This window comes from Nonomuraea diastatica, from assembly GCF_004349015.1.
GTDB classification, from domain to species: Bacteria; Actinomycetota; Actinomycetes; order Streptosporangiales; family Streptosporangiaceae; genus Nonomuraea; species Nonomuraea diastatica.
The window spans coordinates 1-88,656 of the sequence record NZ_SMKP01000016.1; the positions used below are offsets into that span (position 1 = coordinate 1).

85 protein-coding genes and 2 pseudogenes are annotated in these 88,656 nt (G+C 70.9%); 36 read left to right on the forward strand and 51 right to left on the reverse strand.

What is annotated here, in order from left to right; all coding sequences use genetic code 11:
• Window positions 1-114: 114 nt before the first annotated feature.
• Window positions 115-198 (forward strand): annotated as a pseudogene (locus E1294_RS54380) (ferredoxin); the annotation flags it as partial.
• 21 nt (window positions 199-219) lie between these two features.
• On the opposite strand, the gene E1294_RS07905 reads toward E1294_RS54380, so the two are convergent.
• A complete protein-coding gene (locus E1294_RS07905) occupies window positions 220-744 on the reverse strand; it encodes an LppU/SCO3897 family protein (protein WP_132506290.1) in 525 nt (174 codons plus the stop codon).
• A gap of 70 nt (window positions 745-814) precedes the next feature.
• Between E1294_RS07905 and E1294_RS07910 the strand changes: the two genes are divergently transcribed.
• Entirely contained in the window at window positions 815-1,846 is a 1,032-nt protein-coding gene (locus tag E1294_RS07910; protein ID WP_220447618.1) for an endonuclease/exonuclease/phosphatase family protein, read from the forward strand.
• Here the strand turns inward: E1294_RS07910 and E1294_RS07915 are convergent.
• Genes E1294_RS07915 through E1294_RS07930 form a run of 4 tightly spaced genes read right to left on the reverse strand, consistent with a single transcriptional unit; the run spans window position 1,806 to window position 7,196 of the window.
• Complete coding sequence (locus E1294_RS07915; protein ID WP_132506294.1) at window positions 1,806-3,254, reverse strand: hypothetical protein; 1,449 nt, start codon at window positions 3,252-3,254, stop codon at window positions 1,806-1,808. The genes E1294_RS07910 and E1294_RS07915 overlap by 41 nt on opposite strands.
• Window positions 3,251-4,162 (reverse strand): OmpA family protein, encoded by a 912-nt coding sequence (locus tag E1294_RS07920; RefSeq protein ID WP_132506296.1) that lies wholly within the window; start codon window positions 4,160-4,162, stop codon window positions 3,251-3,253. The genes E1294_RS07915 and E1294_RS07920 overlap by 4 nt, the downstream gene beginning before the upstream one ends.
• A complete protein-coding gene (locus E1294_RS07925; protein WP_132506298.1) occupies window positions 4,159-6,645 on the reverse strand; it encodes an Hsp70 family protein in 2,487 nt (828 codons plus the stop codon). Before E1294_RS07925 ends, E1294_RS07920 begins: the two co-directional genes overlap by 4 nt.
• Entirely contained in the window at window positions 6,642-7,196 is a 555-nt protein-coding gene (locus E1294_RS07930; RefSeq protein WP_132506300.1) for a nucleotide exchange factor GrpE, read from the reverse strand. Before E1294_RS07930 ends, E1294_RS07925 begins: the two co-directional genes overlap by 4 nt.
• Window positions 7,197-7,536: 340 nt before the next feature.
• On the opposite strand from E1294_RS07930, the gene E1294_RS07935 reads away from it, so the two are divergent.
• Both E1294_RS07935 and E1294_RS07940 read left to right on the forward strand, forming a co-directional pair.
• A complete protein-coding gene (locus E1294_RS07935) occupies window positions 7,537-8,571 on the forward strand; it encodes a hypothetical protein (RefSeq protein WP_132506302.1) in 1,035 nt (344 codons plus the stop codon).
• 36 nt (window positions 8,572-8,607) lie between these two features.
• A complete protein-coding gene (locus tag E1294_RS07940) occupies window positions 8,608-8,955 on the forward strand; it encodes a hypothetical protein (protein WP_132506304.1) in 348 nt (115 codons plus the stop codon).
• A 6-nt stretch (window positions 8,956-8,961) separates the two neighbouring features.
• Here the strand turns inward: E1294_RS07940 and E1294_RS07945 are convergent, their stop codons facing one another.
• Entirely contained in the window at window positions 8,962-9,693 is a 732-nt protein-coding gene (locus E1294_RS07945; protein ID WP_132506306.1) for a class I SAM-dependent methyltransferase, read from the reverse strand.
• 201 nt (window positions 9,694-9,894) lie between these two features.
• Here E1294_RS07945 and E1294_RS07950 point away from each other — a divergent pair, with 201 nt between their 5' ends.
• Window positions 9,895-10,653 carry an alpha/beta fold hydrolase gene (locus E1294_RS07950; RefSeq protein WP_132506308.1) on the forward strand — a complete coding sequence of 253 codons (759 nt, stop codon included), beginning with the start codon at window positions 9,895-9,897 and terminating at the stop codon, window positions 10,651-10,653.
• A gap of 53 nt (window positions 10,654-10,706) precedes the next feature.
• Here the strand turns inward: E1294_RS07950 and E1294_RS07955 are convergent, their stop codons facing one another.
• A complete protein-coding gene (locus tag E1294_RS07955) occupies window positions 10,707-12,698 on the reverse strand; it encodes a SpoIIE family protein phosphatase (RefSeq protein WP_165977154.1) in 1,992 nt (663 codons plus the stop codon).
• A gap of 62 nt (window positions 12,699-12,760) precedes the next feature.
• The gene (locus E1294_RS07960) at window positions 12,761-14,266 is read right to left on the reverse strand and encodes an alkaline phosphatase D family protein (RefSeq protein WP_246082875.1); all 1,506 of its coding nucleotides are present in this window, start codon (window positions 14,264-14,266) and stop codon (window positions 12,761-12,763) included.
• Window positions 14,267-14,376: 110 nt separating this feature from the next.
• Here E1294_RS07960 and E1294_RS07965 point away from each other — a divergent pair, with 110 nt between their 5' ends.
• Both E1294_RS07965 and E1294_RS07970 read left to right on the forward strand, forming a co-directional pair.
• The gene (locus E1294_RS07965; RefSeq protein WP_132506312.1) at window positions 14,377-15,969 is read left to right on the forward strand and encodes a peptide chain release factor 3; all 1,593 of its coding nucleotides are present in this window, start codon (window positions 14,377-14,379) and stop codon (window positions 15,967-15,969) included.
• Between the two features lie 79 nt (window positions 15,970-16,048).
• On the forward strand, window positions 16,049-17,065 hold the full coding sequence (locus tag E1294_RS07970) for a cation:proton antiporter (protein WP_132506314.1): 1,017 nt from the start codon (window positions 16,049-16,051) through the stop codon (window positions 17,063-17,065).
• 10 nt (window positions 17,066-17,075) lie between these two features.
• On the opposite strand, the gene E1294_RS07975 is transcribed toward E1294_RS07970, so the two are convergent.
• Window positions 17,076-18,428 (reverse strand): TrkH family potassium uptake protein, encoded by a 1,353-nt coding sequence (locus E1294_RS07975; protein ID WP_132506316.1) that lies wholly within the window; start codon window positions 18,426-18,428, stop codon window positions 17,076-17,078.
• Window positions 18,429-18,757: 329 nt separating this feature from the next.
• Between E1294_RS07975 and E1294_RS07980 the strand changes: the two genes are divergently transcribed.
• Window positions 18,758-19,153 carry an STAS domain-containing protein gene (locus tag E1294_RS07980; protein ID WP_165977155.1) on the forward strand — a complete coding sequence of 132 codons (396 nt, stop codon included), beginning with the start codon at window positions 18,758-18,760 and terminating at the stop codon, window positions 19,151-19,153.
• Between the two features lie 56 nt (window positions 19,154-19,209).
• Here E1294_RS07980 and E1294_RS07985 read toward each other — a convergent pair whose 3' ends face one another.
• The 3 genes from E1294_RS07985 to E1294_RS07995 are packed head-to-tail and all read right to left on the reverse strand — an operon-like array spanning window position 19,210 to window position 20,764.
• The gene (locus E1294_RS07985) at window positions 19,210-19,428 is read right to left on the reverse strand and encodes a hypothetical protein (RefSeq protein ID WP_132506320.1); all 219 of its coding nucleotides are present in this window, start codon (window positions 19,426-19,428) and stop codon (window positions 19,210-19,212) included.
• Window positions 19,416-19,949 carry a S26 family signal peptidase gene (locus E1294_RS07990; RefSeq protein WP_132506322.1) on the reverse strand — a complete coding sequence of 178 codons (534 nt, stop codon included), beginning with the start codon at window positions 19,947-19,949 and terminating at the stop codon, window positions 19,416-19,418. The genes E1294_RS07985 and E1294_RS07990 overlap by 13 nt, the downstream gene beginning before the upstream one ends.
• Window positions 19,946-20,764, reverse strand: coding sequence for an ABC transporter ATP-binding protein (locus E1294_RS07995; RefSeq protein WP_165977156.1), 819 nt, complete (start codon window positions 20,762-20,764; stop codon window positions 19,946-19,948). The genes E1294_RS07990 and E1294_RS07995 overlap by 4 nt, the downstream gene beginning before the upstream one ends.
• 55 nt (window positions 20,765-20,819) lie before the next feature.
• On the opposite strand from E1294_RS07995, the gene E1294_RS08000 reads away from it, so the two are divergent.
• Window positions 20,820-21,722 carry a 3-keto-alpha-glucoside-1,2-lyase-like domain-containing protein gene (locus tag E1294_RS08000; RefSeq protein ID WP_165977157.1) on the forward strand — a complete coding sequence of 301 codons (903 nt, stop codon included), beginning with the start codon at window positions 20,820-20,822 and terminating at the stop codon, window positions 21,720-21,722.
• Between the two features lie 123 nt (window positions 21,723-21,845).
• Here E1294_RS08000 and E1294_RS08005 read toward each other — a convergent pair whose 3' ends face one another.
• Window positions 21,846-22,433 (reverse strand): hypothetical protein, encoded by a 588-nt coding sequence (locus tag E1294_RS08005; RefSeq protein ID WP_132506328.1) that lies wholly within the window; start codon window positions 22,431-22,433, stop codon window positions 21,846-21,848.
• Between the two features lie 436 nt (window positions 22,434-22,869).
• Window positions 22,870-24,093: a formaldehyde dehydrogenase, glutathione-independent gene (gene fdhA, locus E1294_RS08010; protein ID WP_132506330.1), complete on the reverse strand. Its 1,224-nt coding sequence runs from the start codon at window positions 24,091-24,093 to the stop codon at window positions 22,870-22,872.
• A gap of 236 nt (window positions 24,094-24,329) precedes the next feature.
• Here fdhA and E1294_RS08015 point away from each other — a divergent pair, with 236 nt between their 5' ends.
• The 3 genes from E1294_RS08015 (at window position 24,330) to E1294_RS08025 (ending at window position 25,474) form a co-directional block, all read left to right on the forward strand.
• Window positions 24,330-24,704: a hypothetical protein gene (locus E1294_RS08015; RefSeq protein WP_132506332.1), complete on the forward strand. Its 375-nt coding sequence runs from the start codon at window positions 24,330-24,332 to the stop codon at window positions 24,702-24,704.
• Window positions 24,705-24,798: 94 nt separating this feature from the next.
• Window positions 24,799-25,140, forward strand: coding sequence for a hypothetical protein (locus E1294_RS08020; RefSeq protein ID WP_165977158.1), 342 nt, complete (start codon window positions 24,799-24,801; stop codon window positions 25,138-25,140).
• Window positions 25,133-25,474 carry a TraR/DksA family transcriptional regulator gene (locus E1294_RS08025; protein WP_132506336.1) on the forward strand — a complete coding sequence of 114 codons (342 nt, stop codon included), beginning with the start codon at window positions 25,133-25,135 and terminating at the stop codon, window positions 25,472-25,474. The genes E1294_RS08020 and E1294_RS08025 overlap by 8 nt, the downstream gene beginning before the upstream one ends.
• Window positions 25,475-25,654: 180 nt before the next feature.
• On the opposite strand, the gene E1294_RS08030 is transcribed toward E1294_RS08025, so the two are convergent.
• The 6 genes from E1294_RS08030 to E1294_RS08055 all read right to left on the reverse strand — a co-directional run bounded on the left by E1294_RS08030 (window position 25,655) and on the right by E1294_RS08055 (window position 30,272).
• Window positions 25,655-26,230 carry a dihydrofolate reductase family protein gene (locus E1294_RS08030; protein WP_132506338.1) on the reverse strand — a complete coding sequence of 192 codons (576 nt, stop codon included), beginning with the start codon at window positions 26,228-26,230 and terminating at the stop codon, window positions 25,655-25,657.
• A gap of 72 nt (window positions 26,231-26,302) precedes the next feature.
• Window positions 26,303-26,779 (reverse strand): SRPBCC family protein, encoded by a 477-nt coding sequence (locus tag E1294_RS08035; protein ID WP_220447619.1) that lies wholly within the window; start codon window positions 26,777-26,779, stop codon window positions 26,303-26,305.
• A gap of 323 nt (window positions 26,780-27,102) precedes the next feature.
• Complete coding sequence (locus E1294_RS08040) at window positions 27,103-28,548, reverse strand: hypothetical protein (protein ID WP_132506340.1); 1,446 nt, start codon at window positions 28,546-28,548, stop codon at window positions 27,103-27,105.
• An 81-nt stretch (window positions 28,549-28,629) separates the two neighbouring features.
• Window positions 28,630-29,133 carry a hypothetical protein gene (locus E1294_RS08045; protein ID WP_220447620.1) on the reverse strand — a complete coding sequence of 168 codons (504 nt, stop codon included), beginning with the start codon at window positions 29,131-29,133 and terminating at the stop codon, window positions 28,630-28,632.
• 51 nt (window positions 29,134-29,184) lie between these two features.
• Window positions 29,185-29,790 carry a Dps family protein gene (locus E1294_RS08050; RefSeq protein WP_246082876.1) on the reverse strand — a complete coding sequence of 202 codons (606 nt, stop codon included), beginning with the start codon at window positions 29,788-29,790 and terminating at the stop codon, window positions 29,185-29,187.
• A 104-nt stretch (window positions 29,791-29,894) separates the two neighbouring features.
• Window positions 29,895-30,272, reverse strand: a complete 378-nt coding sequence (locus E1294_RS08055; protein WP_132595462.1) for an STAS domain-containing protein — start codon at window positions 30,270-30,272, stop codon at window positions 29,895-29,897.
• Window positions 30,273-30,490: 218 nt separating this feature from the next.
• On the opposite strand from E1294_RS08055, the gene E1294_RS08060 reads away from it, so the two are divergent.
• Window positions 30,491-31,192 (forward strand): DUF4142 domain-containing protein, encoded by a 702-nt coding sequence (locus tag E1294_RS08060; protein ID WP_132506344.1) that lies wholly within the window; start codon window positions 30,491-30,493, stop codon window positions 31,190-31,192.
• Window positions 31,193-31,208: 16 nt separating this feature from the next.
• On the opposite strand, the gene E1294_RS08065 is transcribed toward E1294_RS08060, so the two are convergent.
• The gene (locus E1294_RS08065; RefSeq protein WP_165977159.1) at window positions 31,209-32,027 is read right to left on the reverse strand and encodes an IclR family transcriptional regulator; all 819 of its coding nucleotides are present in this window, start codon (window positions 32,025-32,027) and stop codon (window positions 31,209-31,211) included.
• A 124-nt stretch (window positions 32,028-32,151) separates the two neighbouring features.
• Between E1294_RS08065 and E1294_RS08070 the strand changes: the two genes are divergently transcribed.
• From E1294_RS08070 to E1294_RS08085, 4 genes are read left to right on the forward strand one after another with little or no spacing between them, the layout of a single operon-like run.
• Window positions 32,152-32,805, forward strand: a complete 654-nt coding sequence (locus tag E1294_RS08070) for an ABC transporter permease (protein ID WP_132506348.1) — start codon at window positions 32,152-32,154, stop codon at window positions 32,803-32,805.
• The gene (locus E1294_RS08075; RefSeq protein ID WP_132506350.1) at window positions 32,792-33,787 is read left to right on the forward strand and encodes an ABC transporter ATP-binding protein; all 996 of its coding nucleotides are present in this window, start codon (window positions 32,792-32,794) and stop codon (window positions 33,785-33,787) included. The genes E1294_RS08070 and E1294_RS08075 overlap by 14 nt, the downstream gene beginning before the upstream one ends.
• Entirely contained in the window at window positions 33,777-34,544 is a 768-nt protein-coding gene (locus E1294_RS08080) for an ABC transporter permease (RefSeq protein WP_220447621.1), read from the forward strand. The genes E1294_RS08075 and E1294_RS08080 overlap by 11 nt, the downstream gene beginning before the upstream one ends.
• A gap of 47 nt (window positions 34,545-34,591) precedes the next feature.
• Entirely contained in the window at window positions 34,592-35,566 is a 975-nt protein-coding gene (locus tag E1294_RS08085; RefSeq protein WP_132506354.1) for a glycine betaine ABC transporter substrate-binding protein, read from the forward strand.
• A gap of 94 nt (window positions 35,567-35,660) precedes the next feature.
• Here E1294_RS08085 and E1294_RS08090 read toward each other — a convergent pair whose 3' ends face one another.
• Complete coding sequence (locus tag E1294_RS08090) at window positions 35,661-36,149, reverse strand: MarR family winged helix-turn-helix transcriptional regulator (protein ID WP_246082877.1); 489 nt, start codon at window positions 36,147-36,149, stop codon at window positions 35,661-35,663.
• Window positions 36,150-36,457: 308 nt separating this feature from the next.
• Between E1294_RS08090 and E1294_RS08095 the strand changes: the two genes are divergently transcribed.
• Window positions 36,458-36,799 carry a DUF3040 domain-containing protein gene (locus tag E1294_RS08095; RefSeq protein ID WP_165977160.1) on the forward strand — a complete coding sequence of 114 codons (342 nt, stop codon included), beginning with the start codon at window positions 36,458-36,460 and terminating at the stop codon, window positions 36,797-36,799.
• A 20-nt stretch (window positions 36,800-36,819) separates the two neighbouring features.
• Here E1294_RS08095 and E1294_RS08100 read toward each other — a convergent pair whose 3' ends face one another.
• On the reverse strand, window positions 36,820-37,845 hold the full coding sequence (locus E1294_RS08100) for a LacI family DNA-binding transcriptional regulator (protein ID WP_132506360.1): 1,026 nt from the start codon (window positions 37,843-37,845) through the stop codon (window positions 36,820-36,822).
• 139 nt (window positions 37,846-37,984) lie between these two features.
• On the opposite strand from E1294_RS08100, the gene E1294_RS08105 reads away from it, so the two are divergent.
• A complete protein-coding gene (locus E1294_RS08105) occupies window positions 37,985-39,190 on the forward strand; it encodes a site-2 protease family protein (RefSeq protein ID WP_132506362.1) in 1,206 nt (401 codons plus the stop codon).
• Between the two features lie 223 nt (window positions 39,191-39,413).
• Here the strand turns inward: E1294_RS08105 and E1294_RS08110 are convergent, their stop codons facing one another.
• The 6 genes from E1294_RS08110 to E1294_RS08135 form a co-directional block, all read right to left on the reverse strand.
• Window positions 39,414-39,902 (reverse strand): hypothetical protein, encoded by a 489-nt coding sequence (locus tag E1294_RS08110; RefSeq protein ID WP_165977161.1) that lies wholly within the window; start codon window positions 39,900-39,902, stop codon window positions 39,414-39,416.
• Window positions 39,903-39,970: 68 nt separating this feature from the next.
• Window positions 39,971-41,113: a hypothetical protein gene (locus E1294_RS08115; protein ID WP_132506366.1), complete on the reverse strand. Its 1,143-nt coding sequence runs from the start codon at window positions 41,111-41,113 to the stop codon at window positions 39,971-39,973.
• Window positions 41,110-41,628, reverse strand: a complete 519-nt coding sequence (locus tag E1294_RS08120; RefSeq protein WP_132506368.1) for a SigE family RNA polymerase sigma factor — start codon at window positions 41,626-41,628, stop codon at window positions 41,110-41,112. Before E1294_RS08120 ends, E1294_RS08115 begins: the two co-directional genes overlap by 4 nt.
• A 64-nt stretch (window positions 41,629-41,692) precedes the next feature.
• The gene (locus tag E1294_RS08125; protein ID WP_132506370.1) at window positions 41,693-42,100 is read right to left on the reverse strand and encodes a cupin domain-containing protein; all 408 of its coding nucleotides are present in this window, start codon (window positions 42,098-42,100) and stop codon (window positions 41,693-41,695) included.
• Between the two features lie 15 nt (window positions 42,101-42,115).
• A complete protein-coding gene (locus E1294_RS08130; RefSeq protein WP_132506372.1) occupies window positions 42,116-42,937 on the reverse strand; it encodes a phosphoenolpyruvate hydrolase family protein in 822 nt (273 codons plus the stop codon).
• Window positions 42,934-44,175 carry a Tm-1-like ATP-binding domain-containing protein gene (locus E1294_RS08135; RefSeq protein ID WP_132506374.1) on the reverse strand — a complete coding sequence of 414 codons (1,242 nt, stop codon included), beginning with the start codon at window positions 44,173-44,175 and terminating at the stop codon, window positions 42,934-42,936. Before E1294_RS08135 ends, E1294_RS08130 begins: the two co-directional genes overlap by 4 nt.
• Before the next feature lie 311 nt (window positions 44,176-44,486).
• Between E1294_RS08135 and E1294_RS08140 the strand changes: the two genes are divergently transcribed.
• The 4 genes from E1294_RS08140 (at window position 44,487) to ctaD (ending at window position 50,244) form a co-directional block, all read left to right on the forward strand.
• The gene (locus E1294_RS08140; RefSeq protein WP_165977162.1) at window positions 44,487-44,855 is read left to right on the forward strand and encodes a hypothetical protein; all 369 of its coding nucleotides are present in this window, start codon (window positions 44,487-44,489) and stop codon (window positions 44,853-44,855) included.
• A 418-nt stretch (window positions 44,856-45,273) separates the two neighbouring features.
• On the forward strand, window positions 45,274-45,849 hold the full coding sequence (locus tag E1294_RS08145; protein WP_132506378.1) for an aminoglycoside phosphotransferase/kinase family protein: 576 nt from the start codon (window positions 45,274-45,276) through the stop codon (window positions 45,847-45,849).
• A 286-nt stretch (window positions 45,850-46,135) separates the two neighbouring features.
• Entirely contained in the window at window positions 46,136-48,361 is a 2,226-nt protein-coding gene (locus E1294_RS08150) for a SpoIIE family protein phosphatase (protein ID WP_132506380.1), read from the forward strand.
• A 185-nt stretch (window positions 48,362-48,546) separates the two neighbouring features.
• The gene (gene ctaD / locus E1294_RS08155) at window positions 48,547-50,244 is read left to right on the forward strand and encodes an aa3-type cytochrome oxidase subunit I (RefSeq protein ID WP_132506382.1); all 1,698 of its coding nucleotides are present in this window, start codon (window positions 48,547-48,549) and stop codon (window positions 50,242-50,244) included.
• Window positions 50,245-50,254: 10 nt separating this feature from the next.
• Here the strand turns inward: ctaD and E1294_RS08160 are convergent, their stop codons facing one another.
• On the reverse strand, window positions 50,255-50,929 hold the full coding sequence (locus E1294_RS08160; protein ID WP_165977163.1) for a TetR/AcrR family transcriptional regulator: 675 nt from the start codon (window positions 50,927-50,929) through the stop codon (window positions 50,255-50,257).
• A 115-nt stretch (window positions 50,930-51,044) separates the two neighbouring features.
• Between E1294_RS08160 and E1294_RS08165 the strand changes: the two genes are divergently transcribed.
• Entirely contained in the window at window positions 51,045-52,049 is a 1,005-nt protein-coding gene (locus E1294_RS08165) for an MBL fold metallo-hydrolase (RefSeq protein WP_132506386.1), read from the forward strand.
• Window positions 52,050-52,139: 90 nt separating this feature from the next.
• Here the strand turns inward: E1294_RS08165 and E1294_RS08170 are convergent, their stop codons facing one another.
• Together E1294_RS08170 and E1294_RS08175 are read right to left on the reverse strand one after the other, a co-directional pair.
• Entirely contained in the window at window positions 52,140-52,565 is a 426-nt protein-coding gene (locus E1294_RS08170; protein ID WP_132506388.1) for a hypothetical protein, read from the reverse strand.
• Window positions 52,566-52,741: 176 nt separating this feature from the next.
• Window positions 52,742-53,188 (reverse strand): DUF4383 domain-containing protein, encoded by a 447-nt coding sequence (locus E1294_RS08175; protein ID WP_181958467.1) that lies wholly within the window; start codon window positions 53,186-53,188, stop codon window positions 52,742-52,744.
• Between the two features lie 117 nt (window positions 53,189-53,305).
• Here E1294_RS08175 and E1294_RS08180 point away from each other — a divergent pair.
• Window positions 53,306-53,717 (forward strand): annotated as a pseudogene (locus tag E1294_RS08180) (RidA family protein).
• 28 nt (window positions 53,718-53,745) lie between these two features.
• The gene (locus E1294_RS57070; RefSeq protein ID WP_281284387.1) at window positions 53,746-53,868 is read left to right on the forward strand and encodes a hypothetical protein; all 123 of its coding nucleotides are present in this window, start codon (window positions 53,746-53,748) and stop codon (window positions 53,866-53,868) included.
• 363 nt (window positions 53,869-54,231) lie between these two features.
• On the opposite strand, the gene E1294_RS08185 is transcribed toward E1294_RS57070, so the two are convergent.
• Together E1294_RS08185 and E1294_RS08190 are read right to left on the reverse strand one after the other, a co-directional pair.
• Window positions 54,232-55,158: a hypothetical protein gene (locus tag E1294_RS08185; protein WP_132506390.1), complete on the reverse strand. Its 927-nt coding sequence runs from the start codon at window positions 55,156-55,158 to the stop codon at window positions 54,232-54,234.
• A 474-nt stretch (window positions 55,159-55,632) separates the two neighbouring features.
• Window positions 55,633-56,955 carry an MFS transporter gene (locus tag E1294_RS08190; RefSeq protein WP_132506392.1) on the reverse strand — a complete coding sequence of 441 codons (1,323 nt, stop codon included), beginning with the start codon at window positions 56,953-56,955 and terminating at the stop codon, window positions 55,633-55,635.
• A 181-nt stretch (window positions 56,956-57,136) separates the two neighbouring features.
• Between E1294_RS08190 and E1294_RS08195 the strand changes: the two genes are divergently transcribed.
• On the forward strand, window positions 57,137-57,745 hold the full coding sequence (locus tag E1294_RS08195) for a copper chaperone PCu(A)C (RefSeq protein WP_132506394.1): 609 nt from the start codon (window positions 57,137-57,139) through the stop codon (window positions 57,743-57,745).
• On the opposite strand, the gene E1294_RS08200 is transcribed toward E1294_RS08195, so the two are convergent.
• Complete coding sequence (locus E1294_RS08200) at window positions 57,742-58,383, reverse strand: TetR/AcrR family transcriptional regulator (protein WP_132506396.1); 642 nt, start codon at window positions 58,381-58,383, stop codon at window positions 57,742-57,744. The two genes, E1294_RS08195 and E1294_RS08200, sit on opposite strands and share 4 nt — an antisense overlap.
• Before the next feature lie 57 nt (window positions 58,384-58,440).
• On the opposite strand from E1294_RS08200, the gene E1294_RS08205 reads away from it, so the two are divergent.
• Window positions 58,441-58,788 carry an alpha/beta hydrolase family protein gene (locus tag E1294_RS08205; RefSeq protein WP_132506398.1) on the forward strand — a complete coding sequence of 116 codons (348 nt, stop codon included), beginning with the start codon at window positions 58,441-58,443 and terminating at the stop codon, window positions 58,786-58,788.
• A 238-nt stretch (window positions 58,789-59,026) separates the two neighbouring features.
• Here E1294_RS08205 and E1294_RS08210 read toward each other — a convergent pair whose 3' ends face one another.
• The 4 genes from E1294_RS08210 to E1294_RS08225 are packed head-to-tail and all read right to left on the reverse strand — an operon-like array spanning window position 59,027 to window position 64,250.
• Entirely contained in the window at window positions 59,027-61,195 is a 2,169-nt protein-coding gene (locus E1294_RS08210; RefSeq protein ID WP_132506400.1) for a family 43 glycosylhydrolase, read from the reverse strand.
• Window positions 61,196-61,198: 3 nt separating this feature from the next.
• Window positions 61,199-62,008 carry a carbohydrate ABC transporter permease gene (locus tag E1294_RS08215; RefSeq protein ID WP_132506402.1) on the reverse strand — a complete coding sequence of 270 codons (810 nt, stop codon included), beginning with the start codon at window positions 62,006-62,008 and terminating at the stop codon, window positions 61,199-61,201.
• Window positions 62,005-62,919 carry a carbohydrate ABC transporter permease gene (locus tag E1294_RS08220; RefSeq protein WP_132506404.1) on the reverse strand — a complete coding sequence of 305 codons (915 nt, stop codon included), beginning with the start codon at window positions 62,917-62,919 and terminating at the stop codon, window positions 62,005-62,007. Before E1294_RS08220 ends, E1294_RS08215 begins: the two co-directional genes overlap by 4 nt.
• A complete protein-coding gene (locus E1294_RS08225) occupies window positions 62,919-64,250 on the reverse strand; it encodes an ABC transporter substrate-binding protein (RefSeq protein WP_132506406.1) in 1,332 nt (443 codons plus the stop codon). Before E1294_RS08225 ends, E1294_RS08220 begins: the two co-directional genes overlap by 1 nt.
• Before the next feature lie 135 nt (window positions 64,251-64,385).
• Between E1294_RS08225 and E1294_RS08230 the strand changes: the two genes are divergently transcribed.
• Both E1294_RS08230 and E1294_RS08235 read left to right on the forward strand, forming a co-directional pair.
• Window positions 64,386-65,402: a LacI family DNA-binding transcriptional regulator gene (locus tag E1294_RS08230; RefSeq protein WP_132506408.1), complete on the forward strand. Its 1,017-nt coding sequence runs from the start codon at window positions 64,386-64,388 to the stop codon at window positions 65,400-65,402.
• Window positions 65,403-65,911: 509 nt separating this feature from the next.
• On the forward strand, window positions 65,912-66,991 hold the full coding sequence (locus E1294_RS08235; protein ID WP_132506410.1) for an NBR1-Ig-like domain-containing protein: 1,080 nt from the start codon (window positions 65,912-65,914) through the stop codon (window positions 66,989-66,991).
• A 159-nt stretch (window positions 66,992-67,150) separates the two neighbouring features.
• On the opposite strand, the gene E1294_RS08240 is transcribed toward E1294_RS08235, so the two are convergent.
• On the reverse strand, window positions 67,151-69,292 hold the full coding sequence (locus E1294_RS08240) for a serine hydrolase (protein WP_246082878.1): 2,142 nt from the start codon (window positions 69,290-69,292) through the stop codon (window positions 67,151-67,153).
• On the opposite strand from E1294_RS08240, the gene E1294_RS08245 reads away from it, so the two are divergent.
• Window positions 69,191-70,900: a sensor histidine kinase gene (locus tag E1294_RS08245; protein ID WP_132506412.1), complete on the forward strand. Its 1,710-nt coding sequence runs from the start codon at window positions 69,191-69,193 to the stop codon at window positions 70,898-70,900. The two genes, E1294_RS08240 and E1294_RS08245, sit on opposite strands and share 102 nt — an antisense overlap.
• Here the strand turns inward: E1294_RS08245 and E1294_RS08250 are convergent.
• Together E1294_RS08250 and E1294_RS08255 are read right to left on the reverse strand one after the other, a co-directional pair.
• A complete protein-coding gene (locus tag E1294_RS08250) occupies window positions 70,841-71,449 on the reverse strand; it encodes a response regulator transcription factor (RefSeq protein ID WP_132506414.1) in 609 nt (202 codons plus the stop codon). The genes E1294_RS08245 and E1294_RS08250 overlap by 60 nt on opposite strands.
• 405 nt (window positions 71,450-71,854) lie before the next feature.
• The gene (locus E1294_RS08255; RefSeq protein WP_132506416.1) at window positions 71,855-73,717 is read right to left on the reverse strand and encodes an ABC transporter ATP-binding protein; all 1,863 of its coding nucleotides are present in this window, start codon (window positions 73,715-73,717) and stop codon (window positions 71,855-71,857) included.
• A gap of 180 nt (window positions 73,718-73,897) precedes the next feature.
• On the opposite strand from E1294_RS08255, the gene E1294_RS08260 reads away from it, so the two are divergent.
• Complete coding sequence (locus E1294_RS08260) at window positions 73,898-74,419, forward strand: snapalysin family zinc-dependent metalloprotease (protein WP_132506418.1); 522 nt, start codon at window positions 73,898-73,900, stop codon at window positions 74,417-74,419.
• Window positions 74,420-74,570: 151 nt separating this feature from the next.
• Here the strand turns inward: E1294_RS08260 and E1294_RS08265 are convergent, their stop codons facing one another.
• Window positions 74,571-77,006, reverse strand: a complete 2,436-nt coding sequence (locus E1294_RS08265) for a glycoside hydrolase family 3 N-terminal domain-containing protein (RefSeq protein ID WP_132506420.1) — start codon at window positions 77,004-77,006, stop codon at window positions 74,571-74,573.
• A 153-nt stretch (window positions 77,007-77,159) separates the two neighbouring features.
• Here E1294_RS08265 and E1294_RS08270 point away from each other — a divergent pair, with 153 nt between their 5' ends.
• Both E1294_RS08270 and E1294_RS08275 read left to right on the forward strand, forming a co-directional pair.
• Entirely contained in the window at window positions 77,160-77,471 is a 312-nt protein-coding gene (locus tag E1294_RS08270; protein WP_132506422.1) for a sensor histidine kinase, read from the forward strand.
• A gap of 182 nt (window positions 77,472-77,653) precedes the next feature.
• The gene (locus E1294_RS08275) at window positions 77,654-78,049 is read left to right on the forward strand and encodes a peptidase inhibitor family I36 protein (protein WP_246082879.1); all 396 of its coding nucleotides are present in this window, start codon (window positions 77,654-77,656) and stop codon (window positions 78,047-78,049) included.
• On the opposite strand, the gene E1294_RS08280 is transcribed toward E1294_RS08275, so the two are convergent.
• A complete protein-coding gene (locus tag E1294_RS08280) occupies window positions 78,050-78,640 on the reverse strand; it encodes a TetR/AcrR family transcriptional regulator (RefSeq protein ID WP_165977164.1) in 591 nt (196 codons plus the stop codon).
• An 83-nt stretch (window positions 78,641-78,723) separates the two neighbouring features.
• Between E1294_RS08280 and E1294_RS08285 the strand changes: the two genes are divergently transcribed.
• Together E1294_RS08285 and E1294_RS08290 are read left to right on the forward strand one after the other, a co-directional pair.
• Entirely contained in the window at window positions 78,724-79,755 is a 1,032-nt protein-coding gene (locus E1294_RS08285) for a saccharopine dehydrogenase NADP-binding domain-containing protein (protein ID WP_220447623.1), read from the forward strand.
• The gene (locus tag E1294_RS08290) at window positions 79,752-80,588 is read left to right on the forward strand and encodes an NAD(P)H-binding protein (RefSeq protein ID WP_132506428.1); all 837 of its coding nucleotides are present in this window, start codon (window positions 79,752-79,754) and stop codon (window positions 80,586-80,588) included. The genes E1294_RS08285 and E1294_RS08290 overlap by 4 nt, the downstream gene beginning before the upstream one ends.
• Before the next feature lie 43 nt (window positions 80,589-80,631).
• On the opposite strand, the gene E1294_RS08295 is transcribed toward E1294_RS08290, so the two are convergent.
• The 7 genes from E1294_RS08295 to E1294_RS08325 form a co-directional block, all read right to left on the reverse strand.
• On the reverse strand, window positions 80,632-81,072 hold the full coding sequence (locus E1294_RS08295) for a GNAT family N-acetyltransferase (RefSeq protein ID WP_342775025.1): 441 nt from the start codon (window positions 81,070-81,072) through the stop codon (window positions 80,632-80,634).
• Window positions 81,073-81,213: 141 nt separating this feature from the next.
• Window positions 81,214-82,926: an ABC transporter family substrate-binding protein gene (locus E1294_RS08300; RefSeq protein ID WP_132506430.1), complete on the reverse strand. Its 1,713-nt coding sequence runs from the start codon at window positions 82,924-82,926 to the stop codon at window positions 81,214-81,216.
• The gene (locus E1294_RS08305) at window positions 82,923-84,992 is read right to left on the reverse strand and encodes an ABC transporter ATP-binding protein (protein ID WP_132506432.1); all 2,070 of its coding nucleotides are present in this window, start codon (window positions 84,990-84,992) and stop codon (window positions 82,923-82,925) included. Before E1294_RS08305 ends, E1294_RS08300 begins: the two co-directional genes overlap by 4 nt.
• Window positions 84,989-85,831, reverse strand: coding sequence for an ABC transporter permease (locus E1294_RS08310; protein WP_132506434.1), 843 nt, complete (start codon window positions 85,829-85,831; stop codon window positions 84,989-84,991). The genes E1294_RS08305 and E1294_RS08310 overlap by 4 nt, the downstream gene beginning before the upstream one ends.
• A gap of 1 nt (window position 85,832) precedes the next feature.
• A complete protein-coding gene (locus tag E1294_RS08315; protein ID WP_132506436.1) occupies window positions 85,833-86,810 on the reverse strand; it encodes an ABC transporter permease in 978 nt (325 codons plus the stop codon).
• Between the two features lie 361 nt (window positions 86,811-87,171).
• Window positions 87,172-87,921: an SDR family NAD(P)-dependent oxidoreductase gene (locus tag E1294_RS08320; protein ID WP_132506438.1), complete on the reverse strand. Its 750-nt coding sequence runs from the start codon at window positions 87,919-87,921 to the stop codon at window positions 87,172-87,174.
• A gap of 220 nt (window positions 87,922-88,141) precedes the next feature.
• The coding region (locus E1294_RS08325; RefSeq protein WP_281284388.1) for a nucleotide-binding domain containing protein at window positions 88,142-88,656 on the reverse strand (515 nt) is incomplete at its 5' end.

Genomic DNA, 88,656 nt, shown 5'->3' on the forward strand with positions numbered 1-88,656 from the left:
CCAGCCGGAGTACCGGGTCCACAACACCATCAGGGCGATCACCACACTGCCGGCGACGCTCAAGGCGTCCACGTGAGGCGACCGGCCGCGAGCCGGTCGGAGGCTGGAGGAACGGTGAAGGTATTCGTTGACCGGGCCCGCTGCGAGGGCCACGGGCTGTGCGAGGACGCGGCGCCCGCCCTGTTCGGGCTCGACGACGACGGGGCCCGCCGTACCCGGTCACACGCGGTCCGTGCAGATCGTGAGCGGCGGATCCGGATAGACCAGGTAGATCGGGCGGGCCAGGTCGTTGCGCACGGGGTAGGCGGCGTCCTCGCCGCACAGCTCCTTGTCGGCGCTCCCGTCGACCCGCTTGACGATCCGGTACGTCGCCGACGGCCCGCACGCCACCTTGGCCGCCTTGCCGGTGGGGAAGCCGACCTCCTGGTGGAAGCAGTCGCCCACCTCGGCGTTCAGCGTCAGGCACAGATGCCAGCCGCCGCGGCCCTTGACGTATCCGCTGCGCGCGTAGCCGTAGGTGGTGCTGCCACACGACCGCTGGCCGCGCTTGAGCCGCATGGCCACCCGGTACGCCGCCTCCGGCGCGCCACAGCCGACGATCCGGAAATCGGTGGTCTTCTTCCCCTCCCCGACCGCCTCCAGGCAGTCGCCCGGCTGCGCCCGCGACGGGTCGTTCTCCGCGGCGCATCCGGCGAGGACCGACGCGCCGATCAAGGCCACTGCCACGATCTTGCCCTTCACCATCGCCCCATCTTGGCAGCAGAACGGACCGGATCCTCATCTTCGGTTAAGAATGACTGTTTACCGTGCGACTGTGCTGGTTCAACAGGACGTGGAGGCGCGGCCCCGTCGCCGCCGGGTGCGGGGGGCGCGGCTCGCCATCGGGGTGGCCGTGCTGTTCGCGCTGGGAACGGCCGTGCGGGCCGCAGGACTGGAGACGGGCGTCTTCCTGGTGCCGATGGTCTCTTTCACGCCCTATTTCACGGTCGCGGCGCTGGCGATGCTGGCGTTCGCGGTCGCCGTGCGCAGCAGGGCCGCCATCGCGCTCATGCTGGCGGTGTGCACGTGCCTCATCTGGTGCGTGGCGCCGCGGACGCTGGGCGGCCTCGGCTCCGCCGAGGGTCGGCCGCTGCGGGTGCTGACCGCCAACCTCAACGGCGGCCGCGGGGACGCCGCCGTGCTCGTCGACCTGGTGCGCCGGTTGAACGTCGACGTGCTGAGCCTTCAAGAGGTGACCTGGTCGGCCCGCGCGCGGCTGGCCGCCGCCGGGCTGCCGGAGCTGCTGCCGTACCAGGTGAGCCGGCCGATGTTCCGCGGTCCCGAGGGCAGCGGCGTGTACGCGCGCCATCCGCTGCGGGAGCGGACCGGCCTGTTCCAGCCGGTCGGGCACCACATGCCGGTGGTGGAGGTGGCGCTGCCCGGCGGCTCGGCCGTGGAGGTCGTGGTCGTGCACCCGGTCGCGCCCGTGCCCTCGACGGTTCCGGAGTGGCACGCGGGCGTCGCCGCGCTGCCGCCCGCACCCACCACCGGGCCGCCGCGCATCCTGGCCGGCGACTTCAACGCGACCCTCGACCACGCCGTCTTCCGCCGGTTGCTGGCCACCGGCTACACCGACGCGGCGGCGGCCACCGGGCAGGGTCTGGTGCCCACGTGGCCGCAGGGCCGGGGGCTGCCGCCGCTGGTGGCCATCGACCACGTGCTGACCGACGGCCGGGCCGGCGCGGTCACTGTCCAGGTGCACGACCTGCCGGGCTCCGACCACCGGGCGCTCTTCGCCGACCTGCGGCTGCGACCGTGGCCGGCCGTCAGGTCCCCCGCGGGCGCTCGCCGAACTTCCAGCGCTTGAGCAGCAGATCCCTGACCGGAGGGAACTCCTCGAGGGCGCGCCCAGGAGCGAAGGCCACCACCTGGGTCAGAAGGAGGACGTCGAGCCCGATCAAGATGAGCCCGAACTCGACGGCGATACCTGCGACGAACGCGATGACCGTGGCGAAGACCAGGAGGACGAGCGCGGTGATCACGATCTGCCGCCGCGCGGCCCGGCCCTTGCAGCGGGCGCAGCGCGGCACCTGGATCGTGGCCGTCCGCCAGGTGGTTCTCCACTGCAGGTGGTTGACATCCCCGTACATGTTCCGCACCAGGACGGCCGCCGGGTCCTGGTCCCGGCCGCAGAAGAAGCAGGCGCTCAAGGAGAGGTTGTCGCCGATGATGTCAATGTTCTCCTGGACCCGGTCGCGGACGGGGTCCGTGCACGCCAGGGCGAGTGCGTGATCGAGCAGTTCCAGGGCACGCCGGTTCTCCTTCGTCGCGTTGACGAAGGCCACCACGCAGGCGAGGGCCGCGTGTGCGAGATCGTCGCCGGCGTCCCGCACCGCCCCGTGGTCGCCGGGCAGCACCTCGGTCAGCACCCTGAGCAGGGGCTTGGCATCGTCGAGGAGCCGCTCGGCGAGCTCGTCGCCGCGGCCAGGGTCCGGCTTGAGCTGCTGGTACGCGCTCTCGCACAGCGCCTTCATCCTGGACGTCTCCGGCTCCAGCGCGGCCCGCAGGGCGTCGTCGACCAGCAGGGACGCCTGCCCCGACCCGCTCATGACGCCGACGTGCCTGCGCGCGTCCCGCAGCCGCCCTTCTCTGACGGCCCTGGCCGCGAGCTGGGCGCTGATCGACAGCAGCGCCGCGGGCAGGTCGTCGCGCATCCGCCGGACCGTGCGCGCCGTCAGCCGCGGATCGTCGATCTCCTCGGCCCGGGCACGCATAAGGTCCCAGAAGGTGTCGTCGGCGATCACCTCGGCCCAGCACCCGTACGCCCGCTGCCACAACCGCAGGCAAGTGTCGTCGAGCCCGTCCGATTCGAGCGCCTTGACCAGGGAGAACACCGCGATGTTGTGCGTGGCGACGGCCCCGGCCGGCCCCGGCTCCGTGCGCTCCCACACGTGGAGCGCGTCGTCCGGCTCGCCCCGCAGCAGCGCGGCCGTGGCGGCGTCGTCACCGTCCATGGGCCACAACCAGAAAAGCTCGTCCGCGAGCCGGGCCACCGGATCTCTGAGGCGCTGCACCGCCCGCTGTGTGGCGTCCTCGTCGAACGGCCGCTCCGGCGGCAACATCCCCCGGGTCGTGCCCGTCTTGCCCAGGCGTTCCATGAGGAGCAGCCGGTCGGTGTGCCGCCGGACGTCACGCGCCGTCGCGCGCACGGGCAGCCCGGTGATCCGGAAGGCGTTCTCCCGGTAGAGGTCCGGCTTCACGTCCGCGAGCGTCATCGTGCGACTCCGGAGATGCGCAGAGTGACCGTACGGTTGCGCGCGTCGTCGCGGAACGGCGGCATGAGCCCGCCCATGGACGACACGGCGAACCTGGGTGTGGGGATGCGCGACGCGGCGCGCAGGACCTCGCGCACGTAGACGGCTCTGGCCAGCCCGAGGTCGGTGTTGCTGGCGTACTCGCCGCCCGGCAGGACCGCGTTCCTGTCGGTGTGGCCGATGACGGCGACCTCGATCTCGTCCGCGTACGGGCGCAGGCGCGCTCCCAGGTCGCCGAGCACGCCCCTCCCCCGGCGGGTCAGCCTGGCGCCCTGGCTGAACAGGGCGTCCTCGAAGACGACGGAGATCTCCCGCCGCGACCGGCTCACCTGTGCTCCCGGAACCTGGAGCCGCACGCCGGCCAGGACGTCACGCTCAGGCGACGGAGAAGGGGACGGCGACGCCGGGACCGTCCGCGTGACGACGATCGGCACAGCGGGCGGCACAGCGGGCGGCACAGCGGGCGGCACAGCGGGGGGCTGAGCCGCCCCGAGCCTGGCCGTCTCCATCCGGATGTCGACGAGCAGGACCAGCGTGCCGGCTGCGACCAGCACCGCAGCGCCGGCCAGCAGCGCCCGGCCGGTCCTGCGCCGCCGGCCGGCCGGGCGCATGGCCGCGATCCGCCGCCGCCCGGCCGCGATCTCGGTGGCGCCCGGCGCGATCTGTTCCGCCTCCGCCCAGTACCGGTCGGCCCGGTCCAGGTCGCCCTGCTGGGCGTGCACGCGGGCCAGCAGGTCCAGCACCGCCACGCTGGTGTCCCCCGAGAGGTCCTCCAGCAGTTCCACGGCCTCGGCGTAGCGTCCGTCCCGGGCCAGGGCCCTGGCCCGGGCGAGGGCCGGCTCGAGGGTGATCGACGGCGGCATGCTCACGAGCCGTTCACGACGGTGCTGCTGAGGTCGAGCGGCGGCGGCTCCGGCAGCATGCGCTCCAGCTGGCGGTTGACCTCGCGTACCGTCCTGAAGTCGCCCTGCTCGACCGCCTTTCCGCCGGTGGCGATGAGCTGCGCGGCCTCGTCCCTGTCACGCATCTCCGGCTGCAGGCTCCTGAGATGGTCAAAGCGGATCACCGGCAGCTCGTTCGTGCGGTCCAGTACGTCCCCCGCGAGCTCCCAGAGATCCCGCATACGCCTGCTCAGCAGGTCGGTGTCGTGCGCCGTGATGGCCTCCCGTGTCGCGGACTCGAGGGAGGACAACGTCCGCTCGTCGTTGGAGTCGCCCCTGGCCTGAACGATCTCCCTGACCGCCGTCATCACCTCCTTCGCCTCTGCGACCTTCTTCGGCCACGCCATCACCTCCTCCACCCCGTCGATGGCGGCCTGGAGGTCGCGCAGGCGCTTGCCGCAGGCCGCCGCGGCGTCCGGATCGGCGCGTGCCGCGTCGGCCAGCGCCTCGACGTCCGCGACCGTCGCCTCCGCGTCGATCGTGGCGAGCAGCGCCTGGGCTCGCGCGTCGCCGAGGTCGGCGGCCTGGGTGCGGGCCTCGCTCAGGCGGTGCTTCTCCGCGCGGATCCTGCCCACCAGTTCATCGTGCGCGGGGGCCGTCTCCGTACGCAGGTTGGCGACGTGCTCGAACTCCTCGTCGAGCAGGGGAATGTAGGCCCGGGCGACGACCAGCCTCGACTGGTCGATCACCACGGAGAACTCCACCTCGCTGCCCGCCGGCACGTCGCGGGTGACCTGGCCGGGATCGATCTCCAACCGGCCGATCCGCCGGTTGCGGTCGGCTCGGGGGTGCTCACCCTCCAGGATGGGGATCCTGATGAAGCCCTGGTTCTCGCTCCTGCTGAGCGTGACCGTGGTCCACAGCCGGTGGCTGCGCCGCGCCGGCAGCGGCGTGCCCCGTTTGACCAGCTCGCTGAACTCGTTGTTCTCCAGCCCGACGCCGATGGAGTTGGTCAGGAGCGGCTGGGAGTCGACGGTGCCGACGCGGTAGGTGAGCCGGTCGGGAGTGACCTTCCTGCGCGTCCCGGCGGCATCGGTGAGCTCGATGTGGAACGTGTTGGCCCGCCCGCGCTCGGCCCAGAGCGTGGTGGTGAACGTCCCGTCGGAGTCCAGCACGATCTTCCCGCTCGACCACGGCGGCTGTGCTCCGAGATTGACCAGCTGGATCGCGAACCCCTCGGTGTCCGCCCCCGACACCCGGCCGCCGATGAGCGGCTCGCTCTCCGGTCCCATCGGCTCATAGGCCAGGTCGACGGCGTACTCGCCGACGGCCGGAACGGGCAGCGGCTCCATGCTGTCCAGGCGCTGCGTCCCGGCGAAGACGGCGGCACCCGTGGCGACGGCCGTGATCGGGTCCCTGCTGTGGTCGAGCGGGATCCCGAGCCCGTCCCCGGGGTCGGCGAGCCGTTCCCTCAGGTAAGGCGACAAGGTAGGGCCGCCCACCAGCAGGACCTTCTCGATGCCGGCCGCGCCGAGCCCGCGCTCCTCCAGCGCCTTCCTGCACAGGTTCACCGACCGTACGATGAACGGCTCGGTGAGCCGCTCCACGTCCGCCCGCCTCAGGTCGTACTCGAACTCGACCAGTTCGCCGCGGTCGTCCTTGAGCTCGATGGTGATGTCCGCGAACTCCGCCCGCGAAAGCCTGATCTTGGCCTGCTCCGCGGCCTGCTTGAGCTGGGCGATGACGGCGAGCGACTGCGGGTTGCCCCTGCGGAGATCGGCGAACCGGTGCTGTCGCGCCAGCGCGGGGACGAGCAGATCCTCGACGATCTTCCAGTCGATCAGCTTGCCGCCGAGGGTGTTGTCGCCCCGATGGTTGACGACGGTGAACTCGCCGTCCCTGATGTTGACCACGGCCGCGTCGAAGGTGCCGCCGCCCAGGTCGTACACCAGCCAGAAGGCGTTGTCCGCGGTCGATTGGAACCCGTAGGCGAGCGCGGCGGCGGTCGGTTCCTGCAGCAGCGGGGCGTGCGCCAGGCCGGCGAGCCTCGCGGCCTGCCCGGTCGCCTCGCAGGCGCTGAGCTCGAACGCCGCGGGAACCGTGATGACCGCCGCCCGCAGGTCCTCGCCATACCGCTGCGCGACGTCGCCCTTCAGCGACTTCAGCACCTCGGCCGACAGCTGCTCGGGCGTCATCGACCGGTTGCCGTTGGCGAAGACCTTGAGCTGGTCGGTCATGCCCATCTTGCCCTTGAACTCGATGCAGGTGTTCGCGGGGTCGATCTCGTTCTTCTTCTTGGCCCTGTCACCCACGTAGAGCCGGTCCCTGCGGTCGATCCAGACCGCGGAGGGGGTGCTCTCCGACTGGTCGTCATTGTTCTTGATCACCTCGACGTCGACGCCGTTCAGCACGGCGATCGAGCTGTTCGTGGTGCCGAGGTCGATGCCGTAGTCGATCGTGGTCCTGGTCACGGAGCGGCTTCCTTCGCGACGGGGTCGGGGGTGCCCACAATCACCTCTCCTCGCTGGATCATCTGGTCGTTCAGGTAGATGCTGGGCCGGATCGTTTCGACCACGCGGTCACGGTCGAGCTCCGGCGTGGGCTGGTAGGACAGCACCTTGATCGAAAGCCCCGGGTCGAAGGGGTCGTTCATGTGGTCCTGGATCTTGACGCCGGCCTGGACGAGCGTGTCCCACGCCATCTCCAGATGGCGGGTCGCGGATCGGGTCACCCCGGGCACGCGCCGTACCCGCCGGTCCAGCCGCCAGATGCTCGTCACCACATCGGCTACGGAGGACCCGGGAAGGGCGTCGTGCGGGACCTGCTCGGACCCGCTCCGCGAGGAGTCGTCCTGCGCGGGCTCGGCTCGTGCGGTCTCGTCGGCCGTTCGTACGGCCTCGTCGGCTGCGAGCCGCTCGAACGCCGCAAGGGCGTCCGCCGGCCACGCGGCGGCGTGGATCCTGAACTCCCGAGGGTGCCGCAGTTGCCGCACATGCGCTCTGATGGAGCTCAGCAACGCCACGTCAGCCCTCCTTCTCCGGTCGCGAAGTCTGGCGATGCAGGTTAGTGGTGTGGCCCCGGGACCGGTCCCGGGGCCACAGTGCTATACGGGGAGCTCCGTGTACGTCGGGCAGCGGGCGCCCTCGCGGGGGGCGAGGCCGGGCTCTGGCGGGCCGCCGGCCGTGCGATCAGCCGGCGACCGTACTGCCGCACTGGCCGTTCGAGGAATCGGTGGGTCATCAGGCTGACCGACAGGAGCACACCGGGCATGCTTTGCACGGTTTTAGACATGCATATGTCCCCTTTGCAGAGCACCGGGCAAGTGAGCCAGAGGGCTGCGACAAGCCACCCAAGGGGAGGACATGTCCGATAACCTGCCGGAATCGGCTGCACGCCTTCCGGCACCGCCCGAGGCGAACTCGTCAGGCGGCGCCGCGGACCCGGACGTGTACCTCGACGTACCGATCGTCAAGGTCGACGAGATCAAGCTCGAGGTCGAGAATCTGCGGGCACGCGTGTCGCTGGACGCGGACGTGCCCGACCTGCTGCACCTGCACGTCGGGGCGGATGTCGCCCTGGATGGGGTGAACCTCGAGATTCTGGGGGTCGAGGCGCAGGCGCTGCTCAAGGTCCGGCTCGACAACGTCGCCCTGATCATCCGGGACGTCCTGGAAACGATCGACGACAATCCCCAGCTCATCGAGAACATCACCCGGGGGGTGGGGGCGGCCGTCCGCGACGTCGGCACGGGCGCGGGCCGGGCGGTGCGCGACGTCGGCACGGGCGCGGGCCGGGCGGTGCGCGACGTCGGTACGGGCGCGGGAGAGGCCGTAGGAGACGTCGGAGCAGGCGCGGGCCGCGCGGTCGGCGACGTGGGCGCCGGTGCCGGACAGGCGGTCGGCGACGTCGGAGCAGGCGCCGGACAAACCGTCGGCGACGTCGGCGAAAGCACGGGCGCCACGCTGCGAGGCACGGCGGAGCAGGCGGCGGGCACCGCCGGTGGCGCGGCGCGAGAAGTCCCGGCCCCCGCTCAACAGGCCGCGGAAAGCGCGGGAGGCACCATCCCCGCGAACGCAGAACCCGCGGAGCCCCTGAGGGCGGACGAGCAGCCCAGCGAGGACGAACCGCCACGCACACCGCAGGACGAAGAGCTGGAGGGCGAGGAGCGGGAGGGCGGCACCGCACGAGACGAGCAAGGCCGCGCCGCACGAGGCGAGGAGGAGGCGGAGCCGCAGGAGAGCAAGGCGGGTCGAGCCGGAAAGCCATCCGGCGACGAGCCGCGGAAACCGGCGCCGGCCACGCTCGGCCCCGCCCTGCGCGCGCTGGGGAGAGCCGCACGGCGCGCAGGCGTACGCCGGCTACGGAACCTGGCTCAGGGCCACGGCCACAAGAGTTGACGGGACGGCAGCAGGACCGAAGGAGGCGCGACGGACGTGAGTGACAAACGCCCCGGCAAGCGGCCCGGGGAATCGCGCGACGGGCGACCCGGCGAGCCACCGCACGAGCAACCCGACAGGCGCCCCGACGCGAGGCTTGTCGCTGCTGCGGACATCGTCTTCTCCGCGACGGTCCGCGCCGACAGCGTGGCATTCGAGGAGGCGCCTTCGGTGGCGGTCACGTTCTCCGGTGAGCCGGCCCACGAGTCAGGGTCCGGCAGCCGGCGTACCGGCCTGCCCGAACACGTCTCCGAGGGCGAGACCTACCGCGCGGTCCGCGTCGGCTACGTGATAGCGGCCAAGGTCGTGGCCGACGAGACGCCGGGGGCGGACGAGGACCCGTGACCCGGCTCACTCTCCGGGCCGCTGCGCGAGGAACACGAACTGCCGCCCGGGCCGGTCCGGAGCCCCGCGAACCTCCTTCAGCGTGTACCCGTGCTCGGCCAGATCCGCTTCGACCTCGTCCCGCTCGCGGAAACGCAGCGTCGAGTCCGACGTCAGCACCGCGCCGTCCGCCGCGAACACCCACGTCCCCCGGAACGTCACCAGCGGCCCGCTGACGTCGATCAGGTCGCCCCAGGTCTCGACGACGCCGACGCCCTCGATGTCGACCGCCTGGTACGTCTCCGCACGATCCCACTCCAGCCACGCGCGCCTGGCCGGATCGCGGGTCTCGAACACGAGGTGCCCGCCAGGCCGCAGTGCGTCACGGACGCCCCGCAGCGTTCCCGACCAATCCCGCGGCGCGACGATCGCCTGGGCGACGTTCCCCGTCATGGTCGCCAGGTCGACCCGCAGCGGAGGCAGGCCCGTCGCGTCACCGTGGATCCAGCGCACCCGGCCGGCGCCCGGTTTGGCCCGGGCGACGTCGAGCGAGCCCCCGGCGGGATCGACGCCGGTCACTTCGATGCCGCGTTCGGCCAGCATCAACGCGAACGTCCCCGTGCCGCATCCGACGTCCAGCACGCTCCGCGCGCCGAGCTCGCCGGCAATGGCGGCGTACACGTCGAGGTCGCCGCGGTCGGGGTCGAGATCGTCGTAGACGGCGGCCAGGCGCGGATGTTCGAAGATGTCGTCAGGCATGCGGCACACGATAGGCCGCGGGTAACGCCGGGAAACCGGAGGGCGCGTCGGATCGGCGTCCAGTGGGGAGGGCTCGCAGCGCCGGTGAAGCCGAGGAATGGGAACACCCGCGCACCACCCGAATACGGGCTCCCGTGGCGATGAGTTCCCGGCCGTGGCGCGGTCTTCATGGACGAGGTCCACGCCACGGGGAGGAAGATCATGCAGGGAACCGTCCGATCCGCCGACGGAACGAGCATCGCCTTCGAACAGTCGGGAAACGGCCCGGCGCTGGTCATGGTGGATCCGGCGGGCGGCTATTCCGGATTCGGCGCCATCCGCGGGCTCGGAGCCGTGCTGGCCGCGCGCTTCACCGTCTGCACCTACGACCGCCGGGGCCGGGGCGGGAGCGGCGACACCCCGCCGTACACGGTCGAGCGTGAGGTCGAGGACCTGTCTGCGGTGATCGCCGCAGCAGGCGGAGCGGCCTTCGTGTACGGCCTGTCGTCGGGAGGGCTGCTCGCCCTGCGGGCGGCGGCACGGGGGCTCGCCATCACCCGGCTCGCGCTCTTCGAACCCCCGGTGCGGGCCGAGGGCGAGCCACCGGACACCGCGTTCACCGCGGAGCTGGCCGATCTGGTGTCCTCCGGCCACCGCGCGGCCGCGGTCGACCGGCTCCTGACGTCCATCGGCGTGCCGCCCGAGCTGCGCGCCGAGCCGTCGCCGGCGCTCGAAGCCGTCGCCCACACCCTCGTCTACGACTGTGAGATCTCCGACGCGACCACGTTCCAGCTGATCAGGTCGGTACGGACGCCCACCCTGGTGCTCGCCTCCAAGAACAGCACCGGCGATCTCACCGACGGGGCGGCGGCCGTGGCGGCGGCGCTGCCCGGCGGAGTGCTGCGCGAGCTGCCCGGCTCCTGGCACACCGCGCGCGACGAGGACATCGCCGCGGCGGTGACCGCGTTCTTCCTGTCCTGAGCTCCGAGAGGACCGGCTCGGCGGCGGGTCCGCAGACGCCGGACGCGCGACGGTCAGGGAGGCGCGGTGCGCGTACGGGCTATGAGGAGCGCGATGTCGTCCTCGGAGGGCATGTCGTCCACCATCGTGCCGATCACCCGGGCGCACAGGTCATCCAGCGGGAGGGCGGGTGCGGCCAGGGTGGCGCCGAGGCGCCGCAGGCCCGCGTCGATGTCGGCCCCGCGCCGCTCGACCAGGCCGTCGGTGTAGAGCGCGATCAGGCTGCCCTCGGTGAGCTCGACCTCGACGCGTTCGTAGGAGCCCAGCCCCAGGCCGACCGGTGGGCCGCTGGGCAGGCGGGCGAAGCGCACCTCCCCGGACGGGTGCACGATCGCGGGCGGCGGGTGCCCGGCCCCGGCCATGGCGCAACGCCGGGTGACCGGGTCGTAGACCGCGTACACGCAGGTGGCTCCCGTGGTGTCGAGGGGCGCGTCGCCCGTGCCCGCGTCCTCCTCCGCCAGGCGCACGACCATGTTGTCGAGGAACGCGAGCACCTCGTCGGGCGGCAGCCCCTGGTAGGAGAGCGTGCGCACGGCCGTACGCAGCCGTCCCATCGTCGCCGCGGCGTTGATGCCGTGCCCGGTCACGTCGCCGACCACCAGGGCGACCCGGCCGTCGCCCAGCGGGATCACGTCGTACCAGTCTCCTCCGACGGTGCCGATGACGTCGGAGGGCAGGTAGCGCCAGGCCAGGTCGACGGCGCCCCCGCCCGAGAGGTTGCGCGGCAGGAGGTCGCGTTGCAGGGCCAGGGCGGCGGTGCGCTCGCGGGTGTACTGGCGGGCGTTGTCCAGGCTGAGCGCGGCGCGGGCGACCAGCATCTCCGCGAGGTTCAGGTCGTCCTTGGTGAACGGCGCGGAGTTCTCGGTGCGCACGAACACGGCGACGCCCATGATGTCCCCCCTGGCCTGGAGCGGGACAATAATCAGGCTGTGCATCCCCGTCTCGTGGATGACCTCCGCCCGGTCGGGGTCGAGGTCGAGCCAGGTGGAGGGCGAGGTGTCCATCACGGGCTCGAAATGGGACCGGCCCGAGTACAGGACCGCGGTGAAGGGGGACGACGGAGGGACGAAGACCACCTCGCCCCGCCGCCAGAGGGACTCGGGGAACTCCCGGTGGATCGAGGCCGCGCCCGCGCGGTGGAACACGGGGACGCTCACCTCGGTGGCGTCCATCCGGCGCAGGGGCTCGTCGTCGGGCAGGACGTGTTCGGACACGTCGACGGTGACGTAGTCGGCGAGGCGCGGCACGGCCAGCTCCGCGAGCTCCTGCGCGGTCTTCATGACGTCGAGCGTGCTGCCGATCCTGATGCTGGCCTCTCCGAGCATGACCAGCTGGTCGCGTGCCCGGCTGCGGCTCGTGTCCAGGGTCATCGCGCACACGCCCAGCGGCCGCCCGTCCGCGCCGTCGAGGCGGTAGAGCGAGGTCGACAGGGTCTGCTCGGTGGACTCGTCCTCGGACGCCCAGCGGCACTCGCGGTCGAGCACCGGCGTGCCGTCGTCGAGCACCCGCCGCATCGCTTCCGCTATGGACTCCGCGTCGAAGCCCGGTGTGCCCGCCTCGAGCCGGCTGCCGAGCCGGTAGTGGGGCAGCACGTCGCCCAGGCGCCGGGCCGTCTCGTTGAGCCAGACGCACCGCAAATCGGTGTCCCAGACGCCGATGGCCACGGGCGCGCGGCTGAGGATCGGCTCCATCACCGGCGGGCCGTCCGCCGCCAGCGTCAGGAGCCGGCTCTCGTGCTGCTCCGCGGTGTGCAGGCGGACACCACGGACGTGGAGGAGGAGCGGGCCGTCGTCGCGATGGCGGGCCGTGACGAGACCGGACCAGTCGTCGCCCCGCGCGCTCCGGTCTCCCGGCTCCAGGAAGACCGCGCTCGAACGGTGCAGGACCTCGTCGGCGTGGTATCCGAGCAGCTTCTCCGCGGCTTCCGTCCAGCCAGTCACGATGCCCTCGGCGTCGGTCATCACGACCGCCGTGGCTCCCGACTCGTCCCAGGATACGGGATTCATCATCCTGATTATAGCGATGAGCTGCGGTGATACCGGTCGTGAGCACCCGCGGGGAGAGCCCGTCACGCCTGGCGGCGCAGCCCGTCGACGAGGTCGGACAGCCTGAACGTGGCCGCGGTCAGCGCGGCGGCTCCTGGCGTGCTGACGTAGGGGACGGTCATGAACTCCGCGGTGAGCGCGCCGGGCGTGACCACGACCATGAGATAGCCCCTGCGCCGCAGGTGGAACTTCAGGTGCGGGTTGGCGGCCAGCAGCGGGTCCGTGGCCGGATCGTCGTCGTGGCCGTCTCCGCCGCTGGCGATGGAGGTGACCGCGAGCTCGGCCCCGACGGGACGCGCGCCGGGATCGTCGTAGTCGAGGACGAGGTCGCCCGCCCAGTGCGCGTGCACGTCGCCGGTGAGCACGACGACGTTGCGCACGCCGGCCTTGACCCAGCCCTCGGTGATCCGCTGCCGGCTGCCGGTGTAGCCGTCCCAGGCGTCCTGCCTGACCAGCCGGCCTTCGCCGGGGTCGCGGTCGCGCCGGCCGAAGAAGACCTGCTGCCCGACGAGCTCCCACCGGGCCTGGGAGCGCCGGAACCCCCTGAGCAGCCAGTTCTCCTGGTCCAGGCCGATCATCGTCCGGGCGGGGTCGGCCGGGGCCGGGCACGAGCTGTAGCCGGCGCCGCACAGGTGCGGGTCGCGATACTGGCGGGTGTCCAGCATGTGCAGCGTGGCGAGCCTGCCCCAGCGCAGCCGCCGGTAGAGCTGGACGGCGGTGCTGCCGGGGCGGGCGGGCGACCGCAGGGGCATGTGCTCGTAGTAGGCGCGGAAGGCCGCCTCGCGGCGCTGGGCCGGGATCAGGTTGGTCCAGTTGTTGACCACCTCGTGGTCGTCCAGGATGGCCGCCCACGGGGCGGCGGCGTGGGCCTCCCGCAGGTCGTGGTCGGTCTTGTAGAGCGCGTGCCGGCGGCGGTACTGGGCCAGGGTGACGGCCTCCGGCCCCTCGTGCGCGCGGACGTTGCCGCCGGGCAGGGCCACGTGGTCGCTGCCCTGCTCGTAGATGTAGTCGCCGAGGTGCAGGATCAGGTCTGGGCGCTCGCGCGCCATCCTGGCGTACGCGGTGAAGTGCCCGTGCTGGTAGTTGGCGCACGAGCAGACGGCCACGCGCAGCGACCTGGGCATCGAGCCGGGCACGGGAGCGGTCAGCGCCCGCCCGGCCGGCGAGACGTAGGGGCCGGCCTTGAACCGGTACCAGTATTCCCGTCCCGGCCGCAGGCCGGTGACCTCGACGTGCACGCTGTGCGCCCATGCCCGGGACGCCACCTGCACGCCGTGGCGCACCACGTTCCTGCCCGCCGGGTCGCTCGTGACCTGCCAGTGCACGGGCACGGGCGCCGCGGGCATGCCGCCGAACCCGTCCTCGGCCAGCGGCTGCGGGGCCAGGCGGGTCCATGCCACGAACCCGCCAGGCTCGGGGTCGCCGCAGGCCACCCCCAAGGTGAACGGCTCGCCGAAAGCGGCGGACGGTACCAGGGACGGCAGGCCCGACGCCAGCCCCATCGCGAGAAACGACCTCCGGTTCAGCACAGGAAGAATGATCGCCACAAGCGGGCGTCACCGGTGCGGGGACACGCCAGCCGCCGCCGCCCGCATGACACCCGTCACGGCCATGCTCGGTCACCCGGCAAGATAGGACGATGACCGACATCAGGGAGGAAGGCCGCCGCCGCCGGACGTTCGCTGTCATCAGCCATCCGGACGCGGGCAAGTCCACGATGACCGAGGCGCTGGCGCTGCACGCCTCCGCCATCAGCGCAGCGGGGGCGGTGCACGGCAAGGCCGGCCGGCGCGGCGTCACCTCCGACTGGATGGAGCTGGAACGTTCTCGCGGCATCTCGATCACCTCCGCGGCGCTCCGCTTCGACTACCGCGATCACGTCTTCAACCTGGTGGACACCCCGGGCCACGCCGACTTCTCCGAGGACACCTACCGGGTGCTGGCCGCCGTCGACTGCGCGGTGATGCTGATCGACGCGGCCAAGGGCATGGAGCCGCAGACCATGAAGTTGTTCCAGGTGTGCCGCCATCGCCGCATCCCGGTCATCACCTTCGTCAACAAGTGGGACCGTCCCGGCCGCGAAGCCCTGGAGCTGCTCGACGAGATCGAGGAGCGCACCGGCCTGCGGCCCACCCCCGTCACCTGGCCCCTAGGCGCCGCCGGCCACTTCCACGGCGTGATCGACCGGGCCACCGGGCGCGCCGTCCGCTACACTCGCACCCCCGGCGGGGCCACCAGGGCCCAGGAGGACGAGCTGACCGCCGAGTCCGCCCGCGTCGAGCTGGGACACGACTGGGAGCGGGCGGGCGAGGAGGTCTCGCTGCTGTCCGCCATCGGCGCCGACCACGACCAGAAGTCCTTCGAGGCCCACGAGTCGACCCCGGTGCTGTTCGGCGCGGCCCTGCCCAACTTCGGGGTGGCCCGGCTGCTGGACACCATGGTCGAGCTGGCTCCCCCGCCCGCCGACCGGCCCGACGTCGCCGGTGCCGTGCGCCCGCTGGACGCGCCGTTCTCCGGGCTGGTGTTCAAGGTGCAGGCCAACATGGATCCGGCGCACCGTGACCGGATCGCATTCGTACGGGTGTGCTCGGGCCGGTTCGAGCGGGGCATGGTGCTCACCCACGCCGCCACCGGGCGGCCGTTCGCCACCAAATATGCGCAGAGCGTGTTCGGCCAGGAGCGCACCACGCTGGACGAGGCGTACCCAGGCGACGTGGTCGGCCTGGTCAACGCCACCGCGCTGCGTCCCGGCGACACCCTCTACGACGGGTCCGCGGTGACCTTCCCGCCGATCCCCAGCTTCGCGCCCGAGCACTTCGCGGTCGCCCGCGCCCGCGACTCCAGCAAGGCCAAACAATTTCGGCGCGGCATCGACCAGCTCGACGCCGAGGGCGTCATCCAGGTGCTCCGCTCCGACCTGCGCGGCGACCAGGCGCCGGTGCTGGCGGCGGTCGGGCCGATGCAGTTCGAGGTGGTGCAGCACCGCCTGTCCGCGGAGTTCGGCGCGCGGATCAGCCTCGACCGGCTCGACTACACCCTGGCCCGCCGCACCGACGCCGCCTCCGTGCCGCTGCTGGCCGGGCGGCGCGGCGCCGAGGTGCTGGAGCGCGGCCGCGACCAGGCGCTGCTGGCGCTGTTCACCGACCAGTGGCGGATGCGCTCCATCATGCGCGAGAACCCGGGAATCGTCCTGGAGCCGCTGATCGCCGACACCAGCCAGGAGCCGCGGTGATTCCTCGCCGTCTGGTGCCACGCCCGGCGGAATGATATGAACCCTTTCGGAGAGGCCGGTCCGCAGGGGGAGTGAAACGTTGGTAAAGATCGCGTTCCTGCTTCTCCTCGTCGGGCTCGGCTGGGCGGCGGCCGATCTCGGCGACGTCACGGGCCTGGAGCATTCGGGCGCCTACCTGCTGCTGAGCAGCCTGCTGCTGGCGGTGGGGCTGTACGGCAGCACTCACGGCATCGACCGCACCGAGGCCCGCCAGCACGGGAAGCTGATCCTGCTCGCGGTGACCGTCGGCGTGCTGCTGAAGGCGGCCTTCATCGCCGGCGTGATGTATCTCGTCACCGGCGACCCGCGGGCGATGATCCTCGCGATCGCCGTGGCCCAGATCGACCCGCTGTCGGTCGCCGCGGTGATGGCCGACAACCGGTTATCGTCACGGGCCAAGACCATTCTCGGGGCATGGTCCTCCTTCGACGACCCCGTCACGGTGATCCTCGCGTTCTACGCCGTGTCCCTCACCAGGCCCGCCGAGGGTGGGCTCACCCTCTCCTACCTGGCCGACCTGGGGCTCAACGCGCTGTTCGCCGCCGCGGCCTACGGGGTCTGGCGGCTGATCAGGAGCGCGCCGCCGCTGCTGAGCTACCTGGCGGCGGCCGCCGCGATCGTCTCCGCGGCCTGGAGCTCCCTCATGCTCGGCTTGGCCACCGCCGGCCTCTACCTGCGGATGCCCGACTCGCGGTGGCTGGCGCGAGCGGTGACAGCGGCGTTCGCGCTCTCCGCGTTCCTGATGGGGCTGCTGCTGGTCGGCGGGGCGAGCCTGATGAAGGGCATCCTGCTCGGCCTCGCCGCGTTCGCCGCGCAGATGCTCGCGGCGCTGGTGCTCACCCACGGGCTGCCCGTCGCCGACCGTGTGCACCTCGGGCTGGCGCAGCAGAACGGGATCACGGCGGTGATCCTGGCCGTGGCGTTCGAGCGGGAGTTCGCCGGCTTCGTGGGGGTGATCGCCCCGGCGATCGTGACGGTCAACCTCATCTACGTCGTGGCCAACCGCATCGCCGACCGCTGGGGCCCGTTGCGTCCTCTGCCTTCGTCCCCGCAGTGATCCGGCGGGCTCAGCCGATGATCACGCGTTCCTCCGGAAGTTCGTAGCGGCGGGTGCGCTGTTTCAGCGCGAGCGCCGAGCCCAGCGTCAAAGGCCCGATGCGGCCGACGAACATCAGCAGGCTGAGCAGCACGTGCCCGGCCAGCGTGGTGCTCGCGGTGATGCCGGTGGACAGCCCGTTGGTGGTGAACGCCGAGATCACCTCGAACAACACCCGGTCGAAGCCGTGGGAGGTGATCGTGAGCATCAGCAAGCTCGAGACCGTGACCAGGAAGAACCCCAGCAGGCTGATGGACAGCGCCTGCCGCTGGGTGGCTGCGGGCAGCCGGCGGTGGCCGATGTTGACCTGGGTCTCGCCGCGCAGCTCGGCCCAGACCATGAACAGCAGGAAGCCGAACGTGGTGACCTTGATGCCGCCCGCCGTGCCCGCGCTGCCGCCGCCGATGAACATCAGCACGTCGGTGACCAGCCACGACGACGGGTTCATCTGGCCGATGTCGAGGGTGTTGAACCCGCCGGAACGCGGCATGACCGCGGCGAAGAAGGCCGACAGCAGCTTGGCGGAGTCGTCCAGCGGGCCCATGGTGCCGGGGTTGCGCCACTCGGCGGCCAGGAACGCCATCGTGCCCGCCCCGAGCAGCAGGGTGCTGAGCCCGACGGTGACCCGGGTCAGCAGGGACCAGCGGCTGGGGCGGCGCCAGTGGCGCAGCAGGTCGAAGACGACCGGGTAGCCCAGCCCGCCGACGATGACGGCCACGGCGACGGTCAGGCTGATCCACGGATCGGCCACGAAGCGCATCAGGTTGTCGGGCCACAGCGCGAAACCGGCGTTGTTGAACGCCGACACCGCGTGGAAGGCGCCCAGGTAGGCCGCCCGGCCCAGCGGCTCGTCGTACCCGACGATGAAGCGGCCGGTGAGCACGACGGCCACGGCCGCCTCGCAGACCAGGCTGAAGACCACCACCTTGCGCAGCACCTGACGCAGGTCGGCGGCCACCACGGACTTCGTCTCCAACTGAGCGGACAGGCGGGCGCGCAACCCCACCCTGCCGGAGACGATGACCATGATCAGCGTGGCGAGCGTCATGATGCCCAGCCCGCCGATCTGGATGAGCACCGCGATGACCACCTCGCCGAACACCGACCAGTGCGTGGGCGTGTCGACCACGATCAGGCCGGTCACGCAGACCGCGGAGGTGGCGGTGAACAACGCGGTCAGCCAGTGCGAGAAGTCGCCTTCGGTGGTGGCCAGCGGGGTGGCCAGCAGCAACGTGCCGATCAGCACCGCCGCCCCGAACCCGGCCACGATCACCACGGCCGGGTGCCGGCCGCGCCCCGGCACCGCCGGCCGCCGCAGCGTCATCCGGTCTCCCGGCTGCCTGGCCCGGCCATCCGACCGCCACTGTCACTCATGGGGAGCCTCCGTCGAGTCGCCCGGCCTGACGCGCCGACCTGACCCGCGGCACTCCGGGCCATACGCTAGCGCAGCCCGCGGCGGCGCCGCCAACAACGGTCGAGGCGTCCGTCACCTGGGGGTCCGCCCACTTCTGCGGCATAGAGAGGGTTGTACGCGGATCATGGTGCCATGTCCATGACTTCCCGGCTCCGTTGCACTGTGCAATCATGGAGGCGACCCCGATCGCCGCACGTCCCGGGCGGGGACGGCGCGGATGCTGGGAGCGGAGGAACGGCATGGGGAGCGAAGACCGGACCGGGTTCACCTGCGTCGTCACCCAGCGCGATGGAGCCGCCGTCCTGACGGTGACGGGCGACCTCGACATGACCTCGGCGGCCGAGTTCCGCCGCGGCCTGCTGCAGGCGATGTCACGCCGCACGCCGCCCTTCATCATCGCCGACCTGCGCGAGGTCGGCTTCTGCGACTCCTCGGGGCTGGGCGCGCTGATCTCGGCCGCCAACACCGCCGAGGCCGCGGGCGGCCGCCTCGTGCTGAGCGGGGTCCAGTCCCGGCTGGCCCGGCTGCTCAAGGTGACCGGGCTGGACAAACGTTTCCAGTTCTGCGACCCGCCCGGCGGCCTCCTGGGCACGCTGACCCGGGTCCACGGCGCCGGCACGGCGGCATGGAACTGACAGGGTTGTCCCTCACCGGCCGCCAGTGAGGCCGCCGGTGAGGGACACCGCCGGAGTCAGCGCACCGGGCAGTTCGATGCCTGGGTGACGCACTGCCCGAAATACTCGTGGCAGTTCGAGTACAGCTGGTACCAGTAGTGCTTGGGGTACGACCCGTCGTAGCCGCAGTGGCGGCACTGCGAGACGGGCGGGCAGTACGGGCTCGCCTCGGCCGTCACCCTCGGCACCAGCCTTGACAGGAGGCGGTCGCCCAGCGACTCCATCAGCTTGACCATCGTCGGTCTCCTTCCTTCCTCGGTGTCCCGGAGCCGTCTCCGGAAGCTCTGTGTCCGCCCAGCCGCCCGATCACGACGGCGACGACCCGGTCGGCGGGGAAACACCCGGCCTGCCGCGAGTCGAAGCTGGCCGCGGCGTTGTCGCCGAGCAGCACCACCCGCCCGGCGGGCACCCGGGCGTGCCCGCCGGCGACCTCGGGCGGGACCGGCTCGCCCGCCGTGGCGGCCACCCGCTTGATCAGCAGGGCCGGCGAGCCCGCTGCGTCACGTTCCTGCCAGGTGAGCGTCTCCCTGTCGGGGCTCTCGGCCACCACGACGCGGCCGGCGCGCACGCGGGCACCGGGTCGCCGGAGCGCGAGCAGCCGCTCGCCGTCCTGGTAGGCGGGCCGCATGCTGCCGCCGCTGACGGTGACGACCAGCAGGTGCCGCCGCAGCCCCCAGAGCACGATCGCGGCAGCGCCACCGGCGGCGACGAGCGGCCCCACGCGGGCGGCGCCGGCGAGCGTACGGGCCCCGCTCATGCGGGCGCCTCAGCCGTGTCCGAGCGGTAGCCGCCCGCCTGGATGTGGAAGAGCCTGGCGTAGTGGCCGCCGGCGGCCATGAGGGCGTCGTGGGAGCCCTGCTCCACGACACGGCCCTGGGGCAGGACGACGATGGCGTCGGCCTCGCGCACGGCGGAGAGCCGGTGGGAGATCAGCACCGACGTGCGGCCCTGGCGCAGTTCGCGCAGCCGCTGGTGGATCTCGTGCTCGGCCTCCGCGTCCAGCCCCGACCCCGGCTCGTCAAGAATCATGAGGTCGCACCGGTTGCGCAGCAACGTCCTGGCGATGGCGACGCGCTGCCATTGCCCGCCGGAGAGCAGGACACCCGTCTCGGGGTCGTCGTCATCCTGCTGGTCGAGGAACGTCCTGGTGAGCAGGGTGTCGTACCCCTTCGGCAGGGACGTGATCGTGTGGTGCAGCCGGACGGCCCCGGCCGCCGCGGTCAGCCGGGACGAGTCCTCCATGGCCGGCAGGTCGCCGAGGGCGATGTTCTCCCGCGCGGTGAGCTCGTACCGCATGAAGTCCTGGAACACCGTGGCGATGCGCCCGCGCAGGGCGTCGGCACGCAGGTCGCGGTAGTCGGCGCCGTCCCAGGAGAGCGACCCGGAGGTGGGGTCGCAGAACCGGCACAGCAACGTGACCAGGGTGCTCTTGCCCGCGCCGTTGAGCCCGACGAGCGCCACCGTGTGCCCGGCGGGGATGGTGGGGTCGACGCCGCGCAGCACCCAGGGCTTGCCTGGCCCGTACCTGAACCAGACGTCCCGCAGCTCGATCCCGGCCCGTAACGGCGACACATCCAGGGGGACACGCGGGCACGGCGAGGTCGGGCGGGGTGGTGACGACCGCGCGGTGGTGGTCGTAGAGCAGCAGCGACTGGTGGGCGAGCGCCAGGGTCCTGACCAGGTTCGCCAGCGCCGCCTGGCAGCCGGTGACGGCCGCGACGAACACCGCGATGTCGCCGACGCCCGGCCGCCCCTGGCCGGCCGCATGGATCGCCCAGACCAGCCCGGCCGCCACCACGATCGCGCCCAGCAGGGCGGGCACTCCCTGGACCCGCAGCTCCCGCCGGTCAAGCCGCCGGTTCGCGTCGTGCACGCCGGTCAGCTCGCCGAGCATCCGCCCGCGCAGGAAATCACCGAGGCCGAGCAGGCGCACCTCCTGAGCGGCGCGGAGCCCGCTCAGCAACTCGGCGTAGAAGGACTCCCTGCGGATCGCCTGGATCGTATGGCGGGCCAGCCGGGCGCGGGTCCTGCTGATCGTCAGTTCCGCCCAGACGGCGGGAGCCGCGGCGAGGGCCTGCCCGGCCAGTGGCGGGTGGTCAGCGGCTCGTGGACCGACGTGGCGGCCGGCAAGCAGGGCTCGGCCGGCGGCGACGCGTTCTACCTCAGCGACCACACGGGGTCGGACTTCACGTACGAAGGTGACGTGCGGCTGGTCGACGGCACCGCGGCGGCTCTCACGTTCCGGGCCGACCCGCGGGCCGGGCGGCACTACACGGCCAACGTCGACAGCAAGGCGGGCGTGGTGAAGGTGTGGCGGCCCGGACGCGACATCGCGACGTACAAGGCCCCCATCAAGGCGGGTCAGACCTACCATCTGAAGGTCGTGACCCAAGGGCAGAACATCAAGGTCTACCTGGACGATCGCGCCGAGCCCGTCATCGACACGAAGGACGGCGAGTACGCGAGCGGCCATTTCGGGCTCAACGTCTTCGACGGCACGGCCCAGTTCCAGAACATCCGGGTGAGCTGACCACGGCAGCTCACGGCTCCAGGGCGGCGAGGCAGCCCGCCACCTCCGCGAACCTGACATCGAGTCCTCGGCCCACCGTGCCGAGGTCCCGGTGCCACGTTCGGGGTCACGGGCTCGGCCTCGTCACTTCCAGGACAGCAGGCGGTTCTTGAACTTCGGATGCTTGGTCTCCCAGTAACGCCAGCCCTCCACCCTGGAGGGGACGTTCGCGATCCCGGTGCCGATCTCGACGTGGCGGCACGTGCCGAGCACCCGCCAGGCCGACCAGCCGACGCGGTAGCCGAAGACGCGGTACCACATGTTGCCGTACTTGCCCTTGGTGATCTCCCGGGTGTATTCGTGCCCGGTGAAGACCATGTGCCGCTCCTCGAGGTGGGGAAGTCCCATCCTGCGCAGGCTGCGGACGACGTCGCCGGCGGTGAAGTCGATCGTCCTCTCGCGCTCGGTCTCGAGGAAGGCGAGCACCTCGTGCTCGCGCGTGACGGACACCGTCATCGAGCCGCCGGGGCCGTCGATGAAGCGCGTGCGGGGCACGAAGAAGTTGCGCGGCGAGATGCGCTTGGCCCTGAAGAACGTGTGCGGGCTGCAACGACCGTGGTGGTCGCGGTGACGATGCTTGCGATCGTCGTCGTCGTCCGCCGCGAGGGCCGCCGGGGCCATGGTGACGACCAGGGCCATGGTCAAGGTGCCGTGCACGGTGGACTTCGTCATACTCCGCAGCGAATGTCCCACTTTGGATCGGGCGGACATGGCTGTTTTCTCTGGCCGGGGAATAAGCGTGAACATGTACCGTTCCTTTCGGAATGCGACCCGTGGCCGCGACTGTCGGCCGGGCGAGCCAACGAGATCGGTACGATGCTTACAGTTGCCGCGAGCTGCGCCACAACGCCACGCCGGGCGCGAAGTCCCAGCACCGGGAAAGAACCAGTGAAAAAAAGCCAATATCGACTCAACAGCTCGATACGGGAACTCCATACACCTCCGCTCAAGACAAGTCGACATGACACGAAATAGCGGACATTCGCCCCTGAAAGTTAGGCGGACAATAACGCCAAAACTCCCTATAACGCTTGACAACGCCAATGACCCAGGAAACACGAAAGGGCCGCGAGCGGATCGCACGCTCCGCTCGCGGCCCGCGGTGGCGCTAGGCCGCCGCCGACACCATGTTGTGCGGGTCAAGCACGTACTTGCGGGCGGCCCCCTCGTCGAACTCGTGGTAACCCTGCGGCGCCTGGTCCAGCGGGATGGGCGTGGCGTTGACCGCCTTCGCGATCTGCACCCGGTCGTACAGGATCGCCATCATCAGCTCTCGGTTGTACTTCATGACCGGGCACTGGCCGGTGACGAAGCTGTGGGACTTGGCCCAGCCGAGACCGATCTTGATCGACAACGATCCGTGCTTGGCGGCCTCGTCGGCCGCCCCCGGGTCGCCGGTCACGTACAGGCCGGGGATGCCCAGCGCACCGCCCGCCCGCGTGATGTCCATGAGCGAGTTGAGCACCGTGGCCGGGTGCTCCTCCTCCGACGCGCGCCCGTGGCCACGGGCCTCGAAGCCCACGGCGTCGACGGCGCTGTCGACCTCCGGCATGCCGAGGATCTGCTCGATCTGGTCCTTGGGCTCGCCGGCGGACACGTCGATGGTCTCGCAGCCGAAGCTGCGCGCCTGGTCCAGGCGTTCCTTGTTCAGGTCGCCGACGATCACCACGGCGGCTCCGAGCAGATACGCCGACGCGGCGGCGGCCAGCCCCACCGGCCCCGCGCCGGCGATGTAGACGGTCGATCCCGGGCCCACGCCCGCGCTCACGCAACCGTGGAAGCCGGTCGGGAAGATGTCCGCGAGCATGGCCAGGTCGAGGATCTTGGCCATGGCCCGGTCCTTGTCCGGGAACTTGAGCAGGTTCCAGTCCGCGTAGGGAACCAGCGCGTACTCCGCCTGTCCTCCGACCCAGCCGCCCATGTCGACGTAGCCGTACGCCGACCCGGGACGGTCGGGGTTGACGTTCTCGCAGACGCCTGTCTTGCGCTCCTTGCAGTTACGGCAGCGCCCGCAGGAGATGTTGAACGGCACGGACACGAGGTCGCCGGTCTTGATGAACTCGACGTCCGGCCCGGTCTCCACGACCTCGCCGGTGATCTCGTGGCCCAGCACGAGGCCCGGCGGCGCCGTGGTGCGGCCGCGGACCATGTGCTGGTCACTGCCGCAGATGTTGGTCGCGACGGTTTTGAGAATCGCGGCGTGCGGCAGTTTGCGCCCCACGTTGGCCGCGTTCACCCCCGGACCGTCCTTGAGCTCGAACTCGGGGTAGTCGGTCTCGTGTACCTCGACCTTGCCTGGACCTTCGTAGACGACGGCTTTGTTGCCAGGCATGACGTTCCTTCCCTCGCGCAGTGGAGTGACGGTCTTCTCAGAGAGAGGGCATCACCTCCAGCCGCCGCGGCCGTGCCGCGATCTGCGAAATTCATACCTCAATGCCCGATTCTACCCGTCCCGGTGGGCCTCACCCAGGAGCCGGAAGCGCCCGGCCTCGGCGGCGCGGGGCGGCCGCCGGTTTCGCCGAGCCGGCACGCATGCCTTTTCCCACCGTCTGGGCTATGGTCGGCCTTATGACGGGACCGTGGAGAACACCACGAGGGCCCATCGCGTTCGCCGGCGTGATGGGCCTGGTCCTGCTGTCCCTGTTGCTGGTCGGATCCACCTACAACTGGCACGGCGGCGGCCGTGCGCACCAACCCGGCTTCGGCTCCACGCAGACGTGGACGCTGGAGGCGTGGGACGCGCAGCTGTCGAGCATGCCGCCGCAGACGGCGACCGGCGAGCGGCAGGTGCTGCCGTTGTGGCCGCCCCAGCGCGGTGAACGGCGCCACGAGGCCGGCCGGCTCGCGAAGTTGCCCGCTCCGGGGCTCGACCCGGGCGGGATCCGCGATCCCCAGCAACTCGCGCACCGCACCGCCGGATCGCGCAGCCCGCCGCTGATCTAGCGCTCCTCTTCTCCTGCCGCTCGCGCGGCGAGAGGCCCGGTCACGCACGTCCCCGGGCCCGTCCGCGAGCGCTGCCTTCGGCCACCCCCGAGGTGTGCCGTTTCCCGCAAGCAAGGAGCCGAACATCGTCATGGCCGACGTCAGATCAGTCCACACGCACCTGCAGCACTACGAGCGGTACCTGGCGCGGCTGGAGGAACTCCGTGAGCTGCTGCAGGACCAGCTCACGGCCGCCCTGTCCCGCCCCCGGCCGACGGGTGCCGCGGCCGATCCGCGCACGTCCGAGATCGAGGCCGCGCTCGACCGTATGGACCGGGGCGTCTACGGCACGTGCCGGGGCTGCGGGACCTTCATCGCCTACGAACAGCTCCTGCGGACGCCGTACCGGAGCATCTGTGACCGGTGCGCGCTCCAGAGAGGACATCAGCATGACTGACACCAACGGAACGACCCACCTCAGCAGCGTGCAGGCCGAGACGCTGCGCCAGGAGCTCCAGGAGCAGCTGGCCCGGCGCAGCAACCAGCTGACCGGTCTGCAGGCGGCGGCGAGCGAGGGCAGTGGTGCCGACGACACGTGGCAGGAACTGCTCGTCAACATCGCCGCCGCCGACCGCGCCATCGCCGAGCTCGGCCAGGCCCTGGAACGACTGTCCGAGGGCACCTACGGGCGCTGCTCGCGCTGCGAGACGGGCATCCCGTTCGAGCGGCTCAAGATCCGGCCGCTGGCCCGCTACTGCATCGGCTGCCAGCGGCGGCACGAAGCCGCCTGAGGGCGCCTCGGAGGGCGGGGTTTCGGCCCCGCCCTCCCCGGCGCGACGCGTCACAGGGCGAGACAGTGCACCAGGTGCGTACGCGTGGAGGCGCGGTCGTACGTGGCGTGCCGGTGGAAGAAGGCCGGCTCCCCCACGCCGGCGCCGACCGGGGCCCGCGTGGAAAGCGCACGGACGGACTCAGGCGTGCAGGGTGGGCCGGTAGATGAGCTCCTGGGTGTGGCCGTCGAGCGTCCGGCTCTCGATCAGCTCGAGGTCGAAGTCGGCTCCACCCTGGAAGATCGGATCCACTCCGGTCTGACCGGTGACCACCGGGAAGAGCGTCACCTGAACGCGGTCGACCAGGCCGGCGGCCATCAGCGCCCGGTTCAGCGACAGGCTGCCATGCGAGCGCAACGGCACGTCGGACTCCTCCTTGAGCCGGGCGACGACGTCGACGGCATCACCGCTCACGACGGTCGCGTCCGGCCAGTCGAGTGGTCCCTGCAGCGTGCTCGACACCACCGTGGCCGGCAGGTCCCTCATCCGGGTGACCCATGGATCGAGGACCTCAACCTCGGTGCCCGAGGCCAGCATCTGCGCGTGCGCCCGATACGTGGTGGCCCCGAAGACCATCCGCAGCTCCTGGGCGTACTGGGCGAGGCGGTGCTCAAGCAGCTCGGGGCCTTGCTTGCCCCAGTAGCCGCCCCAGTTCCCGTTGTGGGCGCCGAAGCCGTCGAGGCTGGAGAAGACGTCGAACGTGTAGGTAGCGGTCATGGTGCTCTCCTCTAACGTGGTGGATCGGGTGTGTTCGGCGTGGGCGGCACGATGGTGTCCTGGCCGGCGACATCACCGACCGGAGACGAGCTCGGCCAGGTGGCGCAGCGAGTTGGTGAGATGCTCGGGGCCGAACGGCGGGAACTGGAGGTAGTCCCGGATCGACTGCGGCACCGCCGACCAGTCGTAGGTGAGCGTGACCTCGGTCTCGGACGGACCGAGCGGCGCCAGGTCGTAACGCCAGAACCAGCCGCCGAACTCCAGGTGGCCGTCGCCCTTGTCGTATCCCGTGAACCAGCCAATGGCACGCGGCGCGTCGAGCACGTGGACCTTGTTGGCCGTCTGGTAGTCACCGTTCGGATGGCCGTCGTGATGCATGCCCATCCGGAAAATCTGCCCCGCCTCGGTCAGCGGCACCTGGTCAACGGCTTCCTCGACCCAGCCGGTGCCATCGATCCCGGCATGGGCTGTCGGGTCGGCCAGCACCGCGAACACCTTCTCCGCCGGCGCGGCGACGGTCAGGGTGGCAGTCACGTTCTCCTGGTCCACGATGTGCACGCTCCTTGTCATCTCCGGCCTCCCCGCCCTGGACGCGGGAAGGTTCGGTGTCGTCGGTGGCCGGGGTGCCGGGGGTGATGGCCCCCGTTGCCGGCCTCTCACCTTGGCTACGAACGCGCCCGACGCCGTTCGACACCACCGCAGAAAAATTCAGCGTGCTCCTGCCGATGCCGGAGAGCGGGCCGCCGTCCAGGGCGAGGGAGGCGGCCACGGCGCCGTAGGCCGACCGGCGGGGGTCCGGGGTCTCCAGCCAGGGGGCGGTCAAGCGCGGAGAGGCGCCGGCCAGGGCTCGCGTGGAGGTGCACGGGGAACGGTCAGTGCGGGAAGTAGGCGTGCCACGCGCCCGGCCGCGCCCCGGGCAGCCGCCCCCTCCCCCATTCCAGCAGGAACGGCGCGGGAACCGGCCGGCCCTTGTCGACGGCCACCACCTGCCTGCCCGCGTCCAGGGCGTCGCGCACGGCGGACGGCGTCTCGTCACCGCGCGGCCAGTCCAGCACGGTGTGCCCGTCGCAGCCCAGCCGGTAGGCGATGATCACCGCGTGCTCGCCGTACACCAGGCACGGGCCGCGTACGCCGGAGGCCCTCAGGGCGCGGGCCACCTCGACGTCGGCCTGCCGCTTGGTCACCCGGAGGGCCACGACCTTGTCCAGGGTGAGCCCCTGCAGGGTGAAGTGGGCGAGCAGGGCGGCGACGACGAGGCCGAGCCCGGCTCGCCGCCTCCTCGCCATGACCCACACCGCGCCGTACGCGATCGGGAAGGCCAGCAGCGCGTACGCGGGCAGCAGGAACCGGGGCGCCGCGTAGCCGACGAGGAAGACGTACGGCACGACCAGTGCGGGCCCGGTGGCGGCGGGCAGCGCGCACTCGGACAGGCGGCCCGTGCGCCGCGCCGCGTACAGTCCGAGCAGGACGAGGACCGGGATCGTGCTCCACCACACTAGCCAGGGCAGCACGACGGGCCCGCAGTGAGCGGGCGGCCGGCACAGCAGCGGCCCGTTGAGCGCCCTGGCGTGCTCGTACAGGGAGACGTGCAGGCCCGTCTCGTTCGCCGCGCCGGCGGCCTGCCAGCGCGCGGCGAGCCCGCCGAACCGCACGTACGCCTCCACGATCCAGTCGGCCCACCCCGCGGCCAGGCCCGCGCCGAGCGCGATCACGGCCCTGACCCGCCGCCGGCCCGGCACGACCAGCAGCGCCACGGCCAGCGGGAGGGCGAGCCAGACGCTGTCCGGCGGGCGCAACAGTGCCACCGCGGCCACGCTCGCCGCCAACCCCAGCGGCGGGCCGTACCCGCTGTCCTGCCGCAGGCAGCGCACGCACCACCCGGTCGCGGCGACCGCGCAGAACGCCACCCACAGGTTCGGCATGGCCTCGTTGCCGTAGAACAGCGACAACCACAGGGACGCGAACAGCAGGGCCGCCACCGGCACGACAGGCCCAGGGAGCACCCGCAGCCAGGTGCCGAACGACACGGCCAGCGCCAGCGCTGACACCACGCACAGGTAGACGCGCAGCGCCTCCGTCGATGACGTGATCAGCACGACGGGGGCGACGATCAGGGTGATGCCGCGGGCGCGCGGCGCGATGAACTCGGCCGCGGGGACGCGCGGGTCGACCTGGCTGACGTAGACGACCTCGTCCCAGCCCAGCCCCATCCCCGGGCCGACCAGGAGCAGCTGGAGGGCCGCGTAGCAGACGGCCACCAGGACGAGCAGCACGCGCCACGGGTCGGCGCGCAGCCGTGCACGCAACGATGAACTCACCGGCATGTTCTTAGCGCGCGGCGCGGGCGCGGGACGGTCATGGCGGCAAGTTTTGCCCGAACGTATGCCCGCCGGTGACGCTCACCCTCGATGGGCGCGCATGTCGAGGTACAGATGCGAGCGGTGCAGCCGCCGGGTCCGCAGCAGCCTCGTGACGTCCGCGGAGGTCTGGTGGCTGAGCTGCCAGTGGAAATAGTTCACGTACTCGGCCACGGCCAGCAGGTAGAACAGGATCCCCGGCAGCGACCCGAGCCCCACTGCCCCGCGCGCCACGGACACCGCGAGGATGACGAACCCGGCGACCAGGCCGGCCTCGCACAACCGGCGCAACCACCCGAAGGCGCCGATCAGCGGCGGCTTCGGCAACCGCGCGCGCACCTGCCGCACCTTGATCGCCCAGTAGGCGCCGCCGATCAGCAGATGCACCGCCACCAGCACGAACCCCGTCACGTTGACCGTGTTCAGCGGCGCGGGCAGGATCACGAACGCCGTCACGCCGAAGATCACGATGTTCACCGGCTCGAGCACCGCCAGATTGCGGATGCGCCGGACGAGTGTGGTGCGTGGGCTGTTCCTGGACCTCACCCTTAAGAGACTGCCGCACGCCTCTCCGCGGCGCGTCGCCGGCCGGTCGCCCTAGCGGTCGCGGGCGGGCTCGACCAGCGGCGTGTCCACCAGGTGCTCGATGAGGAACCAGGTCTGCAGCTCTCCCCTGCGGATGACGTCGGAGACGAGCAGGTCGTTGGTGCCGTCGTCGCCCATCTCGGCGGCGCGGGCGGCCGCGTCGTGCGCCGCCACCAGGATCGCCTCGTGCGCCTCGATCAGCCGCGACAACATCGCGGGCACCTCCTCCGCGCCGTCCGGCGGGCGCGGGATGACGGTGATCTCAGCGACGTGCCGGGGATCGCCGACCGCCACGCCGCCGAGGGTCTGCACCCGCTCGGCGAGCAGGTCGACCACCTCGAGCTGCTCCGTGGCGTGCTTGTCGAGCAGCAGGTGGAGCTGGTAGAAGGTGGGGCCGCGCATCAGCCAGTGGTGCTTCTTGTACAGGTTGTAGAGGATCTGGGTGTCCGCGAGCACCTGGTTGAGGCGCTGGCAGGAGTACATCCGCGCGTCGTACGTGAGCCCGAGCGGGAACATGCGGACGGTGCCGAACTCCTGGAGCTCCACGCCGTCCTGGTGGATCCACGGCTGGCTGGACCCTTTCCGGCGAGACTTGGCGGTGCGTCTGATGGTGGCCACGGGCCGATCCTTCCTGTACGGGTCACGTCGGCTCGAACCTTCCCCTTGACCAGGGCATACGAGCACCACGTTCGCCCATCAATCGGAAAAGACCCGTGCGTTCGCTACAGCAGGTCGCCGGCGCCGGAGCGGGTGAGCTCCGCGAACGCGTCGTCGACGGACTCCACCAGATCCAGGGCGCCCAGCTCCAGGCGCAGCGCCCCGCCGCCACCCGCGACGATCATGCGCCCGCCCGACGCCCGTGCGTGCCGGTCGGCCGAGCGCAGTGTCTCGCGCCCCGAGTCGTCGGTCTCGGTGAGGCCCTCGACGTTCACGATGAACAGCGGCGGGATCCGGGCGACCAGCACCTTGACGAGATATTGCTGGAGGACGAGCGATGCCACCCCGGCGAGGCGGCCCTTCAGGTGCAGGAGCGCGATGCGCCCGTGGCGGTCGAACCCGATGTCGAAGTCCGGATGAGCCCCGTAGGCGCCCGGTTCCATCGGGTTCATGGCATCCGTCCAGGTGGGGGGAACCGTGTTGTGCGAGCCCACCTTAGCAGTCCGTTGCCCGGCGCAACGGACTGTCGCCGCATTCCGGCCCGCGCCTCGCACCTTTTCGGCCTGCCTCCTGAACGTTCCTCGCGGACGCCGCGTATCCCGTAGTGACCGGCACGGCCCATGCAGGGCCGAGCCCTGAAACCCAGAGGGGATGACGGCACATGCGACTCCGACGCAGCCGTCCGGTTATCGTCGTCTGCGGCCTGGCCGCTATGGTCCCGCTCGGCGCGTGCGCCCCGTCGTTTCCCGCCCAGAGCGCCGGCCTGCCGGATGTCGCCGCCGTGCAGACCACCGCCCCGCTGCCGACGGACACGGCGTTCCCCGAGGAGACGCAGGACGCCGCGGAGAGCCCCACGGCGGATCAGGAGGGCGACTCGGGCACGTGGCTCACCAAATGGGGGCCGCTGTCGGAGACGGACCGCTCACTGATCAAGAAGGTCCGGCTCGCCACCCTGTGGGAGATGGTCATCGCCCAGGAGGCCGTCCAGAAGGCGAGCACGGCCAAGGTCCGCAAGATCAGCTCCGAGATCGCGTCGCAGCACCACGAGCTCGACGAGGCGGCGCGCGACCTCGCGACCAAGCTGAACGTGGAGTTGCCCGTCAGGCCCACCGACGACCAGCAGAACTGGATGTCCGACATTTCCGGGCGCACGGGGATCGACTACGACACCACGTACGTGAAGTGGCTGCGCCTGGCCCACGGCCAGATCTTCGGCCTCATCGGCACGGTCCGCGGCAGCACGCAGAACACCCTGGTCAGGAAGTTCTCCGAGCAGTGCAACGCGGCCGTGCTCAACCACCAGCGCCTGCTCGAGAGCACCGGACTGACCACGCCGGAGAGCTTCCCGACCCCGAGCGCCTGACGCCGGGAAGCGCCTGTCAGAGCGACCCCTCCGTGGGCGACATGACCGGGCGGCCGTCCGGCACCAGGCCCAGCGATATGGAGAGCTGGCGCGCCGCCTCGCCGACGGCGGCGCCGATCTCGTCCAGCCGGGCCGCCGCGTGCGTCCGGGTCACCGACACGCTGATCGCCGCCGTGATCAGCCCCCGGTGATCACGTACGGGCGCCGACACCCCGGCCTTGCTGTCCTCCAGCTCGACGTCCGTCACGGCGTAACCGCACGAGCGCACGTGGGCCAGGTCGGCCAGCCACTCCTCCGTGCCGCTGACCGCCGAGTCGAGCCCGGAGGGCAGGGTGGTGGCGCGCAGCAGCTCGCGTATCCGCTGATCGTCCCAGTCGGCGACCAGGGAGCGGCCCGCGGCGGCCATGAGCAGCGGCACGGAGATGCCCTCCCAGACCCGGTGATAGACCCGCGACGACGGCACCGACATCAGCGTCAGCACCAGGTTGCCGCGCAGCACGCACAGGTAGGCGTCCTCGTCGAAGGCGGTGGCCAGCCCCCGCAGGTAGGGGGCCGCGACCTGGACCAGCCTGGCGTGCTGGGTGCGGGCGGCCAGCGCGAAAAGCCGCCACCCGAGGCGGTAGCGCCGGGTGATCGGATCGCGTTCGACCATGCCTTCGAGCTCGAGTGCGCGAAGCGCTCTGGACACCTGGCTCTTCTCCCGGCCCAGCCGTTGCGCGATCCAGCTGACACCGAACCCGTCGGCATCGCGGTCATCCCCATGACCTGCGAGAACTTCGAGGATCTCTATGTCCCGGCGTAGACCTGCCGAGGGCACCGTCGGCTTGTCCGTCATCCCTATCCGTTCATAACAGAACCATTGCACTACTGTTGCGCTAGTTGCACCTAGTTTTGCGCTCACCGCAACTAATCGCATACGTTTGCGAACCCATGCAAGCGTAAAGGAAGCCGGTACCCCCATGAATTTCAGCGAGTACGTGGTCTCACGCTGGGACACCCTCTCGCTGGCCGCAGCCGAGCACGCCCTGGTCGTGGGGATCGCCATAGCGATCGCCACCGTGGCCGGCGTCGGCATCGGGCTCCTCGCCTACGACGCCCCGAAAGTGCGGAGCACCGCCGTGGCGATCTCCGCCGGGATCCTGACGGTCCCGTCGCTCGCGCTGCTCACCCTCCTCATCCCCATCGTCGGACTGGGCTGGGGTTCCACGCTGGTCTCGCTGACCGCCTACGCGTTCCTGCCGATCATCCGCAACACCGTCACCGGGATGCGCGGCCTCGACGCGGCCACCGTCGAGGCGGGCCGCGGGATGGGCTTGAGCCGCACCCGGCTGCTGTTGCGGGTCCAGCTTCCGCTGGCCTGGCCGCTCATCCTGACCGGCGTGCGCATCTCGGCGCAGATGCTGATCGGGATCGCCGCCATCGCCGCCGTCGTCGACGGTCCTGGCCTGGGCACGCAGATCTTCGAGGGCCTGTCCCGGCTCGGCTCGGTGAACTCCCTCAACGCCACCCTCGCGGGAACGCTGGGGATCGTGGTCATCGCCATCCTGTTCGACCTGTTCTTCTTCGCCGTTCGCTACATCACCACCCCAAGGGGGCTTCGTGTTCGACCGTGACACCGAAGGCGTGCGCATCGAGCTGCGCTCGCTGACCAAGCGCTATCCGGGCCAGCCTGCCCCAGCGGTCGACAACGTCACCCTCGACATCCCGGCCGGCGAGCTGGTCGTCTTCGTCGGCCCGTCGGGCTGCGGCAAGACGACCACCATGAAGATGATCAACCGCCTGGTCGAGCCGACGTCCGGCGAGATCCGCATCGGCGGGCAGGACGTGCTGAGCCTCGACCCCGACCAGCTGCGCCGCCACATCGGGTACGCCATCCAGCAGGTGGGCCTGTTCCCCCACCAGACCATCGCGCAGAACATCGGGCTGGTCCCCAACCTGCTCGGCTGGACGGCCGACCGGATCTCCGCCCGCGTCGACGAGCTGCTGTCGCTGGTGAACCTGGAGCCGTCGGCCTTCCGCGATCGTTACCCCCGTCAGCTCTCCGGAGGCCAGCAGCAGCGCGTGGGCGTGGCCAGGGCGCTGGCCGCCGACCCGCCCGTGATGCTCATGGACGAGCCGTTCGGCGCCACCGACCCCATCACGCGCGAGCACCTGCAGAACGAGTTCGTCAAACTGCAGAAGCAGCTCCGCAAGACGATCATCTTCGTCACGCACGACTTCGAGGAGGCCATCAAGCTGGGCGACCGCATCGCCGTGCTGCGCGAGGGCTCGCACATCGCGCAGTACGACACGCCGGCCGCCATCCTCGCCGACCCCGCCGACGACTACGTCGCGAGCTTCATCGGGCAGGACGCCACGCTCAAGCGGCTCGCGCTGATGCGCGTGTCGGAGGTGCCCGCCACGGGCGCGCCGGCCGATCCCGGCCTGCCGCGGGTGTCCGCCGACGCCAGCCTCCGCGAGGCGCTGGACACCATGATCGCCCACGGGGCAGACCGCTGCGCCACGCCGGACGGGGTGCTCACCTACGCCGCCCTGTGCGAGGCCGTGGGCGCCCGGTCCGGCGAGCAGGAAGATGTGGTGTCCAGTGACCGCTGAGACCCTGGCCGTCGGGCGGTCCCGGAAGCCCGGCCGTACGTTCGGCGTGCGGCACCTGTTCACGCCCGTCGCCATCATCGCCGTCCTGGTCGCCCTGTACGCCTGGGTCGGGACGCTGGAACTCGACTCGATCGAGCAGCGCAGCCTCAACCAGACGGTGATCCTGACCAAGGCCGTCGAGCACATCCAGATGACCGTGGCCGCCACCGCACTCGTGGTGATCATCGCGATCCCGCTGGGCATCGCCGCCTCGCGGTCCAGGAACCGGCTGATCACCCCGATCATCCTCACCGTGGGCAACCTGGGCCAGGCCGTCCCCTCCATCGGCCTGCTCGTGCTGGCCACGTTCCTCATGGGCGTCGGCTTCCAGACCGCGCTGGTCGGCCTGGTCGCCTACGCCGTGCTGCCCGTCCTGCGCAACACCATGGTCGGGGTCCAGCAGGTCGACCCGGCGCTCATCGAGGCCGCCCGCGGCATGGGCATGACCAAGGGCCAGATCCTGCGCCGGGTCGAGCTCAAGCTGGCCGTGCCCGCCATCCTGGCCGGCCTGCGCACCGCGCTCGTCCTGACGGTGGGCGTCGCCACGCTCGGCGCCTTCGTCGCGGCCGGCGGCTTCGGCGAGCTGATCGTCAACGGCCTCAAGCTCAACCGCATGCCCGTGACCATCGTCGGAGGCGTGCTCACCGCGTGTATCGCCTTCTTCATCGACTGGCTCGGCGGGCTCGCCGAGGACCTGCTCAAGCCACGCGGCATGTGACCACGCTTTCGGTAACCACCCGATCACATAGCAAGAAGGTGCTTCAAATGTTCTCCCGCCCGCTACGACAGACGTTCACCCTCCTCGCAGCCGCCGCGCTCTCGGTCACGACCCTGAGCGCCTGCGGTTCCTCCGACGCCGTCGAAGCCGGCAGCGCGGGCGACGAGCTCAAGGGGACCAAGTACATCGTCGGTTCCAAGGACTTCACCGAGAACATCGTCCTCGGCAAGATCGCCGTTCACCTGCTCAAGGCGCATGGAGCGGAGATCGTCGACAAGACCAACCTCGGCGGCACGGTGGCCAACCGCAAGGCCCTGGAGTCCAAAGAGATCGACATGTACTGGGACTACTCCGGCACGGGCTGGATCGAGTTCCTGAAGAACACCAAGCCGATCCAGGACTCCGCCGAGCAGTTCAAGGCCACCGCGGAGGCCGACCTCCAGAAGAACAAGATCCACTGGATCGGTCCGACCCCGCTGAACAACACCTACGCCCTGGCCATCCGCTCCGAGAAGGCCACGGAGCTGGGCGTCAAGACGGTCTCCGACGTGGCCGAGCTGGCCAAGACCAACCCCAAGGACGTCACGATCTGCATCGAGACGGAGTTCTCGACCCGTGACGACGGGCTGCCCGGCCTGAGCAAGGCGTACGACATGACCATCCCCAAGGACAACATCTCCCTGCTCGACACCGGCGTCGTCTACACCGAGACGGACAAGGGCGAGACCTGCAACTTCGGCGAGGTGTTCACCACCGACGGCCGCATCGCCGCCCTCGACCTCACCGTGCTGGAGGACGACAAGAAGTTCTTCCCGATCTACAACGCGGCCATGACCCTGAGGGAGGAGACCTACCAGAAGACCCCGGCGATCGAGAAGGTGCTCCAGCCCGTGATCGCCAAGCTGGACGACGCGACCATGCAGGAGCTCAACGCGCAGGTCGACGTCGAGGGCATGGAGCCGGGCAAGGTCGCCGCCGACTGGCTGGACAAGCAGGGTTTCCTCGGCAACGCGGCCTCCTGACCCGCTGACCACCGCGGTCCGCCGCCCGGGGGTCCGCCACGGCCCCGCTCAGGTGGCGGGCCCACTCAGGTGCCGGGCCCGCCGGGCGGACCGCTCAGGCGTCGGGCCAGCCGAGCGGGTGGCTGCCGGCCTCCGGGGTCGGCGCCGCCGGCTCGCCGCCCGCCTCGTTGAAGGCCGCCATCGCCGAGATCAGCGCCTGGCGCTCCGCCGGCGACATGCGCGAGACGATCGCCGCGATCTCGTCCCGGCGACGGGCGGTCACCTGGTCCACGATGCGCCTGCCCTCATCGGTCAGGCGCATCAGGCTTTCCCGCCTGTTCATCGGATTGACCTCGCGGACCACCAGTCCCGCGGCGGCGAGCCGGTCGGCCATCCGCATGGCGGTGGAGGAATTGACGTCGAGCAGCTCCGCCATGGTGACGAGCTTGGTCTCGCCGTGTCCTGAGAGCACCACGAGCATCCGGAACTGCGGCAACGTCACCCGGTCACCGACGGCGCCGAGCGAACGCGCCGCGATCGCGACCAGCAGCCGCGAGCCCGCCAGCACCGCCGAGATGACAGCGGCCTGATCCTCACCGTTCATTTGGGCGGATTGACGCTCTGGCATAGAACTGTTCTACACGGTCGGGGCCGTGGATCCGCATGGCGACCCGGCTGCCGATCCCGTGCATCCGCAGGTCGCGTGATCGCGGGGCGGCCTCGACGACCCTTTCGGGCTCCCGCACCCCACACGCGGAGACGATCCTGGAACTCCGCCCGCCGTGACAGCGGAGTCACTAATGTTGCATACTGCAAGAATGTGGAGAGCCACGTTGGGAGTCCCTCAGGTGCATGTGCCCCCTCTCCAGACCGGCCGCTGTTCTCGTCACGCCCTGGAGACAGCCTGAGATCATGGCAATGTCCAGAGACGAGCGGCGAGCGCTCGCGGAGATCGAAGAGCGGCTGGCGCACGAGGATCCCGTGCTCGACAAGCTCCTGGCGGGGCCGCGCGGCAGGAGCCGCGAGCCCGATCCGCCCCGCGGGCTCGACGCCCTGAGCACTCCGGCGGTCGTGTTGTGGGCGCTGGCCGCGGCCACGAGCGTCGTCCTGGTGCTCGCGGTGGCCATCCTGCTGTCCTACCAGGACTGGTCGGGCACGCTGCGGCCGTCTCCGACCGCGATCCCCTTCAATGGCCCCTTCAACGGCCCCTTCCCCGGCCCCGACGCCACCCAGCTCGACGAGCAGATGAGCTGACGACGCCGCGCTCTCACCGTCTAGGGAGCGGCGGTGGAAGCGCGTTCGACCAGGTCGGGCTGGAAGACGACCTGGCGATGTTCGTGGCCCGGTTCATGGCCGGGCTGACCGGCGGGCTGGTTGGCCTCCTCCAGCAGCATCAGCGCGGCGGTGTGGCCGAGCTGCTCACGCGGCTGCCGGATCGACGACAGCGGCACGGCCGCCGCGGCGGCGAAGTCGATGTCGTCATAGCCGAGAATCGCCACGTCGGCCGGCACCCGCAGGCCCCGCTGGGTCATCTCCTGCAACGCCCCGATCGCGACCAGGTCGTTGGCGCAGAAGAGGGCGGTGGGGCGTTCGGCGGGAGGCAGCCCGGCGATCTCCGCGCCGGCCGTGCGCCCGGTGGCCACCGTGAGGTCGGGCAGCGGGATCACGGTCAGCACGTCGGCCGCGCCCAGCACGCCCGCCAGACCGAGATGCCGCTCGCGCACCTGGCGGACGGTGAACGGCCCGCCGGCGAAGGCGATGCGGTGATGCCCCCGCTCGCGCAGATGCCGGCCGGCCAGGCGCCCGCCGAGCACGTCGTCCACGGCGACGGCACAGCCGTGGCTGTGCGGGGCCGAGCTGTCGAAGCACACCACCGGGATGCCGCGGGAGACGAGCCGGCTCAGCCGCTCCTCCTCGCCGCTGTCGTTGACCGGCGTGATCAGCACGCCCAGCGGTCGCTGCTCCTCGAACGTCTCCAGCAGCCCGGCCTCGCGGCCGGCGTCTTTGTTGCTGTTGAAGACCATGACGTTGACGTCGAGGGGTTGCGCCGCGGTCTCCACGCCGCGCAGCACGTCGATGAAGAACGGGTTGGCCAGATCGAGGGCGACGACGCCGATGGTCCGGCTGCGGCCGGCCCGCAACTGCCGGGCGGAGCCGTTGCGGACGTAGCCGAGGCTGGCGATCGCCGCCTGCACCCGCAGCCGCGTCTCCGGGGCCACCATCTCGGGCCGGTTGAGCACGTTGCTCACGGTGCCGACGGAGACCCCAGCGAGCCGGGCGACCTCTTTGATGCTCGACATCGTTCCTCGTGTCCGGTGGTACCGCTGATCCTACCGCTTCTTCGCACGGTTGTTCCCGAACGCTGCCCCGGCCGGGTCACTGCGTGGGCGTGCCATTTGTGGGTACGTGGAGCGGACACTCGCACTGTGGGGAGGGCGGATGCGCTCATCCATCAGTCTCGGCCGGATCGGGGGGATTCCGGTCGGGCTCAACGTCAGCGTGCTGGTCATCGTGCTGATCCTGGTCGTCGGGCTGGCGTTCGGCCGGTTTCCCGTGGTCTTCCCCGGCTCGTCTCCCGTGGTGTACCTGCTGGCCGGGCTGGCCACGGCGGTGCTGTTCCTGGCGTCGCTGCTGGCCCACGAACTCTCCCACGCGATGGTGGCCAAGCGCCACGGCATCGACGTGGCGCACATCACGCTGTGGCTGCTCGGAGGGGTGGCGGAGCTGCGCGGCGAGCCGCGCTCACCGGGCGCCGACCTGAAGATCGCGGTGGTGGGCCCGCTCACCAGCCTCTTGTGCGGCGTGATCTTCGGCGCCGTCGCGCTCCTCGTCACCGCCGCCGACGCGGCGCCGCTGCTGGCCGGGATGTTCGGCTACCTCGCCGGGGTCAACGCGATCCTGGCCGTGTTCAACCTGATCCCGGCGGCGCCACTGGACGGAGGGCGCGTGCTGCGTGCCGCCCTGTGGTCGCGCTGGGGCGACCGCACCAGGGCGGCGGTGGCCGCCGCCCGCGCGGGCCGGGTCTTCGGCTACGTCCTCATCGCGCTGGGCTTCCTGCAGGTCGTCACCGGCAGCGGGTTCCAAGGGCTCTGGCTGGCCCTGATCGGCCTGTTCCTCGTCAGCGCCGCCAGCGCCGAGGAGCAGCAGGCGCAGCTCGGCTCGTCGCTGCACGGCATCAGGATCGGGAACGTCATGTCGGACCGGCTGGTCGTCGCCCATCCGGACGAGACCGTGGCCGAGCTCGTCGACCGGGTCGTCATGCGCGAGCGCCTGTCGACCTATCCGCTGGTGAACCACCACATGCGCTTCCTCGGGCTGGTCACGCTCAACCGCATCCGCCAGGTACCGCCCGACGCACGCGCCGTGACGCGGCTGCGCGACATCGCCTGCCCTGCCGACCAGGTGCCCGCCGCCCGGCCCGACGAGGCGCTGACCGACCTGCTGACCCGGATGGACGGCTGCGCGGACGGCCGCGCCGTGGTGCTCGACCCGGCCGGGCGGCTCATCGGCCTGCTCACGCCCAGCGACATCAGCCGCTTGATCCAGACCGCCGGGCTGCACGCCGGCGACCCGTACCACGGCCCTCGGGGGGCCGACCTGACGATGCGCTACCCGGGCCGTCCCGTGGACCACTCCTCGCGGTGACCGCGAAGGGTACGGCGCTTTCACTGACGAGGAAGCCTGGTCGCGGCGGCGAGCCCCGCGGCAGGGTCGGCGTCGTCCACCTCCTCCTTCAGGCCCGCGGTCACCACCCATGAGGCGGACACCCCAACTGCCCGGGCACCGCCCAGTGGTTCGGGGATTCCGCCGAAAGCAAGAAGATCGCCTGGACGTGGGCCAACGGCAGCTACGTCTGCCTCCAAGTCGCCTACATGGTGAGGCACATCCAGAGGACATGCGACTTCTTCTTCTGTGTCCCGCCGAAGCTCGCCACGGCGGTCGTGCGGTTCCACATCCGTGGGGACGGCCGCTTGATCCGGGTGGCCCATGTCAGGAACCGCTCGATCTGCCGCAAGGAGCGCAGCTCCTGCTCGCGGTCGGGCGGCAGCCCGTCGGCGTTGACCGTGGCGATCCTGGCCACCCGGCCGGACTCCGCGCGAACCCGCTCCCATGCTCTCCCTCGCGGGTTGGCCCGCTCCGCCAGCCGCCTGGGCAGGTCCTCGGCCAGCGCGTACGCCACGGCCGCGTTCACGCGGGTCAGGCGGGAGATCCCGAGCCGCTCCTCGTCCCTGGTGCGCCCCTCCCGCCGTGGCGGGCCGGACCCGGGGCCCCGTCCAGGACGCAGCACGGCCACGCCGGGGAACTGGTCGCCCGCGCGCCGCTCGTCGGCGGCGTCGACGAGGGCCACCCGTTTCATACCGCCTCCCCGCGTGATCGTAGGCGTGGCCGCACATCCTGGCCACGCCTCCCGCGTGGGCGCCGCGATCAGCCGGCCGCGGCTCCGGGAAGGACCACGCTGTTGCGCCCGCCGGGATGCCGGGTCAGGAGCCGGGCCTGACCCGTGGTCGTGTCGACCGCGTAGGTGCTGATCTGTCCCTTCGTGCTCTGGAAGGCCAGGGTGACCTCCTTCTCGTTCAGCCACAGCGAGGTTTCGAAGATCCCGCCGTCCTTCGGCAGGCCGCGGATGTCGACCTTGCGCAGGGCCCGCCCGGTCTTCGTGTCGAGCAGGCTGAGCCCGCGCTTCACGAGGTCCGACTTGGGAAACCTGCCCTTCTCGGCGGGGGGGAAATAGTAGGCGGCCACCGTGCGGCCGTCGGGGGCGAGCTCGCTGAAGCCGATGAACGCGCCGTCGAAGCGCACCGGCTTGCCTCCGCCGGTGACGGGCATCAGCCACAGGTCGGTCTTGCGGTAGCGGACCAGCTCGGCGACGCCGTCCTTGATGGTCACCACCTCGTACGTGCCGGGCACCGAGACCGTCTTGCCGGTCCGCACGTCGATCAGCAGCCCTGGCTTCTTGCTGCCCTCGCGCGGGTCGAAGACCAGGTGGCGGCCGTCGTCGGAGACCGCCAGCATGGAGCCGACGTCGATCCGCTCCTCCTCCACCGTGACGGGCGAGGTCGTCTCGGAGCCGGTCACCAGGTCCCTGACCACGTGCGCCTGCGCCTCGCGGCTGTAGTAGGCGAGCATGCGGCCGTCCCTGCTGACCGCCACGGGCGCGCGCCGTTCGTTCTCGGTCATGGCGAGCGCCTCAGGCACGCGATAGGTCGTGCCGGCGCTGGTGACCACCCGCCACTCGACCATGCCGCAGTCGAACTTCTTCCGTACGGCGTCGAACGCGCAGGGCGTCATGTAGGCGCTGCTGAGCTTGCCCACTCGGCTGTCGGGCAGGTCGAGCACCGGTTCGGCACGCCGCTGCGTGGCCGCCTCGCCGCCCCGCTGTCCCGGCACCACCACGGCCGCGGTCACCGCGCCCATCACCGTGACGGTCGCGACCGCGGTCAGCGCCCAGCCGGTGCGCCGCCTGCGCCTGCGCCTGCGGCCTGTGACGGCCGCGTCCACGAGGTGCGTGAGGTCCACCGCCGGGGCCTCGGCCGCGATGTCGTCCAGCGCCTCCCGCAACGTGGTCATCGGGTCACCCCCACGGTCTCCGGATCCGACAGCATGGGCCCGAGCTCGGGTGCCAGCGAGCGCAGGCGGGCCAGCGCGTGATGGCACTGGCTCTTGACGTTGCCGATCGAGCAGCGGAGCACCTCGGCCGTCTGCGCCTCGGTGAGGTCCTCCCAGAAGCGCAGCACGATCACCGCCCGCTGCTTGGGCGTCAGTCTCGCCAGCGCCCGGCGCAACACGATCCGGTCGAGCGCGGCCTCGTCGTACGAGGCGCCGTGCTCCGGCACACTGGCGCTCAGCATCTCGGGCCGCGGCCTGCGCTTCCACGAGATGTACTGGTTGACCAGCGCCCTGCGGGTGTACGCCTCGGGATTGCCGTCCCTGGACACCCTGGGCCAGTGGCCCACGACCTTGGCCAGCACGCTCTGCAACAGGTCCTCCGCGAGATGGGCGTCTCCCGTGAGCAGGTACGCCGTCCGCATCAGCGACTGCTGCCGGGCGAGCACGAACTCGCGGAAACCGTCGTCACCATTCAATGTGGTCTCCTCTCGCCCGTCACAACGCGACCCGCCGGGCGAAAGGTTGCAGTCTGGCGTGCGGTCAGGCCTGGCGCCACTCCGCGACGCCGCCCGGCTCGTGCAGCGTGAGGTCCGGCGCGGCCTCCAGCGCCTTCTCCTCTCCCCCGGGCGTGTACGTGACGATCAGCCGCAACGGCCGCCAGGTGGTGTTGTACGTCGAGTGGTAGACGCCCGCAGGGATGTGCACGGTGTCACCCTCCTTGATGGTGAACTCCTCGCCGTCGTCCACCATCTGGCGGCCTTCGCCCGAGATGACGTAGATGATCTCTTCGGCGCCGGGGTGGTGGTGGCGGGCGTGCCCGCGGCCCGGGTTGACGATGACCTCGCCCAGGGTGCTGCTCGCCCCCTGGACGGCTGACGGGGTGACGAACCACTTGATCGACCCCCAGTCGAAGGCCATCGTCGGCACGCTGTCGGGGCTGACGTGCATGGCGGCTCCTCTCTTTCAGAACGTGAGTGACTTGAAGGCTCGGACCTGCTCGGTGATGGCGCGCTCCGTCGGCAGCCGCTCGACGGACGAGGCGCCGAAAAAGCCGGCCACGCCCTTGGTCCGCGACAGGACGTACGCTGCGTCGTCGGGCTCGGCGATCGGGCCGCCGTGGCAGAGCACGAGCACGTCGGGCCGGACGGCCATGGCCGCGTCGCGCATGGCCTGCACGCGCTCGGCGGCCTCGTCGAGGGTCAGCGCGGTGCCGGCGCCGATGCTGCCCTTGGTGGTCAGCCCCACGTGCGGCACCAGCACGTCGGCGCCCGCCTCGGCCATGGCCCGCGCCTGGCTCTCGTCGAAGACGTAGGGGGCGGTGACGAGGTCGCGTTCGCGGGCCTGCCGCACCATCTGCACCTCCAGGTCGTAGCCCATGCCGGTCTCCTCCAGGTTCTGGCGGAAGGTCCCGTCGTACAGGCCCACGGTCGGGAAGTTCTGCACGCCGGCGAACCCCATCGCCTTGAGCTGGTCGAGGAAGAGCGGCATGACGCGGAACGGGTCGGTGCCGCACACGCCGGCGAGCACCGGTGTGTCACGCACGACCGGCAACACTTCTGAGGCCATCTCGACGACGATCTGGTTGGCGTCGCCGTACGGCAGCAACCCGGCCAGCGAGCCGCGCCCGGCCATGCGGTAGCGGCCCGAGTTGTAGATGATGATCAGATTGGCGCCGCCGGCCTCGGCGCACTTGGCCGACAGGCCGGTGCCGGCTCCCGCGCCGACGATCGGCTGCCCGGCCGCGACCGTGCCGCGGAGCCTGTCGAGCACGTCCTGCCTGTTCACGTGGTACCTCCGGAGATCATGTGATGCAGCCGCTCCGCCATGGCGCGGCCGAAGGCGGGGTCGTTGACGTGCAGGTCGAGCTCCTCGACGGGCACGCCGGAGCCGCGCAGCCCTTCGGCCATGGCCTCGAAGCAGGCCTCGTCGGCCTTCGGGTCGGCGAAGGCGCCGCCGGGCGCGTCCAGGGCGGACACGCCCCGGCGGGGCACGAACAGCACGGTGGGCCCGCTCGCGTCGCGGAGCTTGGCGGCCACGCGGCGGCCGAGCTCGGCCATCTCGCCCACCGTGGTGCGCATCAGCGTCACGGTGGGGTTGTGCACGTACAGCAGGCGCTCGCCGAACTCGGCGGGCACGCTGTCGGGGGGGCCGAAGTTGACCATGTCGAGCGCGCCGGGCGCGACCACCTGCGGCACGCCGTGCGCGCCGGCCGCGGTGAGCCGGCCGGGCCCTGCGGACAGGACGCCGCCCACGAGGTCGTCGGCCAGCTCGGTGGTGGTCAGGTCGAGCACGCCGGCCAGCATCCGGCTCGCCGCGAGCCCTTCGAGCGCGCGCCCGCCCGCACCGGTCGCGTGGAAGACGAGCACCTCGTAGCCGAGCTCGGCGAGCCGCTCGCGTGCGGCGTCGACGGCCGGAGTGGTCACCCCGAACATCGACGCGCCGACCAGCGGCCGGTCGGAGCCGCCCGCGGTCAGCTCGGCCTTGGCGAGCTGGTGCGAGCGGGCCATCCCCGCGGCCGCGGCGGCGGCGTTGCCGAGGATGGCGCGGGAGAGCCGGTTGATGCCCGCGATGTCGACCACGCTGTACATCATCGTGACGTCCTTCGCCCCGACGTACGGGGCGACGTCTCCCGCCGCCATCGTGGACACGATCAGCTTGGGCAGGCCGATGGGCAGGTCGCGCACGGCCCGCGCGGCGATCGACGAGCCGCCGCTGCCGCCCAGCGCCAGCACGGCGTCGGCGCGGCCGTCGGCGTGCAGCCGGGCCAGGATCACCGCCGCGCCCTCGCCCATGACGGTCACGGCGGCGCCCCTGTCGCCGGCCGCGCGCAGCGCCCGCAGGTCGCGCCCTCCCGCCCCGGCGACCTGCTCGTTGGAGACGTCGGCGAGCAGCGTCTGGCCGGGGACGCCGACGCCGGCGTCCACCACGACCACGTCGCTGCCCAGCTCCACGAGCCGGTTGCGCAGCCACGCGTACTCCTCGCTCTTGGTGTCGAGTGTGCCGATCAGCACGACGGACGGCATGTCCTGCCACACCCCTCTGTTCGGAGACCTCCTGGATGTTGCCCGTCCCGGCGGCCTCCCACGCCTGGCCGGGCGCATCCCCGGGAGGGGGTGGTCACCGGGCCGATCCTGGCGGAGTCTGTTTCCATGGCTGACGCACTGCTCTCGTACGCCTCGGGCGTGTCCGGTGTCCCCTTGCTGGGCGAGACGATCGGGGAGAACTTCGAGCGCGCCGTGGCCCGCTTCGGCGGGCACGAGGCGCTGGTGGACGTGGCGGCCGGGCGCCGCTGGACCTACTCCGACTCCGCGGCCCCGGCCTGCCCGCCGGCGGCGTGTCGAAGGAGCTCGCGGTCAACGCCGACCTGGCCGCCACCATCGCCGACGCCGCGGGCGTGCGTCCCGGGCTCGCCGTGGACGGCCGGTCGCTGCTGCCCTTCGCCCGGCAGCCGGAGCGCACGTCCCGGCGTCCCGTGCTGCACGAGGCGGGCAACGGCGCGCTGCCGACCGTTGCGGGCCGCACGTCGGCGGAGAACGACCCCAGCGGCGAAGCGGGCACCGACGGTGACCTGGACCAGGACTTCGCGACGCCGTACGGGCGCAAGCCGCCGGGCTCCGGGCAGGTGCTCAGCATCGCCTACGAGGCGATCAGGACCGATCGTTACCTGTACGTGCGCTATCTGAAGGGCGAGCGCGAGCTCTAAGAGCTCGACCGGCTGCAGGGGTGCAAGGGCGCGGCCTGCGGGCGGGCCGTGCCCGAGCCGCCGTCCCCCTCCCGATAACGGTGTCGGCGCCACGCGGCTTTCGACTAACATTCGACACCCCGTCAGCCCAGGCCCGCAGGAGCGCACATGGCCCATGACCGGGCGGCCGACTTCGCCGACGTCTTCCAGCACTTCGCCGTCGGTGAGGCGGGCAGGTCGGAGCGCTCCTGCTATCCGTACGCCCCTGTCTTCCCCGTCCGGTTGAACGGCGGCAAGGCCGTGATCAAGCGGACCACCGGCCCCGTGGCGGCCGCGGCCGCCATCTCCCGATGGCTGGAGGCGCTCGCAGGGGAGGACGTCGGCGTGGTCACCCGCCTCCCTGCCCGTCGACAACCCGGCCCAGGTCGGCGACCAGATCATGCCGGAGTTCGGCTGGCCCGACCACGACGCCGCCTCGGTGGAGGAGGACATCACCGGGCTCAGACGGGTGCTGGGCGAGCACGCGCCCGACCTGCGCGACGAGGTGCCGGCCCGCCTGGGGCCGTGGCTGGAGTCGTTCATGGCGGAGACGCTGCCGCCGGTGCGCGACGGCCGGCTCCCGCGGGCTGCGGTGTCCATGGACTACAAGGCCGGCAACCTGGTCTACGTCGACGGGGCGCCCGTGCTGGTCGACCCCGACAACGCCGAGTACGCGCCGCGCATCCTCGACCTGGCGCTGGCCGCGCTGCTGTTCCACAACGAGATGGCCACCGCGCCGCCCCGGCTCTTCACGGGCGACGAGTGGTCCGCCTTCTCCTCGGCGTACCGGCGGCACGTCGGGTTCACCGAGGCCGAGCTGGCGCTGTGGCCGGTGACCGTGCGCTACATGCTCCTGGAATGGGGCGTGTGGACGCTGATCGACGCCGCCGAGTGGAAGGACTGGGACGACCCTCACAAACGCGGCTTCCTGCGTGACCTCGCCACGGTGGACCCCGGCCGGTTCCCGCTGCGCTGACGGACAGGCGCCCGGCGTCACCGGAGCGCGACGTCGCGCAGGGACCGGCGCAGCACGGCCACGGCGATCGCCACCTGGTTGCGCACCGACACCGGCGGGTCGTCGCCCCACACCGTGGCGAGCCGGTCGGTGCTCACGCCCAGTCATGCTATCGCCGGTGCTGGGAGGCCAGAGGCGTCGGACGGGCCGGAATCGTGACCCGCCGGGTTCCCGTCGCGTCAGGAAAGGGTAGGACTCTGACCGGGCTCGCGAATCACCGTGAACGGCGTCATCGGGGGAAGTCGCAATGGACGGTGTCTACGGGCAGCGGGTGAGTGGTCTGACCTTCGAGGTGCTGGAGCCGGCGCCTGTGGGGGTCGCGGTGACCCGTGGGCCCGACCACCGGCTGCTGTACACCAACGAGACACACCGGTCCTTGTTCGGGGAGCGGCCGATCGGGTCCCCGCTCAGGGACGCCTTCCCCCGCGTGGCCCTGGAAGACTACATTCCCATCTTCGACCAGGTGCTCAGGACGGGCAGGGCGGTGGTCCGCACCGACGCCCCCGGCGGCGCGACCCGGGAGGACCGGGCGGACCGGGAGGACCGGGCGGACCGGGCGGACCGGGCGGACCGGGCGGACCGGGCGGACCGGGCGGACCGGGCGGACCGGGCGGACCGGGCGGACCGGGCGGACCGGGCGGACCGGGCGGACCGGGCGGACCGGGCGGACCGGGAACGGTTCTTCACCTTCAGCCTCTCGCGGATCGCCTTCGATGACGGCACGTACGGCGTCCTCGCGCTCTTCCTGGACGTCACTGATCAGGTCACCGTGGCGCAGCGGCTCCAGGCGGTGGCCGACGAGCGCCGCCGCATCCTGCGGCGTTACCAGAGCCTGGTCCGGGTCAGCGCGCAGATCGTCTGGGTGACCGACCCCGGCGGCTTGGTGATCGAGCCGAGCCTGGGATGGGAGCGGGTGACCGGCCAGTCATGGGACGACTTCCGCGACGACGGCTGGATGAACGCCGTTCACCCGGACGACCGCGCCTCCACGCAGGCGTCGTGGACCGGTGCGATCAAGGAGGTCTCCGAGGTGTGGGAGCACGTCTACCGGCTCTGCACGGTCGACGGCACGTACCGGCATTTCCAGGCGCGCGCCGTGCCGATCCAGGAGAACGGCCGTCTCGTGGAGTGGGTGGGCACCTGCACCGACATCGAGCAGCAGTGGCAGGAGCGGCGGCGCCAGCGGCTGCTCGACTCGGCCGCCGCGGCGACGGCCGACCGGACGAGCCTGGAGGGCATGCTCGGCGCGCTGGCGAACGTCATCGTGCCCGACCTGGCCGACGGATGCGGCGTGCACCTGGTGATCGACCTCGCCGACGGGCTGGCGAGAGGCGGCGACTTCGTGGCCGAGCGCATCGCCACCGCCGCCCGCACCGGGTTGCCCAGGCTCCCGCCGTTCAGCGAGGAACGTCTGGCCTCCGACAGCGGGTTCGCCGCCGTGGTACGCCGGCGAAGGCCGTTCCGTACGACGTTCACCCCCGGATCGCCGCTGGGCGATCTCGTGCCGGCGGGCACGCGCACCTGGCTGGAGGCCACCGGGGCCAACAGCATCGCGATCCTGCCCGTCGTGGTCGACGGCACGCTCGCAGCCGTGGTCACGGCGGCCGCCTGCGGTGACCGCGCGCCGATCGGCCAGGGCACCGTCACCCTGCTGCGCGAGATGATCGAGCAGGCCCATGACAGCCTGAGCAGCGCGATGAGGTTCCAGCGCACGCGCAAGGTCGCGGTGGCCCTGCAGCACAGCCTGCTGGCGCAACCGCCGCGGGTGCCCGGCATGCAGATCGCCGCGCGCTACCGCGCCAGCCCCGCCGCCGCCGACGTGGGCGGCGACTGGTACGACTCGTTCGTGTTGCCGGACGGCGCCACGGTGCTGGCCATCGGCGACGTCGCGGGGCACGACCTGCGCGCCGCGGTCGCCATGGGCCAGCTGCGCAACATGCTCAGAGGGCTGGTCGTGGACCGGCAGGAGCCTCCTGGGGAGATCCTCGCCCGGCTGAACATCGCGATGAAGACCCTCTACTGCGAGGAGACCGCGACCTGCGTGCTGGCCAGGGTCGAGAAGGGCGAAGGCGGTCACCGGCTGAACTACGCGGTGGCCGGCCATCCGCCGCCCCTGCTGATCACCGGCGAGGGCGAGGGCCGTTTCCTGGAGGACGGCGCCAACCCGCTGCTCGGCATCCCGTACGACGCCCGGTGCGTGTCCGCGCGGGAGCCGCTGCCCCCGCTGAGCACGCTGCTGCTCTACACCGACGGGCTCGTGGAACGGCACGACGAGCACCTCGACGAGGGCCTGGAGCGGCTGCGCAGGCACGCGTGCGCGCTCGCCCGCCAGCCTCTCGACCGGTTCTGCGACGAGTTGCTCAGCGCCCTGCCGCTGTCGGCCGACGACGACGTGGCCATGATCGCGCTGCGGCTCCCGGAGCCGGCGGCCCGGCACGAGGCGAAGGGCAGGGTGCTGGTCGAGGACCGGTGAAGCGGTTCTCCGGGCGGACGGCCGATTCCCACGGGGGTGTAACGGATCGATCGTCCCGCGGTATGGCGGCGATTCGGGTGGGGGCGCCAGGGTAGCCAACGCTGGTCGGGCAGGTGGTCGGCGGCACGCTCGTACAGGGGCGTGGTCAGCCGATGCCCGTTGTGCTGGAAAGACGGAGATCGTACATGACCATCTTCAAGCCCCGGGACGAGCCGCTCGCCTCGCCGCCGGAGCGGCCACGGGTCCGCCGCAAGGGCAGGCTCATCGCGGCCTGGCTGGCCTCGACCGATCACAAGGTGATCGGCTACATGTACCTGATCGCGTCGTTCTCCTTCTTCCTCCTCGCCGGTCTGATGGCGCTGGTCATCCGGGGCGAGCTGGCCCACCCGGGCCTGCAGCTCGTCAGCCCGCAGCAGTACAACCAGCTGTTCACCATGCACGGCACGATCATGATGCTGCTGTTCGCCACCCCGCTGTTCGCCGGGTTCGCGAACGTCATCATGCCGCTGCAGATCGGCGCGCCAGACGTCGCCTTCCCGCGGCTCAATGCGGTCAGCTTCTGGTTGTTCCTGTTCGGCGGTCTGATCGTGGTGAGCGGGTTCCTCACCGCTGACGGGGCGGCCGACTTCGGCTGGTTCGCCTACACGCCGTTGTCGGACGTGGTCTACAGCCCCATCACGGGCGGCGACCTGTGGATCATGGGGCTGGCGTTGTCGGGCCTGGGGACCATCCTCGGCTCGGTGAACTTCTTCACCACCATCGTGTGCATGCGCGCTCCCGGCATGACCATGTTCCGCATGCCGATCTTCACCTGGAACGTGCTGCTGACCAGCATGCTCGTGCTGATGGCGTTCCCGGTGCTGGCCGCCGCGCTGCTGGCGCTGGAAGCCGACCGCAAGCTCGGCACGCAGGTCTACGTGGCGGAGAACGGCGGGCCGCTGCTCTGGCAGCACCTGTTCTGGTTCTTCGGCCACCCCGAGGTCTACATCATCGCGCTGCCGTTCTTCGGCATCATCACCGAGGTCATCCCGGTCTTCAGCCGCAAGCCCGTCTTCGGCTACATCGGGCTCGTGGGCGCCACCATCGCGATCTCCGGGTTGTCGATGACCGTGTGGGCGCACCACATGTTCGGCACGGGGCAGGTGCTGCTGCCGTTCTTCTCGTTCATGACCTTCCTCATCGCGGTGCCGACGGGCGTGAAGTTCTTCAACTGGATCGGCACCATGTGGCGCGGGCACCTGAGCTTCGAGGCGCCGATGTTGTTCTCGGTCGGGTTCCTGGTGACGTTCCTGCTGGGCGGGCTGACCGGCGTCATCCTCGGCTCGCCGCCGCTCGACTTCCACATCACCGACACCTACTTCGTCGTGGCGCACTTCCACTACGTGGTGTTCGGCACGGTGGTGTTCGCCATGTTCGCCGGGTTCTACTTCTGGTGGCCGAAGATGACCGGCCGCATGCTCGACAACCGGCTCGGCGCCTGGCACTTCTGGCTGCTGTTCATCGGCTTCCACACGACGTTTCTCGTGCAGCACTGGCTGGGCGTGGCCGGGATGCCGCGGCGCTACGCCGACTACAGCGCCGTCGACGGCTTCACCGACCTGCACCTGGTCTCCTCGGTCGGCGCCTTCATCCTCGGCCTGTCGACGCTGCCGTTCCTGTACAACGTCTGGCGTACGGCCCGCCGCGCCCCGCGCGTCACCGTCGATGACCCGTGGGGGTTCGGCAACTCACTGGAATGGGCCACGTCCTGCCCGCCGCCGCGCCACAACTTCACGTCCATGCCGCGCATCCGTTCGGAACGGCCGGCGTTCGACCTGCACTATCCGCACATGTGGCACCCCCAGCACGACGCGGAGATCGAGCAGGCGAAGCGCGAGACCTGAGCGACGGCTCCTAGCGGCGGACGGCCGCGTCGAGGAAGAGCTCCAGGTGGGAGGCGGCCCGCCGCCTGCCCTCGTCGTGCAGGTCATCGGGGCCGTGCAGGTAGGTGAGCCGGATGAACACCAGAGGGGACAGCAGCTCCCATGCCAGCTCGCCGCCGTCCACCTCACCGGCGAGCAGCCGCACGCGCACGCGTGGCGTCAGCAGGCCGTGCTCGGCCCACCGGGAGAAGATCGGGCCGAGCATTCGTGTGCCCTGGGAGATCATCTCGTTGACGACGCCGGGGTTGTCGGCGATCTCCTCGCGCAGCAGGAGCCGGCTGAACTTGCGCGCGGCCGGCTCCTCGAAGAATTCGATCACGCGGGCGACGCACCCGCGCAGGAACGCCTCGGGGTCGTCCGGCGTCGCCCCGGGGTCGGGGAACAGCTCCGCGATCACCTGCCCCACCGCGCCGGGACCGGCCGAGGCCAGCAGCTCGTCGTAGATCGCGCGCTTGCCGGCGAAGTGGCCGTAGAGGCCGGCGTCGCTGAGCCCGGCGGCGCGGGCGATCATGCGGACGGACGTGGCGGCGTAGCCCTTCTCGACGAACAGGTCGAGTGCTGCCTGCAGCAGCACGGCCCGCGTGTCCTTGGCGTCTTCCTTGCGCGGCCGTCCCGCGCGGCGCGGCCTGCCCGTCGTGGTGCTCACACCGACCGATGGTAGGCGGTCGCTCAGCTCCATGGTTGCATATTAATCGATCGATTGTTTAATATCTGGGAGTACGCCGCCGGCACGCGGCGGCCACGAGGACAGGAGTCCGTTCATGTCCGAGCTCTCCCACCACCTGCTCGACCGCGAGATCAGGGAACGCCCGCCGGAGTACTACGGCCCCAACCTCAGCCCGGTCGGCCTGGAACTGCGGGCACAGGAACTGGGCACGGGCGTCCACGCGCTCATGGCCACCGTCCCGCCCAAGGACAACAACGGCGTGGTCTTCGGCACGAAGGCGTCGCTGGTCATCGACTCCGGTGTCACGCCGGGGATCGGCGCGCAGGTCCAGCGCGTGGCGAAGGAGGTGACCGACCGGCCGCTGCGCTACCTGGCCAACACGACCTACCACGGCGACCACACGTTCGGGAACATCGCCTTCCCCGACGACGTGACCGTGATCACCTCGCGGGAGAACCGCGACAACATGCACGACCTGGCCTACGAGAAGGAGATGCGCTCCAGGAACATGTACGGCGCCGAGGCCGAGTTCGACGCCTTCACCGCCTGGCGGCTGCCGGACGTCGTCTTCGACACCTACGCCGAGATCGACCTGGGCGACACCACCGTCGAGCTGCACCGGTTCGGGCCGGGCAACGGCCCCGGCGACACGATCGTCTACGTCCCGTCGGCGAGGACCGCCTGGACGGGCAACTTCCTGTGCGCGGCGGGCTCGTCGCACATGATGTTGCAGGGCGGTCCCGTGCCGTACATCCAGGGGCTGCGCGCGATGAAGGCGGGCCTGCCCGAGCTGGAGACCATCGTCCCCGGCCACGGCCCGATCGGCGACGGGCCGCAGGCGATCGACGCGCTGCTCGCCTACCTCGAACGGCTCCAGGAGGAGGTGAGCACGGCCTACCAGGCGGGCGTCCCGATCGACGACGTCTACGCCCGCTGCACCGATCCGTGGGCCGACGGGCTGGACCCGGAGTTCGCGGCCAGGCTCGACGCCTACCCCAGCCCTCCGGCGCCCATGCACGCGGACTTCCTCGGCCTGTGCCGTCAGCTCCACCGCATCTGCGTGATGATGACCTATCGCATCTGCGAGAAGGTCTCCTGACGGCGGCGGCGGTCGTCTCCCGGCGACACCGCGCGACAGACACGAGGGCCGGGACCGGTCAGGCCGGCCCCGGCCCAGGTGCGGAGGGGGTCAGGAACGCCCGGCTGCGGGAAGCTCGAACCAGACGGCCTCACCGCCCGCCGTACTGGCGACACCCCAGCAGCAGGCCAGGCGGTCGAGCAGGTCCCGCCCCCGGCCAACCGGAACGGGGCACTGTCCGACCTCGCACCTGCACAACCCGTCCTCGGCGGACAAGCTGATCATGATCTTGCCGGGAGCGTGCCACAGCGCCTCGTCGACGAGCACGCCGACCAGCGACCCCGCGGCCTCGACCCGGTCCCGCAGCCCCCACGCCCGCAGCCGGGTCGCGACCATCCGCCGGGCGCTCGGCACCGCGGACGCCGTCGCCGACAACTGCCAGGTCACCTTCTGCTCGTCACCGCCCCATCCGACCCGCAGGGCCAAACCGTCCCGCAACGCCAGGACCCGGTTCCCGGACAGGACGTCCGGACTCATGCGGGCATTATGCGGCTGCTCAGTGGCTCGCAGCATGGCCCCTCCCCTCTGGTGAGCACAGGAAAAGCATGCCTCCCGCCCACCGAGGAAGGGGACGTGAATAATCCCCATATAGTTACTCATATACGGGCGCGCAGGGGCGCCGGGGCGTCCCTCACCCCCATCGACGCCGTCGGTCAGCGCGAGACCGCGGCGCGACCGCGGGTCAGCAGCACCCCCAGCGCGATCATGCCGACGCCGAGGACCAGGTGGAGCCAGTTGTCGGCGGTGTTGACCGGAACGAAGTTGACGGCGCTGTCCTGGTTGATGAGCAACCCGTACAACCAGAGCACCAGGTAGATGATCCCGCCGACGATCAGGTAGCCGCGCGCGCCCGACCACGAGCGAGCCAGCGTGACACCGGCGATGCCGAAGAGCAGGTGCACGATATTGTGCAGGATCGACACCTGGAAGATGCCGAGCAACATCGCGTCGGAGTGGTGGCCGGCGAACTGGAGATCGCCGTAGTTTGTCGTGATGCCCGGGATGAAGCCGAGCACACCGACGAGCAGGAACACCAGGCCGACGACCAGCGCGGCGAGTTGCACGGGCGAGCGCGTCACCGACTTGTGCGCAGTACTCATCGTGAGCCTCCTTGACGTTGACGCCTTTCCGCTACCCTCGCGCGGGCGGATAAGTCGCACTCATTTGGGCTCGCGTATCGTGTGGCGGTGCACGAGATCCCAAGCGCTGGAGAGGCCATGAGCACGGGTGTCAGACTGATCCGCAACGACCGGCTGGCGCAGGACGTCGAATACGCCTACGCCTCGACTCGTGGACGCCCCGCTGCGCACCCTCTGGGTGGCGGGCGCGTGCCCTCTCGACGCCAAGGGCACGACGGTGGCGCCGGGCGACTGCGCGGAACAGGCCCACCAGGTGATGCGCAACCTCGTCACGGCGCTCGACGGCGCGGGGGCGGCGCTGACGGACATCGTCAAGACCACGGTCTACGTCGCGTCCGCCCGCCAGGCCGACCTGGTGACGGCCTGGCGGGTCTACCGGGAGTACATGGGGGCGCACGACGTGCCCAGCACCCTGCTGGGCGTCACCGTGCTGGGCTATGACGACCAGCTCGTCGAGGTCGAAGCGGTCGCCGTGATCGGTGACGTCTAGCCTGGCCGGGCACGGGTAGGCGCCGGTGATGCGCCTAGGGAACTGGGACGTCCGGCCCCTCGGGGGATGGGCCGGGTGCCTGACCATAATCGCGATATCGATCGTGTTGTCGATCCTGCTGACGATCGTCATCAACCTCCTCGTCCTCTGACCCCCGCGCGGCGCGGCTTCGCGCCGCCTCCCGCGGTGATCGACGTCGGCGGCGACGCCGAGGTCGGGGAGCTGATCGGCGGCTCCCTCGCAGGATCGATCGAGCTTATCTCGGACATCTTGGCGCTCACCGGCCAGGTGGCGGGCGGCGGAGGCACCGCGATCGTCGCCGGGACTTCCGCTCAACGCCACCAGGAGATGGAGCACCTGCGGGAGCTTCCACGGTCAGGAACGGCTACCGGCTGCCGCTCGGCTCCACCCGAAGTACATCCCGGTCATCGAGGAGGCAAGCGGCGGTTCCGCCCGGCGGCGTACCTGGGGTCAAGGACGAGGGCTTCGTGGTCGGCCTGTCTGACCCCGCGAGTCAGTCCCAGCCGTAGTCGTAGGGGATCGCGATGTCCAGCGACTGCGTGATGGTCATGACCGGCTTGCCTTCCTTGCTGGTCACCACGATGGGGGTGGGGGTCCCGCACCCGACCTCGTAGCCGATCGAAAGCGGCACCGACTGCGGGTCGTGGTCGGGCTTGCACTGGCGCTGCGCCTTGACGAGGGCCTGCTTCGCCTCGTTCTGCAGCTTCTTGTTGCCGGGCCACAGGTGGATCACCGCGATCTCGAAGGCGTCGGTGGCCAGGGCGGCGGTGTTCTTGACGGTGGTGCCCCTGTTCTCGGCGTGCGTCGAGGCCACGACCTTGACCTCGTTCATGGCGCCGCCCTTCTCGCGGTCGTGGGTCTCGTAGCCGATGGAGACGCGCTTCGTGTATGACTGGTCGACGCTGTTGACGGCCTGGCACTCGGCGTTGCTCAGCTTGAGGCCGGAGCGGTCCTTCTCCCCCGCCTCGTAACACCGCCACTTCATCGCCTTCTCGATGCGGGCCAGGAAGCCGGCTCCCCGCGTCGTGGACGGGAAACAGTAGCGGCTGCGTTCCTTGCCCGGCTCGCAGGGCACCGGAGCCTCGGCCGCCTTCGGCCGGTCCGGCGTCGCGCTGGGCTCCTTCTCCTGCGTGCTCGGCCGGGTCGGCGCCACCTGCGCCACCGCGGGCTCGTCCGGCCCCCGGTTCAGCACGACGACCACCACGACGGCCGCCGCCAGCACGGCCACGGCGGCCACGCAGCCGGCGACGATCCAGAGCGTGTGACCCTGCTTCTTCCGCGGCTTCTTCTGCGGCGCCTGGTGCGGGAAGCGGGCGTCGCCCCCGCAGTGCCGCCCGTTCCACTGGTCCACCCACCATCCCGGCGCGTGCCTGTCGGCCAGGACCGGAGCTCCGCAGCGCGCGCAGGGACTCGCTGTCATGGTGATGTCGGATTCCTTCCCCCGCTCGGCGAGCCGTACGGCTTCCCACGCGACCCTAGGGCCGGACGCGCCGGACGAGGCCTCCTTTCGAGGATCGTCGAAGCATGCCGGCGGCGCCGTCAGGGACCCTGCCCTGGCCGGACCAGGGAACCGTCAGCCAGGGCCAGGCGTCGTCTCGACGGGCCTCAACAGGTCCGAGAACGCGGATTTCCATGCTCTCGTGCTCCTCATCCCTTGATCGCCGAACAGCACGGCCGCGTGTGATGGCCTCAAGGCCGGGGCGTGGTCCTGGAGAGTGCCAATGCTGAACGCCGAGAAGTTCGGCGCGTCCCTCGACACGGGCCAGCCTGGAAGGCCCGCCGCCGCTCAGCGGGCCGTCTGGCGCACGCCTTGGTGGAATTGGGGGCTGTTGAGGATTGACGCGCCAGGGGCGAAGCGGAGGCGAAATCCCTCTGATCCAACTCCGTACAGGCCCTAAGGTCCGGTTTCGTCGTACTCGACCGCATAGTCCATGTGGGCGCGGTCCTTGAGCGCGAACGCGGCGGCCACGCTGATCAGGCCGCAGATCGCCATGTAGACGGCGATGGCGAACGAGCTCTCATAGGTGGCGTACAGCCAGACGGCGATCAGCGGGGCGGGCCCGCCCGCCGTGACCGAGGCCAGCTGGTAGCCGAGCGAGGCGCCGCTGTACCGTAACCGCCCGGTGAAGCTCTCGGCGATGAACGTGGCCTGCGGACCGTACTGGATGTCGTGGATGGGCGCCGCCGCCACGATGGCCAGGAAGACCAGCGCGGGCACGCGGGTGTCGAGCAGCGGCCAGTAGACGAACGACCAGACCACCATGGCCGCGGCGCCGATGATGTAGAGCCGCCGGCGGCCGACCACGTCGGAGATGTAGCCCCAGAACGGCACGGTGAGCAGCGAGACGACACCCGCGACGATGACGTACAGGTAGACGTCACTCGCCTCGAAGCCGAGCGTCCTGGTGGCGTAGGTGAGGATGAAGACGGTGAAGATGTAGAACGGCGCCTGCTGACCGGTGCGCAGCAGGGCGCTCAGCACGATCTCCCGCCAGTTCTTCACGATGACCAGGCGTACGGGGACGCGCTCGACCTTGTTCTCCCGCAGGACCTTGGTGAAGACCGGCGTCTCCAGGATGCCGAGCCTGATGTAGAGGCCGACCCCGGCCATCACGATGCTGAGCAGGAACGGAATGCGCCAGCCCCAGTAGGGGTCGAGCGGCTGGAAGACCTGCAGCGCGAGATAGCCGAGCACGAGCCCGACCGGGACACCGAACTGCGGCCAGCTGCCCAGGAACCCGCGCCGGCCGCCGCGCGTCTTGCCCCACTCGGTGGCGAGGAGCACGGACCCGCCCCATTCGCCGCCGACGCTGATGCCCTGGAGCAGGCGGAGCAGCGTCAGCAGGATGCCGCCCCAGATGCCGATCTGCGCGTAGGTGGGCACCAGGCCGACCAGGGCGGTGGCGACGCCCATGGTCATGAGGGTGATGATGAGGGTGGCCTTGCGGCCGATGCGGTCGCCGTAGTGGCCGAAGATCGCGGCGCCGATCGGGCGGGCGGCGAACCCTCCGAAGTAGGTGCCGAGGGCGAGCAGGAGGCCGGTCGTCGGGTCGCTGGTGGGGAAGAACAGCTCCGCGAAGATGGTGCTGGCGGCGAAGCCGTACAGGAAGAAGTCGTACCATTCGATCGAGGTGCCGACGGCGGCGGCGATCACCGCCCGGACCACTTGCCGTCGCTTCTGCTGATCTGTCGCGTCGAGTCGCTGGTCCTCTGCCATCTACCGCTCCTCCGGTAGTGCCGCGTTACCCGCGACGCTACAGGACGCCTCGCCGATGGTCATCAGGCTCCTTTCGCCGATTCCCCGTGCCCGCGGGGGGTTCGCGGCGGGCGGCGGTTGGGCGGGGTCGTCACGGGTAGCGACCGGGCGACGACGGAGGTGCCGAAGGGGGTTGGGTGCGATGCGTCCCATCGTCTCTGTCATGGTCGCCGTGGCGCTGGCCGCCACCGGGTGCGCGAAGCTCGGTATCGACACCGTGCAGTGGCATCCGCAGAACGACGGCACGAACGCCGACGGGCAGGGCGGGGTACGCCTGCGCAACGCCTTCCTCCTGGGCGGTGCCGACCCGGCCAAGCCGCCGCCGCAGTTCCCCCTGTACGGCGTGCTGGTCAATGCCGGCGACAGGCCGCTGCGACTCGAACGGATCACCGTCGAAGGGGGCGGCTCGGTGCGGTTGCCCGGCCCCGTCACCCTGCCGCCCGACCAGCCCGTCGGCACGGGTGAGCAGCCGCTCGCCACGGCCGACGGCATCCGGGGCGGCGCGGTGCCGCTGACGTTCTCCTTCAGCGGCGCGCCTCCCCTACGCGTGACCGTGCCGGTCAAGCCGCGAACAGGCCATTTCGCCAACCTGGCGCCGTCGCCGGCGGGCCCGCCGTCGCCCACGTCCGCTGCCACCGCCCCGCCGAGCCCGCCGGGCACCGCCCCGCCGAGCCCGGCGCCGACGTCGCCAGGCACCGGCACGGGCACCGGCGCACCGGGCCCCCGCGAGCCCGGGGTGACGACGCCCTAGCCGGGCCGGCGGGCCGCGTAGCCGGCGAACCCGCCGGCCAGCAGGGCCAGGCCTCGGCGGGCGGCGGCGACGGCGCGCGGCCCGAACTCGTCGCCGGGCATGCCCTCCAGCAGGCCGGCGCGCATCATGGCGAGCGACTCCCTGTGCACGACCATCAGCGCCTCCGCGAGGAGCCGGGGACGCATGTCGTCGGGCACCGCACGCTGCTCCGCGGCGAGCAGGGCGCACAGGGAGTCGGCGTAGCGGGCGTGGATCCGGCGCTCGCGGGCCCGCAGCGCCGGGCTGGCCGCGACGAGGGTCGCGAACATGCGCGCCCGATCCCCCGACGCCGGGTCGATCGCGAGGCGCCGGTAACGCCCGATGAGGAACCGCTCGGCGGCGGCGAGCGCCGGCTCCCCGGCCGGCCGGGTGCGTACGCCCTCCAGCAGCTCCGCCTCGAAGGCCCGGTCCTCGCTGTAGACGAGGTCCTCCTTGGTCTCGAAGTGGTTGAAAACCGTCTTCTCCGTCACCCCCGCGGCCCTGGCGACCTCCGCCACGGTGACCGCGTCGAAACCGTGGCCCGCGAACAGCCGCAGGGCCGTCTCGGCGATGCGCCGCCTGGTCTCGCGCTTCTTCAGCTCGCGAACGCCCTCGACCATCCGCCGCCCTTTCGATACAGTGACTGAAACTTCCAGTCACTATAACGAAGGGCTGCCATGTCGCCGACCGGGCCACCCATCGGGCCGGTGCTTCCCGAGCTCGTCCCGATGCTGGCCCGGATCCAGGAAGCCCGTAAGCACCTACCGGACGCGTCCACCCCGGTCGCCGAGCGGCGCGCCGCCATCCATCGCGGCATGGACCAGCGGGCCGCCACAGTGGCGCGGCCCGCGCCGCCCGTGACGGTCACGGACCACGAGATCGAGGTCGACGGCGGGCGCATCACGGTGCGCGGCTACACGCCTGAACGTCCCGGGCCGCTGCCCTGCCACGTCTACGTCCACGGGGGCGGGTGGTGGCTCGGCGAGCTGCGCCACCGCGACCCGAGTCGTACGCCCGCGCGCTGACCAAGGCGGGGGTTCCGGCCCGGGTGACCTGCTGGCCGGGGCACGTGCACGGGTCGCACGAGCTGACCGCGATGCTGGAGTCGGCGCGGGAGTGGCAGGCGCGGGTCGCGGCGTTCCTGCGGGCCGAGCTCCACGCCTGACCACATCACGCGTACGCCCCCCGTGCGACGTGCCGGCGGCCCGCCCGCCGGCAGCGTCTGCCCCGCCTGGCCAGCAGGGCGGCGCCGAACCCGCCGGATCAGCGGGTGCGGTAGAAGCGGACGTAGTCGAACGCGGCCTCCACCGCGGGCTGCGCCCCGCCGTGGGCGACCAGGCCGATGCGCGGGGACGTGTCCTTGCCGAACGTCCACACCCCGGCCCACGTCCACGTCCTGCCGTCACGGCTCGACCCGGCGCGGAACTCGTGTTCCCCGGTTTCCCTGTCCACGTGGTGGGCGAGCCGGAGCCAGGTCGTCTTCGCCGGGGCTCCGGCGATGTTCCCGCCGTACGACAGCCGGTCGGCGAAGGGCAGCTCGCGACCGTACTCCACCTGCCGGGTGTTCCAGATGGCCACCTGGGAGAGCCGGGCGAAGTCGTCGTCGGAGGCGTAGGCGACGAGCCCGGCCTGCTGGTGGTTGCGTACGGTGCCCTCGCCCAGGTCGAGCGTCACCTTGGTCTCGACGATGTAGTCGCCGCGCGGCGGCGTGCGCAGCAGCACGCTCGCGGTGTTGCCCGTGCCCACCAGGTCGCCGTCCTGCACCGGCCAGCGCAGCGCGCCGCCGGCGACGCGGGCGGCGGGGTTCTCGCGCACCCACCGCCAGGCGCGGTCCAGGGTGCCGAACTCGTCGGCGTCGAGCTTCCTGCCGGGCTCCGGGGCGGGCGCCATGCGGGTGACCGGCTTGGCGAGCCGGGCCGCGCTGACGTTGTCGAACTCCGCCGTACCCTTGGCAACCAGCCCGAACGCGCCGGACAGCGGGACGGGCGAGTCCAGGCTCACGGCGGCCTGGGGATCGCCGAGCCTGGCCGAGGTCACCTCGGCGGTGATCGTCCGGCCCTCGACCGTGACGGCCAGGTTCCGCCAGGTGGCGGCGCCTCCCGGCAGCGCGGCCGTGCGGCGATCGCCGCCCGCCGCGACGGTCAGGCCGGAGCCCGACACCACCGCGGTGGCCGCCCCGATCCGCAGCCCGGCCGCGTCGCCGGGCCGCGCGGCGGAGAGCCGGAGGTCGGTCTCGGCCCGGCGGTCGCCGCCGAGTCCCTTCCTGGACGTCAGCGTCGCCTGCTCACCTCCGGTGTGCCGGGCGTATCCGCCGTGTACGGCCCAGCCTCCGGTGTCGCGCCACCCGGACAGGTCACCGGAGAACCGTTCGTCCACGGGCCCGCGCGTGACGGGCCGCTCGGAGGAGTGGTCGGACGGTCCTGCTCCGGCGCGGACGACCGGCCAGCCGTCGATCCAGTCGAGCCGGTCGAGCAGCATGGGCCGTTCGTTGACGCCGTACGGCTCGTCCAGGAACGGGTCGGAGCGGTCGATCGCGTGGTACACCATCCAGTCCTGCCCGGCCAGGTCGGTGAGCTGGGCGTTGTGGCCGGTGCCGATCCAGCGGTTGCCGTTCTGCGTGAGCACGGGGGTGCCGCCGGCGCGGGAGGCGAGCAGAGGCCGACCTTCCCGGTCGGTGAACGGCCCGAGCGGGCTGGTGGCGCGCCCGGCCAGCACCGAGTAGCCGGTGGTGGGGCCGGCGCAACAGTTCGCCGACGAGGCCAGCAGGTAGTAGTAGCCGTCGCGGCGCACGACGTACGAGCCTTCGAACTTGTTGTCCACGGCGACCTGGGTCGGCCGGCCGACGGGTTGGAGACCGTCCGCGGACAGCTCAGTAACCCACAATCCACCGAAAAATCCGCCGAAGTAGAGGTATTTCCCGCCGTCCACGTCCGTGAACTGCGCGGGGTCGATCGTGTTCCAGTACGCGCCGCCGGACGGGCGCGGCGCAACCACCGGCTCGGGTGCGGGCGTCCACGGCCCCGCCGGCGTGGGCGCGGTGGCGGCCCCGATCGAGTAGTCCCATTCATGCGGCGTGCTCGCCGAGTTGGTGACCGTGAAGTACATGACGTACCGGCCGTCGAGATAGCGGACGTCCGGCGCCCAGAGCAGGGTGCTCGGATCCGCGTACGACGGCAGGTCGCCCTCGCCGAACGCGTCGCCCACGTACGTCCACTCCACCAGGTCGCTGGAGCGGGCGATGGGCAGGCGGTGATGTTCGCCCTCGCCCTCGCGCAGCGGGTCGGAGGTGCCGTAGGAGTACCAGTAGCCGTCGAGCCCGCGGATCACGGCGGGGTCGGCGAAGGTGTCGGCGAAGTCCCGCGACACGGGATTGCCATAGGACGGGTTGCCCACCAGCGACAGGATGAGCGAGGCAACCGCTGCGATATGCATATATCAGCCTTTCAGCCCACTGCGGGAGATGCCCTCGATGACGTAACGCTGGGTCAGCGCGAACAGGATCAGCACCGGAACGCTGGCCAGCACGGCGCCCGCCATGATCACCGGGTAGTCGATCGTGTAGGCGCCCTGGAGGATGGACAGCCCTGGCGGGAGCGTGAAGTACTCCGGACTGAAGATCACGAAGATCGGCCAGATGAAGTCGTTCCAGTTGGCCAGGAAGCTCAGCACCGCGAGCGTGGCCAGCGCGGGCTTCGACAGCGGCAACGTGATCCTGGTGAAGATCTGCCAGTGGTTGGCCCCCTCGACCAGCGCGGCCTCGTCAAGCTCGCGGGGCAGGCCGAGGAAGAACTGGCGCAGGAAGAACACCCCGAACGCGCCCGCCGCGCCCGGCACGATCAGCGCGGTCAGGCTGTCGAGCCAGCCCAGCTGGTCGATGATGAGGAACTGCGGGATGAGGAAGACGAAACCCGGCACCAGCAGCGTGCCGACGATGACGGCGAACATCAGCCGCTTGCCCCGGAACTCCAGCCTGACCAGCGCGTACGCGGCCAGCGACGAGACCGCGAGGACGAGCAGCATGTGCAGGGTGGCCGCGATCAGGCTGTTGGCGAACCAGCGCAGCACCGGCGTCTGCGTCGTGCCCTCGAAGAGGGTGCCGTACGCCCTGGTGACCGGCTCGGTGGGGAACAACGTCGGCGGCATCCTGGTGGCCTCCGACTGGCTCTTCAGCGAGGTGCCGAGCGCCCACAACAGCGGCGCCACGAACACCACGGCCAGCGCGGCGAGCAGCGTGTAGCGCTTCACGAGCGCCTCCTGAACAGGCGGAAGTTGACCACGCTGACGAGGATCAGGGCGAGCGTCAGCACGTAGCTCATGGCCGCGGCGCTGCCCATCTTGTACTGGCTGAGACCCTGGTCGAGGATGTAGTAGATCGCCGTCCTGGTCTCACCGCCCGGCGCCCCCTGGGTCAGCAGGTACGACTGGCCGAACATGTTGGCCGAGGCCAGGATCGTCGTGGTGACCACGAACAACGCGACGGGCCGCAGGCCGGGCAGCGTCACGTGGCGAAACTCGGCCCACCTGCCGGCGCCGTCCACCTTGGCCGCGTCGTAGAGGTCGCGCGGGATGTCCTGCATGCCCGCGAGATAGATCACGCCGTTGAAGCCGATCGTCCACCAGACGGTCACGCCGACCAGCGCGATCCACGCCCAGGGCAACGAGGTCGTCCAGCCGATGTCGGTGCCGAGCAGCCAGTCGACCAGGCCCAGGTTCGGGTCGAGCAGCAGCCGCCACATGAGGCTGACCACGGCCACACCCAGCACGTACGGCGCGAAGAACAACCCGCGGAAGAACGTCCGCCCCCGGAACGGCCGGTGGAGCAGCAGCGCCAGCCCGAGCGGCAGCACCACCAGGAACGGCACGCTGAACAGCGTGAAAATCCCGGTGGCCCGCATCGACATCCAGAAGTCGGCGTAGACCGCCGACGCGGGGTCGAGCAGGGCGGTGTAGTTGTCCAGCCCGACGAACGGCCTGGCCTCCAGTAGGTAGTCCCAGTCGTGCAGGCTGATCCAGATCCCGAAGATCGCCGGAGCCAGCACGAACACGACGAAGAGCAGCAGGTAGGGGGCCAGGAAGAGGTAGGGGGTGGCCTGTCCCGACCGGGGAACGACGGTGGCCGTGCGGGACGCGGCGCCCTTCAGGGTGAGCGAGACCATCAGGCGCCGTACTTCTTCCGATTCTGCTCCAGGACCTTGTCCGCCTTGGCCGCCGCCTCGGTGAGGGCGTCCTTGGGGCTCTTCTTCAGCAGGATCGCCGCGCTGACGGCCTGGTCGACCACCGCGGAGGCGTCGCCGATGCCGGCCACGGGCGGCAGGAAGTACAGGTGGTCGATCTGGGAGCCGATCGCCGCCTGCTCCTTCAGCTCCTTGAACTCGGCGCTCTCGCGGATGGTCTTGCGCGCGGGCACCTGCCCGGCCTTGGCCCACTCGATGGAGTGACCGCTGATCCAGTTGATGAAGACCTTGGCGGCGGTCAGCTTGTTCTGGTCGGGCCGGCGCTGCTTGAAGATCACGAACTGGTGTGAGCCGGCCCATGCGGCGGGCTCGGTGCCGATCTGCGGCAGCGGCGCCACGCCCCACTCCAGGTCCTTGTGCTCCCGGAGCGTGTTGATGGACCAGATGCCGTTCCAGTTGAAGGCGGCCTTGCCGTTCTGCAGGGCGATGAAGTCGGCGTCCTGGCCCACGTTCTTCGGGCTGTAGCCCTTGTTGACCAGCTCGACCAGCCACGTGAGCGCCTGCACGCCGGGCTCCTCGGCGAAGCGGGAGACCCCGGCGTCGTCGGCGAACAGCCGGCCGCCGTTCTGGTGGAGCAGGCTGCCGAACTGCATGCTCCCGGTGAAGGGGAACGGCGTGGCCCAGTGGCCCTGCACACCGGCCTTCTTCAGGGTTTCCAGCGCGGCCAGGTATTCCTCGCCGGTCTTCGGCGGGTTGTCCGGGTCGAGCCCCGCCTTGGACAGGACGGTCTTGTTGTAGAACATGCCGAGCGGGTGCACGTCGAGAGGGATGGAGTAGCGCGCGCCCTTGTAGACGCCGGCCTGCCAGACGGGCGGCGAGAAGTCCGCCTCGGTCAGGCTGAGCGAGGCGGCCACGTCGTCGAGCGGCAACACCACCTGCCGGGCGGCGTTGGTGGCCACGCTGTCGACGTGCATGATGCCGAGGTCGGGCCCCCGCCCGGCGGACACCGCCGCGGGCACCTTCGAGTAGTAGTCGGACCACTGATAGACGTTCATCGTGATCTTGATGTTCGGGTGGGCGCTGTTGAACTGCTCGACGAGCCGCTTCATGAAGGGCCCGTCGCCACCGGTGAACCCGTTCCAGAAGGCGAGGGACACCGTGGGGCCCGTGTAGCTGGTGGGCGCCGCCGTGGCCGGTCCGCTCGACTCCTGGGCCGCCTGCTTCGGGCCGCCGCCCCCGCCGCATCCGGCGAGCACCATCGCGCCGAGGCCGAGGCCGAGCGCGCGTCGCCGGGTCAGGCTCTCCAGGGACATGTGAATCACTCCTGCCCATGTGATGTTGCCCCGTTCTACATCGTTGGTTCTAACGTTGTAAACAGGTCCGGCGAAAGTCGTTACAGCGTTGTAAACCGGGCCCGGTAACGTCATGGGCAGCGGGAGGGGGCCGAGGTGCGGGCAAGACTCAAGGACGTCGCGGAGCGCGCCGGGGTGTCCATCAAGACCGTCTCCAACGTGGTCAACGGCCATCCGCACGTGAGCGCGGCCACCAGGGCACGGGTGGAGGCCGCCATCGCCGAGTTGTCCTACCGGCCCAACCTGTCGGCCAGAAACCTGCGGTCGGGCCGCTCAGGCGTGGTCGCCCTGGCGGTGCCCGACCTGGACAACCCCTACTTCGCCGAGTTGGCCACCCACGTCATCTCCGCCGCCGACCAGCGGGGCTGGACTGTGCTCGTCGACCAGACCCAGGGCGACCCGGGCAAGGAGCGCCTCGTCGTCGGCGGCATCCGGTCCCACCTGATCGACGGCCTGCTGTTCAGCCCGCTCGCCCTCACCCACCGCGACCTGACCGGCCGGGAGGACCACACGCCGATGGTGCTGCTGGGCGAGCGCGTCGGCCGGCGAGCGCCGTACGACCACGTCGGCATCGACAACGTGGCCGCCGCCCGCGCGGCCACTCTCCACCTGGCCGAGCGGGGACGGCGCCGGATAGCGGCGCTCGGCGCCCAACGCGCGCCCTCGGCGGCGACCGCGCGCCTGCGGCTGAAGGGCTACAGGCAGGCACTGGCCGCATGCGGTCTGGCGGCGGACCCGTCGCTCATCGCCCACGCCCCCGCGTGGCACCGGACGGGCGGGGCCGAGGCGATGGCGGCGCTGCTGGGGCCGGACGCGCCCGACGCGGTCTTCTGCTTCAACGACGCCCTGGCGCTGGGCGCCCTGCGCACACTGCTCTCGCGCGGGTACCGGGTGCCGGAGGACGTCATGGTGATGGGCTTCGACGATATCGAGGACGGCCGTTTCGCCACACCGTCACTCTCGACCGTCTCCCCCGGCAAGGCGCTGATCGCCGAGTCGGCGGTGTCGCTGCTCGCCGACCGCCTCGCCGGCGCCACGGACGGGCCGAGAGAGGTGCGCGTCCCCCACCGGCTGACGCCCCGCGAAAGCAGCCCGTACGGCGAGTTCCCGTGAGCGGCACACCCTTCATGAGCCTGGCCCATTACGCCATCATGCCGCCCTGACCAGCGCATTCATTTGTCCAACGCCCGCTGGACAATGTTCGGACATTGATGTCTTGGCACGAGCCGGGGCGGCGGGCAAAAGTGTCTGGAGGAAGGCGCCGCAACGGCAACGTGGGGAATTCTCATGCGCATTCGTACGTGGGCGACGCTCGCGGCGGCTTCGATGCTCACCTGTTCGGCGACGGCCGCTCCGGCGTGGCCCGCACCCGGCCGTGCAGACCGTCAAGGAGATCGGCCACTGCGGCTGACAGGCCGCTCCTGATCGCCTGGGCGCTCGCCGCCGAGGCGCCTCGGGGCCCCGGCCGAGTGGATTCGCGGTGGCATCCACCCGGCCGGGGCCCGCACCGGAGAGGGCTCCCGCCAGGGATCCGTCCAACCAGGACACCTTTGATAACCTCGTTCAGTCTGGACGCGTGCGGTTCCGCAGCCGCACGGGCGCTCGACCGAAGCAGAGGTGGGATGGCGGAGTCCTCCGGGCCGCAGGACGAAGGCACGGCGTCCCGGCGAGGGCGCCGGCCGATCCGGCCCGACCCTGGCGCCGGTCCCGTCGCCCTGCTCGCCCACCGCCTCTGGGAGCTCAAGGAGGAGGCGGGCGACCCGTCGTTCGCCGACATGGCCGGCCGCCTCGGCGCGGCGGCCTCGAAGTCGTCGCTGGCGGCCGCCGCCCGGGGCAGTGCGCTGCCGAGCTGGGAGACGACGTGGGAGTTCGTCCGCGTCCTGGCGATCGACCGGCTCGGCCGCGATCCTGAGCAGGTCAGGCGCGAGTGGCGGAGGCTCTGGGAGCAGGCGCAGGCCGGGGAGAGCGCAGGCGCCACGATCGAGGCCCGCATGCCAGATCAGCCCGAACCATCGCCATCCGCCCGCCCTTCCCCCACCGACCCCGCTCCCTCGTCGCAGCCCGGCGGGTCCCCGCAGCCCGGCGGCCCCGCACCGACCGGTGGTTCCTCTCCGTCCGGTGCGCCGCCGGACGGTCCCGCACCGCCTCCCGATGGTTTCGCACCGTCCGATGGCCCGGCACCATCCTCCGGCCCGGGACCCGGCGCTCGCCGCACGCCGGCGGTCAGGAAGGCGACCGTGCTCGCCGGGGCGACCGGCGTGGTCGGTGTCGCCGCCATCCTGCTCGGCTGGGTGCTGCCGCTGCTCGGAGAGAGCGACGAGAACGAACCCACGCCCCAGGCCACCCCGGCGCAGACCGTCTCGCCGCGCGACGACTCCGTCTTCGAGGGGGACGTGACCTTCCCCGACGGGAGCGTGGTGAAGCGGGGCGCCGCCTTCGACAAGGTCTGGCGCATCCGCAACGCGGGCACCGTCCCGTGGCGCGACCGCTACCTGACCCGCATGAACGACACGCCGTGCAAGGCGCCGGAACGGGTCGGGATCGGACCGGTGCTGCCCGGGGAGACGGTCGACATCACCGTACGCGTGCGCGCCGCCGACTCCCCCGGCCGCTGCAAGATCTTCTGGAAGATGACCGATGAGGACGGCACTCCCCTGCTCGCCGGCAAGAGGCCCATCTTCCTCGACGTCACCGTCGGCTGAGACGTAGCGCTTGATGCGCGCTGGGCGTCCGGCGCTGGATGAGCAGCGGCTCGGATGAGCGTGCGGTCGCTGGACACGTAGCGTCACGGTCCTCCAGCAACCGCAGCGTCCGGCCCATGAGTAATCAGGCACATTCCGATCATGCTCATGACGTGGTCGTCAGTTCGTCGGGAACGGCAGGGCGAGGAGATTGTAGGTCATGGCGATCTTGAAGAACGCCACACCGGCCAGTGCGAGCGCCGTGTAGCACAGCCGTCCTGGCCGGGCCCACCAGCCCTTCGCCCAGGCCGCCACCGCGCAGCCGGCGACCAGGACGGAGAACACGAGCCCGGCCGTGGCGACGATCGGCAGCACCGCCAGCGGGGGCGCGTAGAGAGAGGTCAGCTCCATGACCACGTTCGGGTCGGACATGGTCATGGCGATCCCGCCGACGAAAACAGTCACCAGCGCGGCGGTGATCCAGGCCAGCAGCCGGGCGACACGGGCACCGGCCGGATGAGGCCGGGCGCCGGCACGGGAACGCCCGCGCAGGGCCCGGACCAAGGCGGTGATCGGCAGGGCGAGGAAGGCGAGCACGAACACCAGGGCGCTGAGGCCCGACAGGACCATATGCAGCATCGGCTCGTCGGACCAGGCCAGCTTTTCCAGCGCCTCGGACGGGTTCATCGAGCTGGACAGCGTGCCCTCGTCGTCGAAGGCGATCTTCGCCTGGCCATCGCGCTCCTGGAAGAGACCTGGCCCGATGGGTACCCAGTGCTGCGTCGTCCTTTCCGGGTCCAGCGAGAGGCCAGTGGTTGTGAGAGTGCCGCCGGCGTTGGCCTGAACGCTTGGCGTGGCGAACAGCGTGCTGACCTTCATGAGGCTGGTCCGGCTGGTGCGGGTGGAGCGGTAGGTGCCGGCGTAGCGCGCCGTGTCCCCGCCGGGGACGGTCCGTGTGCTGGCCGCTTTCGCGGGCAAATACTGGTCGATGATCCGATTGACGAGGCTCTGGCCGTTCCAGTCCGCAACCCCGTCGACGCCGTCGCCGTTGAAGACGACGTAAACCCCAATGTTCTGCTCCGGAAGCAGCGCCATGACGTTGTGGTGGCCGGGCACCTCGCCATCCTTGAAGATCAACCGGTGGCCGTTGCGCGAGCGCTGCTCAAAGGCGTATCCCATAGCCGGGATGCGTGGGTCCTGGGCATAGTGCTGCTCCCGAAGACGGCGGGCGACGTTCTCACCCACGCGCGGATCGTCGTTGAGCTGGGCGAGCATGAAGCGGCCCATGTCGGCGGGGGTGGAGACGGAGCCGGTTCCCGTAGGGGCCCAAGGGCCGTACTGGCCCTTGACGGTGGCGTAGCCATCCGCGCTCGGGCGGTAGGCGCCGGCGAGGTTGGCGTCGACTGCCGCGGCGTGCGGCACGGCCAGGCTGGTGGCGTTCATGCCGAGCGGCTTGAGTACGTGCTGCTCGACGTACTGCGCGAACGGTTGCCCCGAGGCGGACTCCACGAGGTGGCCGGCCAGCGCCATACCGTAGTTGTCGTAGGCGACGCGCGTGCCCGGCGGGCGTACCCGGCGCGGTTGCCGGTCGGCCAGGCTGTCCGCCAGGGAGCCGACGTCCTCTGGATCGGCCTCGGCGAGCCCGACGATGTCGTCGTCGAAGCCTGCCGTGTAGGTCAGGAGGTGTTCCAGGGTGACCGGCCGCCCTGGATAGGAATCCTTGATCTTGAAGGTGGTCAGGTACCTGTTCACGTCCGCTCGCAGGTCGAGCTTGCCGTCGTCCACGAGTTGCAGCGCGGCCGTGGCGGTGAACAGCTTGGCGAGCGACCCGGTGAAGAAGCCGGTGCGCCGGGGGTCGACCGGTCGGCGCGTGGCCACGTCGGCGACACCGTATCCCTTGGCGAGGACCGTACGCCCGCCGGAGACCACGACGACTGCCGCGCCAGGAATGCGGCTCTTGGCCAGTTGCTCGGGTACGATCCGGTCGACCATCTCGGCCAGTCCGGACAGGTCGGTCTTCGGCGTGACCGGCCTCGCGGATGCCGTGGCAGGGCCTGCTGTGAAGATCACGGTGCCGGCCAGTGCCGTGGCCAAGATGCGGGTGAGGTGCGCTTTCATGAGGACAACCCTGCCGACCTGTGGTGATATCGGACCAGTGTCAGGGACACCGGTGCTCCTGACGAAATGCACGATCCGTACATATCGATATAATTCTCCGCTGTGGTGATCATCCTGGTGGTCCTGGCGGGTGTGGCGTTCGATCCGCTGGCGCCGCTGCCCGGCGTTGCCACGATCGTCATGGTGATCCTGCAGGTCGTGCACAGCCTGCCGCGCCCGCGCCGCCTGGTCGGCCCGTGGACCCTCGTCGCGCAGGCCTTGTTGTTCGTGTGGGCCGGGCAGGGTGCTCCCGGGCTGCTGGCCGCCTCCGTGCTCCTGATCGCGCGCGGCCCTGCGCGCTGGGTGCTGACCGGAGCCGTTGTGGCCGTCACCGGCCTGCTCAACACGGCCGACGCCTACACCTGCGTGAACGCCATGGTGAACGCGCTCACGCAGGGCCTGGTGGTGTTCGGCGTCACCCGGCTGAACGACCTGCGCACCGAACTGGACGCCGCCCGCCACGAACTGGCCGAGGCGTCGGTCGCCGAAGAACGCGAGCGGGCCTCACGCGAGTTTGAAAGCGTCCTGGGCTCCAGCTTGTCGGCCATCACCGCCTTGGCGGCGCAGGGGCGTGCCGGCGAGATCGTCGCCCTGGCCCGCCGGGCCGCCGCGCGTGCCAGGCAGGCTCCCCCAGCCCCGGCCCAGCCGCCCTTCGACGACCTCACACCCCGGCTCGCGCTCCCCATCCTGGTGACCGTGCACCTGGGGTTCCTGATCGTCTCTGCGGTGTTCCTGTGGCGTGCGGCGCTGCCTCCCGCTGTCCTGGCCCCCGGCCTCCTGATCCTGGCCGGGGTCACGGGCCTGCAACTGCGCCACTCATGGCCCCGGCCACCCGGCGTCCGGCCCGCGTACGCGGGATGGACGCTTCCGCTGCAACTTGCCCTCGCCCTGGCGCCGCTGTTCTTCCCTGAGCGTCCCTACCCGCAGCTGATCGGCTTCGCCGCGGGCTCGCTTCTCATCGTGTGGACACGCTGGGCGGCGTTCCCTGCGGTCGGCGCCGTGCTGGCGGCGACCGCCGTCGCGATGGCACTACGCGGCGTCGCTCCGGCGGAGAACCTTTACTGGACGTTCAACGCGCTGGCCATCGCGGTCATGTTCCATGGCCTGGCCCTGCACACCGACATGGTCGCCCAGGTTCGCCAGGCCCGCCTGGCGCTGGCCGGGATCGCCCTGGAGAGGGAGCGCCGTCGCATCGCCCGTGATGTCCACGATCTGCTCGGCTACAGCCTGTCGGCCATTGTGGTGAAGGGGGAGCTGGCCGTCCGGATGCCTGAGCGGAGCGCCGAGCAACTCGCCGACATCACCCGCATCGCCGAGCGTGCCATCGCCGACGTGGCCGCCATCCCCCGCGACAGCGGCCAGACGTTGTCGCTGGCGACCGAGCTGGCCTCCGCCCTTGAGGTGCTGTCCACCGCGGGAGCCAGCGTCCACGCCGATCCCGTCGTCGAGCTCCCATCCGAAATCGACGCGCTGCTGGCCATGGTGCTGCGCGAGGCGGCCACCAACGTCCTGCGCCACAGCCGTGCCCAGCTCTGTCGCATCGAGCTCACCTCGCAGGACGCCACCGCATGCCTGCGGATCACCAACGACGGCGTCGCCGACACCGACGCCGCCCCGCCCGGCCAGGGCCTGCGCAATCTGACCCAGCGGGTGAGCGCCCACGGCGGCACCCTGCACACCTCCCATGTTCCCGGAGGGTATGAGCTCCTCGTCCTACAGCCAACCGGCTTCGGTCGCGATGCGGACGGCGTCGAGACGGTTCCGCGCACCTAGCTTGGTGACGATCGCCCCCAGGTAGTTGCGCACCGTGCCCTTCGACAGGTACAACGTCGAGGCGATCTCCGTGGTCTCCATGCCGTCCGCCGCCATCCGCAGCACCCCGATCTCCCGTTCGCTCAGAGGATTCGGCCTGCTCATGATCGCCTGTGCGGCCAGATCCGGGTCGAGCACGCGCTCTCCCGCAACCACCCTGCGGATCGCCTCCGCCAGCTGCGCGGGGGGCGCTTCCTTGAGCATGAACCCGCTGGCCTTGGACGCCAGCGCCTGACGCAACGTCTCCGGCCGCCCCAGCGACGTGAGGATCACCACCCGGCACTCGGGCAGCCGCTCCGCCAGCACACCGGCCGCAGCGAGCCCATCCAGCTCACCCGGCATGTGCACGTCGAGCACCGCCGCATCCGGCCGGTGCTCCAGGGCCGCCGCCACCGCCGCATCCCCCGAGGCCACCTCGGCGACCACCGTCAGATCACCCTCCAACCCCAGCAGCGCGACGATGGCCCCACGGATGAGCTCCATGTCCTCCGCCAGCAACACCCGAATCACGATCGTCCATCCTTCCCGTGCCCAGCAGGACGCAAGGTTCATCATCTGCCCGGCTGCCGAACCTCGGTGCGACGGGCCCCGATGAGAAGCGCGATCCCTTGCCACTCCGTGAAGGCGGCCGAGCATACGGACGACGAGCGTGTGGGCGCGTGAACAAGGGCTTCCAGTCGCCGGCCGTGGCAGACTCCGCCCCAGGTGGGGGAAGCCTGGCATGCCGCCACCGGCATAGCATCATGTATCGCACCATACGGTGGGCAAAACGCTCCTGCACCCATAACACCAATCCGCAGCGTTCAGTGGTTACGCTCCGGGATGGGTTGCGCATGGAGGCGCGGATCTGCGCGTTCACTGCGCATCAAGAGCCGGCATTGCGCATCGAATCGCGGATCCACCGTGAGACCGCGGTCAGCGGTAGGCGGCGGCTTGGAGGGTGTAGAGGTCGGCGTAGAGGCCGTTGAGTGACATGAGGGTGTCGTGGTCGCCGTGTTCGGTGACCGTGCCGCGGTCGAGGACATAGATGCGGTCGGCGTAGCGGACGCTGGCAAGGCGGTGGGTGATGAGCAGGACGGTGCGGCCGTCGGCGTGGGTGCGGATGCGCTCGAAGAGGGCGTGTTCGGCGCGGGCGTCGAGGGCGGCGGTGGGTTCGTCGCAGATGAGCAGGTCGGCGTCGCGGTGGAAGCCGCGGGCGACGGCGATGCGCTGCCATTGGCCGCCGGACAGTTCGCAGCCGTCTTTGAAGCGGCGGTCGAGCAGGGTGTGGTAGCCGTGGGGGAGGCGGGCGATGACGTCGTCGGCACCGGCGACGGCGGCGGCTTCGTGCAGGGCCTGCTCGCCTTTGCCGGTGCCCATGGTGATGTTGTAGCGGGCGGTCAGGGGCCAGCGGGTGTGGTCTTGGGCGATGACGGCGGTGCGGGTGCGGAGCTGGTCGGGGTCGACCTGGCGCAGGTCGGTGTCGTCCCACAGGATGGTGCCTGTGCCGGGTTCGTACAGGCCGGACAGTATCTTGGCGAGAGTGGTCTTGCCGGAGCCGTTCTCGCCGACGAAAGCGATGATCTCGCCCTGTTTGATCTCGACGGACACCTCCCGCAGGGCGGGCTCCTCCGCGCCCGGGTAGGTGAACGTCACCTTGTCGGCCACGATGCGCTCGAAGCCGTCGGGGACGGCGGCCGGGCGCGGCCGGGTCAGGCGCTCCTCGGCCTGCGCGCAGAACTCCAGGAAGTCGGTGAAGTAGAGGCCCTGCTCGTAGAGGCGGTTGGTGGCGTACATCAGGTTGCCGAGCGAGGTCTGGCCTGACCGGATGGCGAGCACCGCGGTGCCCGCGACCGCCAGCGGTATCGCGGCCACGGCCAGCAGGATGCCGAGGGCGACGTAGACCAGCGCCGTGCCGATGCCGCCCATGGCCTCGCCCGCGAGCCTGGTCAACATCTGCCGCCTGGCCAGCCGGAGCATGACCTCCTGCTCGGCCCTGGCCACGGCGTCGTACATGCGCAGCAGGAAACCGCGCATCGTGAACGAGCGCACCTCGGCCGCCGCCTCCCGCTCGGCCAGCAGCTCGGCGATGATCCACTTGCGGCGGCGGGCCGCGATCAGGCCGTAGAGGGTCGAATAGCGCATGCGCGCGCTGCGGACCGCGGCCCACGCGTCGGGCAGCACCGCCAGCAGCAGGAGTGGCAGCAGCACCGGGTGCAGCACGCCCAGCACGCCCGCCGCGGCGGCGATGCCGACGACGGCCGTGACCACGTCGACGGCCGACGACACCACCGAGTCGGCCACCCCGACGCCGCGGGCCCTGGCGCGTTCCAAGGCGTCGTGGAACTCCGGGTCGTCGTAGGAGATGAGCTCCACCCGGCTGGTCAGGCCGTAGAGCCGCTCCTCGGAGAGCCGGACGATCTGCGGGGTGAGCCGCGACTGAGCCCAGCCGGCGCCCGCCTGCATCGTGGTGCGCAGCACCGCTGCGCCACCGACCAGAGCCAGGCTGGGCAGCGCGGCCATCACGCGGTCGGGAGTCGGGCCCTCGTTGAAGAGCGCCGTCAGCACGCCGGTGGTGGCCAGCAGGCCGAACGCGGTGAAGACGCCGCCGAACAGGCTGAGCAGGACGACCGCCGTCGCGTCGCGCGGGCTCGCCTGCCAGGCCATGCGCAGCGCCTGGCGCACGAGGGAGGGCAGGCGCCTGGCGATGGTCAGGAAGCCGACCTCCGCCATCTTGTCGGTGTGGACGTTCCAGCTGGAGACGGCGATCTCGCCGAGTTCGAGGGGCTCATCCCGCATGCCTTTGAGTGTGACGGCGAGCGCCGACAATTTGCCGGGCCTTCTTCGCTCGTTCGCACGGCGACCCGTCCTCACACACAGCCCTTAGCACCATACCGCCGTAATAGGGGCGATTTGGGACGTCTCCGGGGGCGCCGAGTGCACATACCGTTGCAGCACCCCACCTCCGAGGAGGCCCCCATGCCACGATCCCTCCGTCTCTTGCTCTCCTTAGCCGTCGGCCTCGCGGTCCTGCTGGTCAGCTCGCCCGCGCAAGCCACGTCCATGGTCAGGGTGCTCCGGTACGACGCGAGCCGCGCGGCCGAGTTCGTGAGCGCGGTGGACCAGGCGGCGCAGATCTGGAACTCCAGCGTGGCGAACGTCCGGCTCGTCCGTGGCACGCCCGCCGACTTCGTCATGTACGCCGACAACGGCTGGCCACGGGCGCTGCCCACAGGGCTGGGCCGTGGCAGGATCTGGATGGGCCGGGAGGCGACCAGCCAGGGCTACGACCCGGTGCGCATCGCCGCCCACGAGATGGGCCACATCCTGGGCCTGCCGGACCGGCGTACCGGCCGGTGCTCTGACCTGATGTCGGGGTCGAGCGCACCGGTGAGCTGCACGAACGCGAACCCGAGCAGCGCCGAGCGGGCCGAGGTCGACCGCAACTTCGCCGGCGCGACACCGCAGATCGAGTTCGGCAGGCTCCACGTGGACCGCTGACTCCTCCACGCGGCCGCGCGTGATCACGCGACTGCACGTGAGCGTGTAACCGCACGTGAGCGCGCGGCCGCACGTGAGCGTGCGCGTGCCTGGCCGCGCGTCCGGGCGCCCACGGACCGCACGGTACTCCGGCCGCGGCGTACCGTGCGGGTCAGGTGCAGTCGTAGGCGGACGGCAGGCCGGTGTCGCCGTCCGGGCGGGTGGCCTGGAACCCGAAGTTCGTGGCGGCGGCGGGAGCGAGTGTGCCGTTGTGCGGGGCGTTGCGGGCGGTCACACGGCGGCCGTCGGTGCTCAGCCCGGCGTTCCAGTGCCCGGTGAGCGTGTGGCCGGAGGGCAGGGTGAAGGTGACGTTCCAGCCGTCCACAGGATCGGCGCCGGTGTTGGTCACGGTGGCCTGGATGACGTACCCGGTGCCCCATTGGCTCTGCGTGGCCGGGGTGACCGAGCAGGCGCCGCTCCCTCCGCCGGTGGTGGCCACGGTCACGGTTCCCGAGCGCGGCGACCGGTTGCCCGCCGCGTCCTCGGCGTACACGGCGAAGGTGTGATCCGTGGCCGCCGCCAGGCCGGTGACGGTGACCGAGGCGGTGGCGGACATGGCCGCGGAGGTCTCGCCGGAGGTCCCGACGCGTACGACCTCGTAGCGGGTCACGCCCACGTCGTCGCTCGACGCCGCCCACGTCAGGCGCGCGGACGAGGAGGTGACCTGCGAGGCGACCGGCGTGCCGGGCGCGCTGGGCGGGCTGGTGTCGTCCTGCGCCGCCTCGTACGTCAGCCCGAAGCCGTAAGGGAACAGCGGCGACTTGCCGTCACCCGAGTTGATCGGCTGCTGGGAGAACCCGCTCATCCAGGTCACGGGCAGCTCGCCCGTCGGCTGGACGGTGCCGAACAGCACGTCTGCGACGCCCTGGCCCTCCGTGCCCGGCAGCCAGGCGGCGACCAGGGCGCTCCATCCCGGCAGCTGGGCGGCGATGTCGAGCGGGCGTCCCGAGATGAGCACCACGACGACGGGCACACCGGAGGCGCGCAGGGTGGCGAGGGTGTCCAGGTCGGTGGCGTCGAGCCCGAGGCCGCCCGGGCGGTCGCCCTGGCCCTCGGCGTACGGCGTCTCGCCGATCACGGCGACCGCCACGTCGTAGGAGCCGTCGATGCCGTATCCGTCGCGGCTGTAGGTGACGGTCGTGCCGGAGCCCGCGCTGTTCCTGATGCCGTCCAGGACGGTGGTGCCGGGCGTGACCTCGCCCGAGGAGCCCTGCCAGGAGATCGTCCAGCCGCCGCTCTGGTTACCGACGTCGTCGGCGCTCTTGCCGGCCACGAAGATCCTGCCACCGCGGTCGAGGGGCAGGACGTCCCCGCTGTTCTTCAGCACGACCTGCGATTTGGCCACCGCCTCTCGGGCCAGCTCCCGGTGCTGCGCGCTGCCGACGGTGGCGGTGTACGACCGGTCCGTCAGCGGGTTCTCGAACAGGCCCAGCTCGACCTTCTTGGTGAGGATGCGCCGTACCGCGTCGTCGATCCTGGCCTGCGGCACCCGGCCCGCCCGCGTCTCGGCGCGCAGCAGCTCGATGAACCGCCGCCACTCCGTGGGCGCCATCACCATGTCGACGCCGGCGCTCACGGCCGAGCGCACGTCGAGGGCGGACATGCCGGGGGCGCCGTCGATCTGGTCCACCCCGTTCCAGTCGGAGACCACGAGCCCGGTGAAGCCCAGCTCCTCCTTGAGCACCGTGCTGAGCAGGTACTGGTGGCCGTGCAGCTTGGCGCCGTTCCAGCTGCTGAAGGAGACCATCACCGAGCCCACACCGCGCTCGATCGCGGCCTCGAAAGGCGGCAGGTGGATCGCCCGCAGCTCGGCCTCGGAGAGCCGGGTGTCGCCCTGGTCGACGCCGCCCTCGGTGCCGCCGTCACCGAGGTAGTGCTTGGCGGTGGCCAGCACGGAGGCGGGGCCGTCCAGCGTCGTGCCCTGGAAGCCGGTGACGATGGCCGCCATGGACGCGGGCAGCTCCGGCGTCTCGCCGAACGACTCGTACGTGCGGCCCCACCGGTCGTCGCGGGCCACGCACAGGCAGGGGGCGAAGTTCCAGTCCACGCCGGTGCCGGACACCTCCTCGGCCACGGCCCGGCCGATCCGCTCGGCCAGCTCGGGGTCGCGGGTGGCGCCGAGGCCGATGTTGTGCGGGAAGATCGTGGCGCCGACGACGTTGTTGTGGCCGTGCACGGCGTCCACGCCGTACAGGATGGGGATGCCCAGCGGCGTGGCCAGGGCGGCGTTCTGGAAGCCGTCGTACATATCCGCCCATGAGGTGGCCGTGTTGGGCGACGGCGCGGACCCGCCGCCCGACAACACCGAGCCCAGCCGGTACGCCGTGACGTCGGAGGCGCTGACCGAGCCGCGCTCGGCCTGGGTCATCTGCCCGAGCTTCTCGTCCAGCGACATCCGCGACATCAGGTCGTCGACCCGGTCGGCCGCGGACAGGGCGGTGTCGCGGTAGGCGGCTGCCGTGGCGGGCGCCGGGGGGACGACCAGGGCCGCGGCGACGAGCAGCGGCACGGCCGCCCGGATCGCCCACTGTTTGCGCGAATTGCTCATGGCACGCTGCTCCGGCTTGGGCTCGACGGTTCGGAAGGCAGGTATGGGAGCGCTCCCAACGAACTCTAGGCCGCCTCGCCGCCACGCACCCGGCCCGCCGGGCACACCCGCCCTCCCCGCGCACCGGCACCTGGGCAAACAGGACATGACCGGCTGAAAGTTTCAACCGGTCCCTGCGAACGGCGCACCGCGTCCGGCCCGCCGACGTCGGGACGCGCCGCGGCAGCCGAGGGCTATGCCGTTCTGGACGTGACCAACAGCGGTCCCCCGGTGCCTGCCGGCGTCCTGGCCTCACTGTTCGAGGCGTTCCGGCGGCACGAGCGCCAGGGCGCTGACGAGGGGTTCGGGCTCGGGCTGTCGATCGCGGCCGCCGTTACCCGATCCCATGGAGGCACACTCAGCGCGACGCCGCGCGACGAGGGCGGGCTGCGGATGATCGTCACGGTCCCAGGACCGGCAGGCTGAGACTTCCGTGCCCTCATCGGCGTCCACGTTCACCCGCAACGTGGCCGCGCGGAACCCGGCGCGGACGTCGGCGCACGGCTCTGACGGCGTCGATCAACCCCTTTCCTGACAAGATCGCGCCATGTATGTTCGGAGCGAAAGATAGTTTCAAGCATGGAGGAACATTGGGCAAGAAGCTTCACATGCTGGCATTACCGATCGCCGCCGCCGCTCTGGCCGCCCTGGCGATCCCGGCCCAGGCGGCCGACGGGTACGACCGGTGCCGCGACGGCTACTACTGCATGTTCTCCGGCCTCGACGGCACAGGCGACATCATCGAGATCAACGCCGACACTCCCGACCTCGCGGCCCTGGGCATGGCCGACCGCTCCAAGTCCGACTGGAACCGCACCGACTCGTGGATCCACCTGTTCTCCGAGGCCGGCTACGGCGGCTGCTCCGCGGTGACCAGCCCGCGCGACAAGGGGAACTTCTACTCCCCCTTCCGCGACTTCTTCGACTCCGTCCGCTTCGACGGCCCGAACGGCCCGTCCTGCCAGACCACCCTCAAGGGCTCCGTCACGGACTCGCACGGCTGATCAGAGCCTGAGCGCCTCCAGGAAGCGGTCGGCCTCCGCGGCGAGCCGCGGCAGGTCGGCCGCCGGGCTCTGGGAACGGGCCAGCAACATCCCGCCCTCGCACAGGGCTCCGAAGACGAGCCGGGCGCGGACGGGCAGATCGCCGTCCGCGGCCTGACCGCCCGCGACCGCCACGCGCAGGCCGTCGTGCAGGACCCGCAGCAGGTGATCGTGCTCGATCGCCCGGGCGGTCTCCCAGCCCAGCACCGACGGCGCGTCCAGCAGGACGATCTGCCGGAACCCCGGGTCGAGGCAGTGCTCCAGGAAGGTGCGGCAGCCGCGCCGCAGCGCCGCCATCGGCTCGCGCTCCTCGCCCGCCGCCCGCTCCAGCGCGGCGGAGACCTCTTCCAGCTCGCGCACGAACGCCGCGCGGAACAGCGCGACCTTGCCGCCGAAGTGGTGGTATGCGGCCCCCTTGGTGACGCCGGCCGCGGCGGCCACCGCGTCGATCGACGTGGGCACGTATCCGCCGGCGCCGAACAACCGGCGAGCGGCTCGCACCAGCCGCCCCGTCGTTTCGTCCGAGCGCTCTGCCTGCGTACGGCCGGCCATCGTTCTCCCCTTGACTTGCATACTCGCGGTACGTAACTTCGAGGCTAGTTACGTACTCTCAGTATGGAACATGGAGGCCAGCCGTGTCCCCACCGCAGCACATCGCCGTCTACGGCGCCACCGGGCACACCGGGCGCCTGGTGGCGGCCGAGCTCCATGCCCGCGGCCGCGAGGTCATCCTGGCCGGGCGCGACAAGGGCGGCCTGAAGGCCCTGTCCGGCGAGCTCGGCGGCGCGCCCGTGCACCGTGCCGCGCTCGACGACCCCGCCGCGTTACGGCGGCTCGCCGAGCGGGCCGCCGTGCTGATCCACTGCGCGGGCCCCTTCACGCACACCGGCGGACCCGTCGCCACCGCCGCGGCCGAGGGCGGCTGCCACTACGTGGACCACGCCCTGGAGCAGCACCACACGAAGTGGATGTTCGACGCCATGTCCGAGCCGGCCCGGCGGGCGGGCATCACCATGGTCACGGCGATGAGCTTCTACGGCGGCCTGGGCGACCTGCTCGCCGGAGCCGTGGCGGCGGGCATGACGGGCGTCGACCGGGTGATCACCGCGTACGCGGTGAGCGGCTGGCGGCTGACCACGGGCGCCAAGAGCACGGCGGAGCTGCTGTTCGCCGACACCCGGCGGATCACCTACACGGACGGCGCCCAGCACATCGGCTACGTCGAGCCGCGCAACGCCGTCTTCCCGTTCCCTCCGCCGCTCGGCCCGCGCACGATGATCGCGCCCGTCCCGTTCTCCGAGGTGCTGACCGTGCCCAGGCACGTGCCGGCGCGGCAGGTCGAGGCGCAGCTCACGGCGCACACGTTCCAGGAGGAGCAGGTGTTCAGCAGCGAGCACGTCGACGCCGCCACCAGGGCGGGCTCCGACTTCACCGTGGCCACGCAGGTGATCACCGAGGACGGGGGCCGCGCGGGGCGGGCGAGCGGCCGTGACCTGTGGCGGATGAGCGCGCTGACCTCCGTGGAGGCCGCCGTGCGCCTGGCCGACGGCGACGGCCCCGCAACCCCCGGCGTGTACGCCCCGGCCGAGGCGTTCCCCGCCGAACCGTTCCTGCGCGACCTGGAGCGGCTCGGCCTGTTCACCCTGACCCTGCCGGAGGAGCGATGATCCTCGTCACGGGCGCGGCCGGCGGGTCGCAGGGATCCACCGGCAGGAACGTCGCCGAACTGCTGCTGGAGCGCGGCGCGCAGGTGCGGGCGTTCGTGCGCTCCGACGACCACCGGGCCGGCGAGCTGCGCGAACGCGGCGCGGAGGTGGTGGTCGGCGACCTTCGGGAGATCACCTCGGTACGGCCGGCCGTGCGCGGCGTCCGCCGGGCGTTCCTCACCTATCCGGTGACGGCGGGCCTGCTGGACGCCACGGCCGTGCTGGCGGCGGCGGCCAGGGAGGAAGGGCTGGAGCGGGTCGTCGAGGTGTCGCAGCTGGACGCCTCGCCCGAGGCGCTGACCCCCCGCATGCGCCGGCACTGGGTGGCCGAGCAGGTCCTCGACCGGGCCGGCGTGGGCGCGGTGCACCTGCGGGCCGCGGTGTTCTTCGAGAACCTGGCCGTGGCCGCCGAAGGTGACCGGCTGGCGCTCCCGCTGGGGCCGCGCGACACGCGGATCCCCCTCGTCGCCGGCGCCGATGTGGCCAGGGTGGCGGCCGGGCTGCTGCTCGACCCGGCGCCCGCCGACCCGGTGTGCCTGGTGACGGGGCAGATGGCGACGATCGGCGAGGTGGCCGACGCCTTCGGGGTGGAGTACGCCGACGTGCCGCCCGAGGAGTGGGAGGCCAGGGCCATGAAGGTCTACGGCGACCCGTACACGGTCGAGCACCTGACACACCTGTGGGCGATCTTCCGCCTCATCGGATCCGGCGACCATCCGCTCTACCGGGTCACGGAAAGCATCGAACGCATCGGCGGCCGGCCGCCGATGACGCTGCGCGAGTTTCGGCGCTGATCGCCGCGGGCGCCACCATGGCGGCGCCGCCCGCGGCTGTTCATCAGACGCCGAACGGAGGGCCGTAGCGGATCGTGCCGGACGGCAGCGGCGCGCCGTCCAGCGACAGGGCCATCAACGCCTCGACAGGCACGTCGAAGGCGACGCCGATGCCGTGGCGGGAGGCGATGGTGAACCCGAAACGGGGATAGTACTCGGGGTGCCCGAGCACGACCACGGCGCTTTCGCCGCGTGCCCGCGCCTCCCGCAGCGCGTCCTCGATGACCAGCGTGCCCAGCCCCTGGCGCTGCACCTCGGGCAGGACCGCGGTCGGGGCCAGGGCCAGCGCGGGCGTCTCGCCGACCCGGCTCAGCTGCGGTGACCGGCTCCCGGGGAGCCCGGACGGGCAGAGGAACGGATGCTGCTCACGGCAGCCACCCAGCGGGCGGTCATACGCTCCTCGCTCCTTCCTGCTCCTCCGGCGACGCCTCCGGGCGCTCGCCACACCACCATGCCTTCGTATCGACCGAAAGCACCGATTCGGGGCACGACCTTACCCGATGACCGTGGAGCCCGCCAACCGGCTCCGCGGACACGCGAACCCCCTGCCGGGCGGGCCCGGCAGGGGGTTCGTCCTGCGCGAGGATCAGCCGGTGAAGCCGATCATCGACCAGTCGTAGAACTTGTAGCCCTCGGCACCGAGGTTGGCGACCGTCTTCTTGGCGGCCTGGATGTCCGGACGCTGGTACAGCGGAATCGTGTGCACCATGTCCCAGACGAGCTTGTCGGCGGCGTTGGCCAGCTCGATGGCCTTGGCCGAGTCCGTCTCGCTCACCGCTGCCTCGATGGCCTCGTCCACGGCCGGGTCGCTGGCCTTCGGGAAGTTGCTCTCGGAGCCGGTCTTGTAGATCTGCGCCAGGCTCCCGATCGGGAGCGGCGTGCCGATCCAGGAGAACGGCACCAGGTCGAAGTCGCCCTTGATGATGTAGTCGGTGAAGAACTTGTCATCGGGGACCGGGCGGATGGTCAGGCCGATGCCGGCCTCCTTGAGCATGGCCTGGGTGAGCTCGCCCTCCGTCTTGGCGTACGGCACGCCCGCAGGGACGACGAAGGTCAGCGTCATCTCCTTGCCGTCCTTCTTGCGGAGCTGGCCCTCTGCCTCCTGCTTCCAGCCGGCCGCGTCGAGCAGCTGCTTGGCCTTCTCCACGTTGTACTTGCCGAGGTCGCCGGAGTTGTCGACGTAGCCCTTGTGGTTGTTCATGAAGACGTGGTTGCCGAGCGTCTGCAGCGGCCAGTCCATGTCCTTCAGGTCGGACTGCGTGATCACGTCACGGTTGATCGCGTACGACACCGCGTGCCGGACGTTCTTGTCCTTCAGGAACTCGCTCTGGTTGTTGACCGTGATGTGCCGCCAGTTCGGGCTGAGCGCCTTGCGGATGTCGACGTTCTGGACTTCCTTGGCCCGCTTCAGGTCCGCGGGGCTGCCCGGCGGGATCTCCACCATGTCGAGCTCGCCGTTCGCGAAGGCGTTGACCTGCGCCGCGGGAGTCTCGATCGTCCGGAAGATGACCTTGTCGAGCTTGGCCTTCTTGCCCCACCACTTCTCGTCACGCACGACGGTAAGCGTCTTGGTGCCCTCGTCGATCTTCTCGACCTTGAAGGGACCCGCGGTGACCGGGATCTTCTGCAGGTAGTCGTTGTCGTACGCGTCAGGCGTCTCCATGTGCTTGGCCGGCATGAGGTGCGGCGACCGGGAGAACAGGCCCTCCCACTCCGGGAACGGCTTGGAGAAGGTGACGATCGCGACCTTGTCGCTGTCGCCCTTCTTGACCGACTCGATCCGTTCCCAGCCGTCCGTGGACGCCGGCTTGAACTTCTTGTTCTCGCCGCTGTTGGCCTTCCACGCGGCCTCGAGGTCCTTCCACGTGATCGGCGTGCCGTCGGACCAGGTGGCCTTCTCGTTGAGCGTGTAGGTGACGACCTGCTTGCCCGACGACATGTCGTTCTTCACGTCGGTCAGGTAGTCGGGGTTGGCGGTGAAAGTGGCATTCTCGTCGGAGACCATCAGCATCGGCATGATCGTGTCGAGCATCTCCGCGGTGTCGGCCTGGTTGCCGTCCACGTGGTTGCCGTTCCACTGGCTCGGCCACTGGCCGACCGGGAGGGTCAGCGTGCCGCCGTCCTTGACCTGCTCGTACGGGACGGGGTTGATGCTGATGGCCGGGGTCTCCGACATCTGCTGCTGGGCCTGCTTCGACTGCTCGGCGTTCGGTTGCTTGGTCTCGCCGCCGCCGCCACAGGCCGCGACGGCCATGGCCAGGACCGTCAGCCCAGCGGCTGCACGGTAACGAACCTTCACTCTTCCTCCTGATTGTCCGAGGCCGTGATGACCTCGACTTCTTCCGCGTAGTGGCAGGCGGCGCCGTGGTCAACGGCGTTCGTCAACCGGGCAACCGAGGGCTCCTCGTCCACACACCGCCGCCGCTCCGCCTCGCTGAGCACGGCGAACTTGGGGCAGCGGGTGCGGAACCTGCATCCGGACGGCGGGTCGGCCGGGCTGGGCAGGTCGCCTTCGAGCAGGATCCGCTTGCGGGTGCGTTCCAGCTCGGGGTCGGGCAGCGGGATCGCCGACAGCAGAGCCTGCGTGTACGGGTGCGCGGGACGGTCGTAGACGTTCTCGACCGTGCCGATCTCGGCGATCCTGCCCAGGTACATGACGGCCACGCGGTCGGCGAGATGCCTGACCACCGCCAGATCGTGCGCCACGAACAGGTAGGACAGGCCGAGCCTGCTCTTGAGCTCGTCCAGCAGGTTGATCACGCCCGCCTGGATGGACACGTCGAGCGCGGAGACCGGCTCGTCGAGCACCAGCAGCTTCGGCTCCAGAGCGAGCGCGCGGGCGATGCCGATGCGCTGCCGCTGGCCGCCGGAGAACTGCTGAGGGTAACGCTCGGCGTGCTCGGCGGCGAGCCCGACGAGCTCCAGCAGCTCCTCGACCTTGGCGCGCACGTCGCTCTCGCCGTGCGCCCGCAGCGGCTCGGCGATGATGTCGCCGACCGGCATGCGCGGGTCGAGCGCGGCCATCGGGTCCTGGAAGACGATCTGCAGATCGCCGCGGAGGCTCTTACGGCCTGCCTTGTCCAGTTTGGCGCTGTCTCTTCCGAGCACCACGACCCGCCCGCCCTCCGGCGGCTGCAGCTGCATGATCTGCTGCAGCGTGGTGGTCTTCCCGCAGCCGGACTCGCCGACCAGGGCCAGCGTCTCGCCCTGCGCGATGTCGAAGCTGATGCCGTCGACGGCGTAGACGGTGCCGACGCGGCGCTTGACGATCGCGCCCTTCAGCAGCGGATAGTGCTTGATCATGTCGTCGAGCTCGAGCACCGTGGGGCGCTCGGCGCGCGGCACCCTGACGACCTCGTTGGGCGGGATGACCGGCACCGGGAACACGTCGGCCCCGGTCAGGCCCTTGTGCTCGATCTCGTGCGAGCGGATGCACGCCACGTGGCGCCCGCTGCCGAACGGGGTCAGCGGCGGCTCCTCATCGTCGCACATGTCCACCTTCATCGGGCAACGGGGCGCGAAGGGGCAGCCGGGCGGGAGCGACGCGGGCGAGGGCGGGTTGCCGTCGATGGGCACGAGCGGGCCCTCCTCGCCGTCGATCCTGGGGATCGAGGCGAGCAGACCCATCGTGTACGGCATCCGCGGCCGGTAGTAGATGTCGTCCACGGGGCCCTGCTCGACCGGGCGGCCCGCGTACATGACGACCACCCGGTCGGCCATGCCCGCGATGACGCCCAGGTCATGGGTGATCATCACGATGCCGGCGCCGGTCTCCCGCTGGGCGGTCTTGAGCACCTCCAGCACCTGAGCCTGGATGGTCACGTCGAGCGCCGTGGTGGGCTCGTCGCAGATGAGCAGGTCGGGGTCGTTGGCGATGGCCATGGCGATCATCGCGCGCTGCCGCATGCCGCCGGAGAACTCGTGCGGGAACGCCTTGGCCCGCAGGCTCGGATTGGGGATGCCGACCAGGTCGAGCAGTTCGACGGCGCGCTTGGCGGCTTTGTCCTTGCCGACGTTCTGGTGGACGCGGACGGCCTCGGCGATCTGGTCGCCGATGGTGTAGACGGGCGTGAACGCCGACAGCGGATCCTGGAAGATCATACTGATCGTCTTGCCGCGCACCTTGATCTGCTCGTCCTCCTTCATGCCGAGCAGTTCCCGGCCGTGCAGCTTGACCGAGCCGCTGACCACGGCGTTCGCCGGCAGCAGGCCCATGACGGCGAGAGAGGTGACGGACTTGCCCGAGCCGGACTCGCCGACGATGCCGAGCACCTCGCCCCGCTCGACCTCGTAGCTGACGCCGCGCACGGCCTCGATGCCGCCGGGGAAGGTGACGGTGAGGTCCCTGACCTCCAAGATGCTCACGAGTTGCTCCCCGGGTCGAGTGCGTCACGCAGGCCGTCGCCGATCAGGTTCACGCTGAGCACGAGCAGCACCAGCAGGCCCGCGGGGAAGGCGAACAACCAGGGGTAGCCGGTGGCGTTGCGCGAACCCTCCGCGATCAGCGTGCCGAGCGAGACGTCCGGCGGCTGGATGCCGAAGCCGAAGAAGGACAGCGCCGCCTCGCCGATGACCGCGCCGGAGATGTTGAGCGTCGCGTCGATGATCAGCAAGGAGGACAGGTTGGGCACGATGTGCCGGAAGATGATCTTCCAGCGGGGGATGCCCATGTAGACGGCGGCCAGCACATATTCGCGCTCGCGGAGCGAGAGCGTCATGCTGCGCACCACCCTGGAGGTGATCATCCAGGAGAACGCGGCGAGCAGCACCACGAACCAGAGCCAGGAGGCGCCCTCCCGCAGCCGCGGCGAGATGATGGCGATGATCAGGAAGCTCGGCAGGACCAGCAGCAGGTCCACACCCCACATGAGCGCCTTGTCGACCCAGCCGCCGAAATAGCCGGCGAACGCGCCCACGATCGCGGCCAGGCCGGTGGAGATGATCGCCACCAGGAAGCCGATGATGATCGACTTCTGCATGCCGCGGAGCGTGACCGCGTACATGTCCTGGCCGATGGTGGTGGTGCCCCACCAGTGGTCGCCGCCGGGCGGCGACAGGAAGGCCAGGAAGTCCTTCTCGGTCCAGTCGTACGGGCCGACGAACGGACCAAGGTAGGCCAGGCCCACCAGCAGGATCAGGGCGATGGAGCCATAGCGGGCCTGCTTGTTGCGGAGCAGGCGCCGCAGGACGACTTTCGCACGCATGTCAGCTCACCCGCACCCGAGGATCGAGGGCCGCCACCAGCAGGTCCGACAGGAAGGCGGCGAACAGCACGCAGACCGCGGTGAAGAAGGTCACCGCGGCGACGGAGTTGACGTCGTTCTGGTTGATCGAGTCGACCAGCCAGGCGCCCATGCCGTGCCAGGCGAAGATCTTCTCGGTGAAGGTGGCACCGGTGAACATCGTCCCGAACGCGAAGGCGAAATAGGTGGCGGCCGGGATCAGCGCGGTGCGCAGCGCGTGCTTGGTGAGCGCTGTCCTGCGTCTCAGGCCCTTGGCCATGGCGGTGCGGACGAAGTCCTGGTTGAGCACGTCGAGCATCATGTTGCGCTGGATGCGGCTGTAGAAGGCGATCAGGCCGAGGCTGAGCGAGATCGTCGGCAGGATCAGATGGTTCAGCCGGTTGAGGAACTGGTCGAAGCCCGACAGCCGGGGGTTGTACTCGCCGGTGTACTCGATGAGTGAGAACCCCAGCCCTCGGTTCAGGTTGTACGTGGCGATCGCGAGGAGGGTGGCCAGCACGAACACCGGGACCGCCATGATCACGAAGGAGCTGACGCCGATGAACCGGTCGCTGAGTTTGTACTGCTTCACCGCGGAGATCGCGCCCAGCGCCACACCGACGGCGAAGCCGACCAGCGTGCCGATGAGCAGCAACCGGAGGCTCACCATGATCCGCCGGCCCATCTCGTTGTTGACCGAGCCGCCGTTCCAGGTGCGGCCGAAGTCTCCGGTGATGACGCCCTTCGCCCACGTGCCGTAGCGGACGAGCACGGGGGTCTTGTCGTTCAGGTTGTACTCATCGAGCGTCGCGTCGATGACGGACTCTGCGACCGGCGGCTGGCGGCCTTCGTACGCCCCCCGCGGGTTCATGGTGGTGGCCGCGAGCATGTACGCCAGACTGGCCGCGATGGCGACCAAGATCACATTAATTGCCAACCTGCGGAGCAGGTACTTGCCCATTACTCTCCGTTCGCGCTGACCGCGGGCGCGGACTTCCGGCTGGGGAGAGGCGCCCTCGCAACGTAAACCCATCTCGCTTGGTGAAATCCACTTGACGCCGAGATGGCGATCAGAGCGCAGAATATATGTAAAAATATAACGGGCAGAAACCGTTCGACGTAACGGTCAGGTCACTCGCATTAGCTCAGCGGCCCCCGTCGCGCACCTCTGGATCACCGGCTCCACCTGCGACGACACCTCCTCTCCAGATCCGCTTGCCGGCGCCGCCTCTGGGGGCAATGTCACAAAATCCGGACAATATTTGACGATCGCGCAAGGTGATCCACATCGACTTTGCGATTGAGGGCGATCCAGGTCCCTGCTACGGCATCCATTTGCCGCCCGCGACGTCGATCGTCAGCCCGGTGATCCACGAGGAGACGCCAGAGGCCAGGAAGGCCGTCACGTTCGCGACGTCGAGCGGTGTGCCGAGCCGCCCCAGCGGATGCTCGGCCAGCACGCGGTCCTGGAGCTCCTGTGGCATTCGCTCCTCCAGCCGGTCCGTCATGATCGTCGAAGGGGCGACGGCGTTGGCCCGGATGCCGGCAGGGCCGAGTTCGTGCGCCAGTTGCCTGGTCAGCGCGATGACTCCGGCCTTCGCCGCCGTGTACGCCACGGAGGCGGGCGTGGGGGTGCGGGCCGCCAGGGACGCCATCGTGATGATCGAGCCGCTCCCCCGCCGTCGCATGCCGGGCAGGAAACTCCTGATCACCAGGAACGTCGAGGTGAGGTTGGCGTGCACGGTGGCGTGCCAGTCGTCCTCGCTCATCTGGTCGATGGGCCGCGGCCTGCCGGTGCCGCCGCCGGCGAAGACCGCCAGCACGTCGACGGGGCCCAACCGGCGCTCCACCTCCTCGCGCATCAACTCGACGGCGGCGGGGTCGGTGGTGTCCGCCGCGACGCCGATCGCCGTCCCGCCGATGGACCGCACGACGTTCTCGATGGCGACGGGATCGCGCCCGTTCACCACCACCCGCATGCCCTGCCCGGCCAGCACACGTGCGGTCTCGCTTCCTATACCTCCAGAACCGCCGGTGACCAGCGCCACCTTTCCCTCAAGATCCGGATACATCGTGACCGTGCTCCCTCCGTCATCGGTGTTTCCCGGCTTCACCTTGCCCGGTGCGGGTGGCCGGCGGCGTCGGACACACGGGTGTTTCCCGCCTGCGTCTCTCGGAGTGCGCGCCACCACCCGCGCTACTCCCCTCGTCGTATCCGCCCGGCTAGCCCCCTTGTGGACACTCCCCCGTCTGAGCGGGGCGGACGGCACGGTACCGGCCGGCGGACGCGGATCAGCGGGTGACGGCGCGGCCGGCGGCGGCGCGGAGGAAGAAGTCGTCGCCGCCCACCTGGCCGCCCTTCAGCGCCACCTCGAGCCCGTCGAACGCGGGCTCGTCCGAGGCCAGCACGCACACCGGGCCGCCGGCCGCCAGCGAGCCGACCACGTCCAGTGAACGGGTCTCAAGTGCGGCCACGACCTGCCCTGAGGTGTCGCCACCCGCGATCACCAGCCGCCGCACCAGCCCGGCACGCACCATGGTCGCGGCAATCCGGCCGAGTGACTTCCCGATGCCGTCCGGGTCCCTGGCGGGGCCGCGGGTCGACTCGACGATGGTGTGACGGCCGTCGCGCAGGCTCGCCTCGACCTGCTCGATGAGGCCGGCGGGGCCGGACAGGTCTCCGAGCACCCGCCACCCCGCGCGCTCGGCCGTGTCGATCTGGCGGGCGGTGATCGGTGACCGGCTCCCCGACAGGACGAGCACCGGCGCCAGCGCCCCCCGCGCTCCATCCCGGCCCACCGTCACCG

What these genes read in the sequence shown, in the direction of transcription:
- E1294_RS07905 (WP_132506290.1), bottom strand. Translation starts at nt 744, where the DNA reads ATGGTGAAGGGCAAGATCGTGGCAGTGGCCTTGATCGGCGCGTCGGTC.
- E1294_RS07915 (WP_132506294.1), bottom strand. Translation starts at nt 3,254, where the DNA reads ATGACGCTCGCGGACGTGAAGCCGGACCTCTACCGGGAGAACGCCTTC.
- E1294_RS07935 (WP_132506302.1), top strand. Translation starts at nt 7,537, where the DNA reads ATGTCCGATAACCTGCCGGAATCGGCTGCACGCCTTCCGGCACCGCCC.
- E1294_RS07945 (WP_132506306.1), bottom strand. Translation starts at nt 9,693, where the DNA reads ATGCCTGACGACATCTTCGAACATCCGCGCCTGGCCGCCGTCTACGAC.
- E1294_RS07950 (WP_132506308.1), top strand. Translation starts at nt 9,895, where the DNA reads ATGCAGGGAACCGTCCGATCCGCCGACGGAACGAGCATCGCCTTCGAA.
- E1294_RS07955 (WP_165977154.1), bottom strand. Translation starts at nt 12,698, where the DNA reads ATGAATCCCGTATCCTGGGACGAGTCGGGAGCCACGGCGGTCGTGATG.
- E1294_RS07965 (WP_132506312.1), top strand. Translation starts at nt 14,377, where the DNA reads ATGACCGACATCAGGGAGGAAGGCCGCCGCCGCCGGACGTTCGCTGTC.
- E1294_RS07975 (WP_132506316.1), bottom strand. Translation starts at nt 18,428, where the DNA reads ATGACGCTGCGGCGGCCGGCGGTGCCGGGGCGCGGCCGGCACCCGGCC.
- E1294_RS07980 (WP_165977155.1), top strand. Translation starts at nt 18,758, where the DNA reads ATGGGGAGCGAAGACCGGACCGGGTTCACCTGCGTCGTCACCCAGCGC.
- E1294_RS07985 (WP_132506320.1), bottom strand. Translation starts at nt 19,428, where the DNA reads ATGGTCAAGCTGATGGAGTCGCTGGGCGACCGCCTCCTGTCAAGGCTG.
- E1294_RS07990 (WP_132506322.1), bottom strand. Translation starts at nt 19,949, where the DNA reads ATGAGCGGGGCCCGTACGCTCGCCGGCGCCGCCCGCGTGGGGCCGCTC.
- E1294_RS08005 (WP_132506328.1), bottom strand. Translation starts at nt 22,433, where the DNA reads ATGACGAAGTCCACCGTGCACGGCACCTTGACCATGGCCCTGGTCGTC.
- fdhA (WP_132506330.1), bottom strand. Translation starts at nt 24,093, where the DNA reads ATGCCTGGCAACAAAGCCGTCGTCTACGAAGGTCCAGGCAAGGTCGAG.
- E1294_RS08015 (WP_132506332.1), top strand. Translation starts at nt 24,330, where the DNA reads ATGACGGGACCGTGGAGAACACCACGAGGGCCCATCGCGTTCGCCGGC.
- E1294_RS08025 (WP_132506336.1), top strand. Translation starts at nt 25,133, where the DNA reads ATGACTGACACCAACGGAACGACCCACCTCAGCAGCGTGCAGGCCGAG.
- E1294_RS08030 (WP_132506338.1), bottom strand. Translation starts at nt 26,230, where the DNA reads ATGACCGCTACCTACACGTTCGACGTCTTCTCCAGCCTCGACGGCTTC.
- E1294_RS08055 (WP_132595462.1), bottom strand. Translation starts at nt 30,272, where the DNA reads ATGGAACCGGGCGCCTACGGGGCTCATCCGGACTTCGACATCGGGTTC.
- E1294_RS08060 (WP_132506344.1), top strand. Translation starts at nt 30,491, where the DNA reads ATGCGACTCCGACGCAGCCGTCCGGTTATCGTCGTCTGCGGCCTGGCC.
- E1294_RS08065 (WP_165977159.1), bottom strand. Translation starts at nt 32,027, where the DNA reads ATGACGGACAAGCCGACGGTGCCCTCGGCAGGTCTACGCCGGGACATA.
- E1294_RS08070 (WP_132506348.1), top strand. Translation starts at nt 32,152, where the DNA reads ATGAATTTCAGCGAGTACGTGGTCTCACGCTGGGACACCCTCTCGCTG.
- E1294_RS08085 (WP_132506354.1), top strand. Translation starts at nt 34,592, where the DNA reads ATGTTCTCCCGCCCGCTACGACAGACGTTCACCCTCCTCGCAGCCGCC.
- E1294_RS08090 (WP_246082877.1), bottom strand. Translation starts at nt 36,149, where the DNA reads ATGAACGGTGAGGATCAGGCCGCTGTCATCTCGGCGGTGCTGGCGGGC.
- E1294_RS08095 (WP_165977160.1), top strand. Translation starts at nt 36,458, where the DNA reads ATGGCAATGTCCAGAGACGAGCGGCGAGCGCTCGCGGAGATCGAAGAG.
- E1294_RS08100 (WP_132506360.1), bottom strand. Translation starts at nt 37,845, where the DNA reads ATGTCGAGCATCAAAGAGGTCGCCCGGCTCGCTGGGGTCTCCGTCGGC.
- E1294_RS08105 (WP_132506362.1), top strand. Translation starts at nt 37,985, where the DNA reads ATGCGCTCATCCATCAGTCTCGGCCGGATCGGGGGGATTCCGGTCGGG.
- E1294_RS08110 (WP_165977161.1), bottom strand. Translation starts at nt 39,902, where the DNA reads ATGAAACGGGTGGCCCTCGTCGACGCCGCCGACGAGCGGCGCGCGGGC.
- E1294_RS08115 (WP_132506366.1), bottom strand. Translation starts at nt 41,113, where the DNA reads ATGACCACGTTGCGGGAGGCGCTGGACGACATCGCGGCCGAGGCCCCG.
- E1294_RS08125 (WP_132506370.1), bottom strand. Translation starts at nt 42,100, where the DNA reads ATGCACGTCAGCCCCGACAGCGTGCCGACGATGGCCTTCGACTGGGGG.
- E1294_RS08135 (WP_132506374.1), bottom strand. Translation starts at nt 44,175, where the DNA reads ATGCCGTCCGTCGTGCTGATCGGCACACTCGACACCAAGAGCGAGGAG.
- E1294_RS08145 (WP_132506378.1), top strand. Translation starts at nt 45,274, where the DNA reads ATGCCGGAGTTCGGCTGGCCCGACCACGACGCCGCCTCGGTGGAGGAG.
- E1294_RS08150 (WP_132506380.1), top strand. Translation starts at nt 46,136, where the DNA reads ATGGACGGTGTCTACGGGCAGCGGGTGAGTGGTCTGACCTTCGAGGTG.
- ctaD (WP_132506382.1), top strand. Translation starts at nt 48,547, where the DNA reads ATGACCATCTTCAAGCCCCGGGACGAGCCGCTCGCCTCGCCGCCGGAG.
- E1294_RS08165 (WP_132506386.1), top strand. Translation starts at nt 51,045, where the DNA reads ATGTCCGAGCTCTCCCACCACCTGCTCGACCGCGAGATCAGGGAACGC.
- E1294_RS08170 (WP_132506388.1), bottom strand. Translation starts at nt 52,565, where the DNA reads ATGAGTCCGGACGTCCTGTCCGGGAACCGGGTCCTGGCGTTGCGGGAC.
- E1294_RS08175 (WP_181958467.1), bottom strand. Translation starts at nt 53,188, where the DNA reads ATGAGTACTGCGCACAAGTCGGTGACGCGCTCGCCCGTGCAACTCGCC.
- E1294_RS57070 (WP_281284387.1), top strand. Translation starts at nt 53,746, where the DNA reads ATGCGCCTAGGGAACTGGGACGTCCGGCCCCTCGGGGGATGGGCCGGG.
- E1294_RS08185 (WP_132506390.1), bottom strand. Translation starts at nt 55,158, where the DNA reads ATGACAGCGAGTCCCTGCGCGCGCTGCGGAGCTCCGGTCCTGGCCGAC.
- E1294_RS08190 (WP_132506392.1), bottom strand. Translation starts at nt 56,955, where the DNA reads ATGGCAGAGGACCAGCGACTCGACGCGACAGATCAGCAGAAGCGACGG.
- E1294_RS08195 (WP_132506394.1), top strand. Translation starts at nt 57,137, where the DNA reads ATGCGTCCCATCGTCTCTGTCATGGTCGCCGTGGCGCTGGCCGCCACC.
- E1294_RS08200 (WP_132506396.1), bottom strand. Translation starts at nt 58,383, where the DNA reads ATGGTCGAGGGCGTTCGCGAGCTGAAGAAGCGCGAGACCAGGCGGCGC.
- E1294_RS08205 (WP_132506398.1), top strand. Translation starts at nt 58,441, where the DNA reads ATGTCGCCGACCGGGCCACCCATCGGGCCGGTGCTTCCCGAGCTCGTC.
- E1294_RS08210 (WP_132506400.1), bottom strand. Translation starts at nt 61,195, where the DNA reads ATGCATATCGCAGCGGTTGCCTCGCTCATCCTGTCGCTGGTGGGCAAC.
- E1294_RS08220 (WP_132506404.1), bottom strand. Translation starts at nt 62,919, where the DNA reads ATGGTCTCGCTCACCCTGAAGGGCGCCGCGTCCCGCACGGCCACCGTC.
- E1294_RS08225 (WP_132506406.1), bottom strand. Translation starts at nt 64,250, where the DNA reads ATGTCCCTGGAGAGCCTGACCCGGCGACGCGCGCTCGGCCTCGGCCTC.
- E1294_RS08235 (WP_132506410.1), top strand. Translation starts at nt 65,912, where the DNA reads ATGGCGGAGTCCTCCGGGCCGCAGGACGAAGGCACGGCGTCCCGGCGA.
- E1294_RS08255 (WP_132506416.1), bottom strand. Translation starts at nt 73,717, where the DNA reads ATGCGGGATGAGCCCCTCGAACTCGGCGAGATCGCCGTCTCCAGCTGG.
- E1294_RS08260 (WP_132506418.1), top strand. Translation starts at nt 73,898, where the DNA reads ATGCCACGATCCCTCCGTCTCTTGCTCTCCTTAGCCGTCGGCCTCGCG.
- E1294_RS08265 (WP_132506420.1), bottom strand. Translation starts at nt 77,006, where the DNA reads ATGAGCAATTCGCGCAAACAGTGGGCGATCCGGGCGGCCGTGCCGCTG.
- E1294_RS08275 (WP_246082879.1), top strand. Translation starts at nt 77,654, where the DNA reads ATGCTGGCATTACCGATCGCCGCCGCCGCTCTGGCCGCCCTGGCGATC.
- E1294_RS08280 (WP_165977164.1), bottom strand. Translation starts at nt 78,640, where the DNA reads ATGGCCGGCCGTACGCAGGCAGAGCGCTCGGACGAAACGACGGGGCGG.
- E1294_RS08290 (WP_132506428.1), top strand. Translation starts at nt 79,752, where the DNA reads ATGATCCTCGTCACGGGCGCGGCCGGCGGGTCGCAGGGATCCACCGGC.
- E1294_RS08310 (WP_132506434.1), bottom strand. Translation starts at nt 85,831, where the DNA reads ATGCGTGCGAAAGTCGTCCTGCGGCGCCTGCTCCGCAACAAGCAGGCC.
- E1294_RS08315 (WP_132506436.1), bottom strand. Translation starts at nt 86,810, where the DNA reads ATGGGCAAGTACCTGCTCCGCAGGTTGGCAATTAATGTGATCTTGGTC.
- E1294_RS08320 (WP_132506438.1), bottom strand. Translation starts at nt 87,921, where the DNA reads ATGTATCCGGATCTTGAGGGAAAGGTGGCGCTGGTCACCGGCGGTTCT.